The sequence below is a fragment of the Streptomyces sp. NPDC096311 genome (genome assembly GCF_044763085.1).
Lineage (GTDB): Bacteria > Actinomycetota > Actinomycetes > Streptomycetales > Streptomycetaceae > Streptomyces.
The window spans coordinates 87,174-200,376 of record NZ_JBIWFN010000009.1 but is presented as its reverse complement, the minus strand read 5'-3'; the positions used below and the strand labels follow the sequence as shown (position 1 = coordinate 200,376).

General features: G+C 70.0%; 109 protein-coding genes, 4 pseudogenes and 1 riboswitch (1 of these 114 running past the window's edge). Of the genes and pseudogenes, 71 read left to right on the top strand and 42 right to left on the bottom strand.

Annotation, left to right across the window (positions count from 1 at the left end):
• The 8 genes from ACIRA5_RS23880 to mutM all read left to right on the top strand — a co-directional run.
• Positions 1-409: the 3' end of a helicase-related protein gene (locus ACIRA5_RS23880; protein ID WP_403693571.1), read on the top strand. The gene continues 2,831 nt to the left of window position 1, outside the view; the window shows 409 of its 3,240 coding nt (coding positions 2,832-3,240); the start codon falls outside the window, past its left edge; it ends in the stop codon at positions 407-409.
• 39 nt (positions 410-448) lie between these two features.
• The gene (gene rsmD, locus ACIRA5_RS23875; RefSeq protein ID WP_403693569.1) at positions 449-1,036 is read left to right on the top strand and encodes a 16S rRNA (guanine(966)-N(2))-methyltransferase RsmD; all 588 of its coding nucleotides are present in this window, start codon (positions 449-451) and stop codon (positions 1,034-1,036) included.
• On the top strand, positions 1,033-1,542 hold the full coding sequence (gene coaD, locus ACIRA5_RS23870; RefSeq protein ID WP_403693568.1) for a pantetheine-phosphate adenylyltransferase: 510 nt from the start codon (positions 1,033-1,035) through the stop codon (positions 1,540-1,542). The genes rsmD and coaD overlap by 4 nt, the downstream gene beginning before the upstream one ends.
• A 99-nt stretch (positions 1,543-1,641) precedes the next feature.
• Complete coding sequence (locus ACIRA5_RS23865; protein ID WP_403693566.1) at positions 1,642-2,715, top strand: ATP synthase F0 subunit B; 1,074 nt, start codon at positions 1,642-1,644, stop codon at positions 2,713-2,715.
• A gap of 170 nt (positions 2,716-2,885) precedes the next feature.
• Positions 2,886-3,539: a YceD family protein gene (locus ACIRA5_RS23860; RefSeq protein ID WP_403693564.1), complete on the top strand. Its 654-nt coding sequence runs from the start codon at positions 2,886-2,888 to the stop codon at positions 3,537-3,539.
• Between the two features lie 2 nt (positions 3,540-3,541).
• The gene (rpmF, locus tag ACIRA5_RS23855) at positions 3,542-3,715 is read left to right on the top strand and encodes a 50S ribosomal protein L32 (RefSeq protein ID WP_006139588.1); all 174 of its coding nucleotides are present in this window, start codon (positions 3,542-3,544) and stop codon (positions 3,713-3,715) included.
• Between the two features lie 19 nt (positions 3,716-3,734).
• Entirely contained in the window at positions 3,735-4,592 is an 858-nt protein-coding gene (rnc, locus tag ACIRA5_RS23850; protein ID WP_060895408.1) for a ribonuclease III, read from the top strand.
• A 179-nt stretch (positions 4,593-4,771) separates the two neighbouring features.
• Positions 4,772-5,656, top strand: a complete 885-nt coding sequence (gene mutM / locus ACIRA5_RS23845) for a bifunctional DNA-formamidopyrimidine glycosylase/DNA-(apurinic or apyrimidinic site) lyase (protein WP_403693562.1) — start codon at positions 4,772-4,774, stop codon at positions 5,654-5,656.
• On the opposite strand, the gene ACIRA5_RS23840 is transcribed toward mutM, so the two are convergent.
• On the bottom strand, positions 5,646-6,059 hold the full coding sequence (locus ACIRA5_RS23840; protein WP_352047791.1) for a helix-turn-helix domain-containing protein: 414 nt from the start codon (positions 6,057-6,059) through the stop codon (positions 5,646-5,648). The genes mutM and ACIRA5_RS23840 overlap by 11 nt on opposite strands.
• Before the next feature lie 101 nt (positions 6,060-6,160).
• On the opposite strand from ACIRA5_RS23840, the gene ACIRA5_RS23835 reads away from it, so the two are divergent.
• Positions 6,161-6,769: a flavodoxin family protein gene (locus tag ACIRA5_RS23835; protein ID WP_403693560.1), complete on the top strand. Its 609-nt coding sequence runs from the start codon at positions 6,161-6,163 to the stop codon at positions 6,767-6,769.
• A 629-nt stretch (positions 6,770-7,398) separates the two neighbouring features.
• Here ACIRA5_RS23835 and ACIRA5_RS23830 read toward each other — a convergent pair.
• On the bottom strand, positions 7,399-7,587 hold the full coding sequence (locus ACIRA5_RS23830) for a hypothetical protein (RefSeq protein WP_266588930.1): 189 nt from the start codon (positions 7,585-7,587) through the stop codon (positions 7,399-7,401).
• A 742-nt stretch (positions 7,588-8,329) separates the two neighbouring features.
• On the opposite strand from ACIRA5_RS23830, the pseudogene ACIRA5_RS23825 reads away from it, so the two are divergent.
• Positions 8,330-8,646: pseudogene (locus ACIRA5_RS23825) on the top strand (tyrosine-type recombinase/integrase); the annotation flags it as partial.
• Here the strand turns inward: ACIRA5_RS23825 and ACIRA5_RS23820 are convergent.
• On the bottom strand, positions 8,640-9,629 hold the full coding sequence (locus ACIRA5_RS23820) for a CAP domain-containing protein (protein WP_403693558.1): 990 nt from the start codon (positions 9,627-9,629) through the stop codon (positions 8,640-8,642). The pseudogene ACIRA5_RS23825 and the gene ACIRA5_RS23820 overlap by 7 nt on opposite strands.
• A 140-nt stretch (positions 9,630-9,769) precedes the next feature.
• Between ACIRA5_RS23820 and ACIRA5_RS23815 the strand changes: the two genes are divergently transcribed.
• The 4 genes from ACIRA5_RS23815 (at position 9,770) to ACIRA5_RS23800 (ending at position 16,281) form a co-directional block, all read left to right on the top strand.
• Positions 9,770-10,051 carry an acylphosphatase gene (locus tag ACIRA5_RS23815; protein ID WP_054235378.1) on the top strand — a complete coding sequence of 94 codons (282 nt, stop codon included), beginning with the start codon at positions 9,770-9,772 and terminating at the stop codon, positions 10,049-10,051.
• Positions 10,052-10,432: 381 nt separating this feature from the next.
• Positions 10,433-10,636 carry a hypothetical protein gene (locus tag ACIRA5_RS23810; protein ID WP_028802434.1) on the top strand — a complete coding sequence of 68 codons (204 nt, stop codon included), beginning with the start codon at positions 10,433-10,435 and terminating at the stop codon, positions 10,634-10,636.
• A gap of 215 nt (positions 10,637-10,851) precedes the next feature.
• Complete coding sequence (locus ACIRA5_RS23805) at positions 10,852-14,610, top strand: AAA family ATPase (RefSeq protein WP_403693556.1); 3,759 nt, start codon at positions 10,852-10,854, stop codon at positions 14,608-14,610.
• Positions 14,611-14,862: 252 nt separating this feature from the next.
• Positions 14,863-16,281: a sugar porter family MFS transporter gene (locus ACIRA5_RS23800; RefSeq protein WP_403693554.1), complete on the top strand. Its 1,419-nt coding sequence runs from the start codon at positions 14,863-14,865 to the stop codon at positions 16,279-16,281.
• 87 nt (positions 16,282-16,368) lie between these two features.
• Here the strand turns inward: ACIRA5_RS23800 and ACIRA5_RS23795 are convergent, their stop codons facing one another.
• Both ACIRA5_RS23795 and ACIRA5_RS23790 read right to left on the bottom strand, forming a co-directional pair.
• Positions 16,369-17,340: an LLM class flavin-dependent oxidoreductase gene (locus tag ACIRA5_RS23795; protein ID WP_403693553.1), complete on the bottom strand. Its 972-nt coding sequence runs from the start codon at positions 17,338-17,340 to the stop codon at positions 16,369-16,371.
• 45 nt (positions 17,341-17,385) lie between these two features.
• Positions 17,386-18,716: pseudogene (locus ACIRA5_RS23790) on the bottom strand (cytosine permease); the annotation flags it as partial.
• Between the two features lie 220 nt (positions 18,717-18,936).
• Between ACIRA5_RS23790 and ftsY the strand changes: the two are divergent.
• The gene (ftsY, locus tag ACIRA5_RS23785; RefSeq protein WP_403693551.1) at positions 18,937-20,145 is read left to right on the top strand and encodes a signal recognition particle-docking protein FtsY; all 1,209 of its coding nucleotides are present in this window, start codon (positions 18,937-18,939) and stop codon (positions 20,143-20,145) included.
• A 105-nt stretch (positions 20,146-20,250) separates the two neighbouring features.
• Here the strand turns inward: ftsY and ACIRA5_RS23780 are convergent, their stop codons facing one another.
• Positions 20,251-20,913: a bifunctional DNA primase/polymerase gene (locus ACIRA5_RS23780; RefSeq protein WP_403693550.1), complete on the bottom strand. Its 663-nt coding sequence runs from the start codon at positions 20,911-20,913 to the stop codon at positions 20,251-20,253.
• A gap of 458 nt (positions 20,914-21,371) precedes the next feature.
• On the opposite strand from ACIRA5_RS23780, the gene ACIRA5_RS23775 reads away from it, so the two are divergent.
• From ACIRA5_RS23775 to ftsH, 6 genes are all read left to right on the top strand, one after another.
• Positions 21,372-22,847 carry a hypothetical protein gene (locus tag ACIRA5_RS23775; protein ID WP_403693549.1) on the top strand — a complete coding sequence of 492 codons (1,476 nt, stop codon included), beginning with the start codon at positions 21,372-21,374 and terminating at the stop codon, positions 22,845-22,847.
• Positions 22,848-23,184: 337 nt separating this feature from the next.
• Positions 23,185-24,522 (top strand): ammonium transporter, encoded by a 1,338-nt coding sequence (locus ACIRA5_RS23770; protein WP_403693547.1) that lies wholly within the window; start codon positions 23,185-23,187, stop codon positions 24,520-24,522.
• Complete coding sequence (locus tag ACIRA5_RS23765) at positions 24,519-24,857, top strand: P-II family nitrogen regulator (protein WP_054235369.1); 339 nt, start codon at positions 24,519-24,521, stop codon at positions 24,855-24,857. Before ACIRA5_RS23770 ends, ACIRA5_RS23765 begins: the two co-directional genes overlap by 4 nt.
• Positions 24,858-24,899: 42 nt before the next feature.
• On the top strand, positions 24,900-27,335 hold the full coding sequence (locus ACIRA5_RS23760; RefSeq protein ID WP_403693866.1) for a [protein-PII] uridylyltransferase: 2,436 nt from the start codon (positions 24,900-24,902) through the stop codon (positions 27,333-27,335).
• A gap of 162 nt (positions 27,336-27,497) precedes the next feature.
• Positions 27,498-29,051, top strand: coding sequence for a signal recognition particle protein (gene ffh, locus ACIRA5_RS23755; protein WP_403693545.1), 1,554 nt, complete (start codon positions 27,498-27,500; stop codon positions 29,049-29,051).
• 174 nt (positions 29,052-29,225) lie between these two features.
• Positions 29,226-31,163 carry an ATP-dependent zinc metalloprotease FtsH gene (ftsH, locus tag ACIRA5_RS23750; RefSeq protein ID WP_403693543.1) on the top strand — a complete coding sequence of 646 codons (1,938 nt, stop codon included), beginning with the start codon at positions 29,226-29,228 and terminating at the stop codon, positions 31,161-31,163.
• 121 nt (positions 31,164-31,284) lie between these two features.
• Here ftsH and ACIRA5_RS23745 read toward each other — a convergent pair whose 3' ends face one another.
• Complete coding sequence (locus tag ACIRA5_RS23745; RefSeq protein WP_403693541.1) at positions 31,285-32,112, bottom strand: class I SAM-dependent methyltransferase; 828 nt, start codon at positions 32,110-32,112, stop codon at positions 31,285-31,287.
• Between the two features lie 199 nt (positions 32,113-32,311).
• On the opposite strand from ACIRA5_RS23745, the gene proS reads away from it, so the two are divergent.
• The 18 genes from proS (at position 32,312) to ACIRA5_RS23655 (ending at position 46,994) form a co-directional block, all read left to right on the top strand.
• A complete protein-coding gene (proS, locus tag ACIRA5_RS23740; protein ID WP_403693539.1) occupies positions 32,312-33,727 on the top strand; it encodes a proline--tRNA ligase in 1,416 nt (471 codons plus the stop codon).
• 251 nt (positions 33,728-33,978) lie between these two features.
• Entirely contained in the window at positions 33,979-34,575 is a 597-nt protein-coding gene (locus ACIRA5_RS23735; protein ID WP_054235363.1) for a hypothetical protein, read from the top strand.
• A 308-nt stretch (positions 34,576-34,883) separates the two neighbouring features.
• Positions 34,884-35,312, top strand: a complete 429-nt coding sequence (rpsP, locus tag ACIRA5_RS23730; RefSeq protein ID WP_060901212.1) for a 30S ribosomal protein S16 — start codon at positions 34,884-34,886, stop codon at positions 35,310-35,312.
• Positions 35,313-35,314: 2 nt separating this feature from the next.
• On the top strand, positions 35,315-35,554 hold the full coding sequence (locus ACIRA5_RS23725; protein ID WP_005479813.1) for an RNA-binding protein: 240 nt from the start codon (positions 35,315-35,317) through the stop codon (positions 35,552-35,554).
• A 107-nt stretch (positions 35,555-35,661) separates the two neighbouring features.
• Positions 35,662-36,252 carry a ribosome maturation factor RimM gene (gene rimM / locus ACIRA5_RS23720; protein WP_403693537.1) on the top strand — a complete coding sequence of 197 codons (591 nt, stop codon included), beginning with the start codon at positions 35,662-35,664 and terminating at the stop codon, positions 36,250-36,252.
• Positions 36,252-37,073 (top strand): tRNA (guanosine(37)-N1)-methyltransferase TrmD, encoded by an 822-nt coding sequence (gene trmD, locus ACIRA5_RS23715; protein WP_403693535.1) that lies wholly within the window; start codon positions 36,252-36,254, stop codon positions 37,071-37,073. Before rimM ends, trmD begins: the two co-directional genes overlap by 1 nt.
• A gap of 131 nt (positions 37,074-37,204) precedes the next feature.
• Positions 37,205-37,555, top strand: coding sequence for a 50S ribosomal protein L19 (gene rplS, locus ACIRA5_RS23710; protein ID WP_054235359.1), 351 nt, complete (start codon positions 37,205-37,207; stop codon positions 37,553-37,555).
• Positions 37,556-37,600: 45 nt separating this feature from the next.
• Complete coding sequence (gene lepB, locus ACIRA5_RS23705) at positions 37,601-38,317, top strand: signal peptidase I (protein WP_403693534.1); 717 nt, start codon at positions 37,601-37,603, stop codon at positions 38,315-38,317.
• Positions 38,310-39,383, top strand: coding sequence for a signal peptidase I (lepB, locus tag ACIRA5_RS23700; protein ID WP_403693533.1), 1,074 nt, complete (start codon positions 38,310-38,312; stop codon positions 39,381-39,383). Before lepB (ACIRA5_RS23705) ends, lepB (ACIRA5_RS23700) begins: the two co-directional genes overlap by 8 nt.
• Complete coding sequence (lepB, locus tag ACIRA5_RS23695) at positions 39,268-40,218, top strand: signal peptidase I (RefSeq protein WP_403693532.1); 951 nt, start codon at positions 39,268-39,270, stop codon at positions 40,216-40,218. Before lepB (ACIRA5_RS23700) ends, lepB (ACIRA5_RS23695) begins: the two co-directional genes overlap by 116 nt.
• 80 nt (positions 40,219-40,298) lie before the next feature.
• A complete protein-coding gene (lepB, locus tag ACIRA5_RS23690) occupies positions 40,299-41,042 on the top strand; it encodes a signal peptidase I (protein ID WP_352047812.1) in 744 nt (247 codons plus the stop codon).
• Entirely contained in the window at positions 41,032-41,562 is a 531-nt protein-coding gene (locus ACIRA5_RS23685) for an NUDIX hydrolase (RefSeq protein ID WP_352047813.1), read from the top strand. Before lepB (ACIRA5_RS23690) ends, ACIRA5_RS23685 begins: the two co-directional genes overlap by 11 nt.
• A gap of 55 nt (positions 41,563-41,617) precedes the next feature.
• On the top strand, positions 41,618-41,926 hold the full coding sequence (locus ACIRA5_RS23680) for a DUF2469 domain-containing protein (RefSeq protein WP_003965949.1): 309 nt from the start codon (positions 41,618-41,620) through the stop codon (positions 41,924-41,926).
• Between the two features lie 117 nt (positions 41,927-42,043).
• Positions 42,044-42,415 (top strand): YraN family protein, encoded by a 372-nt coding sequence (locus ACIRA5_RS23675; RefSeq protein WP_352047814.1) that lies wholly within the window; start codon positions 42,044-42,046, stop codon positions 42,413-42,415.
• Positions 42,415-44,034, top strand: a complete 1,620-nt coding sequence (locus tag ACIRA5_RS23670) for a YifB family Mg chelatase-like AAA ATPase (RefSeq protein ID WP_403693530.1) — start codon at positions 42,415-42,417, stop codon at positions 44,032-44,034. The genes ACIRA5_RS23675 and ACIRA5_RS23670 overlap by 1 nt, the downstream gene beginning before the upstream one ends.
• Positions 44,031-45,179, top strand: coding sequence for a DNA-processing protein DprA (gene dprA, locus ACIRA5_RS23665; RefSeq protein ID WP_190172486.1), 1,149 nt, complete (start codon positions 44,031-44,033; stop codon positions 45,177-45,179). Before ACIRA5_RS23670 ends, dprA begins: the two co-directional genes overlap by 4 nt.
• Positions 45,180-45,451: 272 nt before the next feature.
• Positions 45,452-46,294: an RNA polymerase sigma factor WhiG gene (gene whiG / locus ACIRA5_RS23660; protein WP_067371119.1), complete on the top strand. Its 843-nt coding sequence runs from the start codon at positions 45,452-45,454 to the stop codon at positions 46,292-46,294.
• A gap of 142 nt (positions 46,295-46,436) precedes the next feature.
• Positions 46,437-46,994 (top strand): TetR/AcrR family transcriptional regulator, encoded by a 558-nt coding sequence (locus tag ACIRA5_RS23655; RefSeq protein WP_403693865.1) that lies wholly within the window; start codon positions 46,437-46,439, stop codon positions 46,992-46,994.
• A gap of 205 nt (positions 46,995-47,199) precedes the next feature.
• Here the strand turns inward: ACIRA5_RS23655 and ACIRA5_RS23650 are convergent, their stop codons facing one another.
• A complete protein-coding gene (locus ACIRA5_RS23650) occupies positions 47,200-47,805 on the bottom strand; it encodes a murein hydrolase activator EnvC family protein (protein WP_403693528.1) in 606 nt (201 codons plus the stop codon).
• A 270-nt stretch (positions 47,806-48,075) separates the two neighbouring features.
• Here ACIRA5_RS23650 and rpsB point away from each other — a divergent pair, with 270 nt between their 5' ends.
• The 5 genes from rpsB (at position 48,076) to ACIRA5_RS23625 (ending at position 52,749) form a co-directional block, all read left to right on the top strand.
• Entirely contained in the window at positions 48,076-49,011 is a 936-nt protein-coding gene (rpsB, locus tag ACIRA5_RS23645) for a 30S ribosomal protein S2 (protein ID WP_054235348.1), read from the top strand.
• Positions 49,012-49,106: 95 nt separating this feature from the next.
• The gene (gene tsf, locus ACIRA5_RS23640; RefSeq protein WP_403693526.1) at positions 49,107-49,943 is read left to right on the top strand and encodes a translation elongation factor Ts; all 837 of its coding nucleotides are present in this window, start codon (positions 49,107-49,109) and stop codon (positions 49,941-49,943) included.
• A gap of 177 nt (positions 49,944-50,120) precedes the next feature.
• Complete coding sequence (gene pyrH / locus ACIRA5_RS23635; protein ID WP_403693524.1) at positions 50,121-50,891, top strand: UMP kinase; 771 nt, start codon at positions 50,121-50,123, stop codon at positions 50,889-50,891.
• Positions 50,892-51,061: 170 nt separating this feature from the next.
• Positions 51,062-51,619, top strand: coding sequence for a ribosome recycling factor (gene frr, locus ACIRA5_RS23630; protein ID WP_403693522.1), 558 nt, complete (start codon positions 51,062-51,064; stop codon positions 51,617-51,619).
• Positions 51,619-52,749: a phosphatidate cytidylyltransferase gene (locus tag ACIRA5_RS23625; RefSeq protein ID WP_382121681.1), complete on the top strand. Its 1,131-nt coding sequence runs from the start codon at positions 51,619-51,621 to the stop codon at positions 52,747-52,749. The genes frr and ACIRA5_RS23625 overlap by 1 nt, the downstream gene beginning before the upstream one ends.
• A gap of 101 nt (positions 52,750-52,850) precedes the next feature.
• Here ACIRA5_RS23625 and ACIRA5_RS23620 read toward each other — a convergent pair whose 3' ends face one another.
• From ACIRA5_RS23620 to ACIRA5_RS23560, 13 genes are all read right to left on the bottom strand, one after another.
• A complete protein-coding gene (locus tag ACIRA5_RS23620; RefSeq protein ID WP_097286414.1) occupies positions 52,851-53,216 on the bottom strand; it encodes a DUF6479 family protein in 366 nt (121 codons plus the stop codon).
• Between the two features lie 336 nt (positions 53,217-53,552).
• Positions 53,553-54,788 carry a tyrosine-type recombinase/integrase gene (locus ACIRA5_RS23615; protein WP_403693520.1) on the bottom strand — a complete coding sequence of 412 codons (1,236 nt, stop codon included), beginning with the start codon at positions 54,786-54,788 and terminating at the stop codon, positions 53,553-53,555.
• Entirely contained in the window at positions 54,788-54,985 is a 198-nt protein-coding gene (locus ACIRA5_RS23610) for a helix-turn-helix transcriptional regulator (protein WP_403693519.1), read from the bottom strand. The genes ACIRA5_RS23615 and ACIRA5_RS23610 overlap by 1 nt, the downstream gene beginning before the upstream one ends.
• A 1-nt stretch (position 54,986) precedes the next feature.
• Positions 54,987-56,360, bottom strand: coding sequence for a replication initiator protein RepSA (gene repSA, locus ACIRA5_RS23605; RefSeq protein WP_403693517.1), 1,374 nt, complete (start codon positions 56,358-56,360; stop codon positions 54,987-54,989).
• Positions 56,353-56,532, bottom strand: coding sequence for a hypothetical protein (locus ACIRA5_RS23600; RefSeq protein ID WP_403693515.1), 180 nt, complete (start codon positions 56,530-56,532; stop codon positions 56,353-56,355). Before ACIRA5_RS23600 ends, repSA begins: the two co-directional genes overlap by 8 nt.
• 88 nt (positions 56,533-56,620) lie before the next feature.
• Entirely contained in the window at positions 56,621-56,953 is a 333-nt protein-coding gene (locus ACIRA5_RS23595; RefSeq protein ID WP_403693513.1) for a SpdD-like protein, read from the bottom strand.
• A gap of 23 nt (positions 56,954-56,976) precedes the next feature.
• Positions 56,977-57,132 (bottom strand): hypothetical protein, encoded by a 156-nt coding sequence (locus ACIRA5_RS23590; protein WP_099922892.1) that lies wholly within the window; start codon positions 57,130-57,132, stop codon positions 56,977-56,979.
• 11 nt (positions 57,133-57,143) lie between these two features.
• A complete protein-coding gene (locus tag ACIRA5_RS23585; RefSeq protein WP_143614700.1) occupies positions 57,144-57,335 on the bottom strand; it encodes a mobile element transfer protein in 192 nt (63 codons plus the stop codon).
• A 5-nt stretch (positions 57,336-57,340) separates the two neighbouring features.
• A complete protein-coding gene (locus tag ACIRA5_RS23580) occupies positions 57,341-57,526 on the bottom strand; it encodes a hypothetical protein (RefSeq protein ID WP_403693511.1) in 186 nt (61 codons plus the stop codon).
• Between the two features lie 22 nt (positions 57,527-57,548).
• A complete protein-coding gene (locus tag ACIRA5_RS23575) occupies positions 57,549-58,232 on the bottom strand; it encodes a DUF2637 domain-containing protein (protein ID WP_403693509.1) in 684 nt (227 codons plus the stop codon).
• The gene (locus tag ACIRA5_RS23570) at positions 58,229-58,435 is read right to left on the bottom strand and encodes a hypothetical protein (protein WP_403693507.1); all 207 of its coding nucleotides are present in this window, start codon (positions 58,433-58,435) and stop codon (positions 58,229-58,231) included. Before ACIRA5_RS23570 ends, ACIRA5_RS23575 begins: the two co-directional genes overlap by 4 nt.
• An 81-nt stretch (positions 58,436-58,516) precedes the next feature.
• Positions 58,517-59,872 (bottom strand): FtsK/SpoIIIE domain-containing protein, encoded by a 1,356-nt coding sequence (locus ACIRA5_RS23565; protein WP_403693506.1) that lies wholly within the window; start codon positions 59,870-59,872, stop codon positions 58,517-58,519.
• A 2-nt stretch (positions 59,873-59,874) separates the two neighbouring features.
• A complete protein-coding gene (locus ACIRA5_RS23560; RefSeq protein WP_148014060.1) occupies positions 59,875-60,228 on the bottom strand; it encodes a hypothetical protein in 354 nt (117 codons plus the stop codon).
• A 425-nt stretch (positions 60,229-60,653) separates the two neighbouring features.
• Here ACIRA5_RS23560 and ACIRA5_RS23555 point away from each other — a divergent pair, with 425 nt between their 5' ends.
• Positions 60,654-61,697, top strand: a complete 1,044-nt coding sequence (locus tag ACIRA5_RS23555; RefSeq protein WP_382290378.1) for an XRE family transcriptional regulator — start codon at positions 60,654-60,656, stop codon at positions 61,695-61,697.
• Here the strand turns inward: ACIRA5_RS23555 and ACIRA5_RS23550 are convergent.
• The 6 genes from ACIRA5_RS23550 to ACIRA5_RS23525 form a co-directional block, all read right to left on the bottom strand.
• Entirely contained in the window at positions 61,681-62,475 is a 795-nt protein-coding gene (locus ACIRA5_RS23550) for an NUDIX domain-containing protein (RefSeq protein ID WP_403693505.1), read from the bottom strand. The two genes, ACIRA5_RS23555 and ACIRA5_RS23550, sit on opposite strands and share 17 nt — an antisense overlap.
• 504 nt (positions 62,476-62,979) lie before the next feature.
• Positions 62,980-63,270, bottom strand: a complete 291-nt coding sequence (locus tag ACIRA5_RS23545) for a hypothetical protein (protein ID WP_403693504.1) — start codon at positions 63,268-63,270, stop codon at positions 62,980-62,982.
• Between the two features lie 121 nt (positions 63,271-63,391).
• The gene (locus ACIRA5_RS23540; RefSeq protein WP_403693503.1) at positions 63,392-63,616 is read right to left on the bottom strand and encodes a hypothetical protein; all 225 of its coding nucleotides are present in this window, start codon (positions 63,614-63,616) and stop codon (positions 63,392-63,394) included.
• Between the two features lie 237 nt (positions 63,617-63,853).
• A complete protein-coding gene (locus ACIRA5_RS23535) occupies positions 63,854-64,102 on the bottom strand; it encodes an SCO4226 family nickel-binding protein (protein WP_403693501.1) in 249 nt (82 codons plus the stop codon).
• 335 nt (positions 64,103-64,437) lie between these two features.
• Entirely contained in the window at positions 64,438-64,677 is a 240-nt protein-coding gene (locus ACIRA5_RS23530) for a hypothetical protein (protein WP_403693499.1), read from the bottom strand.
• Positions 64,678-65,183: 506 nt separating this feature from the next.
• Positions 65,184-66,431, bottom strand: coding sequence for a PP2C family protein-serine/threonine phosphatase (locus ACIRA5_RS23525; RefSeq protein WP_403693498.1), 1,248 nt, complete (start codon positions 66,429-66,431; stop codon positions 65,184-65,186).
• A 535-nt stretch (positions 66,432-66,966) separates the two neighbouring features.
• On the opposite strand from ACIRA5_RS23525, the gene ACIRA5_RS23520 reads away from it, so the two are divergent.
• The 6 genes from ACIRA5_RS23520 (at position 66,967) to ACIRA5_RS23495 (ending at position 73,825) form a co-directional block, all read left to right on the top strand.
• The gene (locus ACIRA5_RS23520; protein WP_403693496.1) at positions 66,967-67,593 is read left to right on the top strand and encodes a hypothetical protein; all 627 of its coding nucleotides are present in this window, start codon (positions 66,967-66,969) and stop codon (positions 67,591-67,593) included.
• A gap of 169 nt (positions 67,594-67,762) precedes the next feature.
• Positions 67,763-68,869, top strand: coding sequence for a 23S rRNA (adenine(2503)-C(2))-methyltransferase RlmN (gene rlmN, locus ACIRA5_RS23515; RefSeq protein ID WP_099920438.1), 1,107 nt, complete (start codon positions 67,763-67,765; stop codon positions 68,867-68,869).
• Between the two features lie 25 nt (positions 68,870-68,894).
• Positions 68,895-69,013, top strand: a riboswitch (TPP riboswitch).
• A gap of 82 nt (positions 69,014-69,095) precedes the next feature.
• Entirely contained in the window at positions 69,096-70,205 is a 1,110-nt protein-coding gene (locus ACIRA5_RS23510; protein ID WP_403693863.1) for a thiamine ABC transporter substrate binding subunit, read from the top strand.
• Positions 70,181-71,857, top strand: a complete 1,677-nt coding sequence (locus tag ACIRA5_RS23505) for an ABC transporter permease (RefSeq protein WP_403693494.1) — start codon at positions 70,181-70,183, stop codon at positions 71,855-71,857. Before ACIRA5_RS23510 ends, ACIRA5_RS23505 begins: the two co-directional genes overlap by 25 nt.
• Positions 71,857-73,014, top strand: coding sequence for an ABC transporter ATP-binding protein (locus ACIRA5_RS23500; RefSeq protein ID WP_403693493.1), 1,158 nt, complete (start codon positions 71,857-71,859; stop codon positions 73,012-73,014). The genes ACIRA5_RS23505 and ACIRA5_RS23500 overlap by 1 nt, the downstream gene beginning before the upstream one ends.
• Before the next feature lie 10 nt (positions 73,015-73,024).
• Positions 73,025-73,825, top strand: coding sequence for a maleylpyruvate isomerase family mycothiol-dependent enzyme (locus ACIRA5_RS23495; protein ID WP_403693491.1), 801 nt, complete (start codon positions 73,025-73,027; stop codon positions 73,823-73,825).
• Between the two features lie 82 nt (positions 73,826-73,907).
• Here the strand turns inward: ACIRA5_RS23495 and ACIRA5_RS23490 are convergent, their stop codons facing one another.
• The 7 genes from ACIRA5_RS23490 to ACIRA5_RS23460 all read right to left on the bottom strand — a co-directional run bounded on the left by ACIRA5_RS23490 (position 73,908) and on the right by ACIRA5_RS23460 (position 80,573).
• The gene (locus ACIRA5_RS23490) at positions 73,908-74,597 is read right to left on the bottom strand and encodes an LAETG motif-containing sortase-dependent surface protein (protein WP_403693489.1); all 690 of its coding nucleotides are present in this window, start codon (positions 74,595-74,597) and stop codon (positions 73,908-73,910) included.
• A gap of 148 nt (positions 74,598-74,745) precedes the next feature.
• On the bottom strand, positions 74,746-75,861 hold the full coding sequence (locus ACIRA5_RS23485) for an LOG family protein (protein WP_403693488.1): 1,116 nt from the start codon (positions 75,859-75,861) through the stop codon (positions 74,746-74,748).
• 88 nt (positions 75,862-75,949) lie between these two features.
• The gene (locus tag ACIRA5_RS23480) at positions 75,950-76,357 is read right to left on the bottom strand and encodes a VOC family protein (protein WP_403693486.1); all 408 of its coding nucleotides are present in this window, start codon (positions 76,355-76,357) and stop codon (positions 75,950-75,952) included.
• 140 nt (positions 76,358-76,497) lie between these two features.
• On the bottom strand, positions 76,498-77,763 hold the full coding sequence (locus ACIRA5_RS23475) for a hypothetical protein (RefSeq protein WP_403693485.1): 1,266 nt from the start codon (positions 77,761-77,763) through the stop codon (positions 76,498-76,500).
• Complete coding sequence (locus ACIRA5_RS23470; protein WP_403693484.1) at positions 77,745-78,482, bottom strand: ABC transporter ATP-binding protein; 738 nt, start codon at positions 78,480-78,482, stop codon at positions 77,745-77,747. Before ACIRA5_RS23470 ends, ACIRA5_RS23475 begins: the two co-directional genes overlap by 19 nt.
• Positions 78,483-78,687: 205 nt before the next feature.
• Positions 78,688-80,070: an aspartate aminotransferase family protein gene (locus tag ACIRA5_RS23465; RefSeq protein ID WP_403693482.1), complete on the bottom strand. Its 1,383-nt coding sequence runs from the start codon at positions 80,068-80,070 to the stop codon at positions 78,688-78,690.
• Complete coding sequence (locus tag ACIRA5_RS23460; RefSeq protein WP_054235338.1) at positions 80,055-80,573, bottom strand: Lrp/AsnC family transcriptional regulator; 519 nt, start codon at positions 80,571-80,573, stop codon at positions 80,055-80,057. Before ACIRA5_RS23460 ends, ACIRA5_RS23465 begins: the two co-directional genes overlap by 16 nt.
• A gap of 165 nt (positions 80,574-80,738) precedes the next feature.
• Between ACIRA5_RS23460 and ACIRA5_RS23455 the strand changes: the two genes are divergently transcribed.
• From ACIRA5_RS23455 to ACIRA5_RS23425, 7 genes are all read left to right on the top strand, one after another.
• Positions 80,739-82,178, top strand: coding sequence for a gamma-aminobutyraldehyde dehydrogenase (locus tag ACIRA5_RS23455; protein WP_403693478.1), 1,440 nt, complete (start codon positions 80,739-80,741; stop codon positions 82,176-82,178).
• 287 nt (positions 82,179-82,465) lie between these two features.
• Positions 82,466-83,656: a PotD/PotF family extracellular solute-binding protein gene (locus ACIRA5_RS23450; RefSeq protein WP_403693477.1), complete on the top strand. Its 1,191-nt coding sequence runs from the start codon at positions 82,466-82,468 to the stop codon at positions 83,654-83,656.
• 112 nt (positions 83,657-83,768) lie between these two features.
• A complete protein-coding gene (locus tag ACIRA5_RS23445) occupies positions 83,769-84,176 on the top strand; it encodes a sortase-dependent protein (protein ID WP_403693475.1) in 408 nt (135 codons plus the stop codon).
• Positions 84,173-84,784, top strand: a complete 612-nt coding sequence (locus ACIRA5_RS23440) for a class F sortase (RefSeq protein WP_403693473.1) — start codon at positions 84,173-84,175, stop codon at positions 84,782-84,784. Before ACIRA5_RS23445 ends, ACIRA5_RS23440 begins: the two co-directional genes overlap by 4 nt.
• Before the next feature lie 94 nt (positions 84,785-84,878).
• The gene (locus ACIRA5_RS23435) at positions 84,879-85,370 is read left to right on the top strand and encodes an RNA polymerase sigma factor (RefSeq protein ID WP_403693472.1); all 492 of its coding nucleotides are present in this window, start codon (positions 84,879-84,881) and stop codon (positions 85,368-85,370) included.
• The gene (locus ACIRA5_RS23430) at positions 85,354-85,893 is read left to right on the top strand and encodes a hypothetical protein (RefSeq protein ID WP_403693471.1); all 540 of its coding nucleotides are present in this window, start codon (positions 85,354-85,356) and stop codon (positions 85,891-85,893) included. Before ACIRA5_RS23435 ends, ACIRA5_RS23430 begins: the two co-directional genes overlap by 17 nt.
• A gap of 61 nt (positions 85,894-85,954) precedes the next feature.
• The gene (locus tag ACIRA5_RS23425; protein WP_403693470.1) at positions 85,955-86,536 is read left to right on the top strand and encodes a PadR family transcriptional regulator; all 582 of its coding nucleotides are present in this window, start codon (positions 85,955-85,957) and stop codon (positions 86,534-86,536) included.
• Between the two features lie 34 nt (positions 86,537-86,570).
• Here ACIRA5_RS23425 and ACIRA5_RS23420 read toward each other — a convergent pair whose 3' ends face one another.
• Positions 86,571-87,545 carry an Lrp/AsnC family transcriptional regulator gene (locus tag ACIRA5_RS23420; RefSeq protein ID WP_403693861.1) on the bottom strand — a complete coding sequence of 325 codons (975 nt, stop codon included), beginning with the start codon at positions 87,543-87,545 and terminating at the stop codon, positions 86,571-86,573.
• Positions 87,546-87,722: 177 nt separating this feature from the next.
• Positions 87,723-89,342 carry an MFS transporter gene (locus ACIRA5_RS23415; RefSeq protein WP_403693469.1) on the bottom strand — a complete coding sequence of 540 codons (1,620 nt, stop codon included), beginning with the start codon at positions 89,340-89,342 and terminating at the stop codon, positions 87,723-87,725.
• A gap of 226 nt (positions 89,343-89,568) precedes the next feature.
• Between ACIRA5_RS23415 and ACIRA5_RS23410 the strand changes: the two genes are divergently transcribed.
• A complete protein-coding gene (locus tag ACIRA5_RS23410) occupies positions 89,569-90,465 on the top strand; it encodes a class I SAM-dependent methyltransferase (protein ID WP_403693467.1) in 897 nt (298 codons plus the stop codon).
• On the opposite strand, the gene ACIRA5_RS23405 is transcribed toward ACIRA5_RS23410, so the two are convergent.
• A complete protein-coding gene (locus ACIRA5_RS23405; protein ID WP_403693466.1) occupies positions 90,455-91,627 on the bottom strand; it encodes a serine hydrolase domain-containing protein in 1,173 nt (390 codons plus the stop codon). The genes ACIRA5_RS23410 and ACIRA5_RS23405 overlap by 11 nt on opposite strands.
• A gap of 357 nt (positions 91,628-91,984) precedes the next feature.
• On the opposite strand from ACIRA5_RS23405, the gene ACIRA5_RS23400 reads away from it, so the two are divergent.
• Entirely contained in the window at positions 91,985-93,700 is a 1,716-nt protein-coding gene (locus ACIRA5_RS23400; protein ID WP_403693464.1) for an RNA polymerase sigma factor, read from the top strand.
• A 45-nt stretch (positions 93,701-93,745) separates the two neighbouring features.
• Here the strand turns inward: ACIRA5_RS23400 and ACIRA5_RS23395 are convergent, their stop codons facing one another.
• On the bottom strand, positions 93,746-94,429 hold the full coding sequence (locus ACIRA5_RS23395; protein WP_403693463.1) for a glycerophosphodiester phosphodiesterase: 684 nt from the start codon (positions 94,427-94,429) through the stop codon (positions 93,746-93,748).
• 20 nt (positions 94,430-94,449) lie between these two features.
• Positions 94,450-95,564, bottom strand: a pseudogene (locus ACIRA5_RS23390) (adenosine deaminase).
• A gap of 102 nt (positions 95,565-95,666) precedes the next feature.
• On the opposite strand from ACIRA5_RS23390, the gene ACIRA5_RS23385 reads away from it, so the two are divergent.
• Positions 95,667-96,533, top strand: a complete 867-nt coding sequence (locus ACIRA5_RS23385) for a DUF4190 domain-containing protein (RefSeq protein WP_403693462.1) — start codon at positions 95,667-95,669, stop codon at positions 96,531-96,533.
• A gap of 151 nt (positions 96,534-96,684) precedes the next feature.
• On the opposite strand, the gene ACIRA5_RS23380 is transcribed toward ACIRA5_RS23385, so the two are convergent.
• Complete coding sequence (locus tag ACIRA5_RS23380; RefSeq protein WP_403693460.1) at positions 96,685-97,275, bottom strand: NADAR family protein; 591 nt, start codon at positions 97,273-97,275, stop codon at positions 96,685-96,687.
• A gap of 178 nt (positions 97,276-97,453) precedes the next feature.
• Between ACIRA5_RS23380 and ACIRA5_RS23375 the strand changes: the two genes are divergently transcribed.
• The 8 genes and pseudogenes from ACIRA5_RS23375 to ACIRA5_RS23340 all read left to right on the top strand — a co-directional run.
• Positions 97,454-98,977 carry a gamma-aminobutyraldehyde dehydrogenase gene (locus ACIRA5_RS23375; RefSeq protein WP_403693459.1) on the top strand — a complete coding sequence of 508 codons (1,524 nt, stop codon included), beginning with the start codon at positions 97,454-97,456 and terminating at the stop codon, positions 98,975-98,977.
• Between the two features lie 100 nt (positions 98,978-99,077).
• Positions 99,078-100,325 carry a spermidine/putrescine ABC transporter substrate-binding protein gene (locus ACIRA5_RS23370; protein ID WP_403693458.1) on the top strand — a complete coding sequence of 416 codons (1,248 nt, stop codon included), beginning with the start codon at positions 99,078-99,080 and terminating at the stop codon, positions 100,323-100,325.
• 164 nt (positions 100,326-100,489) lie between these two features.
• Positions 100,490-101,668: an ABC transporter ATP-binding protein gene (locus ACIRA5_RS23365; protein WP_403693457.1), complete on the top strand. Its 1,179-nt coding sequence runs from the start codon at positions 100,490-100,492 to the stop codon at positions 101,666-101,668.
• Positions 101,668-102,591, top strand: a complete 924-nt coding sequence (locus ACIRA5_RS23360) for an ABC transporter permease (protein ID WP_403693455.1) — start codon at positions 101,668-101,670, stop codon at positions 102,589-102,591. The genes ACIRA5_RS23365 and ACIRA5_RS23360 overlap by 1 nt, the downstream gene beginning before the upstream one ends.
• The gene (locus ACIRA5_RS23355; protein ID WP_403693454.1) at positions 102,592-103,392 is read left to right on the top strand and encodes an ABC transporter permease; all 801 of its coding nucleotides are present in this window, start codon (positions 102,592-102,594) and stop codon (positions 103,390-103,392) included.
• A gap of 72 nt (positions 103,393-103,464) precedes the next feature.
• Positions 103,465-104,883 (top strand): FAD-dependent oxidoreductase, encoded by a 1,419-nt coding sequence (locus ACIRA5_RS23350; protein WP_099943578.1) that lies wholly within the window; start codon positions 103,465-103,467, stop codon positions 104,881-104,883.
• Positions 104,884-105,058: 175 nt separating this feature from the next.
• Complete coding sequence (locus tag ACIRA5_RS23345) at positions 105,059-105,511, top strand: hypothetical protein (protein ID WP_403693453.1); 453 nt, start codon at positions 105,059-105,061, stop codon at positions 105,509-105,511.
• A gap of 294 nt (positions 105,512-105,805) precedes the next feature.
• Positions 105,806-106,018: pseudogene (locus ACIRA5_RS23340) on the top strand (chitinase); the annotation flags it as partial.
• Here the strand turns inward: ACIRA5_RS23340 and ACIRA5_RS23335 are convergent.
• Complete coding sequence (locus ACIRA5_RS23335) at positions 105,957-106,808, bottom strand: phosphatase PAP2 family protein (RefSeq protein WP_403693451.1); 852 nt, start codon at positions 106,806-106,808, stop codon at positions 105,957-105,959. The pseudogene ACIRA5_RS23340 and the gene ACIRA5_RS23335 sit on opposite strands and share 62 nt — an antisense overlap.
• A 200-nt stretch (positions 106,809-107,008) precedes the next feature.
• Positions 107,009-108,343 (bottom strand): 4-aminobutyrate--2-oxoglutarate transaminase, encoded by a 1,335-nt coding sequence (gene gabT / locus ACIRA5_RS23330; RefSeq protein WP_403693450.1) that lies wholly within the window; start codon positions 108,341-108,343, stop codon positions 107,009-107,011.
• A gap of 343 nt (positions 108,344-108,686) precedes the next feature.
• On the opposite strand from gabT, the gene ACIRA5_RS23325 reads away from it, so the two are divergent.
• A complete protein-coding gene (locus tag ACIRA5_RS23325) occupies positions 108,687-111,140 on the top strand; it encodes an ATP/GTP-binding protein (protein ID WP_403693449.1) in 2,454 nt (817 codons plus the stop codon).
• 129 nt (positions 111,141-111,269) lie between these two features.
• Positions 111,270-112,931: a PucR family transcriptional regulator gene (locus ACIRA5_RS23320; protein WP_403693447.1), complete on the top strand. Its 1,662-nt coding sequence runs from the start codon at positions 111,270-111,272 to the stop codon at positions 112,929-112,931.
• Positions 112,932-113,203 lie beyond the last annotated feature (272 nt).

Below are 113,203 nucleotides of genomic sequence, written 5' to 3'. Positions count from 1 at the left end.
GATCATGGATGCCGACCGGTTCGGCGTGTCCCAGCTCCACCAGCTGCGCGGTCGCGTCGGTCGTGGTTCCGCCGCCGGACTCTGCCTCCTGGTCACCGAGATGCCGGAGGCGAGCCCGGCCCGCCAGCGGCTGACGGCGGTGGCGTCCACGCTCGACGGCTTCGAGCTCTCCCGCATCGACCTCGAACAGCGCCGTGAGGGCGACGTGCTGGGCCAGGCCCAGTCCGGCGTCCGTTCCTCGCTGCGCATGCTCGCCGTCATCGAGGACGAGGAGATCATCGCCGAGGCCCGCGAGGAGGCCGCCGCGGTCGTCGCCGCCGACCCCGAGCTCACCGCCCTCCCCGGCCTGCGCATGGCCCTGGAGGCCCTCCTCGACGAGGAGCGCGAGCAGTTCCTGGACAAGGGCTGAGAGACTGGCCCCGACACACTTCCAGCGCAAAGGACCCTCATGACCCGCGTGATCGCCGGCCGGGCCGGCGGACGCCGTCTGGCCGTCCCGCCGGGCACCGGCACCCGCCCCACCTCCGACCGGGCGCGCGAGGGCCTCTTCTCCACCTGGCAGTCCCTGCTCGGCGGTCCGCTGGAGGGCGAGCGGGTCCTCGACCTGTACGCGGGCTCGGGCGCCGTCGGCCTGGAGGCGCTCAGCCGCGGCGCCGGGCACGCCCTCCTCGTCGAGGCCGACGCCCGCGCGGCCCGGATCATCCGCGAGAACGTGAAAACGCTGGGCCTGCCCGGCGCCGAGGTCAGATCGGGCAAAGCCGAGCAGATCGTCCAGGGACCGGCGCCTACGGATCCGTACGACCTGGTCTTCCTCGACCCGCCGTACGCCGTGTCCGACGACGATCTTCGCGAGATTCTGCTCACACTCCGGGCGCAGGGCTGGCTCGCGGCCGAAGTGCTCGTCACCGTGGAGCGCAGCACCAGGGGCGGCGAATTCGGCTGGCCGGACGGTTTCGACGCGATCCGGGCCCGTCGTTACGGCGAGGGGACGTTTTGGTACGGTCGCGCCGCCTCTACGTGCGAAGACGCACGATGACCGGACCGGAGAGCGAGGGACCACAGTTGCGCCGCGCCGTCTGTCCGGGGTCATTCGACCCCATCACCAATGGACACCTCGACATCATCGCCCGCGCTTCCAGGCTCTACGACGTCGTGCACGTCGTGGTGATGATCAATCAATCGAAGCAGGGCCTGTTCACCGTCGACGAGCGGATCGAGCTGATCCGCGAGGTCACCGCCGAGTACGGCAACATCCAGGTCGAGGCCTACCACGGCCTCCTCGTCGACTTCTGCAAGCAGCGCGACATCCCCGCCATCGTGAAGGGTCTGCGGGCGGTCAGCGACTTCGACTACGAGCTCCAGATGGCCCAGATGAACAACGGCCTTTCGGGTGTCGAGACGCTGTTCATCCCGACCAGCCCCACCTACAGTTTCCTGTCCTCCTCGCTCGTGAAGGAGGTCGCCCAGTGGGGCGGCGACATCTCCCACCTGGTGCCGGAGGTCGTCCTGGAGGCTCTCACGGGACGGCTCGGAAAGAGCTGAGTGCCTGACAGTGCGTCACCAGGTGTCGGGCGGGGCGGGAGTGGTCGTACAGTCGACCCGTCCGTCTCCATCACAGCTGTAGAGAGTGGCGAGCACACGGTGGACGTGCAGAAGAAGCTCGATGAGATCGTCGCGGCGGTCGGCAGCGCCCGTTCGATGCCCATGTCGGCCTCGTGCGTGGTCAACCGCGCCGAGCTGCTCTCGATGCTCGAAGAGGTGCGCCAGGCGCTGCCCGGCTCCCTGGCGCAGGCCGAGGAGCTGATCGGCGGCCGCGAGCAGATGGTCGAGCAGGCCCGCCAGGAGGCCGAGCGGATCATCGAGTCGGCGCACGCCCAGCGCGGCTCTCTGATTTCCGACACCGAGGTCGCCCGCCGCTCCCAGAACGAGGCGGACCGCATCCTCGCCGAGGCCCGCCAGGAGGCCGAGGAGGTCCGCGCGGAGGCCGACGACTACGTCGACTCCAAGCTCGCCAACTTCGAGGTCGTCCTCACCAAGACCCTCGGCTCCGTCGGCCGTGGCCGCGAGAAGCTCCTCGGCACCGGCCCCGGCACCGACGAGCAGGGCTACGAGGACGAGGACGCTCCCGAGCGCAGCCACGACCCGGAGACCCTGCGCCGGGACGCCGACGCGTACGTGGACGTCAAGCTCGGCGCCTTCGAGGCGGTCCTCGCCAAGACCCTGGAGGCCGTCGGCAAGGGTCGCCAGAAGCTGCACGGCCGTATCGCCAGCGACGACCTGGGCGAGCTGGGCACCTTCGCGGAGGACGGGACGCCCGGCCACCACACCAGCGACTCCGACTACCTGGCCGGCCTCGCCGAGCTCTCGGAGGCCCCCGAGCGGCCCGCGCAGACCCCCGAGGTGCCGGCCCAGCCGAACTACGGACAGCAGCAGGACGCCTACGCGTACCAGCAGCAGCCCGACCCCTACGGCTATCAGCAGCAGTACGCCCAGCAGGACGCGTACGGCTACCAGCAGGCCGACCCGTACGCCGCCTACCCGCAGCAGCAGGGCTACGACCAGCAGACGGCGTACGACCAGAGCGGGCAGCAGGCCTATCCGCAGCAGCAGCCGGGGGCCCTGGACCCGATGGCGAACGCCCTGGACGAGACCAGCCTCTTCGACACCACCATGATCAGCGCCGAGCAGCTGCGGGCGTACGAACAGGGCCGCTGACCACGGACGGACGCCGGACGGATACGGTCCGGGCACCGGCTGGGCACCGGATTGGGCCGAGAGCGAAAGGTCCAGTATCCTGGTTCTTCGGTCGCGTGTACGTCCGCGATCGGTGCTGCCCGCGGGACACCGGGGGCAGCGTCCTCTGAGATCGAAGATCGAAAGCAGTTATGGCTCTGAACGCCCGCCTCGACCACCGCAATCCTCTCGTGTTCGACACACACGAGCTGGGGCGGCGTCCTGGCGCGCTCCAGCGCCTGACCCGCACGATCGACGCTCCCGGGGATCTCGGGATCCAGGGCGTCATCGGAGTGCCGGAAGGCGCCCCGGTGGAGCTCGAACTCCGTCTGGAGTCGGTCATGGAAGGGGTGCTTGTCACAGGCACCGCCCGTGCATCGGCCAAGGGGGAGTGCGTAAGGTGTCTTGAGCCGCTTGAGCAGGTGCTCGAAGCGGACTTCCAGGAGATGTTCTCGTACCCTGACGCCGACGACCGGAATCGCCCCAAGGCGGAGCCGGCCGACGACGCCGAGGAAGACGAGGACACGCTCCCTCTCGAGGACGGACTGTTCGACCTCGAACCCGTGCTGCGTGATGCGGTGGTGCTCGCACTGCCGATGCAGCCGGTGTGCCAGGACGACTGCCCGGGCCTGTGCTCCGAATGCGGAGCCCGGCTCGCGGACGACCCGGACCACCACCACGACGCCGTCGACATCCGTTGGGCGGCACTGCAGGGACTCGCCGGTTCACTCGAAGATGGCGAGAAGGACGAGATGAGCGGCGGCGCGCTTCCATCAGCGCACGCCGACGAGAAGCAGGAGAAGTAGCCGTGGCTGTTCCGAAGCGGAAGATGTCGCGCAGCAACACGCGCCACCGCCGGTCGCAGTGGAAGGCTGCGGTCCCCACCCTGGTTGCGTGCGAGCGCTGCCACGAGCCCAAGCTGCAGCACATCGCGTGCCCGGCTTGCGGCACCTACAACAAGCGCCAGGTCCTCGAGGTCTGAGCGGCTGGTGAGAGGTCTGATGTCTGACGCCAAGGCGGACCCAAACGCCAAGAAAAAGGCGGACAACACAGCCTCGTCCCACACGCTTCTGGAAGGGCGGCTCGGGTACAAGCTCGAGTCCGCCCTTCTGGTGCGTGCACTGACCCACCGTTCCTACGCGTACGAGAACGGCGGTCTGCCGACCAACGAGCGTCTGGAGTTCCTCGGGGACTCCGTGCTCGGCCTCGTGGTCACGGACACGCTGTACCGCACCCACCCCGACCTGCCCGAAGGCCAGCTGGCCAAGTTGCGGGCCGCGGTGGTCAACTCGCGTGCGCTGGCGGAAGTGGGCCGCGGCCTCGAACTCGGCCTCTTCATCCGGCTCGGCCGGGGCGAGGAAGGCACGGGAGGCCGGGACAAGGCATCCATCCTCGCCGACACCCTTGAAGCGGTGATCGGCGCGGTCTATCTCGACCAGGGTCTGGACGCGGCGGGCGAACTCGTCCACCGGCTCTTCGACCCACTGATCGAGAAGTCCTCGAATCTGGGAGCGGGCCTGGACTGGAAGACCAGTCTCCAGGAACTCACCGCGACCGAGGGGCTCGGCGTTCCCGAGTACCTGGTCTCGGAGACCGGCCCGGACCACGAGAAGACCTTTACTGCTGCCGCCCGCGTCGGAGGCGTCTCGTACGGCACCGGCACCGGCCGCAGCAAGAAGGAAGCGGAGCAGCAGGCCGCGGAGTCCGCGTGGCGTGCCATCCGCGCCGCCGCGGACGAACGCGCGAAGTCGGCCCAGGCCGCCGAGGAAGCGGCTCAGGCCGCCGAGCAGGCTGCCCAGGCCGCCGAGGGGACCACCGACGCCCCCTCGGCTCCGACGAGCGACTCGGCTACGGCCTGATTCCTTCGTAGCACCTTCGAAAGCACCTTCGTAAGCATCAGGCCCCTGCCGCAGCGTCCGCGCCGCGACAGGGGCCTGCTGCGTCTTGTGTCCGCGCGTCCTGGGCCCCCGTCCGGGTGACGCGAGCACGAGGTAATCTTCGGGCGTCGTTCCCGTGCCCGCCCCTTCGGAGGAGTCCCGTGCCCGAGTTGCCCGAGGTCGAAGTCGTGCGGCGCGGCCTGGCGCGGTGGGTCAGCGGGCGGACCGTGACCTCGGTCGAGGTACGGCACCCGCGTGCCGTACGGCGGCATCTCGCCGGACCCGAGGGGTTCGCGAAGACGCTCGCGGGCCACCGCGTAGGACCGGCCATGCGCCGCGGCAAGTACCTCTGGCTGCCCCTCGACGACTCCCCGTTCTCCGTCCTCGCGCACCTCGGCATGAGCGGCCAGCTCCTGGTGCAGCCGCAGGACGCCCCGGACGAGAAGCACCTGCGCATCCGCATCCGCTTCGACGACACCCGGACGCCCGCCCCCGCCGGGGCGGAGGGCACCGAGCTGCGCTTCGTCGACCAGCGCACCTTCGGCGGGCTCTCCCTCCACGAGAACACCCCGGACGGCCTGCCGGACGTCATCGCGCACATCGCCCGCGACCCGCTGGACCCCCTCTTCGACGACGCGGCCTTCCACACGGCCCTGCGTGCCCGGCGTACGACGATCAAGCGCGCCCTGCTCGACCAGTCGCTGATCAGCGGGGTCGGCAACATCTACGCGGACGAGGCGCTCTGGCGCGCCAAACTGCACTACGAACGCCCCGTGGCCGGCTTCACCCGGCCGCGCACCGCCGAACTCCTCGGACATGTCCGCGACGTCATGAACGAGGCCCTCGCCGTCGGCGGCACCAGCTTCGACAGCCTGTACGTCAACGTCAACGGCGAGTCCGGCTACTTCGACCGCTCGCTCGACGCGTACGGCCGCGAGGGCGAGCCCTGCCGCCGGTGCGGGACGCCGATGCGACGGCGTGCCTGGATGAACCGGTCCAGCTACTTCTGCCCGCGCTGCCAGCGCCCGCCGCGCGTCACTCCGTAGCCGCGCGGGTCTCGTCGTAGCGCTCGCGGGCTTCCAGAACATCGTCCATGCGGCCCTCGACGAAGTGGATGAGGGCCAACAGGCGCGTGGAGACCTCGCGACCGAGCGGGGTGAGGGTGTAGTCGACGCGCGGGGGGTTCGTGGGCTGTGCCTCGCGATGCACCAGGCCGTCGCGCTCCAGCGCGTGCAGTGTCTGGGAGAGCATCTTCTCGCTGACGCCGTCGACCCTGCGCCGCAGCTCGTTGAAGCGGAACGTGCCCTCGTGCAGCGCCCCGAGCGTGAGCGATCCCCAGCGTCCGGTGACGTGCTCCAGCGTGCCCCGGGACGGGCAGCTGCGTGCGAACACGTTGTACGGCAGGTCCTGACACTCACCGCGCTCGGCGGTCTGCACGCTGGGTTCCATGGGCTCACCCTACTCCGACGCAGCGCTAACCATCGGGTTGCACTAACCATAAGTTAGTGCTTTCCTTTGGCTCGTTGTCACCACCTGGAGGAGTCCCCATCGTGAGCACCCCGAGTACCCCTGTCGTTTCCATCGCCTACCACTCCGGCTACGGCCATACCGCCGTCCTCGCTGAGGCCGTTCGCTCCGGTGCCGTCGAGGCCGGTGCCCAGGCACACCTGATCAACGTCGACGAGATCACCGACGCCCAGTGGGAACTGCTCGACGCCTCGGACGCGATCGTGTTCGGCTCGCCCACCTATATGGGCACCGCTTCCGGCGCCTTCCACGTCTTCGCCGAGGCGTCCTCGAAGCGCTGGTTCGGACAGGACTGGCGCGACAAGCTCGCCGCCGGATTCACCAACTCCGGTTCCAAGAGCGGCGACAAGCTGCACACCCTGCAGTTCTTCCAGATCCTGGCCGCCCAGCACGGCATGAACTGGGTCAACCTCGGTCTGCACCCGGGCTGGAACAGCTCCTCGGCCTCCGAGCAGGACCTCAACCGCCTCGGCGTCTTCGCCGGCGCCGCCGCCCAGACCAATGTCGACGAGGGTCCGGAGACGGTTCACAAGGCCGACATCGCCACGGCGGAGCACCTTGGGCGCCGGGTCGCGGAGGCGGCGCGGGTGGTCGCGCTGGGGCGCGCGGCGGTAGCCGGGGTGGCCGCGTAAACGCTTGCGCAATCGTTTGCGTAAACGCTCGCGTAAACGCTTGTGCGGGGCTGGGCAAACGGTCGCGCACTGGCTTGCGTGAGCCCGCGTCAACATCCGCGTAAAGGCTTGCGTAAGCGTTTACGCAAAGGTTTACGCGCGCCCGCGCCACGTTCCTGTATCTCCATGCCGGCGCCTGTCGTACGGGACACATCATCTTTGCTGTGCCGGATGATCAGCGGGTGGCTCGGGTGCTGTACGTGCGGGAAGGAGCGTTGCCTGTGGCGTGGACCGATCGGTGAACGCCGTTGGCCGCTCGAGAGAGCTGCAATCACCCAGCCCGTCGTTAACAATCTTGAAATCCGCCGGCTTCGCCTTCCCAGGTTCGAATCCTGGCGTCGCCACACTGAGGGAGACCCCCTCTGACCCGCCTCTACGGCAGGTCAGGGGGTCTTCGTTCCTGGCCGCTGCTCGATTCAGCACCGGTTCCGGGTGGCCTGTCTCGCCCTGTACCGCCTGAATCTCACCTCTGATCAGGGCGTGTCCCCCAGGTTGCGTGCCCGACGGGTCGGCACGGTCCCTGCGACCCTCCCGGCTACGCTCGCGCGGGAGCGCCCCGCAGCGCATGGCCGCGGGGCGCCTAGGGGGGTTCAGTCGACCATCTGCCCGTCGTACATACCGCCCCTGCAGGTGTTGTTCGCCCAATTGACCGTTCCGCCGCCCTGTTCGCACTCACCCGGGGTGAGGCTGGCGGCGGTGGCGGTGGCGGCGCCTGTGAGACCGAGTCCGGCGAGGGCTGCCGTGGCGATGACGGCGGCGAGGATTCGTCGAATGCGCATGTGGTTCCCCTTTCACGGATTGCCTCAATTGGGGCACTAGTCAGCTTGATCTTCACCCATGTGGGTGGCACGCCATGTTGAGCCATTCGGGTGATATTGCTGTGACGGGGAGCGTTGATGGACGGTGACGATGCGTGGCGGGATCGCAACGTTACGTATCCACTCTGGTGAGGGGCGAAGAGGGCATCCGGTCCTGAGAGCAATGCTGCTGCGAAGATCAAGGAGCTTGAGGACATTCACGCTGCCGACGGGCAAGCTCTGTCCGGCGGTGTGGCCAACGACTTCCTGGTGCTCCTGAAGGAGGCCAAGGACGCGTACGCGGTCGGGGACATGAACAAAGCCCAGGCGTCGGCAGATCGGGCAAAGACGATCTACAACAAGGCGCGTGCCACCGTACGAACGACCTTGACGCCCTGGGCCGCGACTGCTCGGCTCCGCCTGGGTCGATGGCAGACGGATGGGAACACCTCGCGCACGCCACACTCGGCCGGCACGCGCAACCGGCGCCCCCGCCATCCCGGAGCCTGAGCGCCCCCGCCGGAGGCTTCGTCCTGACGGTCACTGGGCGTCCAGGCTCTCCGCTCATCCCCCCTGCGCGCCCGGCGAAGCGGAGCGCAGCCGGGGCTCGATGAAGTAGAGAAATGTGTAACGCGGGTCGTCCAGGCGGCCGTTCGAGCATTCGCCGTCACTTTTACTGACAGCGCCACACGCTGGCATGGGTAGTGTCGAAGGGAACCCATGACGCTTCAACGACCGGGTGTGGCGGCCGGCGCTCGGGCAGCGGGAGCCGAGACCGGGCGCGACAACGGAATGCACGCGCTGAGGCACTTCTACGCCTCGGTGCTCCTGGACGCGGGGGAAAGCATCAAGGCGCTCAGCGAGTACCTCGGTCACCACGACCCCGGGTTCACGCTGCGGACGTACACCCACCTGATGCCGTCGAGCGGGACCCGTACCCGGACTGCCGTGGACCGTGTCTTCACCGAGGAACCTCCGGCTGACGGCCCGGACACGGCCCAGGAGCTTTCCTGGGCCTGTGACCTGCGGTTATCTCAGTAGCCGAAGTCCTGCGTCCACCAGGGACCGCCGGTGCCGAGGTGCACACCCACGCCCAGGGTCTTGAAGTCGCAGTTGAGAATGTTGGCCCGGTGGCCGGGGCTGTTCATCCAGGCCTCCATGACGGCGGCGGCGTCGGCCTGTCCGCGGGCTATGTTCTCGCCGCCGAGGCTGGTGATCCCGGCCTTGGCCGCCCGGTCCCAGGGGCTGAGCCCGCTCGGGTCGGTGTGGTCGAAGAAGTCGCGCGCGGCCATGTCCTCGCTGAAGGCCTGGGCGAGGTCGGACAGGGCGCTGTTCGCCGCCACCGGACTGCAGCCGACCTTGGCCCGCTCGTCGTTGACCAGCTTGAGCACCTCGGTCTCGGCCGCCGTCTGGGCGGAGACGTCGACCGGGGCGGTGGTCTTGGGCGCCTTCGTCTTCGAGGCCTGGCCAGGCGGAGTCGCGGGCTTGTTCGCGTTGGCGGACTTGCCCGGCTTGGTTTTGGTGGGCTCCGGGGAGGGCGCCGTCGTCGGCGCGGCCGACGAGGTCGCGGGAGCGGTCGAAGCCGATGCCGAGGGCGACGCGGCGCGGTCGGCGTCACGGCTCGTCGACGTGCCCTCGCGGCCGTCCGCGCTCGCGCTGCCCGACGTACCGCCCTGCTGGGTCTCCTGGCTGGACGGGGACCCGACGGCCTGCACGCTGTCGGAGTTGTTGCTGCCACCACCGAGCGAGTAGTTCTCGGTGCCGGGCAGCACGCCGGAGGCGACGGCCACGGTGCCCAGTGCCACGGCCGCGGAGACGCCGAGCAGACCCGTGCGAACCGGCGTCGCGGTCTTGCGCTTGCGGTGCGAGCGGGCAGCGGCGCTCGGCGGGAGGTCGGCGACGGCGGCGTAGCCGTACAGATTCTCCGGGCCGTAACTTTCCGCAAGGGGTCCGTGATTCTCTGTAACCCCTGCGGCGCGGCCCGTGGCGGCGCGGCCGACGGCGGAGCGTCCGTGGCGTCCCATCTCCTGGCCTTCCTCGTTCTTGGTCAGCGTCCCTCACTCGAAAGAGTGAGTTTCATATGAGACTCATTGGGTCGGGACGGTACCGCATGGCGGGAGGGGAGGAAGTGCTGCGAGAGACTTTGTCCGGTTAGCGTGCACCCATGAACGAGGTTGTACGGCTGGTGGTTTGGGTACGCGGACGTGTCCAAGGTGTGGGTTTCCGCTGGTTCACGAGGGCCAAGGCGCTGGAGATCGGCGGCCTGAGTGGCTTTGCTCTCAATTTGGACGACGGACGGGTCCAGGTGGTCGCGGAAGGAACCCGGGCCGGATGCCAGGGTCTGCTCGACTGGCTGCAGGGGGACGACACACCCGGGCGTGTGGACGGAGTCACTGAGATCTGGGACACGCCCCGGGGGATCTACGACGGCTTCGCGATCCGGTGACGGCGACGTGCGCAACGGCCCTGGCGGAAGCGGTATGGCATGCCACCGGCACCTGCCAGAAGCAGAAATGACCTGGTGGTTGCCAAGAACGGCTCCGCGTGGCAGGCTCCGCAGAGAAGGATGATCTCCACGCCCCCCGGGTCTTGCAGGAGTCGCAGCGCAGCCGTCCGAAGGGCCGCGCGACAGCGGGTTGCCCGCCAATACGGGGCGTGATCGTGTTGACCGTCAAACTTTTTGGTGAGACGCTGAAAGCCCCGCGCACCTTAGCTGTTTGGCATGTGGATCCGCAGCAAAAATTTAGTAAGTGTCAAGCATCGCGGGTGCGATCCCTCACGACCCACACCGCTTCGGTCGGTCACTCAGTGTGGAGGACCATCCATCATGGCAAAGGCGCTTCTCGGTTACGTCGGCGGTTCCGACCCGCGACTCATCGCCGAGATGCGACGGCTCCAGCAGCGTGTACAGGACCTCGAATCCGAGCTCGTACGGATTCAGGCCGAGAACGACGCGCTCGCGGCTGCCGCTTCTCACGACTCGCTTCTCGAGAGCATCGACGTACCCCAGGCGGAGCCTGCGCTCACCTGATCACTGCACCGCACTACGACAGCAGTGGTTGGGCTGCCCGTGTCAACCGCTAAGTTGTCAGCTGTCAGAATTGCAAGGGACGCCTCTTCGGCGTCCCTTCTTCTTTCCCCCGCGTGCCCTCCCACTCTCTTTAACGTCTGGTGTGCCCTGCACGTTCATGGGTGAAACCGTGGGTTCATGGAGTGAGACCGGCCCGAAAGGTAGAGTCCGGCGGCGTGCACCTCAAGGCCCTGACCCTGCGCGGGTTCAAGTCGTTCGCCTCGGCGACCACGCTGCGGTTCGAGCCGGGCATCACCTGTGTCGTGGGCCCCAATGGTTCGGGCAAGTCCAATGTCGTGGACGCCCTGAGCTGGGTCATGGGTGAGCAGGGGGCCAAGTCGCTGCGCGGCGGCAAGATGGAGGACGTCATCTTCGCCGGCACCACCGGGCGGCCGCCGCTCGGCCGGGCCGAGGTGTCCCTGACCATCGACAACTCCGACGGGGCGCTGCCCATCGAGTACGCCGAGGTCACCATCACGCGGATCATGTTCCGCAACGGCGGCAGCGAGTACCAGATCAACGGTGACACCTGCCGCCTCCTCGACATCCAGGAACTGCTGTCCGACTCCGGCATCGGCCGCGAGATGCACGTCATCGTCGGTCAGGGCCAGCTCGACTCCGTCCTGCACGCCGACCCGATGGGCCGCCGCGCGTTCATCGAGGAGGCGGCGGGCGTCCTCAAGCACCGCAAGCGCAAGGAGAAGGCGCTGCGGAAACTGGACGCGATGCAGGCGAACCTGGCTCGCGTCCAGGACCTCACCGACGAACTGCGCCGCCAGCTCAAGCCACTGGGCCGGCAGGCCGCCGTCGCCCGTCGCGCCGCCGTCATCCAGGCCGACCTGCGCGACGCCCGCCTGCGCCTGCTCGCCGACGATCTCGTACGACTGCGGCAGGCGCTCCAGTCCGAGATCGCCGACGAGGCCGCGCTCAAGCAACGCAAGGAAACCGCCGAGGCCGAACTGAAGAAGGCGCTCCAGCGGGAGGCGCTCCTGGAGGACGAGGTCCGGCAGCTCACGCCCCGGCTCCAGCGCGCCCAGCAGACCTGGTACGAGCTCTCGCAGCTCGCCGAGCGGGTGCGCGGCACGATCTCGCTGGCCGACGCGCGGGTGAAGAGCGCCACTTCGGCGCCCGCCGAGGAACGGCGCGGGCGCGACCCGGAGGACATGGAGCGCGAGGCGGCGCGGATCCGTGAGCAGGAGGCCGAGCTCGAAGCGGCCCTGGAGGCGGCCGAGCACGCCTTGGAGGACACGGTCGCGCACCGGGCCGAACTGGAGCGCGAGCTCGCCGTCGAGGAGCGCCGCCTCAAGGACGTGGCCCGCGCCATCGCCGACCGCCGCGAGGGCCTGGCCCGCCTCAACGGCCAGGTCAACGCCGCCCGTTCGCGGGCCGCCTCCGCCCAGGCCGAGATCGACCGGCTCGCCGTCGCCCGGGACGAGGCCCAGGAACGGGCGTTCGCCGCGCAGGAGGAGTACGAGCAGCTGAAGGCCGAGGTCGACGGCCTGGACGCCGGCGACGCGGAACTGACGGAGCGGCACGAGGCGGCCAAGCGGGCGCTGTCCGAGGCGGAGGCCGCGCTGAGCGCAGCCCGTGAGGCGGCCACAGCGGCCGAACGCAGGCGCGCCGCCACCCAGGCCCGCCACGAGGCCCTCGCCCTCGGTCTGCGCCGCAAGGACGGCACGGGGGCGCTCCTGGGGGCCAGGGACCGCCTCACGGGCCTCCTCGGCCCCGCGGCCGAGCTGCTGTCCATCACCCCCGGCCACGAGGTCGCGCTCGCCGCCGCCTTCGGCGCCGCGGCGGACGCCATCGCGGTCACCACCCCCGCCTCGGCCGCCGAAGCCATCCGACTGCTGCGCAAGCAGGACGCCGGCCGCGCGGCCCTGCTGCTGGCCGGGGCTCCGGAGGAGGCGGGGGCACCCGAGGCCAGGGGCATCGACGGCACCGGGCAGCACCGGGCGGTGGGTGACATCGCTTCCGGCGGGGTGCCCATCGGCGCTCACCCCGACGGGCGTGACACATCCGGCGGTACGAGCCCCTCCGCGGCCTCTACGGACGACGTCACCCCAAGGGCCACCCCAGGGGCTCTGCCCGCGAACGGAGCCTCCGGTGACGCAGCGCCGCGGAGGGCCCCCACCGGGCCGCCGTACGCCGCGGACCTCGTCCGTGGTCCCGCCGAGCTCATGCCTGCCGTACGCCGGCTGCTGCGCGGGATCGTCGTGGTCGGCACCCTCGAGGACGCCGAGGATCTGGTCGACGCGCGGCCGGAGTTGACCGCGGTCACCGCGGAGGGGGACCTGCTCGGAGCGCACTTCGCGCATGGTGGGTCCGCCGGGGCGCCCAGCCTCCTCGAAGTGCAGGCGTCCGTCGACGAGGCGGCTGCCGAGCTCGAGGAGCTCGCCGTGCGGTGCGAGGAACTCGGCGCGGCGCAGCACCGGGCCGTCGAGGAGCGGGGGGAGCGGGCCGCGCTCGTCGAGGAGCTGGGGGAGCGGCGACGGGCCGCCGAGCGCGAGAAGTCGTCCGTGGCACAGCAGTTGGGGCGGCTGGCCGGGCAGGCGCGCGGCGCGGCCGGGGAGGCCGAGCGGAGCACCGCCGCCGCGGCGCGGGCGCAGGAGGCGCTCGACCGGGCCGTGGAGGAGGCCGAGGAGCTGGCGGAGCGGCTCGCCGTGGCGGAGGAGATGCCCGTCGAGGAGGAGCCCGACACGGCCGTACGGGATCGGCTCGCCGCGGACGGCGCCAACGCGCGGCAGACCGAGATGGAGGCCCGGCTCCAGGTGCGCACGCACGAGGAGCGGGTGAAGGGGCTGGCGGGACGGGCCGACGGGCTCGACCGGGCCGCGCGGGCGGAACGTGAGGCACGCGCGCGTGCGGAGCAGCGGCGGGCCCGGCTGCGGCACGAGGCGGCGGTCGCCGAGGCCGTCGCCTCCGGAGCGCGGCAACTCCTGGCGCACGTCGAGGTGTCACTGCGCCGCGCCGAGGAGGAGCGCACCGCCGCCGACACGGCCAAGGCCCGCCGTGAGCAGGATCTTGTCGCCGCGCGCAACGAAGGCCGCGATCTCAAGGCGGAGCTCGACAAACTCACGGATTCGGTTCACCGCGGCGAGGTACTCGGTGCCGAGAAGCGGCTGCGGATAGAGCAGCTGGAGACGAAGGCGCTGGAGGAGCTCGGTGTCGAACCGGCGGGGCTTGTCGCGGACTACGGTCCGGGCCAGCTCGTGCCGCCCTCGCTCCCCGCCGAGGGCGAGGAACTGCCCGAGGACCCGGAGCACCCGCGCAACCAGCCCCGGCCCTTCCACCGTGCCGAGCAGGAGCGACGGCTCAAGTCGGCCGAGCGGGCCTACGCACAGCTGGGGAAGGTCAATCCGCTGGCGTTGGAGGAGTTCGCCGCGCTGGAGGAGCGTCACAAGTTCCTCAGCGAGCAGCTGGAGGACCTCAAGAAGACGCGGGCCGATCTGCTGCAGGTGGTGAAGGAGGTCGACGAGCGCGTCGAACAGGTCTTCACCGAGGCGTACCGGGACACCGCTCGTGAGTTCGAGGGTGTCTTCAGCAGGCTGTTCCCGGGAGGGGACGGGCGACTGATCCTGACCGACCCCGACAACATGCTCACCACGGGCGTGGACGTCGAGGCACGGCCCCCCGGCAAGAAGGTGAAGCGGCTGTCCCTGCTGTCCGGTGGGGAGAGGTCTCTCACCGCCGTCGCGCTCCTCGTGTCGATCTTCAAGGCGCGGCCCAGTCCGTTCTATGTGATGGACGAGGTGGAGGCGGCGCTCGACGACACCAACCTGCAGCGGCTGATCCGGATCATGCAGGAGCTGCAGGAGGCCTCGCAGCTGATCGTGATCACGCACCAGAAGCGGACGATGGAGGTCGCCGACGCGCTGTACGGCGTCTCCATGCAGGGCGACGGTGTGTCGAAGGTCATCAGCCAGCGGCTCCGCTAGATGCGTGTAGCGCACACCGGTCTTGACCTGGGCTTCTAGTTGAATTCAAGTAGTGAACGCTCGATGACCGCTTGGGTGCGAAAAATTCACAGCTTCCGAACTGTTGACTTCGATACTTGAAGGCATAGTCTCTGCAACGTTGCTTTTACCTTCAGGTGGTGGGGGCTGCGAAGTTGTGCGCCACTGGTACCACCACCGAAGGGCTTGCCCCCACACCCCCGGCAGCGAGGCCGGGTGCCCGAGGAGTTACACGTGACCAGCACCGCGCAGGCACCCCAACCAGGAGCCAGGACGGCTCACCCCGAACATCTCGGGCATGTCATCTTCATCGCGGCGGCGGCCGCAATGGGCGGCTTCCTGTTCGGTTACGACAGTGCCGTGATCAACGGTGCCGTCGAGGCGATCCGTAGCCGTTACGACATCGGCTCGGCGACCCTGGCCCAGGTCATCGCCATCGCGCTGATCGGCTGCGCCATCGGCGCGGCGACCGCGGGCCGCATAGCCGACCGCATCGGCCGCATCCGATGCATGCAGATCTCCGCCGTCCTCTTCACGGTCAGCGCCGTCGGTTCCGCGCTGCCGTTCGCGCTGTGGGACCTCGCCTTCTGGCGCATCATCGGCGGATTCGCCATCGGTATGGCCTCCGTCATCGGCCCCGCCTACATCGCCGAAGTCTCCCCGGCCGCGTACCGCGGACGCCTGGGCTCCTTCCAGCAGGCCGCGATCGTCATCGGCATCGCCATCTCGCAGCTGGTCAACTGGGGCATCCTGAACGCCGCCGGCGGCGACCAGCGCGGCAAGCTGCTGGGCGTCGAGGCCTGGCAGGTCATGCTCGGTGTCATGGTCGTCCCGGCCGTCCTTTACGGTCTGCTCTCCTTCGCGATCCCCGAGTCGCCGCGCTTCCTGATCTCCGTGGGCAAGGAAGACCGCGCCCGTGAGGTGCTCAAGGAGGTCGAGGGCGACAAGATCGATCTGACGGCCCGCGTCGCCGAGATCGAGCACGCCATGAAGAGCGAGCACAAGTCGACCTTCAAGGACCTGCTCGGCGGCAGCTTCTTCTTCAAGCCGATCGTGTGGGTCGGCATCGGCCTCTCGGTCTTCCAGCAGTTCGTCGGCATCAACGTCGCGTTCTACTACTCCTCGACGCTGTGGCAGTCGGTCGGCGTCGACCCCTCGGAGTCGTTCTTCTACTCGTTCACGACGTCGATCATCAACATCATCGGCACCGTGATCGCGATGATCTTCGTGGACCGGATCGGCCGCAAGCCGCTGGCCCTCATCGGTTCCGTCGGTATGGTCATCGGTCTCGGACTCGAGGCCTGGGCCTTCTCGTACAACCTCGTGGACGGCAAGCTGCCGGCGACACAGGGCTGGGTCGCCCTCATCGCCGCGCATGTCTTCGTCCTCTTCTTCGCCCTGTCCTGGGGTGTCGTGGTCTGGGTCTTCCTCGGTGAGATGTTCCCGAACCGGATCCGCGCCGCCGCCCTCGGCGTCGCCGCCTCCGCGCAGTGGATCGCCAACTGGGCCATCACCGCGAGCTTCCCGTCGCTGGCCGACTGGAACCTCTCCGCGACCTACGTGATCTACACGATCTTCGCCGCGCTCTCCATCCCCTTCGTGCTCAAGTACGTGAAGGAGACCAAGGGCAAGACGCTGGAGGAAATGGGCTGAGCCTCCTGAAGAGGCCCCGAGACTCGAGGAGAAGGGCCAAGTCCCCGCTGCCCCTCTCCTCGTACCCGTAAGACGTACTGCCCTGGCTCAATCACCGAGCCGGGGCAGTACGTCTTCGCAGAACAGGTGCAGGCTGCGCCAGCCCTCGTCGATCGGCATCCCGCCGGACAGCGGGTGCAGCACGTGGTTGTCGAGACCCTGCGCCACGCACTGGTCGGGGGTCAGGATCCGGTACACGCCCTCCGCGCGCAGTTCCTCGACCGTCGTGGCAGCCGACTTCACCGCCGAGCGGATGTCACCGGACTGCCAGGAGGCGTACGTCCGTGCCTCGTGCAGGAAGTGCCCGCCGTACGCGGCCCACGCCCGGTCCGGGTCCTCGGCGATGTGCAGCAGCGGGGTCTCGGCGGCGGGCATCATGGTCCAGCCCTCGGTGCCGTACTCGACGAGCCGCTCCTTGTAGTACGCCTCCAGCTCGGGGAGGTGCGCGCTGGGAAAGAAGGGGAGCCCGAGCCGGGCGGCGCGCCGGGCCGCCGCCCTGGACGAGCCGCCGACCAGCAGCAGCGGGTGCGGGTCGGAGAAGGGGCGCGGTGTGACCCGTACCGTACGGTCCCGGTAGGTGAACTCCTCGCCGGTCCACGCCTTCAGCACCGTCTCCAGGAGCTCGTCCTGGAGCGCACCGCGCCGCTTCCAGTCGACGTCGAACAGGGCGTACTCCTCGGGCCGGTAGCCGATGCCCGCGACGGTGACGAGGCGGCCGCCGCTGAGCAGGTCGAGCACGGAGATGTCCTCGGCGAGGCGCAGTGGATCGTGCAGCGGGCCGATGACCGCGGAGACGGTGACCGCGAGGTGCCGGGTCGCTCCGAAGACCGCGCCCGCGAAGGCGAACGGCGAGGGCAGCCAGTTGTTGGCCACTCCGTGGTGTTCCTCGGTCTGCACGGTGGTGATGCCGCGGTCGTCGGCGTAGGCGGCCATCTCGACGGCCGCCTTGTAGCGGGCGCTCAGCGACGCCGGGGTGGCGGCGGGGTCGACGAGGTTGAAGCGCACGACGGTTACGGGCATGGGAGCCCCCCTTCGGTGTGGAGGGGGACGGTAGCTGACGGTGCATCAGACGGCCATAGTCGCGGACCCTTTCGCGGGCTGCGCCACGGGCGCCACCGCGGGCTTCGGCGGTACCGCGTACGGCAGGAAGGAGACCGCGACGGTCGCCACCCAGCCGAGGCCGTCGCCGACGGGGTTGTTCGACGCCAGCGGTCCCGTGAACCAGTCGGACGTGCTGAACAGCAGGCCCGAGCCGAGCGCGAGCGCCCACGCGGCGACCGCGGCCGGGCTGAAGCCGCCCCGGTACCAGTAGGCGCTGGTGCGCGTGGTGTCGAGCAGGGCCCCGGCGTCGTACTCCGCACGGTGCAGCTGTCCGCGCCGAAGGCGCCGACCCAGGCCGGGAACGCGACCGCGAGCAGCGACAGGAACGCGATGCACGAGCCCATGCAGGGGGTAGCCACCAGCATCAGGACGCCGCCGAGGACCAGTGAGATCACGGCGTTGACCGCGACCGCCCGGTGCCGCGACACCGTGATGCCGAGGGTGTGAGCGGTGAAGTCCGCCGAGTACATCGACATCGCGTTGATCAGCGGCATGCCGACCAGCGCGATGAGCAGGTAGGGCACCGCGATCCACAGCGGCAGGATCGTGCCGACGAAGGAGACCGGGTCGGCGGCCGAGGCCAGGTCCGGCGTCGAGACCGCCATCACCGCGCCCATCAGGATCAGGGGCAGTACGACGGCGCAGGCGCCGGACACCGCATTGCGCACGATCGCCGCCGACGAGGCCGTACGCGGCAGATAGCGCGTGAAGTCCGGCGCCCACGGCGCCCAGCTGATGCCGCCCGCCGCGATCAGTCCGACTCCTGTGATCATCAGGGGTGTCGGGCCGGCGGGCTGCCCGAAGACCCTGCCCCAGTCCGTGTCCGCGACCGGATGGCCGAGGACGAGCACGCAGAAGCCGCCGAAGAGCCACGTCGCCCACGTGCTGCACGTCCGGACGGCGCTGATGCCGAGGCCCGAGATCACGAACGTCCCGACCACGAAGGCCGGCAGCGTCGCGACGATCAGGAACGTGTTGCTCCTGATGCCGAAGAACATGTTCAGGATGGTCAGCAGGGCGTAGGAGCCCGTCACCGTGTTGATCGTCTCCCAGCCCCGGCGGGCGATCCAGATCAGCGCACCCGCAAGGAGATTTCCGCGCTGGCCGAAGACCGCGCGGGACAGGGTCAGGCCCGGAGCGCCGCCCCGCTTGCCCGCGATGCCGACCAGAGCCACCAGGCCGTACGACATGACCGGCGCCGCGAGGCCGACGGCCGGCGCCTGCCAGAAGTCGAGTCCGTGGGAGACGGCCAGGGTCGCGCCCATGGCCTGCGACACGTCGATGTTGGCGGCGAGGGCGTGTCACGGTCCACGGTATGGGCCGTGACACATCCTGGGTACGCTGCGCGCACCCCGACGCACCCCTCGGAAGCGACACTGGGGAGCGTGGTGACTCCGCCTTCAAAGGGTTCCCGCCGACGCATGGCCGGGCGGCGGACCAGCCCGGCCCGCGGGGCACGCGGCCCCACACGGACGACGACTGTCCGGGCGTGAGGTCACGCATACTGGACGCGTTATGGAAACCGTCATCCTTGCTGTAGTCATCGCCGTGGTCGTGATCGGCGCACTCGGCGGGCTCGTCATCGGCAGTCGCCGCAAGAAGTCGCTGCCCCCGGCGCCCCCCACCACGCCCGACATCACCGCCCCTCCGGCCGAGCCGCACATCGGCGACGAGGCCGAGATCCCGCACGACGAAGAGCGCCGGACGATAGAGGAGGTGGATCTCCCGGACGGCTCGGCCGCGCCGGTCGTCGTCGAGGAACCCGAACCCGTTGTCGAAGCTCCCGCGATCGAGATCCCGGAGCCGACCGCGGGGCGCCTGGTGCGCCTGCGCGCCCGCCTCTCGCGCTCGCAGAACGCGCTCGGCAAGGGGCTGCTCACGCTCCTCTCGCGCGAGCACCTCGACGAGGACACCTGGGAGGAGATCGAGGACACGCTGCTGACCGCCGACGTCGGCGTGCAGCCCACCCAGGAGCTGGTCGAGCGGCTGCGCGAGCGCGTGAAGGTGCTCGGCACGCGGACGCCCGACGAACTGCGCACCTTGCTGCGCGAGGAGCTGCTGCAGCTTCTCGTCCCCGAGTTCGACCGTACGGTCAAGACCGACTCGAACCTCGACACCCCGGGCATCGTGATGGTCGTCGGTGTCAACGGCACCGGGAAGACCACCACCACCGGCAAGCTCGCCCGCGTCCTCGTCGCCGACGGCAAGAACGTGGTGCTCGGCGCCGCCGACACCTTCCGTGCCGCCGCCGCCGACCAGCTGCAGACCTGGGGCGAGCGCGTAGGTGCCCGTACCGTGCGGGGCCCCGAGGGCGGTGATCCCGCCTCGATCGCCTTCGACGCGGTCAAGGAGGGCATCGAGGAGGGCGCCGACGCCGTCCTCATCGACACGGCCGGACGACTTCACACCAAGACCGGGCTCATGGACGAGCTCGGCAAGGTCAAGCGTGTCGTCGAGAAGCACGCCCCGCTCGACGAGGTGCTGCTGGTCCTCGACGCCACGACCGGCCAGAACGGTCTGGTGCAGGCCCGCGTCTTCGCCGAGGTCGTCGACATCACCGGCATCGTGCTGACCAAGCTCGACGGCACCGCGAAGGGCGGCATCGTGATCGCGGTCCAGCGCGAGCTGGGGGTGCCGGTCAAGCTGGTGGGTCTGGGCGAGGGCGCGGACGACCTGGCGCCGTTCGAGCCGGAGGCGTTCGTTGACGCCCTTATCGGAGAGTGACCCCCACCTTCCGACGTTGGTAGGTGGTTCTGGAAGCGTCCGCCCCCGAGGTGCAGTCCGGGGGCGGACGCTTCGCTGTGTAGGTCGGTATCGGTATCGGTGTCGTTACGCGCGCGACCGGTGCGCCACGTACGCCAGCGTCCCCAGCAGCAACCGCGCCTGCGGCGGCTTCGTCGCCGAGTCCAGGGCGGGGGAGCGCAGCCAGCGGACCGGACCGAGGCCGGCGCGGTCGGAGGGCGGGGCGGTCACGTACGTACCGGGGCCGAGGCCGTGCAGGTCGAGGGAGGCGTCGTCCCAGCCCATCCGGTAGAGCAGCTCGGGGAGCTCGGCCGCGGCGCCGGGGGCGACGAAGAAGTGGGCGCGGCCGTCCGGGGTCGCGGTGACCGGCCCGGTGGGCAGGCCCATCCGCTCCAGGCGGACGAGCGCGCGGCGCCCGGCGGCCTCGGCGACCTCGATGACGTCGAACGCGCGGCCGACCGGCAGCATCACCGCGGCACCCGGGAACTCGCCCCAGGTCTCGGAGACCTCGCCGAGCGTGGCGCCTGCTTCGAGCACCGGCGCGAAGTCCAGCGGATGCGCCCCCGGCGTGCGGCAGCCGGCCTTGCCGCAGGAGCACGCGCCCGCGGCGGCCCGGGCGCCGGGGACCACGTCCCAGCCCCACAGCCCCGTGAACTCGGCCACCGCGGTGCACTCCGACGAGCGGCCGCGGCGACGGGTGCCGGGCCGGCTTTCGCGCATTCCCCGACTGCTGCCGATCGTGAAGCCCATGCCCCCTCCAACGGGTCCAACGCGTCGACGGTTACGCCTTGAACGCGGAACATCACTCAGTGTGTTCCCGTCCCCGGATGTCACGTGGCTGGCGACGCGATCCCGGCGGCGCCCGGAAGCGTCCCGGGTGGTGTACCCGGCGGCGTGCGCCCCCGAATGCATCGTTTCGCCACTTCTGGCTGTCCTATGTCAAGTGAATCGCGTACAGGCGATCAGGAGTTCATTCGAAGGGGTGGCGAATGGTGGCGTTTCCGGGATCGCCATGGCTGGACGCGTGATCGTAGGATTACTTTGAGTGCACGAGTCCTGGGGACGTATGCACTCGTGGGTATGCCGGAGGCAAGTCGGCTTCCCGTTCGAAGGGTGAGAACTGCCGGACGTGCGGCCGTATTTACCGGCATTCTGATAGGGCTTGGCGCACGCAGCGTACAAGTGGTCTCAGGGTTGGGGGCGTTCCAGTGGGCGGCAACGGCGGAAGCGGTACGAACGCTGACAAGCGCCCGAATGAGCTGTTGGGCTCGTGGTTCGTGCGCAGTGGCTGGTCGAAGGGCGAGCTGGCGCGGCAAGTGAACCGAAGAGCCCGCCAGTTGGGGGCCAATCACATCTCCACGGACACCTCACGGGTGCGCCGCTGGCTGGACGGCGAGAATCCGCGCGAGCCGATTCCGCGGATCCTGTCCGAGCTGTTCTCCGAGCGGTTCGGCTGTGTGGTCGCCGTCGAGGACCTCGGCCTGCGTGCCGCCCACCAGTCACCGTCCGTTTCGGGTGTCGACCTGCCCTGGACCGGCCCGCAGACCGTGGCGCTGATCAGCGAGTACTCGCGCAGTGACCTGATGCTGGCGCGGCGTGGCTTCCTCGGCAGCTCGCTGGCCCTCGCCGCGGGCCCCGCCCTCATCGAGCCCATGCAGCGCTGGCTGGTGCCCTCGCCCGCCGCGCCCCAGGAGGAGCCCGAGTCCCCGGCCGCCGCGCGCCGCCCCGGCCGGCTCTCCCAGCCCGAGCTGGACCTGCTGGAGTCCACCACGGTGATGTTCCGCCAGTGGGACGCCCAGTGCGGCGGCGGTCTGCGCCGCAAGGCGGTCGTCGGCCAGCTGCACGAGGTGACCGACCTGCTCCAGGAGCCGCAGCCCGGGGCGACCAGCAAACGCCTGTTCATGGTCGCCGCCGAGCTGGCCGAGCTGGCGGGCTGGATGAGCTATGACGTGGGGCTGCAACCCACCGCGCAGAAGTACTTCGTGCTCGCCCTGCACGCCGCCAAGGAGGCGGGCGACAAGCCGCTGGGCTCGTACATCCTCTCCAGCATGAGTCGCCAGATGATCCACCTCGGCCGGCCCGACGACGCGCTCGAACTCATCCATTTGGCGCAGTACGGAAGCCGTGACTGCGCGAGCCCGCGCACCCAGGCCATGCTGTATGCGATGGAGGCCCGCGCCTACGCGAACATGGGCCAGCCCGGAAAGTGCAAGCGGGCCGTCCGGATGGCCGAGGACAGCTTCGAGGACGTTCACGAGTGGGACGACCCGGACCCCGACTGGATCCGCTTCTTCTCGCTGGCCGAGCTGCACGGCGAGAACTCGCACTCCTACCGCGATCTGGCCTACGTCGCGGGCCGCAGCCCCACGTACGCCTCGCTCGCCGAACCCCTGATGCAGCAGGCCGTCGACCTCTTCGCCAAGGACGGCGAGCACCAGCGTTCGTACGCACTCAATCTCATCGGCATGGCCACGGTGCACCTGCTGCGGCGCGAGCCCGAGCAGAGTGCGGTATTGGCCAAGGACGCGATGGCGATCGCCAAGAAGGTGCGCTCCGAGCGCGTGAACACTCGTATCCGAAAGACGGTCGACACGGCCGTCCGCGACTTCGGTGACCTCGCTGAGGTCGTGGACCTCAGCGAGCAGCTCGCCGTCGACCTTCCCGAGACCGCGGAAGCGGTCTGAGCCCGGGCCGCGGAAGCGGTCCGATCCCAGTACCCCGGCCACGGCCGGTCGTCCCGAACCGCCCGACTCGGCTCCCCCATGCCAGGTCATCGGACGACCAGCCGTGGCCGGTTCGTTTGCCTTCTGGGAAGGTTGCGCCACGATAACGATCGCTCCGCCCGGTATCAGTCAGTTCATGGAGGCGTAACACACGAGGTGCCTTCGTCACTACGGCGAAACATCGAGGGGCGTCTACGGAAACCGCGCTGCGTCAATCTCATGGCGCATAACCGGCCCACCCCTCATGACCGCTCAGGCTTCGCCCGCACGGGGCCGTACCAACGACGAGGAGACGCCGATGGCACCAGCCATCACGCTAGCCGCAGAAGCTCCCAAGCTCTCGGCCGCCAACACCGGGTTCATGCTCATCGCTTCCGCCCTGGTGCTGATCATGACCCCCGGCCTCGCCTTCTTCTACGGAGGCATGGTCCGTGTCAAGAGCACCCTGAACATGCTGATGATGAGTTTCATCAGCATGGGGATCATCACGATCCTGTGGGTGCTGTACGGCTTCTCGCTCGCCTTCGGCACGGACAAGGGTTCGTTCATCGGCTGGACCTCGGACTGGGTCGGCCTGAGCAACATCGGCCTGACGGAGCTGTGGCCGGGCTACACCATCCCGATCTTCGTCTTCATGGTCTTCCAGCTGATGTTCGCCATCATCACGCCCGCGCTGATAAGCGGTGCGCTGGCGGACCGGGTGAAGTTCACGGCGTGGGCGCTGTTCATCACGCTGTGGGCCACGGTCGTCTACTTCCCGGTCGCGCACTGGGTCTGGGGCACCGGCGGCTGGGCGTTCGACCTCGGCGTGATCGACTTCGCCGGTGGTACGGCGGTCCACATCAACGCGGGTGCCGCGGCGCTCGGCGTGATCCTGGTCATCGGCAAGCGCGTCGGCTTCAAGAAGGACCCGATGCGTCCGCACAGCCTCCCGCTGGTGATGCTCGGCTCCGGTCTGCTGTGGTTCGGCTGGTTCGGATTCAACGCCGGTTCGTGGCTCGGCAACGACGACGGCGTCGGCGCGCTGATGTTCGTCAACACGCAGATCGCCACCGCCGCCGCCATGCTGGCCTGGCTCATCTACGAGAAGATCCGCCACGGCGCGTTCACCACGCTGGGCGCCGCCTCCGGCGCGGTCGCCGGTCTGGTCGCCATCACCCCGTCGGGTGGCGCGGTCTCCCCGCTCGGCGCGATCGCCGTCGGAGCCATCGCCGGTGTCGTGTGCGCCATGGCCGTCGGCCTCAAGTACAAGTTCGGCTACGACGACTCCCTCGACGTGGTCGGCGTGCACCTCGTCGGCGGTGTCATCGGCTCGCTGCTGATCGGCTTCTTCGCCAGCGGCAAGGGCCAGTCCACCGTCGAGGGCCTCTTCTACGGCGGCGGTCTCACCCAGTTCTGGAAGCAGTGCGCCGGTGTCTTCGCCGTCCTCGGCTACTCCCTGGTCGTCTCCGCGATCCTCGCCTTCATCATCGACAAGACGATGGGCATGCGGGTCACCGAGGACGAGGAGATCGCCGGCATCGACCAGGCCGAGCACGCCGAGACCGCATACGACTTCAGCGGAGCGGGCGGCGGCATCGTCGGCGGCTCGGTTTCCGCCCTCGCGGGTACGCAGAGCAAGAAGGTGGACGCATGAAGCTCATCACCGCCGTCGTGAAGCCCCACCGGCTCGACGAGATCAAGGAGGCCCTCCAGGCCTTCGGGGTGCACGGTCTCACGGTCACGGAGGCCAGCGGCTACGGTCGGCAGCGGGGACACACCGAGGTCTACCGTGGTGCCGAGTACACCGTCGACCTGGTCCCCAAGATTCGCATCGAGGTGCTGGCCGAGGACGACGACGCTGAACAGCTGATCGATGTCGTCGTGAAGGCGGCACGCACCGGCAAGATCGGTGACGGCAAGGTGTGGTCCATCCCGGTCGAGACGGCCGTCCGGGTCCGGACCGGCGAGCGCGGCCCGGACGCGCTCTAAACAGAAGATCAGAACAGGAGCCACTGGGTGACGAGTGCGGAGATGCGTACGGAAGCAGAGGACTCGGGACCCAGCGGCTACGCGGCGGCCCGGCTGCGCCTCCTCCAGGAGGGGGCGCAGTCCGGGCCGCCGCGCCGTGCCGCCCTCGCCGAACTCACGGACGAATGGCTGACCGGCCTGTTCGGTGCGGGTGCCGAGGGACTGCGCGGCGTCTCGCTCGTCGCCGTCGGCGGCTACGGCCGCGGAGAACTCTCGCCACGCAGCGATCTCGACCTGCTGCTCCTGCACGACGGCGCCGACGCCGGCACGGTCGCCGCGCTCGCCGACCGCATCTGGTACCCGATCTGGGACCTGGGCCTGGCCCTCGACCACTCGGTGCGTACGCCGGGGGAGGCACGCAAGACCGCGGGCGCGGACCTGAAGGTGCAGCTCGGCCTGCTGGACGCCCGCCACATCGCGGGCGACCTCGGCCTCACCGCCGGATTGCGTACGGCCGTCCTCGCCGACTGGCGCAACCTCGCGCCGAAACGCCTCCCCGAACTCCAGGAGCTGTGCGCCGAGCGCGCCGAGCGCCAGGGCGAGCTGCAGTACCTCCTGGAACCGGACCTGAAGGAGGCTCGCGGCGGCCTGCGCGACGCCACCGCCCTGCGGGCCGTCGCCGCCTCCTGGCTCGCTGACGCGCCCCGTGAGGGCCTCGCGGACGCCCGCCGCAGGCTCCTGGACGTCCGCGACGCCCTCCACCTCACCACCGGCCGCGCCACCGACCGCCTCGCGCTCCAGGAGCAGGACCAGGTCGCCGCCGAACTCGGACTCCTGGACGCCGACACCCTGCTGCGCCAGGTGTACGAGGCCGCGCGCGTCGTGTCGTACGCCAGTGACGTCACCTGGCGCGAAGTGGGACGCGTGCTCAAGTCGCGCGCTGTGCGGCCACGGCTGCGCGCCATGCTCGGCGGCGGTGCCAAGCCCGCGGTGGAGCGCTCACCGCTCGCCGAGGGTGTGGTCGAGATGGACGGCGAGGTGGTACTCGCCCGCGCCGCGCGCCCCGAGCGCGACCCCGTACTCCCGCTGCGTGCCGCGGCTGCCGCCGCACAGGCAGGGCTCCCGCTCTCCCTGCACGCCGTACGGCGCATGGCCGCCGTCGCACGCCCACTGCCCACTCCCTGGCCCGCCGAGGCCCGGGAACAGCTCGTCACGCTGCTCGGCTCGGGCCGCCCGACCATCGAGGTCTGGGAGGCACTGGAGGCCGAGGGTCTGATCACCCGGCTCCTGCCCGACTGGGAGCGGGTGCGCTGCCGCCCGCAGCGCAACGCCGTGCACATCTGGACCGTCGACCGCCACCTCATCGAGACGGCCGTCCGCGCCTCCGAACTGGCCCGTCGCGTGGGCCGCCCCGACCTCCTCCTCGTCTCCGCTCTGCTGCACGACATCGGCAAGGGCTGGCCCGGCGACCACTCCGTGGCCGGCGAGATCATCGCCCGGGACGTGGCCGCCCGCATCGGCTTCGACCGCGCCGACGTGGCGGTGCTCGCCACCCTCGTACGCCACCACCTGCTGCTCATCGACACCGCGACCCGACGCGACCTGGAGGACCCGGCGACCGTCCGCTCGGTCGCCGAGGCCGTCGGATCGCAGGGCACCCTCGAACTGCTGCACGCCCTCACCGAAGCGGACGCGCTGGCCACGGGGCCCGCGGCCTGGTCCTCCTGGCGCGGATCCCTCGTCGCCGACCTGGTCAAACGGGTCGCCGCCGTGCTCGCCGGAGGCGCCCCCGAGGAACCCGAGGCCGCCGCGCCCACGGCCGAGCAGGAGCGGCTCGCCATCGAGGCGTTCCGCACCGGCGGCCCCGTACTGGCACTGCGCGCGCAGACCGAACCGCCCACCGAGGAGGAGCCCACCGGCGATCCCGAGCCCCTGGGCGTGGAACTGCTCATCGCCGTGCCCGACCAGCCCGGAGTGCTCCCCGCGGTCGCCGGTGTCCTCGCGATGCACCGACTGACCGTGCGCACGGCCGAGCTGCGCGCCCTGGACCTGCCCGACGGCGTCGAGGGCTCGGTGCTGCTGCTCAACTGGCGGGTCGCCGCCGAGTACGGCTCTCTGCCGCAGGCCGCCCGGCTGCGCGCCGACCTCGTGCGCGCCCTGGACGGCTCCCTGGACATCACGGCCCGGCTCGCCGAGCGCGACGCCGCCTATCCGCGCCGCCGGGGCACGATCGCGCCGCCGCCCCGGGTGACGGTCGCCTCCGCCGCCTCCCGCCACGCGACGGTCATCGAGGTCCGCGCCCACGATGCTCCCGGCCTGCTGCACCGCATCGGGCGGGCCCTGGAGGACGCGAGCGTATGGGTACGCAGCATGCATGTCTCCACCCTCGGCGCCAACGCCGTGGACGCCTTCTACGTGACCGGCCCCAAGGGCGCGCCCCTGCCCGCGGAGGAGGCGGTTTCGGTGGCGCGTGGGCTGGAGGAGATGCTGCGGGGATGACCTCGTGGCAGATGGGGCGGGAGTGACCTCGCGGTCCTGTCTCCGTCCATCGAACGTGGTCCCTGTCGGGTATTCACACCGGGCAGGGGACACCAACCCTTTTCGGGCAGATACCCTGGAGGGCAACCCAAACCGCCCCCGACTCCGAGGACCGACGCCACCGTGTTCGATACCCTCTCAGACCGCCTGAGCGCGACTTTCAAAAACCTCCGCGGGAAAGGCCGGCTCTCCGAGGCGGACATCGACGCCACGGCCCGCGAGATCCGTATCGCGCTCCTCGAAGCCGATGTGGCCCTGCCGGTCGTGCGGACCTTCATCAAGAACGTCAAGGAGCGCGCCCTCGGCTCCGAGGTCTCCAAGGCGCTGAACCCGGCCCAGCAGGTCCTGAAGATCGTGAACGATGAGCTCGTCACGATCCTCGGCGGCGAGACCCGCCGCCTGCGGTTCGCCAAGAACCCGCCCACCGTGATCATGCTCGCGGGTCTTCAGGGTGCCGGTAAGACCACGCTCGCCGGAAAGCTCGGCAAGCACCTCAAGGACCAGGGCCACTCTCCGCTCCTCGTGGCCGCCGACCTCCAGCGCCCCAACGCCGTGAACCAGCTCAGCGTCGTCGCCGAGCGCGCCGGTGTGGCCGTCTACGCCCCCGAGCCGGGCAACGGCGTCGGTGACCCGGTCAAGGTCGCCAAGGACTCCATGGAGTTCGCGAAGACCAAGGTCCACGACATCGTGATCGTGGACACCGCCGGTCGCCTCGGCATCGACCAGGAGATGATGCAGCAGGCCGCGGACATCCGCGACGTCGTCTCGCCGGACGAGATCCTCTTCGTCGTCGACGCGATGATCGGCCAGGACGCGGTCAACACCGCCGAGGCCTTCCGCGACGGCGTCGGCTTCGACGGCGTCGTCCTGTCGAAGCTCGACGGTGACGCCCGCGGTGGTGCCGCGCTCTCCATCGCCTCGGTCACCGGCAAGCCGATCATGTTCGCGTCGAACGGCGAGAAGCTCGACGACTTCGACGCCTTCCACCCGGACCGGATGGCCTCCCGCATCCTCGACATGGGTGACCTGCTCACCCTGATCGAGCAGGCGGAGAAGACGTTCAGCCAAGAAGAGGCCGAGAAGATGGCCTCCAAGCTGGCGTCCAAGAAGGGCCAGGACTTCACCCTGGACGACTTCCTGGCCCAGATGGAGCAGGTCAGGAAGATGGGCAGCATCAGCAAGCTGCTCGGCATGCTCCCGGGCATGGGCCAGATCAAGGACCAGATCAACAACCTCGACGAGCGCGACGTCGACCGCACGGCCGCCATCATCAAGTCGATGACGCCGGGCGAGCGCCAGGAGCCGACGATCATCAACGGCTCGCGCCGCGCCCGTATCGCCAAGGGCTCGGGTGTCGAGGTCAGCGCGGTCAAGAACCTGGTCGAGCGCTTCTTCGAGGCCCGCAAGATGATGTCTCGCATGGCCCAGGGCGGCGGCATGCCCGGAATGCCCGGGATCCCGGGCATGGGTGGCGGCCCCGGCCGGGCCAAGAAGAAGCAGAAGGCGGCCAAGGGCAAGCAGCGCTCCGGCAACCCGATGAAGCGCAAGCAGCAGGAGGAAGAGGCCGCGGCCCGCCGTGAGGCCGGTGCCCAGCCAGGCGGCGCCTTCGGCCTGCCGGCCGGGCAGCAGGCTCAGGACTTCGAGCTGCCGGACGAGTTCAAGAAGTTCATGGGCTGACGGTTCCTTTCCGTACGGGTTTTTCATACGGGTTTCCTGTACGGGAATCCCGTACAGGTTCTTCCGTACGGGGGTCGTTCTCGTACCTCACTGGGGGCACCCCTCTTCGGAGGGGTGCCCCCAGCGGCCTTTTCTGCGCATGCTGGCGAGTATTTCGTGTCGTAACGTCCTGATATGAGCAACCCTGTGCCGCCGCGCAAGGACCCCGACCAGCCGTGGCGTACCGAGGGAACGCCACCGGACTCGACCGGTCCGCCCTCCGGGAGAAGGAAGATGCCCGGCGGCTGGATCGGCCTCGTCGTCGCCGTCCTGGTCGTGTTCGTGATCGCCCTCCTGGTGCTGTCCTTCTTCAACGAGGGCACCGAGCCGACGATCTCCTACACGGAGTTCAGCAAGCAGGTCGGCAACGACAACATCACCAAGATCTACTCCAAGGGCGACGCGATCCAGGGCCAGCTCAAGACCGCCCAGGCCAATCCGGACGGCGGCGGGAAGTACACCAAGTTCAAGACCCAGCGCCCGTCCTTCGCGGACGACAAGCTGTGGCAGAACCTGGAGACACACCACGTCACGGTGACCGCCTCACCGGTGGTCCAGCAGCGCAGCTTCCTGTCCAACCTGCTGATCTCCCTGGCCCCGATCGTGCTCCTGGTACTGCTGTGGATGTTCTTCGCCCGGCGGCTGCGGACGGGCCTCGGCGGCCCGGGCGGCATGCTCGGCCGCAAGGCACCCCCGAAACCGGTCGAACTACAGCCGGGCGCCCAGCGCACGACCTTCTCCGACGTGGCCGGAATCGACGAGGTCGAAGGCGAACTGAACGACGTCGTCGACTTCCTCAAGAATCCGGACGCGTACCGCAGGATGGGCGCGAAGATGCCGCGAGGTGTCCTCCTCGCGGGTGCGCCCGGCACCGGAAAGACCCTGCTCGCACGGGCCGTGGCGGGGGAGGCGGGCGTCCCGTTCTTCTCGGCCTCGGCATCCGAGTTCATCGAGATGATCGTGGGTGTGGGCGCGTCCCGGGTCCGCGAACTCTTCGCCGAGGCCCGAAAAGTGGCCCCTTCGATCATCTTCATCGACGAGATCGACACCATCGGGCGGTCCCGGGCCGGCGGCTCGGCGATGGGCGGCCACGACGAGCGCGAGCAGACCCTGAACCAGATCCTCACCGAGATGGACGGCTTCTCGGGCTCCGAGGGCGTCATCGTCATCGCGGCGACGAACCGCGCGGACATCCTGGACCCGGCGCTGACCCGGCCCGGCCGCTTCGACCGGGTCGTCAACGTCTCGCCCCCCGACCGCCGTGGCCGTGAGGCGATCCTGCGGATCCACACCCGCGAGATCCCGCTGTCCCCGGAGGTGGACCTGGCCCGGGTGGCCCGTACGACGCCGGGCATGACCGGTGCGGATCTGGCCAACCTCGCCAACGAGGCGGCGCTGCTCGCCGTCAAGCGCAAGAAGGACCAGGTGACACCCTCGGACCTCTCCGAGGCGCTGGAGAAGGTCCAGCTGGGTGCGGAACGCTCCCTGGTGATGCCCTACGAGGAACGCCGCAGGACCGCGTACCACGAGAGCGGCCACGCCCTCCTGGGCATGCTGCAGCCGGGCGCCGACCCGGTTCGCAAGATCACCATCGTCCCGCGCGGGCGAGCGCTGGGCGTCACGCTCTCGACGCCGGACGCGGACCGGTACGCGTACACCGAGGAGTACCTGCGCGGTCGCATCATCGGAGCCCTGGGGGGCATGGCCGCCGAACACGTCGTCTACGGAGTCGTCACGACCGGCTCCGAGAACGACCTCGAACAGGTCACCAACGTCGTTCGTGGCATGGTCGCCCGCTGGGGCATGAGCGAACGGGTCGGCCGCCTCTCCGCCCTCCCGAACGACGCCCAGCAGGCCTACGGCCTCGCCGCCGCGCCGGCCACCCTCGACTCCATCGACCACGAGATGCGGCGCATCGTCGACGAGTGCTACGAGGAGGCGTGCCAGAAGCTCCGCGACCACCGGGACCAACTGAACGCCCTCGCGGAGGCCCTCCTCGCGAACGAGACGCTGGAGGAGGCACAGGCATACCGGATCGCGGGAGTGACGCGCGTGAAGAAGGAGGAGGTGTGAGCCAGTTCCCCGCGTTCCTCTTCAGAGGCGCGGGGAACTGCGCGTATTTCGGCGGAGGTCTTTTGGCAGAGCCCCCAGGGATGGGACGGGCCGGGGTGGCGGAGGCGTAGACCCTGCGACTTCAGCCCGTGCGTGCGATCAGGTACCGGAAGATGTTCGGCATCCACACCGTGCCGTCCCCGCGCTGATACGGATGCAGCGCCTCCGTCAGCTCCTTGCCCACCTGCACCACATCCGTCGCACCGACCGCCGCGTCGAACAGCCCGGTCGACAACAGCCCCCGCACCGCGCTCTCCACGTCCGCGTACCCGAAGGGACACGCCACCCGCCCGGACCCGTCCGGCCGGAGCCCGGCCCGCTGGGCCACCTCCTCCAGGTCGTCCCGGCGAGGAGCCTGCCCGCACCCCTCGCCCGGCAGCACCGCGGACGTGGCACACCGCTCCGGCGGCCCCCATCCGACCAGCACCACGGCCGCCCCCCGCTCGGCGAGCGGAGTCGCCGCCGACAGCAGTTCCCCGAGTTCCTCGGCGTCCCCCGGCGCGCACCCGATCGGCTCGAACGCGGTCACCAGCGTGTACGCGGCCGCCGTCGGGTCGACGAGGTCCGAGGGGGACCCCTCCGCGATCCGGGCGTCGGCACGCGCGCGTGTGCCCCACCCGTCCGGCAGCAACCGCTCTCGCGCGAGGGTCACCCGTTCGGGCGAAGAGGAGTCGACGCCGGTCACCGCCGCTCCCCGGGAGGCCGCCATCAGAAGGGCCAGCCCCGTACCGCAGCGCAGGCCGAGGACCCGCGTCCCGGCGCCCACTTCGAGCCGCTCGTAGACGGCTTCGTAGAGCGGCACCAGCATCCGCTCCTGGATCTCGGCCCAGTCACGCGCGCGTGCACACGGATCCACCCGGGGCGGCGCAGCCGCGTGAGGTAGGTGATGCCGCACGAGCGTAGGTGTCATCGAAAGCGCCCCAATCCGCCGAGAGTTGCCGCTGCGCCCCGTTTCCCTTGCCCCCGTGCAGTGCGCTCGCTCTTCCCCCGTATGTCAGGTAACTCCCCACTCGTCGCGCCGTCCAGGGGTTGTGGCGCGCTGCTTGCGCGCTGTCCGCGCGCGGCACAAGAATTCACATGTCGGCAACGTGTGCCCGTACCATCGCGCCATGGCAAAGGCACCCGTTCTCACGCCCCGGGCGGACGACTTCCCGCGCTGGTACCAGGATCTGATCGCCAAGGCCGAACTGGCCGACAACGGACCGGTGCGCGGCTCCATGGTCATCCGGCCGTACGGGTACGGGCTGTGGGAGCGGATGCAGGCGGAGATGGACGCCCGCATCAAGGAGACGGGCACCCAGAACGCGTACTTCCCGTTGCTGATCCCGCAGTCGTACCTCACCAAGGAGGCCGACCACGTCGAGGGCTTCGCACCGGAGCTCGCGGTGGTCACACACGGCGGCGGCAAGGAACTCGAGGAGCCCGCGGTCGTCCGGCCCACCTCCGAGATGATCATCAACGACTACTTCTCGAAATGGGTGCAGAGCTACCGCGACCTGCCGCTGCTGATCAACCAGTGGGCGAACGTGGTCCGTTGGGAGCTGCGGCCCCGCCTCTTCCTGCGTACGTCCGAATTCCTCTGGCAGGAGGGCCACACCGCGCACGCCACGTACGAGGACGCCCGCGACTTCGCCGCGCACATCCACCGCCAGGTGTACGAGGACTTCATGCTGAACGTCCTCGGCATGGATGTCGTCCCCGGCCGCAAGACCGTCAAGGAGCGCTTCGCGGGTGCCATCAACACCCTCACGCTCGAAGGCATGATGGGCGACGGCAAGGCCCTCCAGATGGCCACGAGCCACGAGCTGGGCCAGAACTTCGCCAAGGCCTTCAACACCCAGTACCTGTCGAAGGAAGGCAAGCAGGAGCTGGTCTGGCAGACCTCCTGGGGCTCGACGACCCGCATGATCGGCGCCCTGGTGATGATGCACGGCGACGACAACGGACTGCGCGTCCCGCCGCGGCTCGCCCAGATCCAGGCCGTCGTCCTCGCGATCAAGGGTGACGAGGCGGTTCTGGCCAAGGTCCGCGAAATCGGTGACCGGTTGAAGGCGGCGGGTGTACGCGTCCACGTGGACGACCGCACCGACGTCCCGTTCGGGCGGCGCGCCGTCGACTGGGAGCTCAAGGGAGTCCCCGTCCGTGTCGAGGTCGGTCCCCGTGACCTGGAGAACGGCACCGCGATGCTGGCCCGCCGTATCCCCGGCGGCAAGGAGCCGGTCGCCATCGACGCTCTGGTGGAACTGCTCCCCACCGTCCTCGAAGAGGACCAGGCGCTGCTTCTGAAGCAGTCGCGTGAGCGCAGGGAGTCCCGCACCGCGGAGGTGTCGACGATCCAGGAGGCCGTCGAGACGGCCGCAGCCGGCGGCTGGGCGCGCATTCCGTGGGCCGACCTCGGAGAAGAGGGCGAGGCCGAGCTCGCCGAGCACTCCGTGACCGTACGGTGTCTGGTCACCGAGGACGGGTCGGTGCCCGACGCCGACGACGCACCCGGTAACGTCGCGGTCGTCGCGCGCGCTTACTGAGTAGGCCCGCAGCGAGGCCGAAACGCCTCTTGCGCATCTGATGACCACAGGGGCCTCGGCGCGCGGACACCGTCTACGCGCCGGGGCGTACGCGCTACTACGTACCGGCTTGGTGTGAGCTGTGAGGCTTCTCCGCAGATCAGCGCACCCGCCCTCGTCCGGACGCATCAGCGGCAACTGACGGGTACGTGCAAATTATTTGGGATGGCCCGGAATAGGAACACAGAGGCCCCCCGGCTCGTTGTCATTACGTGAGCACGACACCACCTGTTCTCGCCGCAGAGCTGGCAGGGGCGTGGGCCGACATTCAGCGGCACCACCCCGAACTGCCCGATCTTGCCGCGCCAGAGTCCCTGATCGGAGAGTCGTCGTCCGCCTGCGGGCACGAACTCTCCTTCGAACGACTGCTGCATGAGGCAGTCCATGGCATCGCCGCCGCCCGCGGAGTCCGCGACACTTCGCGCGCCGGCCGGTACCACAACCGCAGATTCCTCGCCATCGCCGAAGAGCTGGGCCTCGACCACCCGGAAGAGCCGCACCCCAGCAGTGGCTTCTCCCTGGTCACGCTCAACCCCGAGGCGAAGCGGCGCTACCGCCCGACGATCGAGCGGCTGCAACGCGCCCTCAAGGCACACACCGCCGCGACCGCCGCGGACACGGCCCGCTCGTTCCGGGGCCCGGCCGCCCGGCACGGCTCCTCCGGGGGAGGTGTCCGCGTCAAGGCGGTGTGCGACTGCGGCCGCAACGTACGGGTGGTCCCGTCCGTACTGGCGCAGGCGCCGATCGTGTGCGGAGGATGCGGGAAGCCGTTCCGTATCCCCGAGGTCGTGGGCGCCGCGGCGAGCTGAGCGGACGGCTGCTCGTGGCAGCCGTACTCAGTCGGAGTCAGCCCCGCGCGGCGGCACCCGGTCCGAGCCGGGCGCGCTGCCGATCTCGGCCGTGGCCCCCGGTGCCGGGCATCCGGCGCCGGGGGTCACGGCACGCTGCCCCGTGAAGGCGCCCCGCCAGGGTGTGGCACAATGGCTAGCTGTACTCGACAGCCGCACAGGACCCCTCTCTCCTCCGGCTGACGCGTCCATCGGGCACTCGGGTACCGCAACCCCACGCGGCCATCTCGCCGTGCCCAACCACGTCAAGACCAGGAGACACCACTTCCGTGGCAGTCAAGATCAAGCTGAAGCGTCTGGGCAAGATCCGTTCGCCTCACTACCGCATCGTCGTCGCCGACTCCCGTACCCGCCGTGATGGTCGGGCCATCGAGGAGATCGGTCTGTACCACCCGGTGCAGAACCCCTCGCGCATCGAGGTCGACTCGGACCGTGCGCAGTACTGGCTGGGTGTCGGCGCGCAGCCGACCGAGCCCGTTCTCGCCATCCTGAAGCTGACCGGCGACTGGCAGAAGTTCAAGGGCGAGCCCGCCCCTGCTCCGCTGCTCGTGGCCGAGCCGAAGGCGACGCGCCCGTCGTTCGACGCCCTGGGCGGCGACGACGAGGGCAAGGGTGAGGCCATCACCCAGAAGAAGAAGGCTGAGAAGAAGGACGAGGCCCCGGCCGCGTCTTCTTCGTCTGAGTCGACCGAGGCCTGAGCATGCTCGAGGAGGCTCTCGAGCACCTCGTGAAGGGCATTGTCGACAACCCCGACGATGTGCAGGTCGCCTCGCGCGACCTGCGCCGTGGGCGCGTTCTCGAGGTCCGGGTGCACCCCGACGACCTCGGCAAGGTGATCGGCCGCAACGGCCGTACCGCCCGCGCTCTGCGGACCGTCGTGGGTGCCATCGGCGGCCGAGGTGTCCGCGTCGACCTCGTCGACGTGGACCACGTCCGCTGACGTAACAGGCAGCACCGGCTCGGGCCGGGGAGGGCTTTCGAGCCGTCCCCGGCCCGTAGTCGTCCCCGAACCCATGCCGTAGGCACATCGACAGGAGATCAAGCACAGTGCAGCTGGTAGTCGCTCGCGTCGGCCGCGCCCACGGCATCAAGGGTGAGGTCACCGTGGAGGTCCGTACGGACGAGCCGGAACTCAGGCTCGGGCCCGGCGCCGTCCTGCTCACCGATCCGGCCTCCACCGGACCGCTGACCATCGAGACAGGCCGGGTGCACAGCGGTCGTCTGCTGCTGCGCTTCGCGGGCGTACGCGACCGGAACGCCGCCGAGGCGCTGCGCAACACCCTCCTGATCGCCGAGGTGGACCCGGACGAGCAGCCCGAGGACCCGGACGAGTACTACGACCACCAGCTGATGGACCTGGACGTGGTCACCAAGGACGGGACGGAGGTCGGACGGATCACGGAGATCTCCCATCTGCCCTCGCAGGACCTGTTCGTGGTCGAACGGCCCGACGGGAGTGAGGTCATGATCCCGTTCGTCGAGGAGATCGTCACCGAGATCGACCTGGAGGAGCAGCGGGCCGTCATCGACCCGCCGCCGGGCCTGATCGACGACGACCAGGCGGAAATCGTCTCCTCCAGGGACACGGAAAACGCCTCCGCCAAGGACGACGAGGACTCCTCGGGGGCCGACGCCTGATGCGGCTCGACGTCGTCACGATCTTCCCCGAGTACCTGGAACCCCTCAACGTCTCGCTCGTCGGCAAGGCACGCGCGCGTGGGCAGTTGAATGTGCACGTACACGACCTTCGGGAGTGGACGTACGACCGTCACAACACGGTCGACGACACCCCGTACGGCGGCGGCCCCGGCATGGTCATGAAGACCGGGCCCTGGGGCGACGCCCTGGACTCCGTCCTGGCCGACGGCTACGAGACCGGCTCCCACGGACCCGTCCTGGTCGTGCCCACGCCGAGCGGACGCCCGTTCACCCAGGAACTCGCCGTCGAGCTCTCCGAGCGCCCCTGGCTGGTCTTCACGCCCGCCCGCTACGAGGGCATCGACCGCAGGGTCATCGACGAATACGCGACCCGGATGCCTGTCTACGAGGTGTCCATCGGCGACTATGTACTCGCCGGCGGAGAGGCGGCCGTACTCGTCGTCACGGAGGCCGTGGCGCGGCTGCTGCCTGGTGTGCTCGGCAACGCCGAGTCCCACCGGGACGACTCGTTCGCCCCCGGCGCCATGGCCAACCTCCTGGAGGGGCCGGTCTACACCAAGCCCCCGGCGTGGCGCGGCCGAGAGATCCCCGACGTGCTGGTCAGCGGTCACCACGGGAAGATCGCCCGCTGGCGCCGCGACGAGGCCCTGCGCCGTACGGCGGCGAACCGGCCCGACCTCATCGAGCGCTGTGACCCTTCCGTCTTCGACAAGAAGGACCGCGAAATGCTCTCGATCCTGGGCTGGCAGCCGGAACCCGACGGTCGATTTTGGCGCAGGCCAGAGGCCGTGGAAGAATAGGCCGCTGTTGTCTGCGTAGACCGGGCGCCCCTGCCACAGGGGGACACGACGCCCGTCCCGACGCGGCGGCACCCTCTTGGAAAACTAGCTCCCGTTGATGACCTGTGGCATCAGCGAAGAAAGCAGACGAAATGTCTCACCTGCTCGACTCCGTCGACAGCGCGTCGCTGCGCAGCGACATCCCGGCATTCCGCCCGGGTGACACCGTCAACGTCCACGTCCGCGTCATCGAGGGCAACCGCTCCCGTGTGCAGCAGTTCAAGGGCGTAGTCATCCGCCGCCAGGGCGCCGGTGTCCGCGAGACCTTCACGGTCCGCAAGGTCTCCTTCTCGGTCGGCGTCGAGCGTACCTTCCCGGTGCACACCCCGATCGTCGAGAAGATCGAGCTCGTCACCCGTGGTGACGTGCGTCGCGCGAAGCTGTACTACCTGCGTGACCTGCGCGGCAAGGCCGCCAAGATCAAGGAGAAGCGCGACAACTGAGCTCGCGAAGGGGTTCACATGGACGCCGGATAACATCTGGCTCCGATGGACACCGAAGCACAGCACACGGAGCGCGACCGCTCCTCCCGCCCCACCGAATCCGAGGACCTCTCGGATGCCGAGGGGCCGGAGGGACGGTCGCGTTTCGCGTTGGTGGACCGGGCCGCCGACTGGCTCCCAGGCGGGCGGATCACTCTGACCGTGCTGGTCTGTCTGCTGTTCCTGGTGCTGTTCAGCAACTTCGTGATGCAGCCGTTCGAGATTCCCAGCAGCTCGATGGAGCGCGGATTGAGGATCGGAGACCGCGTTCTCGTAAATAAGTTGGCGTACCGTTTCGGTGCTGAGCCGCGGCGGGGCGATGTCGTCGTGTTCGACGGCACCGGGTATTTCGGGAACGCCGACTACGTCAAACGCGTCGTCGGTGTGGGGGGAGACCACGTGGTCTGCTGCGACAAGGAGGGGAGGCTCGAGGTGAACGGCCGGTCGGTCGACGAGTCGACGTTTCTGTACCCGGGGGACAGCCCGTCCGACGTCTCCTTCGACGTCGTGGTGCCCACCGGCAGCCTGTTCCTCCTCGGAGACCACCGCAGCGACTCCAGCGACTCCCGCGACCACCTGGGGTCTCCCGGCGGCGGCATGATTCCCGTCGGTGATGTGATCGGCAGGGCCGACTGGATCGCCTGGCCCGCGGACCACTGGACCCGGCTGCAGCGTGCCGCCGCCTACGCGCGTGTGCCCACCGCGGACGGTGTCCATGGGTAACCGCGGCAGGCCACGTGGGGTCTCCGACCACGCCGCCGACAACCTGCTGCCCACCGGCACCCGGCGCGCCGCCGCCCGGCCCGGCCGTGCCGAGCGCCGCAAGCTCCAGCGCAAGGTCAAGCGGCGCCGCCGGCGCTCCGCGATCAAGGAGATACCCCTCCTCGTGGGCGTCGCGGTGCTCATAGCCCTGGTCCTCAAGACCTTCCTCGTCCAGGCCTTCGTGATCCCGTCGGGCTCCATGGAGAACACGATCCAGATCGGCGACCGTGTGCTCGTCGACAAGTTCACGCCATGGTTCGGCTCCAAGCCCCAGCGCGGCGACGTCGTCGTCTTCAAGGACCCCGGCAACTGGCTGGCCGGGGAGAAGACCACCAAGAAGAACGACCCCGTCGTCGTCAAGCAGGTCAAAGAGGGCCTGACGGCCATCGGTCTGCTGCCCTCCGACAACGACAAGGACCTCATCAAGCGGGTCGTCGCGGTCGGCGGCGACACCGTGAAGTGCTGCGACACCCAAGGGCGCGTGACCGTCAACGGCATGCCGCTCAACGAGCCGTACATCCAAGCAGGGAACAAGCCGTCGGACTTCCCCTTCGAAGAAACTGTGCCCAAGGGCCGTCTCTGGGTGATGGGCGACCATCGGGCCAACTCGGCCGATTCCCGCTACCACCGCACCGAGAAATACGGCGGTACCGTCTCCGAGAGTTCGGTCGTCGGCAGAGCCATGGTCATCGCCTGGCCCTTCGGGCACTGGACCCGTCTGAAGGAACCGGACACGTTCGCGTCCGTACCGAGCGGGTCGGCAACCGCCCTCGGCCCGTCGCATAGGGTGGCGTCCGCGGATCTCAATCGATTGATCCCGCTCCCGAGCCCTGCGGAACTCCCGCTCGTTATGGGAGTGGTGGGCCTGCGCCGGATCCGGCGCAGGCGGCGGCACGGAGTGAGGAGTGGATGTGGGGGATTTGGCGGTCGGCGCACGATCCGGACACGATGGCCCCGAGGAGCAGCCGGAGCGACCCGACGGATCGGCCACCCCGGCCACGAACGATGTCACGGGCTCCGGGAGTGACTCCGGGGACGGCGGCGGCGGTACGAAGGAGCAGGGCGAGCAGGAGCCGAAGCCCAAGAAGCCACGTTCCTTCTGGAAGGAACTCCCGCTCCTCATCGGTATCGCGCTCGTTCTCGCGCTGCTGATCAAGACCTTCCTGGTCCAGGCGTTCTCGATTCCCTCGGACTCGATGCAGAACACCCTCCAGCAGGGCGACCGGGTCCTGGTCGACAAGCTCACCCCGTGGTTCGGTTCGGAGCCCTCGCGCGGCGAGGTTGTCGTCTTCCACGACCCCGACAACTGGCTGGCGGGCGAGCCCACGCCCAACCCGAACGCCGTGCAGACGTTCCTCAGCAAGATCGGCCTGATGCCGTCCGCCAACGAGAAGGACCTCATCAAGCGGGTCATCGGCGTCGCCGGTGACACGATCGAGTGCAAGGGCACCGGCCCGCTGACGGTCAACGGCAAGGCACTGAACGAGGACTCGTACGTCTACGCCGGGAACACCCCGTGCAGCGTCGACGACCAGGGCGGCCAGTTCAAGGTGACGGTACCCAAGGGCAAAATCTGGGTCATGGGTGACCACCGGCAGAACTCGCTGGACTCGCGCTATCACCAGCAGGACGATCACCAGGGCTTCGTGCCGGTGGGCAATGTCGTCGGCCGCGCCATCGTGATCGCCTGGCCGCCCACCCGCTGGGACACGCTGCCGATTCCCGACACCTTCGACCAGAACCTCAGCGCGGCCGCCCCGGGCGCGCTCGGGCTCGCCGGCGCGGTGCCGCTGGTGCTGTGGCGCAGGCGTCGCCTTACCGCCGGAAACCCGAGGGTTTCTGGTCGGGGTACCGCCGGGTAGGGTGCCGTCCCAGATCGCCGATCTTCCGCGGCCCGCAGGTGGGGCCGTGGGATCGATTCTCCGAGTTGGGGAGCACTGGGATGAGCAAGACGACAGGTCGTACGGACGAGGGCCGCGGGCGGCTCGGCAGCGTGCTGTCGGGGTTGGCCGTGGCCCTCGGCTGTGTGCTCTTTCTCGGCGGTTTCGCCTGGGGTGCGATCGAATACCAGCCGTACACCGTGCCGACCGAGTCGATGGTGCCGACGATCAAGGCGGGCGATCGCATTTTGGCCCAGCGGATCGACGGCGGTGACATCAAGCGCGGCGACGTCATCGTCTTCAAGCAGAAGAGCTGGGGCGACATGCTCCTCGTCAAGCGGGTCGTCGCGGTCGGCGGTGACACGGTCGCGTGCTGCACGAACGGCAAGCTGACCGTCAACGGCAAGCAGATCGACGAGCCGTATCTCGCCAAGGGCCAGGCCGCGGAGTCGACCCAGATCCCGACCGTCGAGGTACCCAAGGACCGGCTCTTCCTGCTCGGCGACGAGCGCAGCGGCTCACTGGACTCCACGGCCCACCTCACCGAGGCCTTCAACGGCACCGTCGCGCGCAGCGCGGTGAAGGGCCGGGTGGACGCCATCGCCTGGCCGATGGACGGCATGCTGGCGCGCCCCACGGGCTTCGAGACGCTGGGCGGGATCTCCTCGCCCGGGCCGCTGCGGCTGGTCCTGACCGCCATCGTGGTCGGCGCGGTGCTGGTGCTGGGCGGAGCGGCGTACGGGCCGATCGCCACGCGGCTGAGCCGGCGCGGCCGGGCGCGCACGGAGCTCGCCGGTGCCGCCTGAGGCGTCGTACGGGGGTTCGGTCGAGGACTCCAGCGGTGGCGGGCCCCGGAAGGTGGCTCGGGTCGTGCTGCTCGACGAGCAGGACCGCATTCTGCTGCTGCACGGTCACGAGCCGGACGATCCGGCGGACGACTGGTGGTTCACGCCCGGTGGGGGCCTCGAGGGCGACGAGACGCGCGAGGAGGCCGCGCTGCGGGAACTCGTGGAGGAGACCGGCATCACCGAGGTCGAACTGGGCCCGGTGCTGTGGCAGCGGAGCTGTTCGTTCCCGTTCGCGGGGCGGCGCTGGGACCAGGACGAGTGGTACTTCCTGGCCCGTACGAGCCAGAAGGGAACCGTCGCCGCCGGGCTGACGGAGCTGGAACGGCGCAGTGTCGCCGGAGCGCGCTGGTGGACGTGCCGGGAACTGACCGAGGCACATGAGACGGTGTATCCGACCAGACTCGCCGGGCTGCTGCGCAGGCTGCTCGACGAGGGTCCTCCGGCCAGGCCCGAGATCCTCGACACCGAAATCGTCTAGAGGCTCGCGGGGCTGGCGCACAATAGGGGGACGCACGGCTGAAGGGGAACATGCCATGAGCGCCGAGGACCTCGAGAAGTACGAGACCGAGATGGAGCTGAAGCTCTATCGGGAGTACCGCGACGTCGTCGGTCTGTTCAAATATGTGATCGAGACCGAACGGCGCTTCTACCTCACCAACGACTACGAGATGCAGGTGCACTCGGTCCAGGGCGAGGTGTTCTTCGAAGTGTCCATGGCGGATGCCTGGGTGTGGGACATGTACCGACCTGCTCGTTTCGTGAAGCAGGTGCGTGTCCTCACGTTCAAGGACGTGAATATCGAGGAGCTGAACAAGAGCGATCTGGAACTGCCGGGCGGTTGATGACAACCCAAGAACCCTCGTGTGGGTGATGGAGTTGTCCACAGTCGGCCGTTTGTCCACCAAGATCCAATAGTCGGTCGAAGTGGCCTCAGTGTTGGCGCCGGAGGTGGTGCCGACATGAACACACCCGAGGCACGCAACGCACTGGGCAAGTACGGCGAGGATCTGGCCGCACGGCGGCTGACCGAGACCGGGATGACGGTCCTGGCGCGCAACTGGCGCGGCGGCAGGGCCGGCGAGATCGACATCGTGGCCCGGGACGGGGACGCGCTCGTCGTCTGCGAGGTCAAGACGCGCAAGGCGGGGGCCTTCGAGCACCCGATGGCGGCCGTCACGCCGGCCAAGGCACAGCGCCTGCGCGGCTTGGCCGAACGCTGGCTACAGGAACACGGCGGGGCACCACCCGGCGGCGTCCGCATCGATCTGATCGGCGTCGTCCTCCCCGATCGCGGCGCCCCCGTGGTCGAGCACGCGCGGGGGGTGGCCTGATGGGATTCGCGCGTACCTGTGCGGTGGCCCTCGTGGGCGTCGAGGGCGTGGTCGTCGAGGTCCAGGCGGACCTGGAGCCGGGCGTCGCGGCCTTCACCCTGGTCGGCCTGCCCGACAAGAGCCTGACCGAGAGCAAGGACCGGGTCCGGGCTGCGGTGGTGAACTCCGGCTCGGCGTGGCCCCAGAAGAAGCTCACGGTCGGCCTGAGCCCGGCATCCGTACCCAAGGGCGGCAGCGGTTTCGACCTGGCCGTGGCCTGCGCGGTACTGGGAGCCGCCGAGCGCATCGATCCCCGGGTGCTCTCCGACATCGTGATGATCGGCGAGCTGGGCCTCGACGGACGCGTACGGCCGGTGCGGGGCGTGCTGCCGGCGGTCCTGGCCGCGGCGAACGCCGGGTACGAGCAGGTGGTGGTGCCGGAGTGCGCGGCGGCCGAGGCCTCGCTCGTGCCGGGGATCTCGGTGCTCGGGGTGCGCAGTCTGCGCCAGCTGATCGCGGTGCTCACGGACGAGCCGGTGCCCGAGGAGGATCCGGACGAGCAGGGGCGACCGGATCCGCTGATGGCGGGACTGCGGATGCCGGGCACGGGCGCCGCCACCGGCATGCACAGCATGGGCGCGGCCCAGCACGACCACGACCTCGCCGACGTCGTGGGCCAGCACTCGGCACGGACCGCAGTGGAGGTCGCGGCGGCGGGCGGCCACCACCTCTTCCTGGAAGGTCCTCCAGGAGCGGGCAAGACGATGCTCGCCGAGCGGCTGCCGGCCATCCTGCCGCGGCTCACCAAGGGCGAATCCCTGGAGGTCACCGCCGTCCACTCGGTCGCCGGCCTGCTGCCACCGGGCAAACCCCTGGTCGACGTCGCTCCCTACTGTGCCCCGCACCACTCGGCGACCATGCAGGCACTCGTCGGCGGCGGCCAGGGGATCGCACGGCCGGGCGCGGTGTCCCTGGCTCACCGCGGGGTGCTTTTTCTGGATGAAACGCCCGAATTCGGGAGCCAGGTCCTCGACGCGCTGCGCCAGCCCCTGGAGGCGGGTCATGTGGTGATCGCGCGCAGTGCGGGGGTGGTGCGGTTTCCGGCGCGGTTCCTGATGGTGCTGGCGGCGAACCCCTGTCCCTGCGGCCGTTTCTCGCAGCGGGACGACCTGTGCGAGTGCCCGCCCTCCATGATCCGCCGCTACCAGGCCAGGCTCTCCGGGCCGCTGCTCGACCGCGTCGACCTGCGGGTCGAGGTGGACCGCGTCACCCGGTCCGAGCTGACCGAGCGCGGTGCGCGGGGCGAATCCACCGAGACGGTCGCCGACCGGGTGCGGGCGGCCAGGGAGCGGGCCGCCGTGCGGCTGGCGGGCACGCCCTGGCGGACGAACAGCGAAGTGCCAGGCCGGGAGCTGCGCAGCCGCTGGTACGCGTCCCTGGGCGCGATGGACGAGGCGGAGCGGAGCCTTGAGCGAGGTGCCCTGACCGCCCGCGGCCTCGACCGGGTGCTGCGTGTCGCCTGGACCGTCGCGGACCTGGTGGGACACGACCGACCCGGCGCGACGGACGTCGCCCTCGCCCTGCAACTGCGCACCGGGGTCCCCCGTGGGGTGCCGATGGCGATCGGCGCGCTGTCGTGAGCCAGGAGGACGAGAGGCTCCAGCGGGCCTTCCTCGCGCGGGTGATCGAACCGGGCGATGAGGTCTGCGGACGCTGGCTGCGGGCGGTCGGTGCCGCGGAGGCGGTCCGGCGGCTCGTCGCGGGCGGCGAGCAACCACGAGGGGTGACGGACAAGCGCTGGGCGGGACTGCGGGCCCGGGCGGAGCGGGCGGATCCCGAGCGGGACCTCGCGGTGGCGCGGGAGGCCGGGACCCGGTTCGTGTGCCCGGGGGACCCCGAGTGGCCGGCGCAACTCGACGACCTCGGCGACACACGCCCCACCGGTCTGTGGGTACGGGGACGGCCCAGCCTGCGGATATGGGCGCTGCGCTCGGTCGCCGTGGTCGGAGCCCGGGCCTGTACCGAGTACGGCGCCCATATGGCGGCCACACTCGGTGCCGGGCTCGCCGAGCGGGGCTGGGTGGTGGTGTCGGGCGGTGCCTACGGGGTGGACGGCGCCGCGCACCGGGGCGCCCTCGGGGCAGGCGGCGCCACCGTCGCCGTGCTGGCCTGCGGAGTCGACCGGCCCTATCCGCGCGGGCATACCGAGTTGATCACCAGGATCGCCGAACAGGGTCTGGTCGTGGGGGAGTTGCCGCCGGGTGACCACCCCACGCCGAGCAGATTCATCCTCAGGAACCGGGTCATCGCCGCGCTCACCCGGGGGACCGTGGTCGTCGAGGCCGCGTACCGCAGTGGCGCGCTGGTCACGGCGCGGGCGGCGCAGCGGCTGGGGCGGTTCGCGATGGGGGTGCCGGGCCCCGTCACCAGCGGGCTGTCGGCCGGGGTGCATGAGCTGCTGCGCGGGGAAGCGGTCCTGGTCACCGACGCCGCGGACGTCGCCGAACTGGTGGGCGACATCGGTGAGCTGGCCCCGGACCGGCGCGGGCCCGTGCTGCCGCGTGACCTGCTGGATCCGGGTGCCGGACGTGTGCTGGCCGCGCTGCCGGCGCGCGGTCTGGCGGGAGCGGAGGACATCGCCCGCGGGGCGGGAACCACCACGGACGACGCGGTCGGGAGGCTGTACGAACTCCGATCACTTGGCTTCGTCGAACGACACGGCGACGGCTGGAAGTTGACACGCCAGGCAATGATCTCGGTCCGCGGTGATCGTCGCGGGTGTTGACCGAGCGTGTTCGGCCGTCCGGGCGAACGCCGACAGCCTTGGCAATTCCCGCAGTTGATGTCTCTCGGTGATCACGGAGGGCGACGAACGTGCCCCCGAGGGACGCACAGCGGAACGTATCTGCGCACGGCTGATCCGCTCCCCTTCGCGCACTGTGGCGCTCCAGTCACGCTACGCTCACGTGGATTCCGACGCAGGACAGGCAACTCGACATCAGCGCGACAGCTCACCCAGGTACCCCCAGTTCACGGCAGAACGGCACAAGGCGACGAATGCCCCAGCACACCTCCGGGTCCGATCGGGCGGCGATCCCCCCAGCCGCCCGCGACGGCGGTAGCGTGCGCCCGCCCGCTCCCTCGACGCTCGACGAGTTGTGGCGGTCGTACAAGGCGACGGGGGACGAGCGGCTGCGTGAGCAGTTGATCCTGCACTACTCGCCGCTGGTGAAGTACGTCGCCGGGCGGGTGAGCGTGGGTCTGCCGGCCAATGTGGAGCAGGCCGACTTCGTCTCGTCGGGGGTGTTCGGGCTGATCGACGCGATCGAGAAGTTCGACATCGAGCGGGAGATCAAGTTCGAGACGTACGCGATCACGCGGATCCGGGGCGCGATGATCGACGAGTTGCGGGCGCTGGACTGGATCCCCCGGTCGGTGCGGCAGAAGGCGCGCAATGTGGAGCGTGCGTACGCGACGCTCGAGGCTCGGCTGCGGCGCACGCCGTCGGAGGGTGAGGTGGCCTCCGAGATGGGGATCGGGGTGGAGGAACTCCACGCGGTCTTCAGTCAGTTGTCGCTGGCCAACGTGGTGGCGCTGGAGGAGCTGCTGCACGTCGGCGGTGAGGGCGGTGGCCGGCTGAGTCTGATGGACACGCTGGAGGACACCGCGGCGGACAATCCGGTGGAGGTCGCCGAGGACCGGGAGCTGCGGAGGTTTCTGGCTCGCGCGATCAACACGTTGCCGGAGCGGGAGAAGACCGTGGTCACGCTCTACTACTACGAGGGCCTGACGCTCGCGGAGATCGGGAACGTGCTGGGAGTGACGGAGAGCCGGGTGAGCCAGATCCACACCAAGTCGGTGTTGCAGTTGCGCGCCAAGCTGGCGAGTTTCGGGCGCTGACCTCGAGCGGGGCAAGCTGCTGAATCGTCCCTGCCTGGTCGCTCCCCTCGCTGGCGCGTTCCTGTCGGGTGGTGGGAGTGACTGCCGTCCGGGACGGTCCGTCCGTAAAGTGGAGGGCGTGCCAAGGATTCGAGCGGCCTCCGTGGCCGAGCACCGGTCGATGCAGCGAGCCGCCCTGCTGGACGCGGCCCGGTCCCTGCTGTCCGAGGGCGGGACGGAGGCGCTGACCTTCCCGGCCCTCGCCGAGCGCACGGGGCTCGCGCGATCCTCCGTGTACGAGTACTTCCGGTCCCGCGCGGCCGTGGTCGAAGAGCTGTGCGAGGTGGACTTTCCGGTCTGGGCCGCGGAGGTCTCGGCGGCGATGGCCGCGGCGGACGGGCCCGAGGGCAAGGTCGAGGCGTACGTTCGAAAGCAGCTGGTGCTGGTCGGGGACCGGCGGCACCGGGCTGTCGTGGCCATCTCCGCGAGTGAGCTCGATGCCGGGGCCCGGGAGAAGATCCGCGCGGCGCACGGCGGGCTGGTCGCGATGATCGTCGACGCGCTGCGGCAGATGGGCCACGCCGAGCCCCGGCTGGCCGCGATGCTCCTTCAGGGCGTGGTCGACGCGGCGGTCCGGAGGATCGAGCTGGGGGCCGCGGAGGAGCCCGGCGTGATCACGGACGCCGCGGTGGGGATGGTGCTACGGGGCGTACGCGGCTGAGCCCCTGCGTACCGGGTGCCCGGCGCCGGGCGACGGGGCGCGGGGCAGACGGCGCGGCGAGGCCCGGCCCGGCTTTGTTCGAAGACGCCGCTCCCCCTTGCGGATGGAGAAGCCTCCCCTGCCCGCGGATGGATACGGGCTGTGTCCGCCCAAGCCGGGCAGTCAGGCCTGAACCACTGGCCGCGGCCCGTGCTTCTCCCGTTTCTCACCGCTGCGCGCTCGTCACCGGGAGCAGGCGGGACGGGTCTCTGTGCAGCAGCCAGGGTGGGAGCAGGGACAGGGGGTTCAAGTAGGTCCTGTCCCTTCGCAGGCCCCAGTGCAGGCATGGCGTACCGCAGTGGGCGTCGCCCGCTTCGAGCGTGCCCAGTACCTCGCCCGCGGCCACCTCGTCGCCCTGGTGCACCGCGGCCCGTACCGGGGTGAAGGTCGTGCGCAGGGGCGGAGCGCCGGTGCCCGTCAGTTCGACGGCGACCACGCCACGCCCCGCGACCCGCCCCGCGAAGGAGACGCGGCCGGCCGCGACGGAGCGGACGGGGGAGCCCGGGGGAGCCGCGAGGTCCACCCCGCGATGGCCGCGGGCGTAGGGCGTCGCCGGCGGGTCCCAACCCCGCAGCACCGAGGGGCGCAGACCCACCGGCCAGAGGCGGGCGAGCGGCACAACCGTCGTGTCGGGGGCCGGTGAACCGGCGGGAGACGGCGGCGCCGGACCGTTCGCCCGGGCCAGGGCTGAGGGGGTCAGCGCACCCAGCACGGTCACCGTCATTCCCAACAGCAACCCCAGCCACGTGCGCACACATCGTTTCGCTCGCATGCGAGAACGGTCCCGCATCTGACGGATCATGGCCGGGATCTGTGGACCACCGGCCGGTTGTGGACAGCGGCGTCACCCTGCACCTTCCGGGTCCCGTACACTTCTCGTGGCGATCCGGGTCACCGGGTCGACTTCGCACGCCCCGACACCCGGCCATCAAAAGCCGGTGTCAGCGCCTCTCGGTCCCTCGTGGCAAGGCGCATCGCGGGCGTCAGGCGCGCGTGCCGTCCGGCACGCGCGGCACAACCGAGAACACCAAGGAGAACGGCCATGGCCGTCGTCACGATGCGGGAGCTGCTGGAAAGCGGCGTCCACTTCGGTCACCAGACCCGTCGCTGGAACCCGAAGATGAAGCGCTTCATCTTCACGGAGCGCAACGGCATCTACATCATCGACCTGCTCCAGTCGCTGTCGTACATCGACCGCGCCTACGAGTTCGTCAAGGAGACCGTCGCCCACGGCGGCACGGTCATGTTCGTCGGCACGAAGAAGCAGGCGCAGGAGGCCATCGCCGAGCAGGCCACCCGCGTCGGCATGCCCTACGTCAACCAGCGCTGGCTGGGCGGCATGCTCACCAACTTCTCCACCGTCTACAAGCGTCTGCAGCGCCTCAAGGAGCTCGAGCAGATCGACTTCGAGGACGTCGCCGCGTCCGGTCTGACCAAGAAGGAGCTTCTCGTGCTCTCGCGCGAGAAGGCCAAGCTGGAGAAGACCCTTGGTGGTATCCGTGAGATGCAGAAGGTGCCCAGCGCCGTCTGGATCGTGGACACCAAGAAGGAGCACATCGCGGTCGGTGAGGCCCGGAAGCTCAACATCCCGGTCGTCGCCATCCTCGACACCAACTGCGACCCCGACGAGGTCGACTACAAGATCCCGGGCAACGACGACGCGATCCGCTCCGTCACCCTGCTCACCCGCGTGATCGCCGACGCCGTCGCCGAGGGACTCATCTCCCGCTCCGGTGCCGGCAAGGCCGAGGGTGACAAGGCCGCGGGCGAGCCGCTCGCCGCCTGGGAGCGCGACCTGCTCGAGGGCGAGAAGAAGGCCGACGACGCCGAGGTCCAGACCTCCGCCGAGACGGAGAAGGTCGCCGACGCCGAGCAGGCCGAGGTTGTCGCCGAGGCCGAGGCCGAGGCCGTTGTCGAGGCCCCGGCCGCCGAGGCCCCCGTCGCCGAGGCCCCGGCCGCGGACGCCGAGCAGGCCTGACCCCTCACCCCTTCGGGTCACGAACGGCGGGGGCACACCGAGCCCCCGCCGTTCGGCCCGTAGATCTTCAGACTTCGAGAGAGATTCCAGGAATCATGGCGAACTACACCGCCGCCGACGTCAAGAAGCTCCGTGAGCTCACCGGCGCCGGCATGATGGACTGCAAGAAGGCGCTGGACGAGGCCGACGGCAACGTCGACAAGGCCGTCGAAGAGCTGCGCATCAAGGGCCAGAAGGGCGTCGCCAAGCGCGAAGGCCGCTCCGCCGAGAACGGCGCCGTGGTCTCCATCATCGCTGACGACAACACCTCCGGTGTCCTGGTCGAGCTGAAGTGCGAGACGGACTTCGTCGCCAAGGGTGAGAAGTTCCAGGCCGTCGCCAACGAGATCGCCCAGCACGTCGTCAAGACGTCGCCGGCCGACCTCGAGGCGCTGCTCGGCTCCGAGATCGTGCCCGGCAAGACGGTTCAGGCGTTCGTCGACGAGGCCAACGCCAACCTGGGCGAGAAGATCGTCCTGGACCGCTTCGCCCAGTTCTCCGGTGCCTACGTGACCGCGTACATGCACCGCACCATGCCCGACCTGCCCCCGCAGATCGGTGTCCTGGTCGAGCTGGACAAGGCCGATGCCGACCTCGCCAAGGGTGTCGCGCAGCACATCGCCGCCTTCGCGCCGAAGTACCTCTCCAAGGAGGACGTCCCGGCCGAGATCGTCGAGTCCGAGCGCCGCGTCGCCGAGGAGACCACCCGCGCCGAGGGCAAGCCCGAGGCCGCCCTCCCGAAGATCGTCGAGGGTCGCGTCAACGGCTTCTTCAAGGAGGCCACCCTCCTCGGTCAGCCGTACGCGCTCGACAACAAGAAGTCCGTCCAGAAGGTCCTGGACGAGGCCGGTGTCACCCTGAAGCGCTTCGTGCGCATCAAGGTCGGCATCTGAGTCCGTACCGCGATCGACGCGCGACCCCTATAGGGTCGGCAGCAGTCGTCCGCGTACGCCGACACGCGCGTGCGTGACGGACGACAGCAGATCTGACGAGGAGGCCATTGCCGCGTATGGGAGACAACACCCCACCGGCAATGGCCTTCTTCGTATGTGCACCATGAGGAGATCTCCATGACCACCACCCAGGCCGACAAGGGCGAGAAGACCGACGACGGCAAAGGCGCGGGCCGCTTTCTGCTGAAGCTTTCCGGTGAGGCGTTCGCCGGAGGCGGCGGACTGGGCGTCGACCCCGACGTGGTGCACAAGATCGCCCGCGAGATCGCGTCCGTCGTGCGCGGCGGCGCCCAGATCGCCGTCGTCATCGGCGGCGGCAACTTCTTCCGCGGCGCCGAGCTCCAGCAGCGCGGCATGGACCGGGCCCGGTCCGACTACATGGGCATGCTCGGCACGGTCATGAACTGCCTCGCCCTCCAGGACTTCCTGGAGAAGGAGGGCATCGACAGTCGCGTGCAGACCGCCATCACCATGGGCCAGGTCGCCGAGCCGTACATCCCGCTGCGCGCCGTACGGCACCTGGAGAAGGGCCGTGTGGTCATCTTCGGGGCCGGTATGGGCATGCCGTACTTCTCCACCGACACCACCGCCGCCCAGCGCGCCCTGGAGATCGACGCCGAGGCCCTGCTGATGGGCAAGAACGGCGTGGACGGGGTCTACGACTCCGACCCCAAGACCAACCCCGAGGCCGTCAAGTTCGACTCGCTCGGCTACGGCGAGGTCATCACGCGCGACCTCAAGGTCGCCGACATGACCGCCATCACGCTGTGCCGCGACAACAAGCTGCCGATCCTGGTCTTCGAGCTCCTGGCGGAGGGCAATATCGCTCGAGCCGTCAAGGGTGAGAAGATCGGCACACTCGTGGGTGACCAAAGCGGCCGGGCCTGACCGGGACCGACCTCGGCCGGGGACAAGCCCGGGCCGAGGATGGACCCTGACCGGGGGATGGACAATGTCCTGCCGGTCCGGAACCGTGCAGGAATAAGACGCGACGCAGCCGGCCGCCACCCCGACGAGGAGCAGCTGCCGGGCCTACTCAAGACACGCAGGAGCAAGTGGTGATCGAAGAGACCCTCCTCGAGGCCGAGGAGAAGATGGAGAAGGCCGTCGTGGTCGCCAAGGAGGACTTCGCCGCGATCCGCACCGGCCGTGCGCACCCGGCGATGTTCAACAAGATCGTGGCCGACTACTACGGCGCGCTGACGCCGATCAACCAGCTGGCCTCGTTCTCGGTGCCGGAGCCGCGCATGGCCGTGGTGACCCCGTTCGACAAGAGCGCGATGCGCAACATCGAGCAGGCGATCCGCGACTCCGACCTGGGCGTCAACCCGAGCAACGACGGCAACATCATCCGAGTGGTGTTCCCCGAGCTGACCGAGGAGCGCCGCAAGGACTACATCAAGGTCGCCAAGACCAAGGGCGAGGACGCCAAGGTGTCCATCCGCTCGATCCGCCGCAAGGCCAAGGACGCCATCGACAAGCTGATCAAGGACGGCGAGGTCGGCGAGGACGAGGGCCGTCGCGCGGAGAAGGAGCTCGACGACACCACCGCGAAGTACGTCGCTCAGGTGGACGAGCTCCTGAAGCACAAGGAAGCGGAGCTGCTCGAGGTCTGATGAACGACTCTTCCTGGGGGGCGCCGCCACAAGCCGGGTACTGGGGGCCGTCCGAGCAGGGGCCTGCCCAGGGGGCAGCCCCGGCGGGTCCCGCATACGATGCGCATAACGCGCAGCAGACTCGCCCCATGCCCATCGCGCCCGACGTACCCGCACACGGCGGAGACCAGGATGACGACCGGGGGGCCGCTCGGCTGAGTGGCCCCCTGTTCCGCGACGACACCCCGTCGGCGGGATCCCTCGGGACCCCGTCGCAGAAGCCGCAGGAGCCCATGCCCAGCCCCGTCCCACAGCCCGCCCCCGCACCGCAGAAGAAGAGTGCGGGACGCGATCTGGGTGCCGCGATAGGGGTCGGCGTCGGGCTCGGTGCGGTGATCGTCGCGTCGTTGTTCGTCGTCAAGGCCGTGTTCGTCGGGGTCATAGCGGTCGCCGTGGTGGTGGGCCTGTGGGAGCTCACATCACGGCTCGAGGAGCGCAAGGGCATCAAGGCGCCGCTCGTCCCGCTCGCGGTGGGCGGTGCGGCGATGGTCGTCTCCGGCTACGTCCGGGGCGCCGAGGGCGCATGGGTGGCGATGGCGCTCACCGCGCTGGCGGTCCTGGTCTGGCGGATGACGGAACCGCCCGAGGGCTATCTCAAGGACGTCACGGCGGGCGTCTTCGCGGCCTTCTACGTGCCGTTCCTGGCGACGTTCGTGGCCATGATGCTGACCGCCGACGACGGTCCGCGCCGCGTCCTGACGTTCCTGCTGCTGACGGTCGTCAGCGACACGGGCGCATACGCGATCGGCTGGCGCTTCGGCAAGCACAAGCTGGCGCCGCGCATCAGCCCCGGAAAGACCCGTGAGGGCCTGTTCGGAGCGGTCACCTTCGCGATGGTCGGGGGCGCGCTGTGCATGCAGTACCTGATCGAGGACGGCACGTGGTGGCAGGGGCTGATCCTGGGCTTCGCGGTCGCGGCCACCGCCACGCTCGGCGACCTCGGCGAGTCCATGATCAAGCGGGACCTGGGCATCAAGGACATGGGCACCTTGTTGCCGGGCCACGGCGGCATCATGGACCGGCTGGACTCGCTCCTGCCGACCGCGCCGGTGGTCTGGCTGCTGCTGGTGCTCTTCGTGGGATCCGGCTGATCTGCGCGCATGCCGGTGAGGGGCTCGTCGTCCACGGTGACGGCGGGCCCCTTTTCGTCGGGTGGCCGACGCCCTTTCGGCGCGTGGCGGACGGCCCGGGGTCAGTGGTGCCCCAGTCCACCGCTGCCGAACGAGCCGCTGCCTCCGTCGTGCCAGCGCTCTCGCTTCTGCGACGGGCTCGTGCGGGTCGACATGTGGGTCAGCTCGTACGGAGTGAGAGCGTGCTGGCCCTTGGCCACCTTGGGTACCTCGGCGGGCTCCCGGACCTCCCGCATCTCGCGGACCGGGCCCCCCTGCGGCACATGCGGCTGTTCCTCTGCGCGGGGCAGACGCGGTGCGCGGGTCCGCATACGGCAGCTCAGCCAGAAGCTGCCGCCCAGGAGTGTGATGAGTGCCACGGCGATCAAGAACAGCGCCAGGCTGATCAGACCGCTGGGCTCCGCCAAATACATCGATGCAGTACTCATATAAGGCAAATACCCTCAAATTACCCAACGAACCAGCCGCCCCGGCACCCGCCCCGACCACGCCGGACACCTGGCCGGACGCGTGATCAGGCGCACGGCGGTCTCCCGCGGCATGGGTCTGTGAACATCGCGAACGACGCGGACAACCCACTCCAGCCGCCGAGGGCGGCGTCCCGCACGGCTCGCGGCCCAGGTCACGCAATTCGATCTGCGACACTGGTATGGCCATGCCTAAGCCCGGAGAACTGATGTGATCCGGGCGCGAAGAAGCCCCCTACCAGCGATGTTGTCGCCAGTAGGGGGCCGTCTTATGCCCGCTGGGCCGTCTCCGGGCCGTCAGGGCTCCTGGGCCGTTCCGAAGACACCGTCCAGGGCCCGGCGAGCTCGCTCGCTGCTGCTCGGCATCAGGTGGGCATACACCCGCAGCGTCATCGCCGGATCCGAGTGCCCGAGGTATTCGCTCACGGCCTTGATGCTCTCGCCCGCGTCCAGGAGGACCGACGCGTAGAAGTGGCGAAGGGCATGCATCCCATGCTGCCGGGCGGAGGCGTACGGCTTGCCGGGTTCGGGAGTCGGAATAAGGCCGGCGGCAGCAAGGGCGGGCTTCCACTCCTGGACGTTGAAGTTGCTCCGCCAGACGATCCCGTCGGCTGTGTTGGTGAAGATCAAGCGCCGCTCGGTGAGCGGGCCGTCCGGCCTGATCCACGGCAGCTTGATTCCCACGGGCGGGTGACTCTTCATGTGCCGCCGCAAGGCGGAGGCCACCGAGGAAGGCAGCGGTACATCCCGCTCCTTGTTGCCCTTCGGCGGAGCGAAGACCGCGACGCCCCTGATCAGCTTGACCTGAGTGGTCACCCGAAGAGTGTCACCGTCGAGCTGCGCGGTGTCCTCGGCCAGACCGATGATCTCGCCCTGTCGGAGACCGCAGCCGCTGCCTACGTCGACCATGGCTCGGTAGCGCTCCGGCAGGGCGTCACGGACCGCACGAACCTGGGACGGGAGCCAGGGAACGACCCGGGCGGCGGAGACAGCGGGCGGCCGGACGGACGCAGCCGAGCACGGGTTCCGGGCGAGGTGGCCGTCATCCACGGCGGCCGACAGCACCGCACGGACGTTGGCGTAGATGTTGCGGGCGTAGGTGCCGCCTATTGAGTCGTTCTCCAGGTCGCGCACGAACTCGCGGATGTGGACCGGGCGGAAGGATCCGAGTGGACGCGCCCCGATACGAGGGAAGGCGTGCAGCCGAAGACGGGTTTCCGCTCCGATGCGCGTGTTCAGGTCGGTCGTCTGCCCGGCGATCCAGCGTTCCGCGTACTGCTGGAAAGTCGTCCGGGCAGCCCGGGGATCGACGTACTGACCACGGGACATGTCGGCCGCGGTCTCGGCCAGCCACTCTTCCGCCCGGCGCTTTTGCCGGTCTGGAAAGGATCGGCTCTTCTCGGTGCCGTCCGGCCCGACGTACCGGGCCCGGTAGCGGAGGCCGTTGCCGTAGCGGTCGGTCTTGACCTTTACAGGCTTGCCGTCCGGACCCGATTCGGTCTTGTACCAACGGTCTTGGATGTGCCCAGCCATCAGGCAGCCTCCCCGATCTGGGAGTCCACCCAGGCCCGTACGTCGTTCGGGTCGAAGCGCAGGTGCCGGCCGACACGGAAGCCGCGGGGGCCCGTGCGCTTGCGCCGCCACTGGTAGACCGTCTCGACGCTGGGCAACTCGAACATGTCCACCAGGTCGTCAGGGGTCAGGAAGCGGTTCGGTAGCGCGGTGGTCATGTCACCACTCCCTTTCGTCGGCGAGCTGGTCGCGTAGGGCTTCGCGGGCGGTTTCGCGGTTGTGCTGGAGGTCGCGGGCGATGGTGGCGGCGAGGGCGGATTCGCCGGGGGTGTGGCCGTGTCCGGCGTACTGCCAGTCGGCGAGGACGAGGACGGTGTCCGGCTCGCGGTCGTCCAGGCCGAGGGCTTCGCGTTCCTGTTCGGCGCGGAAGTCGGCGCGGACCTGGCGGAGTTCGCCGAGGGTGGTGGAGTAGCGCCGGGACTTGGAGGAGAAGTGGCCGCGGAAGCCGAGCATGTGCGCCCAGGCCCACAGACGCCGGTCCGGGTAGAGCGGATCGAGCTGCTTGCAGGCTTCGATGAGGCGGCGGGTGTGGCCGGGGACCTCGTGGCGGTCGAGTTCAGAGAGTTCGCCGATGCGGCGGTCGAGGGTGCCGGTGTTCTCGGCTGCTTTGGTGGCGTACTTGGCGACGTAGGAGGCCACGGCCTGTTCGGTGATGTCGGAGCCGTCGCCGAAGGCCTTCACGGGGCGCACGTCGAGCTGGGTGCCCCAGCGGAAGGTGCGGGCGGGCTGATCCCCGGCGGCGGGCACTGACACCGAGGTGTAGGAGTGCGCGGCGGCGGCGCGGATCGCGTCGGTGAGCAGGTCGACGCTGGCCCAGGACGGGGGCGGGGTGTCGGGTCCTTCGGGGCCGTCGAGGCGGATCACGGCGTGGAAGTGGAGGGCGCCGCGTTTCTGGAATTCGGCGACCTTGCCGTAGGAGAGCCGGGCGGATTCCTTCAGTTCCCGTTGGGTGAGGCCTGCGCGGGCGGCGATCTCGCGGCGGAGCCGGTTGGTGAAGCGCTGCCAGAGGTCCCCTGCGTGGTTGTTGAAGAGGACGGCGCCCGCGTAGTCGTACGTCTCCGGATCAAGCGCAGTACCGAGGGTCAGATCATCGGCGGAGTGTCGGGTGCCACAGCGGCAGACGCCTCGGTCGGGCCGGTTGTGGACGGGGCCAAAGGAAGGGGCGGTGAGGGTGGCGAAGACGCGGGGGTGATCGCGGACCGTGGACGGGATGTCGCGGCGGTCATCGCCCGCCAGGCCCGCACGGATCAGGTGGTAGGTGTCGCCCGCGTACGTCCAGGCGCAGGAGGGGCAGCGGGAGGCGCGCCGGTTGCCACACGCGACCCGAAGCCGTCCACCCGGCTCGTTCTCGGTGGAGTAGTGGTGGAGGGTTTCGCCGGTGGTCTTGTCCTTGGTGAGGGTCCAGCCGGTGAGGTGGATGGGGTCTGCGCATCCTCCGGTGCGGCGGATCTGGTCGTGCCAGCGGTCGAAGTCGTCGGCCGAAGCCACCCTCAGCAGGTCGCCGAGGGTGGTCGGGTCGAGCAGGTCAGGCACGCGCGGCCTCCCGTGCTCGGGTGGTGCGGGCGGTGCCGTGGCAGGCCGGGCAGTGGGCGGTGATGGTCCGCAGGTGGCCGCGGTGGTCGCGGCCGCCGAGGGTGATGGCGGCGGAGGCGAAGCCATCGCAGGCCGGGCAGATCCGGGACGGCGGTCGGGTGCGGTGCGTCATGCTGGGGGTTCCTTCCGGTTACGAGATCGGGACGGGGCACGGCTCCCGGGCGGCGGAGACTTGGCGGTTGAGGCCGCCCGGGGGCCGGTCAGCGCCGCTTGGCGTCCGCGTTGATGAGCGAGCGGATCACCAGGGCGCAGATGGCGACGGATGCGCCGGTGATGGCGACCGCAAGGAGCATCGAGACCAGGACGGCGCCGACGACCAGGACCACCGCGGTCCCGCTGCCGACCAGGGCGACGACGGCGCCGGGGGTCAGCTGCACGGTCGGCCGAGCCGGGACCGGAGCCGGGGAGACGACCGGGGCGGGCGCCGGGGTCTGCGGGGTGTGCTGCTGGATGACGGTGGTCGGTTCGACGACGGCGGGCGGGGTGACCAGGCCGGTCGGCTGGGGCATGGTCGGGACCTTGGGGCGGAGCATGACGGATCTCCTTTCGCGGGTGGTTACTTGACGGCGGTGTCGATGGCGGGGGCGAGCAGGCTGTCGGCGAGGAGGTAGCCGCCGAGCAGGAGCACGGCCACGAGCCACCAGGGCGGGCGGATGAGCTTGATGCCGAGCCAGCCGACGATGATCAGGGCGAACCAGAGCGGGACCTGCACGGGGTGTCTCCTCAGCGGGCGGTGCAGCGGTGGGTGCGGGCGGCGAGCTGGGCGGCGGACTGGCTGGAGTAGTCGGCGGACCAGCCGCACCGGTCGTTGGTGCACACGGCGGCGTGCTTGGTGCGGCCGTGCCGGTCGCGGTGGGTGCCGATCTGCACGGGGCCGATCCGCATCACGGAGTGGAAGTGGTCACGGGCGGGCATGTCGGTCAGTCCTTCCGGGGGCTGGGGTCGGGGAACTGTGCGCGGATGCTGCGGGCGGTGGCCGGGTCGGTGGTGCGCAGTGCGGCTTCCTCGGCGAGGAGGTGGGCGAGGTAGGGGCGTCCGGCGGCGTGCATTTCCCGTGCGCCGTCGAGGTAGTCGGCGCTCGTCAGGTCGGCGGGGTCGTTGGTCATCTGGGGCTTCCTCCGTTCCGGGTCAGGTGAGTTGGGCGGCGATGGCGGCGGCGAGCTGGGGCGGGACGCCGAGGCGGGCGCGCAGGGTGTCGGTGTCGATCGGCGAGCCGGTGCGGGCGTGGTGGTCGTTGGCGACCTTGCGGGCGTGGTCGACCAGCGCGGCCGGGACCGGCGGAGCCGTGACGATGGGTGCCGCGGCCGGGGTCGGGTCCGCGGGGGCGAGCGCCGGGGTGTCCTCGGCAGCCGCGAGGGGAGTGGGCTCGGGCAGCGGATCGGGGGTGATGTCCGGCTCGACTTCCGGGGCGGGGGCTGCGGGTGCCGGCGGAACCGGCACCTGGTCGTCGGTGGAGTGGGCGAGGAGGGTGCCGCCGAGGAAGGCGAGGGCGGGCCATCCGGCGATGCCGAAGCGCAGCCAGGCCGGGGGGTTGGCGAGGTCGAGGAATCCGGCGGTGGCCACGTTCGCGCCGAGGGACGCGAACAGCGCGATGACGAACCAGCACCAGGCCAGCCGGGACGGCCCATCGGAGCGGAGCCGTCGCCAGGCGGCGACGAGGAGCAGGTCCACGGAGATCGGGTAGGCCCAGGCTTTCCAGCCGTCTTGTCCGGCTGCGTCGGCGAGGTCGTGCAGGTGGGCGAAGGAGAGCGCTCCGGCGATGACGGCCTGGACGAGGACGGCGTCCACGCGCAGCGCGGGCCGGGTCTTCATGACGGCTCGGCGGGGTAGTCGGGGCCGTCGGTGGGGTCGTAGCCGGGCGGGAACGTGCCGGGCGGCGGCTCCGGCAGGGACGCGGCCAGTGACGGGCCCACCGTCTCGATGAAGTCGTCGTCAGCGCCGAGGGTGTCGGCGTAGAGGGCGAGTTGGCCGAGCATCAGGACGGTGCGGGCGAAGTCGTCGCAGTCGGGGCACATGCGGTGCTCTCCCTTCCTCGGGCATGGAGGGGGTAGGGACCTGGCGCGATGCGGTCGCGCCGACCGGGGAAGCGGGATGGGTCAGGCGGTGGCGGGGGCTGTCTTGGACAGCGGCACCCGGTCCGAGGGCAGCGCGGCGACGGCGGGCCGGAAGGGCGCCAGGGCGGGCAGGTGCGGGGTGCGGTCGGCGTGCTTGTTGCAGAGGTTCACGGCCTCGCGCAGCGAGGTGTGCGGGGCGCGGATACGGGCCCAGCCGCCGGAGGAGTCGCCGGTGACGGCGATGCCGGGGGTCTCGGTGGGTATCTGGATGGCGGCGAGGACGGCGTCCGGGGAGATGTCCCCGAAGGCCATGTTCGCGCTTGATTCGTCGTTGACGCGGTGGGCGGTGCGGCCGGTGAGCTGGGCGCGGAGCATGGTGATGCCCTTGCCGAGTTCGGAGCCGAAGCGCTGCCCGCAGATCTCCAGGTAGATCCCGGCGGCGCGGCCGAGCTGGGCGAGGCGGACCAGCGCGGTGATGATCCGGTCGCGGCGCTTCTCCTCGTCCTTGGTGGCGAACAGGGCGAGTTCGGCGACCTCGTCGACCAGGACCACGACCGGGACCGGGCGCAGGTGGTCGGGCAGGTCCCAGATATCGGCGGCGATCTCCGCGTCCGGCACGTTCACCGTGATCCGCTGCTCGGCCCGTATGAGCTGGTAGACGCTCTCCATGTGGGTGACGAGGGCTTCGAGGAGGTCGAGGGCGGTGTCGGGGTTGTCGGCGAGCGCGGAGAACCGGCGGGCGAGGGGGAAGAGTTCGACGCCCTGTTTGCAGTCGATGCCGACGAGTGCGACGTTCATCGGGGCGAGTCCGGCGACCAGGTTGCGCTGGTAGACGGACTTGCCGGACTCGGTGGCGCCGAGGGTCAGACCGTGGGGGACGGCCCGGTAGTCGCGGTAGTGGACTGCCCCGTCCTCGCGCAGGGCGACCGGTACCCGCATCGGCGTCGGGTCGGTCTTGGCGGGCATCTGCACCCGCTTGAGGACGTCGTAGCCGGTCATGCGCACCTCGACGACGCCGGAGCGCAGTTCGCGGGAGGTGACGCCGTACATGGAGAAGGAGTGGCGCAGCCGGTCGGTGGCCGCTGTGACGTCGAAGGCGTCCTGTCCGGGGCGGAGCTTGAGGCGCAGTACCAGGCCGGTCCGGGTGGGGCGGATGCGCATGATGCGCGGGGCCCGGGATTCCGGGATGGGCCGGTTGGTGATCCGGGCGAGGGTGAGGCGCCAGCGGGAGGGCGGGACGGTCAGCCCGCAGGCGTCCATGACGGAGGTGTAGCGGACCAGGACCCGCAGGGCGGCGAAGGCGGCACCGAAGGCCAGCCAGTACCAGGTGGGGCGCCGCCACCGCAGGATCACTGCGGAGGCGACGACCAGCAGCAGCGCGACCGTGAAGGCGGTCATGATCAGGCCGCCTTCGACGTGGAGCCAGCGGCGGCGAGCGAGGTGACGGCGACCGCGCGGAAGGCGATCCCGTGCCGCTTCTGTCCGTTGAACTCGTTCTCCCACGCCGAGGCGACCAGCCCGGTCAGGGCGACCGGGGTCCCCATGGTCAGGTCCTCGGAGACGCCGGGCTGCGGAACGGTGAGCTTGAGGATCTCCACCTCGTCGGGCGTGGAGAACATGACCTCCACGGTCATCAGGGTCACGCCGTCCTTGTCGAGGGCGATCTCACCGGTACGGCGGTCCTTGACCTTCGGCTGCGGGGCCTTGGCGACCATCACGGTCGCGTTGGTGGTGTCGACGGGAATCTGACGCATGATGGAACTCCCTTTCAGGGGCGGGAGCGGCGTACTTGCTTGGCGGTGGGTCGCCGCTCCTGTGCGTTGACGGGTGGCCCGCAGCAAAGCCGCGGGCGTTTGCGCTTCAATCTGGTGCGCACCAGTAGGTTGCATCTGGTGCGCACCAGATGTCAAGCGTTGTCGCCGGTCCGGCTCTCCAACTCGCCTTCCTGTGACTCTTCTAGAGAACCGCTTCTGCCAACGCCCCGGTAGCCAACAGGGGTTAACACCCGACTCGTTAACCCCTGCCGACCTGCGCGGATGTGAGGCATGCTGCTATTAAGGCTTGGCAACCACAGGCGGGGCGAGGCGACATGGCGAACGGACTCAGGGCAGCGAGGAGTGCACGGGAGTGGTCGCAGGAGCGGCTAGTTCGAGAGATCGAACGTCATGCGCGTCAGCACATGCTCACCGTCGCATCCACGGCCAGCCTGCGCGTTTACGTCTCGGAGTGGGAGAACGGCCGCCGCTCGATCTCAGCCCGCTACGCGAAGATCCTGCGCGCTCTTCTCGGCATCACCGACGACGAACTGCACGGCAGGGCCGAAGCGTTGGCCGTACCCGTTGTGGCTGACGGATACGACGAACTCATAAGCCGGATCGACTCCGCCCGCAGCGTCAGCCTCACCATGGTGACGACGTTCATGGATCAGACGGAACTGTTCAGGACCATGGACCGGCAGATGGGCGCCGCCAGCCTTGTCGACCCGATGACGGGGCACCTGGCGAAGCTCGAGGACGCGCTCACCTTCGCCGTACTTCCGGAGACCCGGCGCCCGGTCGCCCTCGCGTTGGCTGGGGCCGCAACGCTGGCCGCATGGCAGGCACTTGATGTGGGCGCCGTGGAACGAGCCTGGCGCCACTATGAGTTGGGCAAGCGGGCGGCACAGGAGGCTGACGAGCCGATGTATCTCGCGCACGCCACGGCCGAGCAGGCGTATGTGCTGTGCGACGCGGGCCGGGCCTCCGTCGCCGTCCAGCTGATACGGGATGCCCAACGCGTCGGAGGCAAGGCGATGTCCCCACGACTCATGGCCTGGTTGTACGCGGCCGAAGCCGAGATCTGCGCCCGGGCGGGGATGCCGGACGACTGCCGGCGGGCGCTGGAAAACGCGATGCGATGCCTGCCGCCGGGGGAGGAGGCCCGAGACGCGGACATGCTGAGCATCTTCTTGAACGAGGGGCACCTCAGCAGGTGGCGCGGCAACGCACTCGCCCTGATAGGCGACGACGAAGCGGTGACGAGCCTGTACGACGCCCTTGATTCCGCGGACCCCACCTTCATACGAGCGTCGGCGGGACTGCGGTGTGATCTCGCCCAGGCGCACATGGCGCGCGGCGAATACGACCAGGCGCACGAGCACCTGCGGCAGGCCCGACTGCTGGCGAGCCGTACCGGATCAGTGCGTCATCGCCGCCGGATTGAGCAGCTCACGCAGCGGTTGTAGGCGCGGCTCCAGCACCGCGTGAGGCGAGCACGTGCAGGAGAGCCACGAGCGTCCCCGAGCCCATGAGCTCTCCGCGGGCCATCAGTCCGGGAATGTCCGCGAGAGGCACCCAGGCGACGTGCCCTGCTTCTTCGAGGTCGGTCGGTTCTCCGACGAGCTTCGCGCCCTGGCCCACGTAGATCTCGTGGGGTGAGTCGACCATGCCGACCATGGGCTGATAGGTGACCACGTGTTCCAGGGCATCCGGCCGCCAGCCGGTCTCTTCCTCGACTTCCCGCAGTGCGGCCTGTGCGGCGTCTTCTCCTTGGTCGACGATCCCGCCGGGCAGCTCCCAGCCGAACGAGTCGGGGACGAAGCGGTAGCGCCAGAGCATCAGCACGCGGTCGTGGTCGTCGAGGACGGCGGCGATGGCGACGTGATGAAGCCGTACGACGTGATGCTCGAAGCGTTCTACGCCGGGCGGCTCGACGTCCACCAGGCTGAGCTTCACCCAACGGTTGTCGTACACGGTCCGCTCACCGTGAATCTGCCACGGCTCCAAGTCTGTTGGCGTTTCAGTACTCACGGACCGGTCCGGCACGCGGTACGAGCTACGGCCGTGCACCTCGATGGCGCCCTCGGCGATGAGCTTGGCCAGCACCTGCCGAAGTGCCGTACGGCCGATGCTCAGCTCTTCCGACAGAGTCCGCTCGGATGGGAGCTTGGAGCCAGGCTGATACTTGCCCGTCGAGATCCACTCGCGAATCGTGAGGTAGACCCGCTCCGACTTCGGTCCCATCCCCTAAGCACGCTCCCATCAGCCCATTGCGTACGCCATAGCTTAGCGGTGGGGCGTGACAGCCGTCAGGGGCGATCAGCGGAGCGCGGTAGAACTTTCCCTACTTCATCAAGTGCCCGCGCAAGCGCGGGCTGGCCCCTGGGGCCCGACCCCTCTGCGCCTTCGGCGCCGGGGTCGGCCCCTGGGGCCGCAGCAAGCGACGGCCCATGAGTAGAGACCTGGACAGGGAGTGCCCCGGTCAGAACGTGCCTCCGGCGGGGGCGCTCAGGCTCCGAGATGGCGGGGGCGCCGTTCGCGTGTGCCGGCCGAGTGTGGCGTGCGCGGGGTGCTCCCATCCCGTCTACCGTCGACCCAGGCGGAGCCGAGCAGTCGCGGCCCAGGGCGTCAAGGTCGTTCGTACAGTGGCGCGCTCCACCTTGACGCCCTGAACCACGCCCGCTCCACGGTGTGTGGGTCGACGGCAGACGGGATGGGAGCTGGGGTGAGTGGTGGGTCAGGGAAGGGTCAGCGGCGCCGAGGTTTCCAGTCGGCCACGTCGAGCAACCAACAGCCGAACAGCACAACGACCGCGGCGGAGGCCCTCACCGCCAAGCAGAGGTGTGGCGCGTTGGTCAAAAGGTCGCCGCCCAAATTGGCGATGGCTCCGGCAGCCATGGTCAGCTGTCCCCAACCGAACGCGACCGGCCGGTGGACGCTGCCACGGAACCACCCCGGCACCCAGCCCCAACCAAGGGTGGCGACTCCCCCGACAATCAGCACCGGCGCGCCGACCACCTCGATAAATTGCCCAATCACGATCGGCCTCCACTTCGGAGCGGGATCCTGACACACTCCCCGCGGATTGCCCAGTCGACCGCTCTCAGCTCCTTCCCCCCACCGGACCGGCTTGGTCCTGCGCCCCAAACTCCGGCCCGGATCAGTCTTCAGCGCCGTGGTAGTAGACCGTAAGACTCGGCCGATCGTCGTCCGCAGTGATCTCCGTGTGCATGACGAGATCCTGAACCTCAACCGGGCCGAGGTTTTCGATGGAGTCTGCGACTCTGCGGAGCAGCGCGGGCAGGTCAGCCTGCCCGGCTCCCTCGGGGTTGGCCTGGGAGAAATGTTTGATCGTCCACGATTCCATGTGCTGATGATCGCGCAAGCGCCGACCGTCAGCCGTCCCGCTCAGGCAGACCGCCCCGGGGTTCGGTACAGCGGCGAAGTACAGCAACCTCCGCGCCCACGACCCACCACCACCAGACGCAAGCAGCCGACTGGCCTGCCGTACTGACCTCAGCGACCGTCCCGCCCATAGTTCGCATCGACGAGGCACGGGGATCAGCCGGGCGGGTGCGGTGCGTTAACTCCCCGCCTATGGTGCTCCAGGGGGAACCTGTGTTCACACGGTCACGGGGACTGGGTGGATCTCGTCGGCTCGGTGGCCAGCGCGTTCGTGGATGCGCTGGACCGCTTCGGCCGAGGGGGCCTCAGAAAGGCAGTAGACCGTGCCGGACTCCGGGTCCGCCCAGGCTTTCTCGAAGTGGACCCCTTCTTCCTGCTCAATGGCAAGATCGGCCCCGTGGGCCTGTCTCAGCTGGTCGGCCGTGATGCCGTTCATCCCGTGGTGGACGTCCATGAACTGGGGCATGGTGTCACGCCTCCTTCCGGCTCTCGCGTCCCGGCGCATTGCCGAGTCGCGCTTGCCAGCTCCGTCATCTCCATCCTGCGCCCGTACGACTGTGACAGCGACCGTGCAAGCCCCGGCCAGCGGGTTCCCAGCACAAGGGCACCAGACGGGAGAGGCGTCTCAGAGCTACCAGCGTGACGGAAAGCCATGCGTGCCCTCCACGTGCCCGATCCAGCAGTACCGGACGGGGAACAACGGGGAGCTGCGGCGACCGTACCCGAAACGCACAGGTCAGTCTGGTCAGGTCAGCCCCCGTCCAGTTACGCGATCTTCCAAACTGGTGCTTCGGTCGTCTATTAGGGCACCGACGGCCGAGTTCTCCGGTAAGCGGTGAACTCCATACCGAATCCGACGACAGCGAGGGCGACACCCAGCCAGAAGAGCAGCGAGCTATGCCGTTCCACTCCGCCGAACAGCATCACATCCACGCCGAGGATGGGGAGAAAGATCCCTCCTGCGGTGTACCACTGTCCTTTGCGTGCCTTGTTGATCGCCGAAGCCGCACCGAGCAAAAGGATCAAGGACATGAGCGCCATCCACACGGCGACACCCTCGCAGCGAATGATCTCCTTTGCAACAGGCCCAGTTCACACGGTCGCTCACTCGCGAGTGCGCCGCCTTCCGTTTCTGTGCTCAGGAGCGGCTGTACAGCAGCGAAGTACAGCAACCACAGCAACCGACGATGCCCGTCAGTGCCCATCAGCACCCTTCCGGCAGCCTGTATGACCGCTGATGACCGATCTCTGTAGAGCTATGGATCAGAAGGTGCCCGTGCCCCTGCCGTGCCCGATCGACCGGTAACTAGCGGGGAACCACGGGCACTCACGGACAGCGCACGCGAGGACGGCCCCTGACCGATTTACCTGGTCAGGGGCCGTTCACGTGCGGTGGGTGTGGGATTTGAACCCACGGTGACATCGCTGCCACGACGGTTTTCAAGATTGCTCAGGGGTTGACCCGCCCATTGAGGCTCCATCGATCTCATGCAGTCATCCGGCAGCACCGGAGCGGTCTGCTCGGCGTCAGCGTCGAGTTCGTCGCATCAAGGCCCAGGCCAGTCCAGGCACAGCACGGTGGCATCGTCGCGTGGGTCGTGGTTCGTGGTCTCCAGGACGGCTTCGGTGAAGACACGCACGGCGTCGCGAGGGTGCCAGTCGCCGGTCTCCTCGATCAGCTTGCGCAGGCCGAAGTCAGTGCCATGGGGTTCCAGCATGCCGTCGGTAAGGAGGATCAGGCGGTCGCCTGGACGCAGGTCGAGGTTCTGGAGGCGATACCCCGGGTGCGGAGTGATGCCGAAGGGCAAGTCGACCAGGGGGGCGATCTCCTGGACTTTCCCGTCGCGCAGGCGCAACGGCCAGACGTGGCCGGCGTTGACGAGGGCAGTGCGGCCGGTATCGAGATCGACACGTAGTAGTTGACCGGTGACCATGGCTTGGCCGCCATGCTCGGCGACCGCCTGATGCACCCGGTCGGATTGGTCGGCGACGGCCTGATGGGTGTGGTCGGCGTAGTGGGCGACCGCCTGATGGGCGTCCTCGGCCTGGGCGACCAGGTCCGCGCCCGCCCGCCGGGCGTTACGCAGGGCGCCGACGACCACAGTGGCCAGCAGTGCGGCCTGCACGTCGTGGCCCATGGCATCGGTGAGGGACAGGTGCAGGGCGTGACGGTCGAGGGTGTAGTCGAAGGTGTCCCCGCCGATGTCGTGGGCCGGTTCCAGCGCTCCCGCGACGGTGAACCGACCGGCATCGCAGGTGAAGGAATCGGGTAGCAGGCGATGCTGGATCTCGGCTGCCAGAGACAGCCGTGTGGTGCGGCGGCCCCATTCATACAGATCGGTGAAGCGCCGGTTGACGATCACCACATAGGCCAGAGCGTGGGCGGCCTCAGAGATGAGTCGTGTCGTCTTCCGGTCTGGCGGTGCCGGCAGGGTCAGCTCCAGCACACCGATCGCATCCCCGCGGTCGGTCACCGGCGCAAGGACGCGGACCGGGGCCGCCCCGGCTTCTCCAGAGCGCTCACCGACCTCCAGCTGCAGGTGCTGGGAGCGGATCACCCGGTCGTAGGCAGTGCCGGAGAGCTCGATCTGCTCTGGCTGCCCCCTGTCACCCTCAAGAGCAGCCCCGGTCAGCCGTACGAGAGCTCTGCCACCGAGTTCCGTGATCAAGAAGGACACCTCGACCGCGGCGATCTGCTCCTGCAGGACCTGCGCCATCACGGCGACTGACTCCACCGGCGGTGCCTTCTCCACCGCCGCCAGCATGCTGCCCAGCCAAGTCCCTTCAGCAGTCACGTTCTGCGCCTCCTTCGTCGGCCTTTAGGGGCCCGGCGGACGGGGACTTCTTGCTCATCAATTCTGAGGTTCGCCGCCGATAACGCACAGTTTGTCCGCAATGCCCCTAGCGTATCCCCGTCCACCTCTGTCGGCCGATGCGCGACAGCCGACCCGAATCACCCATCAGCGACCCGGCGGCGGCCTGCATTTGACCGCCGATGACCGATCCCTATAGAGGTGCGGATCAGATATGCATGGAGACCGCGTCTCGCGTTCAGCGAAGAGGATGGCTGTTGGCTACTGCAGTCGAATACGTGTCGAAATTGTGGAAGGGCGCTCGATGGTGACCAACGTCGACAACTGCCGACAGCTCAGCAGCAGGTCAGAGTATTGATCGATTAGGCGGCCGCAGGTCAGAGCCGCCCGTGATCAGTTGTGGCTGTTCTGAGGAACGAGCGTGCGCGGCCGCGCCCTGGCCAGATCGCCCCCTTGTGTGCTCTTCGTGTACGTGTCACACAGTTCAGAGGCGGGGACCTGGGGAGGGGAGCACTGTATGTCGGTGTTGGGTGGCTATCCGGTAGGACCGTCGGCCTGGGCCGTCGAGCGGTTTGGGCGGCATGCCGGCACGCTTGCCGCTGCGGTCCCGGTGCAACTGGTCCAGGCGCACGGGAAAGCTCATGCCGCGCACCTTGCCGCGGGACTGAAGAAGCGGAGTCCGTACGGTGTCGCCCTTGCGGGCGTGGTGCGCGAGAACCTGGCGGAGACGGCGCGCGAGCTGGGGGAAGCCGTGCGAGACGTGCGCGGATACGAGTATGCGGTGATCAACGATCACGCACTCTTCCCGTTCCGGTACGCGGACAGGCCGAGGCCCCTGGACCGAGCCCGGTTGCCCGCCAATGCGTCGCCCACTCGGCACCGGCTGTTCCGGGCGCACGGGCCGCAGCCTCCGGAAGGCCTGTTTGACGTCGATGAGGACTTGGCGACCGAGGAGTACCTGGGGCTGCACGAAGTGTTCGAGGAACTGGGAGCTTCCACCAGGCTGGTCTGTGTGTTCTTCACGGCTGACGCCGAAAACGGCATCCATGCCATCCACTGGGGGGACGCCCATCTCGAACCTGACCGTACCTTCACATGGCGCTACAGGGAACAGCTCCCGGTCGCTCCCATGCAGCTGGAGTGACGGACGATGGAGCCGTGGCATGGACGTGGCTGGTCGGGGCTGACTGAGTCCCGGGCCGTCCCTGGGCCGTGCGAGGACGGCCGAAGCTGACAGAGGACGCCCACGGGTGACCACCCCCACCCCGCTCTGGCCTGGGCCCCCGGAGTTGATCTGCGACACTGGATGGGTTATGCCTGCACCCGGAGAACTCACATTCGTCGCCCCCCGCGGAGCCAAGAAGCCGCCGCGGCACCTCGCCGACCTCACGCCCGCCGAGCGCAAAGAGGCGGTTGCCGCGATCGGTGAGAAGCCGTTTCGCGCCAAGCAGCTCTCGCAGCACTACTTCGCGCGGTACGCGCACGACCCCGCGGAGTGGACGGACATCCCGGCCGCCGCGCGCGGCAAGCTCCAGGAGGCGCTGCTTCCCGAGCTGATGACGGTCGTGCGGCATCTGTCGACCGACCAGGACACCACCCGCAAGACGCTGTGGCGCCTGTTCGACGGCACGCTCGTCGAGTCCGTGCTGATGCGCTACCCGGACCGGGTGACCATGTGCATCAGCTCGCAGGCGGGCTGCGGGATGAACTGCCCGTTCTGCGCCACCGGACAGGCCGGGCTGGACCGGAACCTGTCCACGGGCGAGATCGTGCACCAGATCGTGGACGGGATGCGGGCCCTCAGGGACGGCGAGATCCCGGGCGGCCCGGCGCGGCTGAGCAACATCGTCTTCATGGGCATGGGCGAGCCGCTCGCCAACTACAAGCGAGTGGTGGGCGCCATCCGCGCGCTCACCGACCCCGAGCCGGACGGGCTCGGGCTCTCGCAGCGGGGGATCACCGTGTCGACGGTCGGGCTGGTGCCCGCCATCCACCGGTTCTCCGACGAGGGCTTCAAGTGCCGCCTCGCCATCTCGCTGCACGCCCCGGACGACGAGCTGCGCGACACCCTCGTGCCCGTCAACACGCGGTGGAAGGTGCGCGAGGTGCTGGACGCCGGCTGGGAGTACGCGGCCAAGTCCGGGCGCCGGCTGTCCATCGAGTACGCCCTCATCCGGGACATCAACGACCAGGCATGGCGTGGTGACCGGCTCGGGCGGCTGCTCAGGGGCAAGCCCGTACACGTCAACCTCATCCCGCTGAACCCGACACCAGGTTCGAAGTGGACCGCCTCGCGGCCCGAGGACGAGAAGGCCTTCGTCGAGGCGATCGCGGCTCACGGGGTGCCGGTGACCGTCCGGGACACCCGGGGCCAGGAGATCGACGGAGCCTGTGGTCAGCTCGCCGCCACCGAGCGGTAATCTGGCGAGGTCCAACCACATCTTCATATTCCGACAGGGGAGCGCCACAGCGCTGAGAGTGCGGTAGCCGGAGCACCGGTGGGCCGCAGACCCTCTGAACCTTGCCCAGGTCATTCTGGGTAGGAAGTTCGGGCATCACTCAAGCTGTTGCGCCCTGCCCGGGAACCTTCCGAGGATCCCGGGCAGGGCCGCGTCTCTTCCTGGTCATCCCAGGAGGAATTCAGTGATCACCAAGAGGACGACCACGGCCGCCGTCATCGGGCTGGGCCTCGTCACGCTGTCCGCGTGCGGGTCCTCCGACAGCGGCGGTGCCGGGGACTCCAAGACCATCACGCTCGTCAGCCACGACTCGTGGGCCGTGTCGAAGAGCGTGCTGGAGGACTTCGAGAAGCAGTCCGGGTACAAGGTCAGGGTCCTCAAGGACGGCGACGCCGGGCAGGCCGTCAACAAGGCCATCCTCACCAAGGACAACCCGCAGGGCGACGTCTTCTTCGGCGTCGACAACACCCTGCTGTCCCGCGCGCTCGACAACGGGCTGTTCCAGCCGTACGAGGCCAAGGGCTCCGACCAGATCGTCCAGCAGTACCGGATCGACCAGGACAGGCACCGGGTCACGCCCATCGACTCCGGTGACATCTGCGTCAACTACGACAAGGCCTACTTCAGCAAGCACGAGCTGGCCCCGCCGGCCTCCTTCGACGACCTGATCAAGCCCGCGTACAAGAACCTCCTCGTCACCGAGAACGCGGGCACGTCCTCGCCCGGCCTCGGCTTCCTGCTCGGGACCGCTGCGAAGTACGGGGATGGGGGCACCTCCCGCTCGAGCGAAGCCGAGAGTGGGGGAGGCTGGCAGGACTACTGGAAGAAGCTCAAGGCCAACGGCGTGAAGGTGGTCGACGGCTGGGAGCAGGCCTACAACGACGAGTTCTCCGGGTCCGCGGGCGGCAAGAAGGCCAAGGCCGACCGGCCGCTGGTCGTCTCGTACGCCTCCTCCCCGCCCGCCGAGGTGATCTACGCCGATCCGAAGCCGAAGACCGCGCCGACCGGGGTCGCGAGCGGCACCTGCTTCCGCCAGGTCGAGTACGCGGGGCTGCTGAGCAACGCGAAGAACACCAAGGGCGGCAAGGCGCTTCTCGACTTCCTCATCAGCGTCAAATTCCAGGACGACATGCCGCTGAACATGTTCGTGTACCCGGTCCGCGAGACCGCGCAGGTACCCGAGGAGTTCGTGAAGTTCGGCCCGCAGGCCAAGAACCCCGAGACCCTGGCCCCTGCCAAGATCGCCGGCAACCGTGACCAGTGGGTCAAGTCGTGGACCTCGCTCGTACTGAAGTAGCGCCTCGAAGGAGCCGCAAGGAGAGCGTGACGCGGATGGGGCTGATGGCCCTGCCCGTCGCGTTCTTCGCCGTCTTCTTCGCCTATCCCGTCACCGCGATCGTCGCCCGTGGCCTCAAGATCGACGGGGCCTGGCGGTTCGGACGGATCGGTGAGGTGCTCGCGCAGTCCGACATCCGGCACGTCCTGTGGTTCACCACCTGGCAGGCGCTCGCCTCCACGGCGCTCACGCTGCTGATCGCGCTCCCCGGCGCGTATGTCTTCGCGCGCTTCGATTTCAGGGGCAAGCAGGTGCTGCGGGCGGTGGTGACCGTCCCGTTCGTACTGCCGACGGTCGTGGTCGGTACGGCGTTCCTGGCCCTGGTGGGCCGGGGCGGACTCCTCGACCAGCTGTGGGGTGTACGGCTGGACACCACCGTCTGGGCGATTCTGCTCGCGCACGTCTTCTTCAACTACGCGGTGGTCGTACGGACCGTCGGTGGCCTCTGGTCGCAGCTCGACCCGCGTCAGGAGGAGGCCGCGCGGATGCTGGGTGCCTCCCGGTTCGCGGCCTGGCGCAAGGTGACGCTGCCGGCGCTGAGCCCGGCCGTGGCCGCCGCCGCGCTCATGGTCTTCCTCTTCACCTTCACCTCGTTCGGTGTGGTGCAGATCCTCGGCGGGCCGACCTTCTCCACCCTCGAGGTCGAGATCTACCGGCAGACCTCGGAGATCTTCGACCTCGCGACCGCGGCGGTGCTGACGATCGTGCAGTTCGTGGCGGTCGTCGCGATCCTCGCCGTGCACGCCTGGACCGTACGCCGCCGGGAGACCGCCCTGCGCCTGGTGGCCCCGGAGGTGACCGTGCGCAGGCCGCGCGGGGCCGGCCAGTGGGCACTGCTGGGCGGGGTCCTGGCGAGCATCCTCGTTCTTCTCGTCCTGCCGCTCGGGGTACTGGTCCAGCGGTCCCTGGACGCACCCGGCGGCTACGGATTCGCGTACTACAAGGCGTTGACCTCGGCCGACAGCGGCATCTTCCTGGTGGCGCCGATCGCGGCGATCGGCAACTCGCTGGAGTACGCGCTGGCCGCCACCGCCATCGCCGTAGTGATCGGCGGTCTCGCGGCCGCCGCGCTCACGCGGCGTACCGGGCGTCTCGTACGGGGTTTCGACGCGCTGCTGATGCTGCCGCTCGGGGTGTCCGCCGTGACCGTCGGGTTCGGCTTCCTGATCGCGCTCGACGAACCGCCGCTGGATCTGCGCTCCTCCTGGATCCTGGTGCCGCTCGCGCAGGCTCTGGTGGGCGTCCCCTTCGTCGTGCGCACCATGCTGCCGGTGCTGCGGGCGGTGGACGGCCGGCTCCGGGAGGCCGCCGCCGTCCTCGGAGCCTCGCCCTGGCGGGTGTGGCGGGAGGTCGATCTGCCGTTGGTGCGGCGGGCGCTGCTGATCGCGGCGGGGTTCGCCTTCGCCGTGTCACTGGGCGAGTTCGGGGCGACGGTCTTCATCGCGCGGCCCGACAACCCGACCCTGCCCGTCGCCGTGGCCCGGCTGCTCGGGCGCGCGGGTGACCTCAACTACGGCCAGGCGATGGCCCTTTCGACGATCTTGATGGTGGTGTGCGCGGTGGCCCTGCTGCTGTTGGAACGTATCCGCACCGACCGGACGGGGGAGTTCTGATGGCGCGACTCGCGAAGCAAGCGACGCAGGAGGAGCAGGAGGCGCAGGAGGTGACGACGGAGCATCCCCGGATCCAGGCCCAGGCCCGGACCCAGGACCGGACACAGTCCCGGACGCGCGAGGCCCTGCTGAAGGTCGAGGCCGCGACCGTACGTTTCGGCGGTCGGCCGGTGCTCGACGCCGTCGGCCTCGATGTCGCCGAGCACGAGATCGTGTGTGTGCTCGGACCGAGCGGCAGCGGCAAGTCCACGCTGCTGCGGACGGTGGCCGGACTGCAGTCGCTCGACACGGGCCGCGTGCTCCTGGCGGGACGCGACCAGGCAGGGGTGCCCGCGCACAAGCGGGGTGTCGGGCTGATGTTCCAGGACCACCAGCTCTTCCCGCAGCGGGACGTGGGCGGCAATGTCGCCTTCGGGCTGCGGATGCATGGCGCGTCGAAGGAGCAACAGGGCGCACGAGTCGAGGAGTTGCTGGAGCTGGTGGGGCTGCCCGGAGCCCGCGCACGCGCCGTCGCCGCCCTCTCCGGCGGTGAGCAACAGCGGGTCGCGCTGGCCCGTGCGCTCGCCCCGCGCCCCCGGCTGCTGATGCTCGACGAGCCGCTCGGCCAGCTGGACCGTTCGTTGCGGGAACGGCTGGTCGTCGAACTCCGGCAGCTCTTCGGCGAGTTGGGCACGACGGTGCTCGCCGTCACCCATGACCAGGGGGAGGCCTTCGCGCTCGCCGACCGGGTCGTGGTGATGCGTGAGGGACGGATCGCCCAGTCCGGTACGCCACTTGAGGTCTGGCAGCACCCGGCGGACGAGTTCGTGGCCCGTTTCCTCGGCTTCGACAACGTGGTCGCGGCGACGGTGCGCGATCGGCTCGCGGACACCCCGTGGGGGAGGGTCCCGGTGCCGGAGGGCACCGCGCAGGGCCCAGGCACGCTTCTCGTACGGCCCGCCGGGGTGCGGCTGGTCGACCCCGCGGACGGGCTGCGCTGCACCGTGGCCGCACGCACCTTCCGGGGCACCCACGTCGCCGTACAGCTGAAGCCGGAAGGCGCGCCGCCCATTGAAGCGGCGTGCGCGCTGCGGGAGGCGCCCGCGCCCGGTGACGAGGTCGGCGTGGCGTTCGAGGCCGCCGAAATCGTGGTGCTCGGGGAGCCGTCGGCGCCCTAGGGTGCGGGTCATGACGCTACTCGCACATGACCGCTACTGCGACGCGATCGAGCTGGAGGTGCGGCGGCTGAGGGACGTGGTGACGTCCGGGGCCGACCTGTCGGCGACCGTGCCGACCTGCCCGGACTGGTCGCTGGAGCGGCTCGTTCGGCACACGGGCGGGGCGTTGCGCTGGGTCGAGCGCATCGTCAGCACGAAGGCTCAGGAGAACGTCCACGACGAGCAGGTGCCGCTCCTGGAGGGACCCGCCGCCGAGGGCGACCCCGCCGCGCTGGACGCCTGGCTCGCCGAGACCGGCGAGATGCTCGTCGCCGCGCTGCGCGAGGCGGGGCCCGACACCAAGGTGTGGGCCTGGGCCGGGGACCTCAGCTCCGCCTTCTGGGCCCGCCGGATGACGCACGAGCTGGTGATCCACCGAGCCGACGCGACGCTGGCGGCCGGGCTGCCGTACGAGGTGGCGCCCGATGTGGCCGCGGACGCGATCGACGAGTGGCTGGGGATCATCGAGTTCGTGCAGCGGACGCGGCCGCAGGACGCCGCCGCGGCCGAACTGCGCGGCCCGGGCCGCAGCATCCACCTGCACGCCACCGACACCCCGCCCGAACTCGACGCCGAGTGGGTCATCGAGCTCACCGAGGAGGGTGTCGTGTGGCGCCGGGACCACGAGAAGGCGACCGTCGCGCTGCGCGGCCCGCTCACCGACATCCTGCTCGCCTTCTACCGCCGACTGCCGGTGGACGACGGGCGGTTGGAGGTGCTGGGGGACCGGGAGCTGCTGGACTTCTGGCTGGAGCGGGCGACCTTCGGCTAGCCGGCGTACCCGGACAGGCGTGTGGCCCGCCCCCTTCGAGAGGGACGGGCCACACGTTTCACGCGGACGTACGGTGTGCGGTTCAGCTCGACTTCGAGGCGCCGCGGCGACGCATGCCGAAGAACACCGCTCCGCCGCCGACCACCACGAGGGCACCGGCGATACCGGCGATCATCGGGGTGTTGGAGTTCGCACCGGTCTCGGCGAGGTTGGAGCTACCGGCCGCGGGGGACGGGGCGTTGTCGCCCGGCGTCGCGGGCGCGGCGCTGCTCTCCGACTCCGACGGGTTCGCGGAGGGCGTCCCCGAGGAGGCGGGCGAGGACGGGGTCTCCGACGGCTTCGGGGTCTCCGAGGCCGACGGCGACGGCGACTCGGTCGCGCAGGCCGTGGACGGAGCGGTCACGTTGCCCTTGATGTCCTCGTCGACCTGGTTTCCGGCCTTGACGTGGACGCGGTACGTGGCGTTCGGCTTCCAGTCCTCGGCGAAGGTGATGGTGACACCCTGGCGCGAGCCGACGATGTCCTGCTCGCCGACCTTCTTCGCGTCGGCGCCGTTGGACTCCAGGAACACGGAGACGGTCGCCTTGGTGCCGGAGGCATCCACGTCCGTGACGGAGATGATGCCGTCGGTGCCGTCGCACTTGGCTTCGGCGGAGAACTCACTGATGTTGCAGGCAAGGGCGTTGCCCGCGACGCCGAGCGCGAGCGCGGCCGTGGCGGAGGCAACACCGAGGATTCGCACGGAACGTGCGGTACGGCGAGATATGGACACGATTGCCCTTCACAGAATGCGCAACTGCGGGGGGTTTAAGGGGGGTTCTGCTGTGTCAACAGGGCCCCTCGGGCCCCACAGGTTTATAAGTGCCACCTAAGGGCTGTCAATGCATATGCCCAGCCGTGCCACCGGCTTTGCCTTGTCGTTAACCGCCGAGGCGTTTGAGCGCCTCCGGTGCCTCCTCGATCCGGTCCACCAGTGCGATCCGGGACGCCATCGACCGTTCATGGGCAAGGGATTGGAGAAGGGGCCAAGTGGGGTGTTTCTCGGTCCAATGCGCACGGTTCACGAGAACCATGGGGGTGGGCTCACCGCGCGACTCGTAGTAGTTCGGCGTCGCGTTGTCGAAGATCTCCTGTACGGTCCCGGCGGCGCCCGGCAGGAAGACGACACCCGCGTTCGAGCGGGCCAACAGCCCGTCCTCGCGGGTCGCGTTGGCGAAGTACTTGGCGATGTGGGCGGCGAAGGCGTTCGGCGGCTCGTGGCCGTAGAACCAGGTCGGGATGCCGACGGAGGGGCCGCCGTCCGGCCAGCGCTCGCGCACGGCGAAGGCGGCGCGCGCCCAGTCGCCGATGGAGGGGGTGAACGACGGTGCCTCGGCGAGGAGCCGGAGCGCCTCGGTGAGCATCTCGTCGTCGAACGGGGCGGCGTACGCGCCGAGGTTCGCCGCCTCCATCGCGCCGGGGCCGCCGCCGGTGGCGACCGTGAGCCCGGCACGCGCCAGTTCGCGCCCCAGGCGCGCGGCGCCCTCGTACGCCTCCGTGCCGCGTGCCATCGCGTGACCGCCCATCACGCCCACGACTCGGGTGCCGATGAGGAGTTCGTCGAGCGCGTCCGACACCGAGTCGTCGTGGATCGCGCGCAGCATCGAAGCGAAGACGTCGCCGTCGGCCCTGGTCTGCTGGAACCAGGCGTACGCGCGGGCATCCGGGGTCGCCTCGTAGCCGTCGTCGAGCGACGCGAAGAGCTCGTCCGGGGAGTAGAGCAGCCCGCGGTAGGGGTCGAAGGGCAGCCCGGGTATGGGCGGGAAGACGAGCGCGCCGGTGGCCCGTACCCGTGCCGCCGCCGCGGGGTCCATCGGGCAGCCGAGGAAGACGGCGCCCGCGGTGTCCACGCCGAGCAGGGCGTCCGTACGGTCCGTCAGATCCACGGCCTGGACGCGGAACCGGGCGAGCGAGCCGTGCTCCGAGACGACCTTGTCGAACTCGGCGAGCGACTCGATCTCGCGGTCATGGGCGGCGTGAAGGGGTGTTGGCTGCACGCGGCCATGCTAGGGGTGGGTTCTTCGGCGGCCGGCGGCGGTCTCCCCCCTTTGAGGGGGACACGCGCATGGGTGTCCCCCCCGGGGCTCAGCTCTGGACCGCGGCCGGGTCCATCCACATGACCTCCCACGTGTGGCCGTCCACGTCGTCGAAGGTACGGCCGTACATGAAGCCGTGGTCCTGGGCCTCCCCGGTCCCCGAGCCGCCCGCCGCGAGGGCCTTGTCGCAGAGTTCGTCGACCTTCTCGCGGCTCTCGGCGCTCAGGCACAGCAGCACCTCGCTGGTCTTCGTCGGGTCCGCGATCTTCTTCTTCGTGAAGTCCGCGTAGCGCTGCTTGCTCAGCAGCATCGCGATGATCGTGTCGCTGATGACGACGCAGGCGCAGTCGTCCGTCGTGAACTGCGGGTTGATCGTGTAGCCGAGCTCGGTGAAGAACTTCTTCGAGGTGTCGACGTCGTTCACGGCGAGGTTCACGAAGATCATCTGCTGGTACATGAGGGGTCTCTCCCGGTGCGGGTGGAGTGATGCGGTGCCGTTCGCAGAGGTAGACCGCCACTCCGCGCGGAACTCATCGCCCGGCGGGAAAGAAGCGGGAGGAAGCAGGAAAGCAGCGGGAAGGAAGCGCGTACGCGTGCTCAGCGCGTCAGTGGCAGCGCGGCCAGTTCCGCGACCGCCCAGGTCAGCGGCCCGAACGCGGCGAACAGCGCACCCGCGCGGAGCAGCGCGGCGCCCCGCAGCACCGTGGTCGGTGCCCCCAGGCACAGCAGCGCCGCCGTGGTGTCGGCGCGCGCGTGCTTGGCCTCGACCGCCGCGGTCAGCAGGGTCGCGAGGGTGCACCCGGCCACGAGCAGCGCCCCGAGTGTGCTGAGCGGACCGAACGAGGGCCGCGCCCCGGAGTACACCGTCGCCATGGCGTACGCGCCGGACGCGACCGCGCACACCACGCCGAGCGGGCGCCCGATGCGCCGTGCCTCCTCCTGAAGGACACGCCCGGCGAGCAGCCGCACCACACCGGGGCGTACGGCCTGGAGCAGCTGCCCGCACAGATGCGTGATCGCGGGGCAGGCGAGGATCAGCCCGAGCGCGGTCAGGGTCCAGCCGCCGAGCACCCCGGCGGGGCCGCCGGCGAACCGGCCGGGCAGCGCCAGACCGGGTGCCGGTCCCGAACGGCTCGCGTACGTCTCCACGGCGAGACCCGCCGCGAGGACGGCCGTGCCCCAGGGCAGCCCGCCGGGGGCGGGCAGCGGAGGGGCGGGCTGCTGCGGGTCCAGCGGGTGCCCCGGCTGGTCGGCGTACGGGCCGGCCTCGGCGCGCGTACGGGACGGCGTACGGGACGCCTTGCGGGGCGAGGTGCCGTCGGCCCCCGTCCGTCGGGTGCGGGTCGGCCCGGCCCCCCGCGGACGTAGCACCACCGCGCTCGCCACGGACGCGGCCAGCGGGACCAGGAGCAGCAGGGTCACGGCCGCGGGCAGCGGCAGCGGGTAGTCGGAGGCGAGGAAGGTCGTCGCGTCGCCGTCGAAGGACAGGCCGGGCAGGTCGCCGCGCAGGTGCAGGAAGACGAGCAGCGCGAGCATCGAGCCGAGCGTGGTGGACAGGGCGGTGGTGACCGCCGAGATCGCCATCAGCCGGCCGGGGCCGAGTCCGATCGCCGAGAGCCCGGGGCGTGGCCGGGTCCCCGGGTCCGTACGGGCGACCGCGACCGCGAAGTGCACGGTGGCGGCGGCGGGCGCGAGGCACCACAGGAGCCGGAGCGCCGCACCGCCTGAGGGGTCCGGGTGCGCCATCGCGTACCCCAGCGTGCACAGCAGCAGGAAGCCGGTGCCCGCCGAGGCGGCGGCGACCAGCAGTCTGCGCAGCTGGACGAGGGGGTGTGCCCCGCGGGCTAGACGGAGAGCGAGCACGCGGCCCGGCCTTCCGTCTCGGCGACCGGGGGCAGGTGGACGGTGTTCACGCGCCGTCCGTCGAGCAGCGACACCGTGCGGTCGGCGAGGGCCGCGGTGTCCGTGTCGTGGGTGGCCAGGACGACCGTGATGCCGTGCGAGCGGGCCGCCGCGGTGAGCGTGCGCAGGACGTGCGCGCGGTCGGCGCGGTGCAGGGGTGCGGTCGGTTCGTCGGCGAAGAGCACCTTGGGGGCGGGGACGAGCGCACGGGCGATGGCGACGCGCTGGCGTTCGGCCTGGAGCAGGGCGTGCGGGCGCTTGCGGGCGCAGTGGCCGATGTCGAGGCGTTCCAGCCACTCGAGGGCGGCGGTCTTGGCGGCCCGGCGGCCGCAGCCGCGCAGCATCAGGGGCAGCGCCGCGTTCTCCCAGGCGTTCAGTTCCGGTACGAGGACGGGCGCGGGGTCGATCCAGCCGAAGCGGTCGCGGCGCAGCCGTTCGCGGGTGACGGGGCCCATGGTGTGCACCGGCGCGCTGTTGAACCAGACCTCGCCCTGCTGGGGCAGCAGCTGCCCCGACAGGCACCGCAGCAGGGTTGTCTTGCCGCTGCCGCGCGGGCCGCCGACGGCGAGGATCTCGCCCTCGCGGATGTCGAGCGAGACACCGCTGAGTGCGGGCGAGCCGTTGTGCTTGACGTGCAGGGCACGTGCCCAGAGCACGTCGTTGTCCGGCGGGGCCACCATCGCGTACACCTCGGTTCAGATCTGATTTGCGCTGCCAATCCCCCGGACGAGGGAACGAAGGCAGGGCCGATCGGTCACTGGGCACGCTAGGGAGTCGGGGGCGGGAGGCCGGACAGCACGCGGCCCCGGGGCGCCCATTCTCACTCGAACGGGCGGCACCGGGGCCGTTGTTGATCATCCCTGAGGAAGATCGGAGCGAGGAAGCTCAGAGCTTCGTCCACGCCTCCGTCAGCACCTGACGGACGATGCCCTCGATCTCGTCGAAGGTCGACTGGTCGGAGATCAGCGGCGGCGACAGCTGGATGACCGGGTCACCGCGGTCGTCGGCGCGGCAGTAGAGGCCGTACTCGAAGAGCTTCTTGGAGACGAAGCCGTAGAGCACGCGCTCCGACTCCTCGTCCGTGAAGGTCTCCTTGGTGGCCTTGTCCTTCACCAGCTCGATGCCGTAGAAGAAGCCGTTGCCGCGGACGTCGCCGACGATCGGCAGGTCGTGCAGCTTCTGGAGCGTCTGGAGGAAGTTCGCCTCGTTGTCCAGCACGTGCTGGTTGAGGCCCTCGCGCTCGAAGATGTCGAGGTTGGTGAGCGCCACCGCCGCGGAGACCGGGTGGCCGCCGAAGGTGTAGCCGTGCAGGAAGGTGTTGTCGCCCTTGTAGAACGGCTCGGCGATCCGGTCCGAGACGATGGCGGCGCCGATGGGGGAGTAGCCCGAGGTCATGCCCTTGGCGCAGGTGATGATGTCCGGGATGTAGTCGAACTTGTCACAGGCGAACATCGTGCCGAGGCGGCCGAAGGCGCAGATGACCTCGTCGGAGACGAGCAGCACGTCGTACTTGTCGCAGATCTCGCGCACGCGCTGGAAGTAGCCGGGCGGCGGCGGGAAGCAGCCGCCGGCGTTCTGTACCGGCTCCAGGAAGACCGCCGCGACGGTCTCCGGGCCCTCGAAGAGGATCTCCTGCTCGATCTGGTCGGCGGCCCAGCGGCCGAAGGCCTCCGGGTCGTCGCCGTGGATCGGGGCGCGGTAGATGTTGGTGTTCGGCACCTTGTGCGCGCCCGGGACGAGCGGCTCGAAGGGGGCCTTCAGAGCCGGCAGGCCCGTGATGGACAGGGCGCCCTGCGGGGTGCCGTGGTAGGCGACCGCACGCGAGATGACCTTGTACTTCGTGTAGTTGCCGGTGAGCTTGTGGTACTGCTTGGCGAGCTTCCACGCGGTCTCGACGGCCTCGCCGCCGCCGGTGGTGAAGAAGACCTTGTTCAGGTCGCCCGGAGCGTAGTGCGCGAGGCGCTCGGCGAGCTCGACGGCCTTGGGGTGGGCGTAGGACCAGATCGGGAAGAAGGCCAGCTCCTGCGCCTGCTTGAACGCCGTCTCCGCCAGCTCGGTGCGGCCGTGGCCCGCCTGGACCACGAACAGGCCCGCGAGACCGTCGAGGTAGCGCTTGCCCTTGTCGTCGTAGATGTAGGTGCCCTCACCACGGACGATGGTGGGAACGGGCGCGTTCTCGTACGAGGACATGCGGGTGAAGTGCATCCACAAGTGGTCGTACGCGGTCTTGCTCAGGTCCTGTGTGCTCACGGCTATCGGGTTCCCCACATGTAGGTCTGCTTCTTGAGCTTCAGATAGACGAAGCTCTCGGTGGAGCGCACCCCGGGCAGGGCCCGGATGCGTTTGTTGATGACGTCCAGCAGGTGGTCGTCGTCCTCGCAGACGATCTCGGCGAGGATGTCGAACGAGCCCGCGGTCATCACCACGTACTCGACTTCCGACATGGCGGTCAGCGCGTCGGCCACCGGGTCGAGGTCGCCCTCGACATTGACGCCGACCATCGCCTGCCTGCGGAAGCCCACGGTGAGCGGGTCCGTGACGGCGACGATCTGCATCACGCCCTGGTCGAGCAGCTTCTGGACGCGCTGGCGCACGGCCGCCTCGGACAGGCCTACGGCCTTGCCTATCGCGGCGTACGGACGGCGTCCGTCCTGCTGGAGCTGCTCGATGATGGCGAGGGATACGGAGTCCAGCTGGGGACTGCCGTTCCTGGACTCGCGGGTGGAGTCCCTGGGGTCTGCGCTTCGACTGGCCACGAGCTCACTGTGCACGAGGTCTCGACGGTTCCGCAAGGCTGTAGCGATGAAATTCGTTGTTTACGAGGACGTAGCTTGCGGATTTCGCAGTCAAGGGGTGACCGGGGGTGTTGAAAACGTGGGCCCACGGATTAGGGTGGGTGTCTCAGCGATTGGACACCTGAACTTGGAGGGCCGGCAGTGAGCACCGAGCTGCGTCGTCTGCGCAATTACATCGACGGTGAGTTCCGGGACGCCGCCGACGGGCGGACCACCGAGGTCGTCAATCCCGCGACCGGCGAGGCGTACGCGACCGCGCCGCTGTCCGGTCAGGCCGATGTGGACGCCGCCATGGCGGCTGCCGCCGCGGCCTTCCCGGCCTGGCGCGACCAGACCCCCGCCGAGCGCCAGAAGGCCCTCCTGAAGATCGCGGACGCGTTCGAGGAGCGGGCCGAGGAACTGATCGCCGCCGAGGTCGAGAACACCGGCAAGCCGATCGGACTGACCCGGTCCGAGGAAATCCCGCCCATGGTCGACCAGATCCGCTTCTTCGCGGGCGCGGCGCGGATGCTCGAGGGCCGCTCGGCCGGCGAGTACATGGAGGGGATGACCTCCATCATCCGCCGCGAGCCGATCGGCGTCTGCGCGCAGGTCGCGCCGTGGAACTACCCGATGATGATGGCGGTGTGGAAGTTCGCCCCGGCGCTCGCGGCCGGCAACACGGTCGTCCTGAAGCCTTCGGACACCACCCCCGCCTCCACGGTCCTGATCGCCGACATCATCGGCGGCATCCTGCCCAAGGGCGTCTTCAACGTCATCTGCGGTGACCGGGAGACCGGCCGCGCGATGGTCGAGCACCCGACCCCGGCGATGGCCTCCATCACCGGCTCCGTCCGCGCGGGCATGTCCGTCGCCGAGTCGGCGTCCAAGGACCTCAAGCGGGTCCACCTGGAGCTGGGCGGCAAGGCCCCCGTCGTCGTCTTCGAGGACACCGACATCGCCAAGGCCGTCGAGGACATCTCGGTCGCGGGCTTCTTCAACGCGGGCCAGGACTGTACGGCCGCCACCCGCGTCCTCGTCCAGGAGTCCATCCACGACGAGTTCGTCGCCGCGCTCGCCAAGGCCGCCGCCGAGACGAAGACCGGTCAGCCGGACGACGAGGACGTGCTCTACGGCCCGCTGAACAACCCGAACCAGCTCAAGCAGGTCGCCGGGTTCATCGAGCGGCTGCCCGCGCACGCCAAGGTCGAGGCGGGCGGCCAGCAGGTGGGCGACAAGGGCTACTTCTACGCCGCGACCGTCGTCTCCGGTCTCAAGCAGGACGACGAGATCATCCAGAACGAGGTCTTCGGGCCGGTCATCACCGTCCAGTCCTTCACGGACGAGGCCCAGGCCATCGCGTGGGCCAACGGCGTCGACTACGCCCTCGCCTCCTCGGTCTGGACGAAGGACCACGGCCGCGCGATGCGTCTGTCGAAGTCCCTCGACTTCGGCTGCGTGTGGATCAACACCCACATCCCGCTGGTCGCCGAGATGCCGCACGGTGGCTTCAAGAAGTCCGGCTACGGCAAGGACCTGTCGGCGTACGGCTTCGACGACTACACGCGGATCAAGCACGTGATGACGTCGCTCGACGCGTAGTGCGTACGGTGTGAACCGCGCGGCCCTGGACGGGAGTTGATCCCGTCCGGGGCCGCGGTGTTCCCCCCTCGTGGTGGTCGGTTCCGGGCTCGATGCGCAGGGACTTGCCCGTGCCCGTTGCCTTGCCCGGCTCGGGCGGCGGCGGCAAGTCGTGGCGTACGGCGGCTCGGTGGCGGCGCGAGGTGACCGCCCGGAAATGAGGGGATCGACAGGGTGTCGGGTCGGCGCGCGACCGCTCGACGCAGCGTCCATTGTTCGCGCCGAGTCGCAACAGGCATGCTGCCGGGGTGCCAGAGATTCGGAAGACCTCGCCCCGCTCCCGCCGGTCCCTGCTGCGTGCCCTGGGCGGGGGTGTGGCGGCCGGGGCCCTCGCGGGCTGCGGGGTGCCCGCCGCGTATGTGTCACCCGGTGACCGCGCCGGAGCCGACCTCTCGGCCCGCGACAAGAAACTGACCTGGGCGAACTGGCCGCTCTACATAGACACCGACGACAAGGACCACACGAAGCGGCCCACGCTGGACGCGTTCCGCAAGCGCACCGGGATCTCCGTCGACTACATCGAGGAGATCAACGACAACGACGAGTTCTTCGGCAAGATCAGCCCGTCCCTGATGAACCATCAGCAGACCGGTCGCGATCTGATCGTCATCAGCGACTGGATGTGCGCGCGCTTCGTCCGGCTCGGCTGGGTGCAGGAGATGGACCGCGCCAGGCAGCCGAACGTCGCCAAGTACCTCGACCCGCTGCTGAGTCGGCCCGCGTTCGACCCGGGCCGCAAGTCCACCGTGCCGTGGCAGTCGGGTATCACCGGCATCGCGTACAACCACCGCAAGCTCGGCCGCGAGATCAACCACGTCGCGGACCTGTGGGCCCCCGACCTCAAGGGCAGGGTCACCCTGCTCTCCGGCCTCGACGAGGCGTTCGCCCTGCTCATGCAGGGCAACGGCGTCGACATCACCCGCTGGAAGGCCGACGACTTCCACAAGATCTGCGACCAGGTCGAGAAGTACGTGCACAGCGGCCAGATCCGCCGCTTCACGGGCAACGACTACACCAAGGACCTGGTCAGCGGTGACGTACTGGCCTGTCAGGCGTATTCGGGCGACGTGATCCAGCTCCAGGCGGACAACCCGGACATCCGCTTCGTCGTCCCCGAGGAGGGCGCCGAGCTGTGGTCCGACTCGCTGATGATCCCCAACCTGGCCCGCCACAAGGCCAACGCCGAGAAGCTCGTCGACTACTACTACGAGCCCGAGGTCGCCGCCGCACTGGCGTCCTGGGTCAACTACGTCTGCCCGGTCCCGGCCGCCCAGCACGTCCTCGCCTCCTCCAAGGACGAGGACACCGCCGCCCTCGCCGAGAACCCGCTGATCTTCCCCGACGCCACCATGCGGAAGCGGCTGGCGATCGCGCGCGACATCACGTCCACGGAACGCACGGAGTTCGCCAAGCGCTGGAACGCGATCGCGGGACTCTGACGGCTTTACCATCTCTTTACAACCCGGTCTCCCGCTGCCTCGTCTCTTCGCACGATCCGTAACTCAGCCCGCCGGGTCACCGGGCGGGCGGACCGACGAAAGAGAGCGATTCATGCGCCGAACTGTCCTCAGCACCATGGCACTCGCGTGTACCGCCGTGCTGGCGAGCACGGTGCCCGCCTTCGCCAGTGGGGCGAGCCCGGTCCCGACGGTCCGTCCGACCGCCACCGCCGCCCCGTCCCAGGCGCCGACCGGCAGCGCCGCCCCGAGCGCGGTGCCGTCCACCCGCGCCGACTCCGGCACCTCGTCCCCGGTTCCGAGCGTCGGCACGCCGACCCGGGCGCCGTCCCGGGGTCAGGTCGCCGACGTGCCGAAGGGAGCGGCCGACACCGGTGTGGCTCCGACGGCGTCGAAGTCCGGAGGCCAGGGCGGGCTGATCGGAGGGGGCGCCGCCGCGGCGTTCGTCATGGGTGGCGCGGCGGTCTTCGTCGTACGTCGCCGGCGGGCGACCGGGGAATGACCTCGCTCTCCAGGCGCGCGTTCGTCACCGCGGCGACGGCCTCGCTGCTCGTGAGCTGCGGCGGCCACGGGACCGACTCGACCGCACCCGAACACCCCGGGAGCACGCCGGTGCCCTCGCGGACCTCCGCGAAGGCCGCGCACGTCCTCGGGCGTTCGGTCCCGGTCGGCTTGCGGATCCCGGCCATCGGGGTCGACACCCCGGTCATGCAGCTGGGGCTGGCCACGGACGGCAGCGTCCAGGTGCCCCCGATCACGGCGCACGACCGGGCGGGCTGGTACCGGAACTCGCCGACGCCGGGTCAGACCGGTCCGTCGGTGATCCTCGGCCATGTCACGGTCGGTTCCTACGGGGACGGGGTCTTCCGGCGTCTCGCGCAGTTGCGGAAGGGCGACCGGATCGTGGCGCGCCTGGAGAACGGCAGGACGGCGGAGTTCACGGTCGACGCCGTACGCACGGTCGCCAAGGCCGACTTCCCGACGGACGAGGTGTACGGGGACGTGGACCGTCCCGAGCTACGGCTCATCACGTGCGGAGGGGCCCGTACCGGTACGGGCTACCTCGACAACGTGATCGTCTTCGCCGCGCTGAGCTCGGCGACGCCCTGACCCGCCGGGACCGATCCCGGGCCGATGGAACGCACGCCGTCGGCCCGGGCTCTTCCCCCCGAGTGCCCGCACGACGTCACGACCATGGAGAGCTTTGAAACGGTCCCGCGAGAAGGCCGCGTCCGAGCTGTTCGCCGCCCTCTATCCGCGCCTCGCCGGCTGGTGCCGCCGTCTCGTCGACGACGACGAGACGGCCCACGAGATCGCCTCGGAGGCGTTCACCCGGCTCTGGGCCCGCTGGACCTCCGTGACGGAGCCCCGGGGCTTCCTCTACGTCACCGCGGCCAACCTCGTCCGGGACCACTGGCGCAAGCTGGAGCGCGAACGCAGGGCCGTACACCGTGCCACCGTCGAGGCCGCCGTCCGCCCGCACACCGAACAGTCCGACCCGTCCGTACGCCTGCTTGTGCAGTCGCTGCCGGAACGACTGCGCGTCCCGATCCTCCTGCACTACTACGCTGACATGCCGATCCGGGAGGTGTCCGTGCTGACCGGACGCAAGGAAGGAACCATCAAGGCCGACCTCCACGCGGCCCGCGAACTACTCCGCGCCCACCTGAGGAGAAGCCTTGATCACACACCCTGACGAGGGTCCGGACTTCGAACCCGACGACCCGCTCGCCGTCATCCTGCGGCCCGCCTCCGACTACCTCGGCCCACCTCCCGGCCGCTACGAGGTGATCCGCCGCGGCGCGGCCCGCCGCCGGCTGCTGCGCGCCGCGGTCGGGGTCGGGTCGGTGTGCGCCGTCGCCGCCCTCGTCGCGCTGCCGGTCCGCCTGTCGACGTCCCAGGCACCCGCGTCCCCGGCGGTCCCGCTCGCCCCGCCGGCCTCCGAGGGCCGTCCTTCGTCCGTGCCCCCCAGCCCGTCGGCGTCCCCCGTGCCCGTCAACCCCAGTCGCACCCCGGGGAGCCGGACGGCCAGTCCCACCCCCGGGAGCCGGACGTCCAGTCCCACCGCCGGGAGTCGGACGTCCGTCCCCACCCAGGCGGACCGGACGACCAGCCGCGTCACGACGCAGCCGGCCGTCCCCACCCCGGCACCGTCGTCGACACCGACCACGCCCGACGCCCAGCCGTCGATCGCGCCGAGCAGCTCTCCCCGCCGTTGACCGGACCGTCACTCCGTTGACTAATCAATGGAGTGTCGATACAGGGTGTTAACTTGGGGAAATGGCTCTGCGCAACGCGGTGATGGCCGCGCTTCTGGAGGGCGAGGCGTCCGGATACGACCTCGCAAAAGGGTTCGAGGCCTCGGTCGCCAACTTCTGGATGGCCACCCCTCAGCAGATCTACCGCGAGCTGGAGCGCATGGAGGGCGAAGGGCTCGTCTCCGCCCGCGTCGTGCAGCAGGAACGCAGGCCCAACAAGCGGCTCTTCACGCTCACCGAGGCCGGACTCGACGCGATGCGCGCCTACACGGCCGAAGTCCCCAGCAAGCCGACGGCGATCCGGGACGAGCTGATGGTCAAGGTGAGTTGCATCGACATCGGAGACGCCGAAGCCGTACGGGCCGGGGTCGTCGAGCGTGTGGAGCGGGCCGGCGCCAAACTGGCCCGCTACCGGCGCGCCCAGGAACGCATGCTGGCCGGCCGCGGCGAGGAGGAGTACCTCGCCACCGTCGAACGCGTGGGCCCCTACCTCACTCTGCTCGGCGGCATGGCTCTGGAGCAGGCGAACCTCCAGTGGGGCGAGACGGTCCTGAGGAGGCTCGACCAGCGGGCCGAGGCCCTCGGCGCCACGGCTCGCGGCTGACGCTCCAGCTGCCCCGTGCCCGTCCTGGGCGGGGTCAGCGGCCCGGGTCGTAGGCGAGTTGCTTGACCAGGCGCAGGGTCAGGGCGGTCTCGACGGCCTGGACGCCGTCGAGGGCGCCGATCTTCTCGCTCAGATACGTGTACAGCTCCCCGCTGTTGCGGTAGACGGTCGCGGCGACGATGCCGGCCTGGCCGGTGATCGCCGCGGCGAAACGCACCTCGGGATGCGCGGCGAGTGCCCGTCCGACGTCGGCGAGGGCCGCCGGGGCCACGGTGAGCCACAGCATGGCCTCCACCTCGTGGCCGAGGGGTTCCTGGTCGAACTGGATGTCGAAGTAGAGCACCCCGGTGGCCCGCATGCGCTCCACACGCCGCTTGACCACGGACTCCGACTGGCCGGTGGCCGCCTGGAGTTCGGTGAGCGTGGCGCGCCCGTCCCGGACGAGTACGGCCAGCAGCGCCTCGTCGGCCGCCTCCAGCGTGAGGGGGTCGGTGACCGGCTCGACCGGCGCTGGGCGCAGGGCCGCCTGCTGGTCGGGGGCGAGCCCGTCGGCCTTGTTGAGCCAGTCCAGCCGTCCGCCGTAGAACGAGTGCAGCACGCAGTGGGCGCTGACCGAGACGACACGGGGGGTGCGCTGCAACCGCTCGAAGAGCAGTTCGTCCCGGGCCTGCCGGCTGCGCGGCTTCATCGCGCACATCACTTCGGCGCCGCCGGACATCAGCGAGACGTAGGAGGTGTCGGGGCGCCGGGCGAGCGCGCCCGCCAGCTGTTCGGCCACGTCCGGGGTGCAGCGCAGCCGGACGATCCAGTTGGTGCGGCCGAGCCGGCCCTCGTCGATCACGCCGAGCACCCGCAGCCGTGCCGTGGTGCGCAACCGTCGCAGGCGCCGGGCGACGGTCTGGTCGGAGACCCCGAGCACCTCCGCGATCCGGGAGAGCGGCGCCCGTCCGTCGATCTGGAGGCACTGGAGCAGTCTCAGGTCGAGTGCGTCGAGCGCGCGGGACGGCATCGGCTCCGCCTCCTCTCGCTCCACGCGTACTCCCGAAGTCAATGATCGAGCATGACGGTGAGGCCCGGGACCAGTGTGGTCCCGGGCCTCGTACGGGCGCCCGTTCCGTCCCCACGAAAGGGCGCCCCGAGGGCCTGTCCGGCGGATCATGCCGCAGACGTGGCCCTGGTGCCGGGGTCAGGCGCGCTGCCCCAGCCGGGGCTCCGCCGCCCCGGTCTCCTGCGGCGCCGCCGGGACGGCGCCGGATCCGGCCACCGGTCCGGTGGCCGGCTGCTGCGGGCTGCGCAGCAGGACGGCACCGACCGCTGCGGCGACCAGGGTCAGTGCCGCGGCGATGATCAGGCACAGGTGGAGGCCGTCGAGGAAGGCCTCGGACAGGGCGCCCAGGGCACGGCCCCGGTCGGCGCCCAGGTTCATGCCCGCGACCGCGCCCAGGCCGTTCGCGTCCACCACGGAGGTGACGCTCCGTACCGTGGACGCCGGCAGACCGACGTCGGTGAGGTGGCCCGGCAGGGTGTGCACGGCCTTGGTGGTCAGCACGGCGCCGAGGACGGCCGGGCCGAGCGCGCCGCCGACCTGCCGGAACGCGCTGTTTCCGGCGGCCGCCATACCGGCCTGGCGGTACGGTACGGAGGCGACGGCCGCGGCCGTCATCGGCGTGATGACGAAGCCCAGGCCGAGGCCGAGCAGGGCCAGCCGCCAGGCCAGCGAACCGAACGACGTACCGGCGTCGATGGACGTCAGCGACAGCAGCGAGGCCGCGGTCACCAGCAGCCCGCCGGTGATCAGGACGCGGGGCGACACCTTGTGCATCAGCCGTCCGGCCGGTGCCCCGACGAGGATGCACATCAGCGTGACCACCAGCATCCGGGCCGCCGCCTCCAGGGTGCTGAGCTGCTGCACCATGCCGAAGTAGAGGCTGAGGGCGAAGAAGAAGCCGATCAGGCCCAGGAAGCTGATCATGGCGACGAGCGTCGTGGCGGTGAAGGCGGGGCTGCGGAAGAGCGTCAGGTCCAGCATGGGGCTGTCACTGCGCCGCTCCGCCAGGACGAACGCGACGGCCGCGACCGCCGCCGCCACCAGGGCCACGATCACCTTCCCGTCGGTGAAGGAGCCGGCGCCGCCCTCGATGACGCCGTAGACCAGCGCGGTGATCGCCACCGCGGCGGTGATCTGGCCGGGCCAGTCCAGACGTCGTGAGCCGGGGGCGCGCGAGTCGGTCACCAGCCGGGCCGCGAAGGCCATCGCGAGGAGCGAGGCGGGGACGGGCAGCAGGTATATCCAGCGCCAGGAGAAGTGCTCCAGGATCAGTCCCGCGATCACCGGGCCGACGGCCAGGGCCGCCATCAGGGCCGTGGCCCACAGCCCGACGAACTTGCCGCGTTCGCGGTGGTCGGGCACGGCATGGCTGATCAGCGCCAGTGTCGTGGGCAGCAGCGCGGCGGCGCCCAGACCGGCGAAGGCCTGGCCCACCCACAGGACCTCGATGGACCGCGCGCACAGCGCGATCGCCGCCCCCACCGCGCTGAACGCGAGGCCCGCCTGGAAGACCTTCTTGCGGCCGTGGACCTCACCGAAGACACCCGCGGTCAGGATCAGCGCGGCCATGGGCAGCACGAACGCGTCCGAGACCCACGACAGTTGGGCGGTCGACGCGTTCAGCGCCCGCTGGATGGCCGGCAGGCTCACCGAAACGGTGGTCACCGGTAGATACGCGACGAACACGCCCACGCAGGCCATGACGAGCGTGGCCGCCCGCCGTTCCCGCGGCTCGTGCGCCGCTGTCGTGACGTTCACGGAACTCCCTCTCCCCCTGCGGCGCACCGCACCGCGATCGCTTGATACGGCGCTCACCTTCGGGGCCGCCCGCGGGCCGGGGCCAGCCACGGCGGGGGAAACCTGGATATTCGACATTCCGGACCCGGTTTTCCGGGATTTCCGTGATGCCTGTCAGGACGTGATGCCTGTCAGGAGGGGTGAGGTCGCCGATCCGGCGACTCGCGCGGCGGATAGGTTCGCGGGTATGACGACGACATCGCAAGAAGCCTTCCTGCGGGCCTTCCACGCCGAGCGGCCGGCGGTGACGGCGGACGCGTTCGCCGGTGGCCGCGCCGCGGACGGGCGGTCGAGCTACGAGATCTTGCGCGACCGGGTCGCCGGACACGGGCGGGTACTGGATCTCGGTTGCGGCGACGGCCTGTTGCTCGAACTGCTCGCCCGGACCGAGGGACGCAGGCTGGCCGGGGTGGACCTCTCCCCGGAAGCCCTGGCGCTGGCGCGACGCCGACCGCTGCCCGCCGGGACGACGCTGTCGGAGAGCCGGGCCCAGCACCTTCCCTTCGCCGACGACACCTTCGACGCCTGTGTCTCCCACATGGCGTTGATGCTGATGGGCGAGGTGGAACAGGTGGCCGCGGAAGTGGCCCGGGTGCTGCGCCCCGGAGGCATGCTGGCCGGCGTGATCGGCGGCGGAGCCGTGGGCGGTGAGGCGTACGAGCTGTTCATCGGGCTGTTGCGGAACGCGGTCGGGACGGCTCCCGCCGGGCAGCGCATCCCCGCACTCGGGGACCGGAGGACCCGCAGCCGTGCGGGGCTCGACAGCGTCCTCGCGCCGGCCGGATTCGCGCCGGTCGACTGGGAGACCGTCCCCATCGACCTGAGCGGACCGGTCGAGCAGGTGTGGGACGCCCTGGCAGGTGTCTATGACGTCGGCCCGCTCGACGCGGCCACCGTGGAGTCCCTGCGTGCGGCCTTCCTCACCGGGGCGAGGAAGCTCACGGCGCCGAACGGGGTCGTCCCGTGCGGGATGAACGTGCATCTCGTGACGACGAACCTGATGACGAATCCGGAGACGAATCTGACGGCGAATCCGGAGACGAATCTGACGGCCAATCCGGCGGCCGAAACCGCTACTGCTTGAGCGCCGCCATCGCGATGCGCAGGGCGACCGGGTTCATCTCCTCGCCCTTCGCGTCCGTGGCGTTGACCGAATAGACGAGCGTGCGCGAGAGATCGCGGGTGGCCGCCATGACCGTCGTGTATCCGTACCGCCCGCCCGACTTGAGCCAGTAGACCCGCCCGCCGTACTCGAAGCGCTCGAGCCCGGCGCTCATGGTGGCCCCGTCGATGCCCGACGGAACCGTGAACATCTCCTTCAGCTGCGGCTTCGGGACCAGCTCGCCACGGAAGAGATGGAGGGTCAGCCGCTCCAGGTCCGCCGTCGTGGAGATCATGTCGCCCGCCGCCCAGCGGTTCGCCTGGTTCCACTCGGTGACGTCGACGAACTCCGTCGTGCCGTCCGCCCGCTTCACCGCCTGGTAGCCGAGGTTGTGCGGACCCCGGATGCGCGGATCGGTACCGGGGAAGTACGTGTGCAGCATCCCGGCGGGCCGCAGCACGCGCCGGGTGGCCTCGGAGGCGTACGAGTGCCCCGTGACCTTCTCGATCAGCATGCCGAGGATCGTGTAGTTGATGTTCAGGTAGTGCTGCCGCTCGCCGGGGCGGAACTCCGGCCCCTTCGCCACCGCGGAGGCGACGACCTGCCGGGGCGTGAGGGTGTCGAAGCGGTGCGCGTACGCGTCCTCGAAGGAGTCGCCGAAGCCGTCACCCGCCTGGATCCCGCTGGTGTGGTTCAGCAACCGGCGTACGGACACGGGCTTGAAGGCGGGCGACAGCAGCCCGGGGAGATAGCGCTGTACGGGCGCGCCCAGATCGACCCTGCCCTCGGCCGCGAGTTGCAGCACGACCGCCGCCGTGACCACCTTCGTCGTCGAACCGGCCCGAAAGAGCGCGTCCGGGTCCGCCGCGCGGCCGCTCGCCAGATCGTGCACTCCGCCGCTCCCGAGCCAGCGGCCTTCGGTGCCCCCGACCCGTACGAGCGCGGCCGTCGCGTCGGCGTCCGGCAGTCCCGCGAGCGCGGCGCGCAGGGCGGCGGCGTCCGGTCCGGTCGTGACCGTGGCCGCCGTGGCCGTCCGTGGCACGGCAAAGGACGCGGCGACGGCGGGCACGGCCAGCGGGCCGGCCGCCAGGCCCAGCGCGAGGGCGGCGGCGACGGCGGTGACGGTTCGGGTACGGGCGGGCATCTGCGGCTCCTGGTGTGGACGGGACGGTGAGATCATCCTGCGGTCGCCCACCCGCTCGCGGATCCTCCCCGAGGACGGCCCGGTCCCTGGCACTGACCCGGATCAACTGCCCTTCTGCGTAAGGGTGTTGTGGGGGATCGCCCTTAGGTGGGGCGCGGCGAGAGTTTCGAAGGCCGGGCGGGCGAAAAACTGTTATCGCGGAGGGCGGCCCTCCGTCTCCTGTGTGTCAGGACCCGACGGACGGCTGTGATCCGCGACATAGCGCGCGGACACGCTCGCCGGGGTGGGGGATCCTGCACTCCCGCCCGTGTGCGCCAAGTGGCACGGGCGGTCACCGTGGCATCGGAGGGAACGTACGTGGACGGGCGGCAGTGGCGCTCCATCATCGGGGCCGCGCAGGCCGGCGACCGGCGCGCCCTCGACGAACTCGTCGCGGGCTGGCTCCCCCTCGTCTACAACATCGTCGGCCGCGCCCTGAACGGCCACGCGGACGTCGACGACGTCGTGCAGGAGACCATGCTGCGCGCCGTCGACAACCTCGGCTCGCTGCGCGACCCGGACAGCTTCCGGTCCTGGCTGGTCGCCATCACGATGCGGCAGATACGGGAGCGCTCGCGCCGCCGGACGGCCGAGCCACTGGCCGAAGGCGCCGGTGATCAGGCCGCCGACTTCGCCGAACTGACCGTGCTGCGGCTCCAGTTGGAGGGGCAGCGGCGAGAGGTCACGGAGGCGGTGCGCTGGCTCGACGACGAGGACCGCCAGTTGCTCTCGTTGTGGTGGCTGGAGGTCGCGGGCGAACTCACCCGGCGCGAGCTGGCGGCGGCGGTCGGGATCAGCAGGCAGCACGCGGCGGTGCGGGTGCAGCGGATGAAGCAACGGCTGGAGATCGCACGGGACATCGTGCGGGCGCTCGACGGCCACCACCCCGGCGCCGGCAACTCCCCCTGCCCCGACCTGCGGTTGGTGACCGCCCGCTGGAACGGGCGGCCCGACTCGGTGTGGCGCAAGCGGCTGGCCCGGCACATCCGGGGCTGCGCGTACTGTTCGGGCGCCCGCGAGGCCGTCGTACCGGCCGAACGCCTCCTCGTCGGGATCGCCCTCGTCCCGCTGCCGGTCGGCTTCACGCTGTCGCTCGCGCTCGGCGGCAAGACGGCGGTCGCCGCCACCTCCGTCGGCTGGTCCGCCAAGGTCCTCGGCCTGCTCACCAAGCCCGCCGTCGCCGTCACGGCCGGCGCCACCCTCGCCGCGGGCGGCCTGTACGTCGTCACCCGGGCGCCCGACGACCCGCCGCCTGCCCTCGCCGCGCCCACGGCGGCGAGCACCGCACGCCCACCGTCGGGACGTACGGGGGAGCCGCCCGCCTCCGCGACCCCCTCACCGTCCCGCTCCGCCTCCCCCTCGCCCTCGCCCTCGCCCGCGCCCGCGAAGACCCGCGTCCAGCTGTACGGCACCGTCGTCGACGCCGTCGACAGCGCGCCCGCCGCGAGCGCGCTTCCGGCGACGCTGCCCCGGCGCGCCGAGAAGGGCGTCACCGCCACCGGGGCGCCCGCCACCGGCCTCACCCACCGCGGGGAGACGGTCACCTTCAGCGGGCAGGGCTACTTCCGGGTCCGCTGGCAGGTCCTGCCGCAGCAGCGCACCGGCGCCCTGCTCATGCCGACCTGGACCGGGCTGAGCGGCAAGCTCTTCCACGTCGCCTCGGGCGGCGGTCACCGCATGGACGACGTGCAGTCGGGTTCGACGGACGGCACGAGCTGGATGGGCGGCCCGTCCGTGGGCTACGCCGTCCTGCCCTCCGGCACCCAACAGATGTGGCAGAACGAGTACTTCTGGATCGACGGCACCGTCACCCTCCACCAGAACGAGGGCCCCGCCGACTACAACCTCTTCGTCCAGACCTCCACCTGGGACAAGGTGACCGAGGACGTCCGCACCGGTCCCGCCCAGGGCGTGATCCGCTACGGCCTCGTCCGCGACAACGGAGAGGACACCGCCCCGGTGCCGCAGTACCTGACCCGCTCGACCCCCGCCGACCCGGCGACGGTGAGCCCGCGCTCGCAGGTCACCTCCTGACGGTGCCGCCCGCGTTTTTCCTCAGGCCTTGCGCAGTGCGCGCGCTCAGGCCTTGCGCAGCGCGCACAGCGCGTCGATGCGGTTCGTGGTGATCGAGTCCACCCCCATGTCCAGCAGCCGGCGCATGGAACGGCGAGTGTCGGGAGTCCACACGGAGAGCAGGTGGCCGCCGCGGTGGACGCGGGCCGTGAGGGCACGGTCGACCAGACTGAAGCGGTAGTTGAGCCAGCGCGGCCGTACGGCGTCGAGGACGGCCGGGCGCGGCGGTGCGAGGCTCGTCCAGGTCAGCGCGATCTCGGCGGCGGGGTCGGCGGCGCGCACCGCCAGCATGGCCGGGGCGCCCGCGCAGTAGTACACCCGGTCCTGGGCCCCGCACTCACGGATGACCTCGACGATCCGGCGTACGGCCGCGCCGTCGGGCTCTCCCGGCAGATCGACCATGATCCGGCTGTCCTTGGTCACTTCGAGGGCCTCCGCGAGCGTCGGCACCCCGCCGCCCGTGAGCCCGCGGACCTCGTCCGAGGAGAGCGACCTGAGCGGCCGCTCCAGCTCCCACAGCCGTTTCAGTGTCTCGTCGTGCAGCAGTACGGGCACCTTGTCGCGGGTGAGCCGTACGTCGATCTCGACCGCGTCCGCGCCCAGTTGGAGCGCGGAACGCAGCGAGTCGATGGTGTTCTCGCGGACGCGATAGGGGTCGCCGCGGTGGGCCACGGCAGTCACGGTGCGCATGGGCCCATTGTGCTGGTCGCTCAGGGCGTGAGCCACGCCGAGGCGTAGGTGTCGATCTCGTCGGCGAGGCGCGTCTTGCCGGCCGGGTCGAGGAAGGACGCCTCCACCGCGTTCTTGGCGAGCGCGGCGAGGCCGAGTTCGTCGAGGTCGAGGAGACGGGCGGCGACCGCGTACTCGTTGTTGAGGTCGGTGCCGAACATCGGCGGGTCGTCGGAGTTGATCGTGACGAGGACCCCGGCCCGGGTGAACTCCTTTATGGGGTGCTCGTCGAGGGTGCGGACCGCCCGGGTGGCGATGTTGGAGGTCGGGCAGACCTCCAGCGCGATACGGTTCTCGGCGAGGTGGGCGAGCAGCTTCGGGTCCTGCGCGGAGCTGATGCCGTGCCCGATGCGCTCGGCGCGCAGCTCGTTCAGCGCGTCCCAGACGGTTTCCGGCCCGGTCGTCTCACCCGCGTGCGGCACCGAGCGCAGTCCGGCCGCGATCGCCTGGTCGAAGTACTGCTTGAACTGCGGCCGCGGTACGCCGATTTCGGGCCCGCCGAGTCCGAAGGACACCAGACCTTCCGGCCGCAGCCGGTCGTCGGTCGCGAGCCGCAGAGTCTCCTCGGCCGCCTCGAGCCCCGCCTCGCCGGGAATGTCGAAGCACCAGCGCAGGACGACGCCGAACTCGGCCTCCGCCGCCTTGCGGGCGTCCTCGATGGCGTCCATGAAGGCGCGCTCGTCGATGCCGCGGCGGGTGGAGGACCACGGGGTGATGGTCAGCTCGGCGTAGCGGACCTGCTGCCGGGCCATGTCCCGGGCGACCTCGTACGTCAGCAGCCGTACGTCCTCGGGGGTGCGGATCAGGTCGACGACGGACAGGTAGACCTGGATGAAGTGGGCGAAATCGGTGAACGTGAAGTAGTCCGTGAGGGCCTCGGCGTCCGTCGGCACCTGGGAGTCGGGGTGGCGGGCGGCGAGGGTGGAGACGATGCGGGGGGAGGCGGATCCGACGTGGTGCACGTGCAGTTCGGCCTTGGGCAGTCCGGCGATGAAGGCGTGCAGGTCGCGGACGCCCTCGCGGGTGCTGAGCTGGTCGGTCAAGGATTCCTCCCCGGAACGGCGCCACCGGACCGTGGTCGGGCGGCGCGGGTGATCGGCTGATCGGTGGTTCGAGGATCATCGTAGGCCGCCCCTCACGGGGTGAAGCACCGGGCCGTAGCATGACGGCAGGTACGACAGAGGAGGGGACCTCACGCATGTCCGACGACGCGCAGGCGCCGCAGAACGCCGCCGCGACCCCGTGGGCGTCGCCGGACCAGTCGGCTCCGCCGCCGACGCAGATCGACGTGCCGTCGGCCGTCGGTCCCGAGGACGCGATACCCGGCGGGAACCCGCAGCCGGGTTCCCCGTCCGGCGCCTCCCTGGACAAGGGCGCCACCGCACCGCGACCCGAGCCGAACCCCTGGGCTCCGCCCGCGGACGAGGCACCCTCCCGCGCGCCCGGTGCCCCCACACCCCCCTCGGTGCACAACCAGCCGACGGTCGTCGCCCTCCCCGCAACGGGCACCCCCGGCCATCCCCAGTCCCCGCCCCAGTCCTGGGACAACCCCTTCGCGACTCCCGCCGCCGCACCCTCGCCCCACCCCCGGCCTGCGCCCGGAGAGCCTGTTCCCCCGCCGCCCATCGCTCCCGAGGGCCCCGGGCAGGTCCCGTACGGCTACGGATACGGCTACCCGGCCTACCCCACGCCGGGGCCCGGCTACCCGGGTGCCTCCGGCTACGGCTGGCCGATGATGCCCCCGGCGCCGAGCAACGGCATGGGCACCGCCGGGCTGGTGCTCGGCATCATCTCGGCCGTCGTGTTCTGTCTGTGGCCGATCGCGATCATCCTGGGGATCCTCGCGGTGATCTTCGGCGTGCTGGGGCGACGCAGGGCGCGCCGCGGCGAGGCGAACAACCCTGGTCAGGCGCTGGCCGGGATCATCTGCGGAGCGGTCGGCATCGCGCTCGGCATCGCGATGATCGTGGTCTTCTTCGTCCTTCCGGACGACAGCGGCGACAGCGACCCGTTCAGCGGAGACGACGGCTACTCCACTTCACTCGTCGTGCCGCGCCTCGGCTAAGCGCTCCGCTGGAAGTACCGGGATGTGCCGTCGCTCGTCTGCGGCGCCCTGGTGGCTGGTCGCGCAGTTCCCCGCGCCCCTTCAGGGCGCTGCCGAACCGCAGCGGACTTCGCCCGACCCGCTGAGAGCGCCAACCGCTCCCGCGCCTGAACTAGTTGTCCCGCAGGAGTCGCTCCCGGGCCTCCATCAAGGCGAATCCCAGCAGGTTCGGCCCCCGCCACCGATCGGGATCCGCCGCCCGCTCGTCGTCCGCCGTGAGGCCTATGCCCCAGACCCGGTCCATGGGGCTGGCCTCGACCAGCACCCGCGTGCCCGTGCCCAGCAGGAACGCGCGCAGCTCGGGGTGGGCGGCGAACTTGTGCACGCTGCCCTCGACGACGATCCCGAAGCGCTCGCGCTCCCAGGTCGTCTCGTCGAAGCCGCGCACGAGCCGCCCCACCTTCTTGGCGAGTGCGGGGCTGGACGCCTCGATGGCGCGCCGCTGCGCCTCCGCGTCGCCGAAGAGCCGTGCCTTGCCCGCCATCATCCAGTGCTCGGCGGTCGCGTAGGAGACACCGTCCACCACGAACGGTGACGGCCACCACTGGCTCAGACAGCTCGCACTCACCTGACCGTCCGGTCGCGGGCGGTGCCCCCAGAAGTGCAGGTACTTGACCTTTGCGCCCGAGCGGACCGCGCTGACCAGCGCTTCCCGAGAATCGATCTTCGCCATGCACGCCACTGTGGCACGCACCACTGACATTCCGTCCCGCCTTTTCCATGGGGACTCGACACCTGGTCGACAGATTCCGTCGCGTAACCAAAAGGCAACAACGGAATCACTTGTTGGAGTCCCTTTGCTCTGTCAGGATCGGCACTCAAATCGAGCTGGAGCTACGCCCACCCCCGCGGCAGCGGGGAGAACGGCGGAGGAGAGCGACATGCACAATCCGGGCCATCGCTTCCAGGCGCAGGACCATTTCGCGGACGGCGCGCAGTACATCGCGGGCCGGCTGACCAAGGGCACCTCGGGCCGTACGCACGCGGTCGTCGACCCCGCCACCGGCGACGAGGTCTACACGTACGAGCTGGCGAGCACCGTCGACGTGGACGCGGCCGTCGCCGCCGCCCTCGAGGCGTTCCCCGGCTGGGCGGGCGCCACCCCCGGCGAGCGCTCGGACGCCCTGCACCGCTTCGCCGCCGTACTCGCCGACCGCGCCGAGGAGTTCGCCCGGGCGGAGTCGCTCCAGTGCGGAAAGCCCCTCAAGCTGACCCGCGAGTTCGACGTGCCCGGCACCATCGACAACATCGCCTTCTTCGCGGGCGCGGCCCGGCATCTGCAAGGGCAGTCCGCGGGCGAGTACTCCGGCGACCACACCTCGTACGTACGTCGCGAGCCCATCGGTGTCGTCGGCTCCATCGCACCCTGGAACTACCCCCTCCAGATGGCCGCATGGAAGATCCTCCCGGCGATCGCCGCGGGCAACACGATCGTGCTGAAGCCCGCCGAACTGACCCCGCTGACCTCGCTCCTCTTCGCCGAGGCCGCCACCGCGGCGGGCATCCCGGACGGCGTGATCAACATCGTCACCGGGGCCGGCCGGGACGCCGGCGAGCACCTCGTCGGCCACCCCGACGTGGCGATGACCTCCTTCACCGGGTCCACCGCGGTCGGCAAGCGCGTCGCCGAGATCGCCACCTCGACCGTCAAGCGACTCCATCTGGAACTGGGCGGCAAGGCCCCCTTCGTGGTCTTCGACGACGCGGACCTGGACGCCGCCGTGAACGGCGCGGTCGCGGGCTCGCTCATCAACAGCGGGCAGGACTGCACCGCCGCCACGCGCGCGTACGTACAAAGGCCCCTCTACGAAGAGTTCGTGTCCAGGACGGCCGCCCTGATGGCGAGCGTCCGCCTCGGCGACCCGTTCGCGTCCGGCACCGACCTCGGCCCGCTGATCTCGCACGCCCAGCGCGACCGCGTGGCCGGATTCGTCGACCGGGCCCGCGGCTACGCGCGCGTGGTGACCGGCGGAGAGATCCCCGAAGAGCTCAAGGACGGCGCCTTCTACCGGCCCACGCTCGTCGCCGACGCTCCTCAGGACAGCGAGATCGTGCAGTCCGAGATCTTCGGACCCGTCCTGGTGGTGCTCCCCTTCGACAGCGACGACGAGGGAATCCGGCTCGCCAACGACACTCCGTACGGTCTCGCCGCCTCCGCGTGGAGCCGGGACGTGTACCGGGCCAACCGTGCGACCCGCGAGATCAAGGCGGGCTGTGTATGGGTCAACGACCACATTCCGATCATCAGCGAGATGCCGCACGGCGGTTACAAGGCGTCCGGCTTCGGCAAGGACATGTCGGCGTACTCCTTCGAGGAGTACACCCAGATCAAGCACGTCATGTTCGACAACACCGCGGTCGCCAGGAAGGACTGGCACCGCACGATCTTCGGGGACCGGTCCTAGTCGATCCGGAGTCGGCCGCGCGTCGGCTTCCGACTATCGCCGAGTGGCAGACCAGGCCGCGAGACCACGGCCGCGACCCTTCCGAAAGGGCATCACGAGCATGGAGCAGTACGAGCCCGACCGCCTCTCCCCGGCCCAAGTGGCCGCCATGCGGCGCAGTTTCAGGAACGGCAGGGCCGCGCTCAGCCGCCGCTCGCTGCTGCGCGCCTCCGCGGGCGGCGCGCTCGCCGTCGGCGGGCTCGGCGCCCTGAGCGCCTGCGGGATCCCGGCCGCGGGCAAGACCCAGGGCGGCGTGTCCGCCGAGGACCACTCGGCCAAGGAGAAGACGATCCACTTCTCCAACTGGACCGAGTACATGGACGTCGACGACAGCGGGAAGCACCACCCGACGCTCGACGCGTTCACCAAGCGCACCGGCATCTCGGTCAAGTACACCGAGGACATCAACGACAACGTCGAGTTCTTCGGCAAGATCAAGCCGCAGCTCGCCGCGGGCCAGGACACCGGGCGCGACCTGATCGTGGTCACCGACTGGCTGGCCGCCCGGCTGATCCGCTTCGGCTGGGTGCAGAAGCTGAACGCCTCCAACCTGCCGCACGCGTACGCCAACCTGTCGGCCCAGTTCCGGAGCCCCGACTGGGACCCGGGACGCGCCTACTCCTACCCCTGGCAGGGCATCTCGACCGTCATCGCCTTCAACAAGAAGGCGTTGAACGGCATCGAGGTGAAGTCGGTCTCCGACCTGCTCGACAACCCCAAGCTCAAGGGGCGCGTCGGCTTCCTCTCGGAGATGCGTGACAGCATGGGCATGACGCTGCTCGACATGGGCAAGGACCCGGAGAAGTTCACCGACGACGACTTCGACGCGGCGATCGCCCGTCTCCAGAAGGCCGTCGACAAGGGCCAGATACGCCGCTTCACCGGCAACGACTACACGTCCGACCTCACCAAGGGCGACCTCGCGGCCTGTGTCGCCTGGGCGGGCGACATCGTCCAGCTCAAGGCGGACAGCCCGGACGTGGACTTCGTCATCCCGGACAGCGGCTATCTGACGTCCACGGACAACATGCTGATCCCCAACAAGGCCCGTCACAAGACGAACGCCGAACGGCTCATGGACTACTACTACGAGCCCGCTCCGGCCGCACAGCTCGCCGCGTACATCAACTACGTCTGTCCCGTCGACGGGGTCAAGGACGAGCTTGCGAAGATCGACAAGTCGGCGGCGGACAACCCGCTGATCATCCCCGACAAGGCCATGGCCGCGAAGTCCCACGCCTTCCGCTCCCTGACGCAGAAGGAAGAGACGGCCTACGAAGAGAAGTTCGCCAAGCTCACCGGGGCGTGACGCCTCCGGCGGCTGAGCGGTGGTGGTGGTCCGGCCGGGCCGCCCGGGCGGTTGTCCGGGTTCCGAGGAGACCTGCGCCGGCTCCGCCGCGCGGCCCCCGACCGGCGCAGCGACCGCAGTCCGCCCCGGACACCCCTACGACCCCGACATCCAGGGACCACACCATGACGACAGACAACGGCGGCGACGTCCGCCTCTCCGGGATCAGCAAGACGTACGGCTCCTTCACGGCCGTCCAACCGCTCGACCTGACCGTCCCCGAAGGCTCCTTCTTCGCCCTTCTCGGGGCGTCGGGCTGCGGCAAGACCACCACCCTGCGGATGATCGCGGGCCTGGAGGAACCTTCCTCCGGCACCGTCTTCCTCGGCGACCAGGAAGTGACCCACCTGCCCCCGTACAAGCGGCCGGTGAACACCGTCTTCCAGTCCTATGCGCTCTTCCCGCACCTCGACATCTTCGAGAACGTCGCCTTCGGTCTGCGCCGGCGCGGCATCAAGTCGGTGAAGAAGCAGGTCGAGGACATGCTGGACCTCGTCCAACTCGGCGAGCAGGCCCGCAAGAAGCCGCACCAGCTCTCCGGCGGCCAGCAGCAGCGCGTCGCCGTGGCCCGTGCCCTGATCAACCACCCCAAGGTGCTGCTCCTCGACGAACCGCTCGGCGCTCTCGACCTCAAGCTGCGCCGTCAGATGCAGCTGGAGCTCAAGCGCATCCAGACCGAGGTCGGCATCACCTTCGTGCACGTCACGCACGACCAGGAGGAGGCCATGACGATGGCCGACACGGTCGCCGTGATGAACGCGGGCCGCGTCGAGCAACTCGGCGCCCCCGCCGACCTCTACGAGAACCCGCAGACCACGTTCGTCGCCAACTTCCTCGGCACCTCGAACCTCATCGAGGCCGCCGTCGACGGCAAGGACGGCGACGACGTCGTCCTGGCGGCGGGCGGCGGCAAGCTGGTGCTGCCGCAGGCGCGATGTTCGGCGCCCACGACGACCGGCGGCAAGGTCCTGGTCGGTGTCCGCCCCGAGAAGATATCGCTCACGCACGTCGACGACGCGGGCGAGATACCGGCCGGCCGCAACCGGATCACCGGCAGGATCGCCGACTCCAGCTTCATCGGCGTCTCCACTCAGTACGTCATCGACAGCGCCGTCTGCCCCGAGTTCGAGGTCTACTCCCAGAACATCGACCGCGACGTCCGGCTCACCCCCGGCGCCGAGGTGGTCCTGCACTGGAGCCCGGCGCACACCTTCGGCCTCGACGCGGCGCAGTCCCCGCTTGCTGGGACGACCGGCGACGCCGGCGTGGAATCGGTGGAGCCAGAAGAGGGGGTGGCCGCCTGATGGCCAGCGTCACCGAGGCGCCACTCCTCGCGCCGCAGCCCGACAAGAAGCCGCCCCGCAAGCGCGGCCGTCTCGTCCCGTACTGGCTGCTCCTGCCCGGCATCCTCTGGCTGCTGATCTTCTTCGCGCTGCCGATGGTCTACCAGGCCTCCACGTCCGTGCAGACGGGCTCCCTGGAGCAGGGCTTCAAGGTCACCTGGCACTTCCAGACGTACTGGAACGCGCTGGCCGACTACTGGCCCCAGTTCCTGCGTTCGGTGCTGTACGCGGGCGCCGCGACGATCCTGTGCCTGGTGCTCGGCTACCCGCTGGCGTATCTGATCGCCTTCCGTGCGGGCCGCTGGCGCAATGTCGTGCTGATCCTGGTCATCGCGCCGTTCTTCACCAGCTTCCTGATCCGCACGCTCGCCTGGAAGACGATCCTCGCGGACGGCGGCCCGGTCGTCGGCACCCTCAACACCCTGCACGTCCTGGACGTCACCAACTGGCTCGGCTTCACCTCGGGCGACCGCGTCCTGGCCACACCCCTGGCGGTGGTCTGCGGCCTCACGTACAACTTCCTGCCCTTCATGATCCTGCCGCTCTACACCTCGCTGGAGCGCATCGACGGACGCCTCCACGAGGCGGCGGGCGACCTGTACGCGAAGCCGTTCACGACCTTCCGCAAGGTCACCTTCCCGCTGTCGATGCCCGGCGTGGTCTCCGGCACGCTGCTGACCTTCATCCCGGCCAGCGGTGACTACGTGAACGCCGACCTGCTCGGCTCCACGGACACCCGGATGGTCGGCAACGTCATCCAGACGCAGTTCCTGCGGATCCTCGACTATCCGACGGCCGCCGCGCTCTCCTTCATCCTCATGGCCGCGATCCTCATCATGGTCACCCTCTACATCCGCAAGTCCGGGACGGAGGATCTGGTCTAAATGGCCTTCGTACGCTGGTTCAAGCGGAATCTCGTCGTCATCGGCGGACTGCTGACGCTGGGATATCTGCTGCTGCCCAATGTCATCGTCACGGTGTTCTCCTTCAACAAACCGAAGGGGCGCTTCAACTACGAGTGGCAGCAGTTCTCCCTGGACGCCTGGCGCGATCCGTGCGGGGTCGCCGACATGTGCGGCTCCCTCTCGATCAGCCTCCAGATCGCCGTCTGGGCGACCCTCGGGGCCACGATCCTCGGCACGATGATCGCCTTCGCCCTCGTCCGCTACCGCTTCCGGGCGCGCGGCGCGGTGAACTCGCTGATCTTCCTGCCGATGGCGATGCCCGAGGTCGTCATGGCCGCCTCGCTGCTCACCCTGTTCCTCAACCTGGGCGCTCAGCTGGGTTTCTGGACGATCCTGATCGCCCACATCATGTTCTGCCTCAGCTTCGTCGTGACGGCCGTCAAGGCGCGCGTGATGTCGATGGACTCGCGCCTGGAGCAGGCGGCACAGGACCTCTACGCCGGCCCGGTGCAGACGTTCCTGCGCGTCACCCTGCCCATCGCGGCCCCCGGCATCGCGGCGGGCGCGCTGCTCGCCTTCGCGCTCTCCTTCGACGACTTCATCATCACCAACTTCAACGCGGGTTCGACCGTCACCTTCCCCATGTTCGTGTGGGGTTCGGCGCAGCGCGGAACACCCGTTCAGATCAACGTCATCGGTACGGCCATGTTCATCGTCGCCGTACTGTTCGTCCTGGCCGGAATGGTCATCAGCAACCGCCGCAACAAGCAAAAGGCGTAGCAAAAGGCATCGTGGAAGGCATAACCCACAGGGAAATTTCGGTGGGTAATTCAGCTGTAGGGAGTTGAAATCATGGCCCCAAGCGCCATGACCCGTTGGACCACGTCTCTTTCCGAAGCCCAGCCGGTTCCGTACTGGCTGGACGACCCCGGCAAGCCCCATCCCGAGCCCGCCCTCACCGGCGCCGAGACCTGCGACCTGCTCGTCGTCGGCGGTGGCTACAGCGGACTGTGGACCGCGCTGATCGCCAAGGAGCGCGACCCGCAGCGTGAGGTGGTGCTCCTGGAGGGCCGCGAGGTGGGCTGGGCCGCCTCGGGCCGCAACGGCGGCTTCTGTGCCGCGTCCCTGACCCACGGCCTGGCCAACGGACTCACCCGCTGGCCGGACGAGATCAGGAAGCTGGAGGAGCTGGGCGCCCGCAACCTCGACGAGATCGAGGCGGCCGTCGCCCGCTACTCCCTCGACTGCGACTTCGAGCGCTCCGGCGAGATCGACGTCGCCACCGAGCCGCACCAGGCGGCCGAACTCCGCGAGTGGCACGAGGAACTGCGGGAGCGGGGCCTGGCGGACGGCATCGAGTTCCTGGACGCCGACGCGGTCCGCGAACAGGTCGACTCGCCGACCTTCCTCGCGGGCCTGCACGACCGCCGCGGCGTCGCCATGCTCCACCCCGCCAAGCTCGCCTGGGGCCTCAAGCGGGCCTGCCTGCGGCTCGGGGTGCGGGTGTACGAACACACGCCCGCGCTCGCCCTGAAGGCGTACGGCGCCGGCATGGCCGTACGCACCCCGTACGGTTCCGTCCGTGCCCGCAAGGTGGCGCTCGCCACCAATATCTTCCCGAACCTGGTCAAGCGGGTGCGCGCGTACACCGTGCCGGTCTACGACTACGCGCTGATGACCGAACCCCTGACCGCCGACCAGCTGGCGTCCGTCGGCTGGAAGAACCGGCAGGGCCTCGGGGACTCGGCGAACCAGTTCCACTACTTCCGGCTCTCCGCCGACAACCGCGTCCTGTGGGGCGGTTACGACGCGATCTACCCGTACGGCGGCCGGGTGCGCGCCGAGTACGACGACCGCCCGGAGACGTACGCGAAGCTCGCCGGGCACTTCTTCACCTGCTTCCCGCAGCTGGAGGGCGTCCGCTTCACCCACGCCTGGGGCGGCGCGATCGACACCTGCTCGCGCTTCTCGGCCTTCTTCGGCACGGCGCACCACGGAAAGGTCGCGTACGCGGCCGGCTATACGGGCCTGGGCGTGGGCGCGACCCGGTTCGGCGCGGACGTGATGCTCGACCTGCTGGCGGGGGAGCGCACCGAGCGCACGGAGCTGGAGATGGTCCGCAAGAAGCCCCTGCCGTTCCCGCCCGAGCCCTTCGCCTGGACCGGCATCGCGCTCACCAAGTGGTCGCTGGCGCGGGCGGACGCGCACGGCGGGCGGCGCAATCTCTGGCTGAAGACGATGGACAAGCTGGGACTGGGCTTCGACAGCTGAGCCGCGCCGGCGGGGCGTGCGCCGCCGTGGCTGATCCACAGGCGTACGCCCCGCTCATCCGTTGTGATCCGGCTCACCACCAACAAGTGGCGGAACCCGCGTAATGCCCGGCCCGAACCTCCCTCCCTTCTGTGGCGCGACCAGCGTCGACACGAGGAGAGAGGGAGGTTCCGCCATGACAGGGGCCAAGGCGGCGGTCGCGTGGCTGGCATCCGTGGCGCCGGATCCCGAGGCCTGCCGCTGGGAATGGGAGCGCAATCCGCTGGGGGTCGCGCTGCTGCCGGCCGGCAGGCTCTGGGACGTACTGATCCTGCCGGGCGAGCTCGGCTATCCCACGCTCGACGTGCTGACCCGGGTGATCGACCAACTCGGCCCGGTGCTCGTCGACTTCGGCGACGCCCGGATGGGTTTCTTCGTGCCGCCCGGCACCGCGGCGCGCTGGCTCGGCACGGGGGTGCGCACGGCGGGGCGCGGTACGTGGATCGTGGTGCCCTACCCGGGACGGACCACCGGCGGGGTCCGCTGGCTGATCCCGCCGGACGGCTCCGGCACGCTCACCGATCCCGCGCTGCTGGAACTGGCCATGCACGAGGCGGCGGCGGGCATCGCCGGAAACGAGGGTCGATAGCCGCCACGGGGACGACCCGCGACCCCGGTAACGGCCAAAGGTCTTGACAAGATGATTGGTCTGGACCAAGTGCGGCGCGCTCCACCCTCCTGAATTCGGAGGGGAAAGGGGTGGCTGGCTTCGTGGCATGTCACGTTTCCGGATGTACCCGACGAGCGAGCAGGCGGGCATCACGCTCGGCCCCTGCGCGCCCGCCCGGTAGGTGTGGAACCTCGCCGTCGAGCAGCACGCGTACGGGTACATCGGCCGTAGGGCGGCGCCCGGCTTCGCCGAGCAGTGCCGCCGGCTCACCGAGGCATGCCGGCGTCGACGAACGCGGGCAACGGTTACGTGGCGCCGTCCGAGGTCACCAAGACCCTGTACTGCCTGACCAGGAAGACCAACTGCGGCTCGTACACGACCCACGGCACCTGGCCGGGTCTGCGCGGCCTGATGACGCGGTCGATCAACTGGGACCGCTACGGGAGCTGTGAGTTCCAGCGGACCTTCGACGGCTGTTTCGGCTGAGCAGGAGCCAGAGACAGCGCAGCAGCACCGCGCAGAGGCACCAACTGGCCGCCACGTCCAGCGGCCAGTGGTAGCCCCGCCGGATCAGACCGAAGGCGACACCCAGGTTCAGGGCGAGACAGCCGACGAGCAGGGCACGTCGGGCCCCGGCGCCCCGCAGCCACGGAATCAGCACCAGGGCCGCACCGCCGTACGCGATGACGGCGGTGGCGGTGTGACCCGAGGGATAGAAGCCCGTGCCCGGGCCCATGACCGGTGGGCCCGGCCGGGCGACCAGTTCTTTCAAAGGCACGATCAATGCCGGTACGACCGCCATCAAGGCCGCCGTCACGAGGGACGGCAGCCACCAGCGCTCCCGCCCGGCCGCGCGGGCCCGCCACGCCGCGTACCCCAGCACGACGGCCAGGACCGGCACCGCGACGGTGACATTGCCCAGGTCGGCCAGCAGTTCGGAGACGCGGTCGGGGTGGACGAGACGGTCGCTGAGGCGTTCGTCCGCGCGGGCGAGGGGGCCGTGGGCCGCGACCTGCCAGGTGATCAGCGCGAAGAGGAGGGCCGGAAGGCCGAGGAAGCCGAGAAGTCCGGGACGCCCGAGGAGGAAGGTCGGCCGCCCCGGAACAGGGGGGGTAGTTCCGAGACGGCCGTCCAGATCGGGTCGTCGCGCGCCCCGGGGGGTTTGGGGCGAGCGACTGTCCGATCGGTGAGGAGATCCGGAGCCGGAAGCTCCGGGTGTGTGCGCGAGGGCACGACCAGGGCGAAGCTGGGGAGGCCTCGACCCGGTGTCACCCACAGTCCCCTGTGGGCGGGGTGTATCTCTCATCTGGGTAGAACCTACGGCAGGGGATCCGGCTCCGACAGACGCAATCGCGTCCCGTCATGCACCTCGCACACGTTCTTCACACGCTCTGACCCCGGTCGCCGCAGCCCCGGAACCAAGCGGAATCCGCGCGGGGCGGCCGTCCTGGGTCCGGGGCTGGGGCGGGTGGGGCGTCAGATACGGGCGAAGGCCTGCTCGATGATGTCGAGGCCCTCGTTCAGCAGGTCCTCGCCGATGACCAGCGGCGGCAGGAAGCGGAGGACGTTGCCGTAAGTGCCACAGGTCAGGACCAGCAGGCCCTCCTGGTGGCAGGCCTTGGCCAGCGCGGCGGTCGCCTCGGGGTTCGGCTCCTTGGTGGCGCGGTCCTTGACCAGCTCGATGGCGATCATGCCGCCACGGCCACGGACGTCGCCGATGACGTCGAACTTCTCGGCCATCGCGCCGAGCCGGGCCTTCATGACGGCCTCGATGTTCTTCGCCTTGGCGTTGAGGTCGAGCTCCTTCATCGTCTCGATCGCACCGAGCGCGCCCGCGCAGGCCACCGGGTTGCCGCCGTAGGTGCCGCCCAGGCCGCCCGCGTGCGCGGCGTCCATGATCTCGGCGCGGCCGGTCACGGCGGCGAGCGGCAGACCGCCCGCGATGCCCTTGGCGGTGGTGATCAGGTCCGGGACGATGCCCTCGTCCTCGCACGCGAACCACTGGCCGGTGCGGCAGAAGCCGGACTGGATCTCGTCCGCGACGAAGACGATGCCGTTGTCCTTGGCGAACTTGCTGATGGCGGGAAGGAAGCCCTTCGCGGGCTCGATGAAGCCGCCCTCGCCGAGCACCGGCTCGATGATGATCGCGGCGACGTTGTCGGCGCCGACCTGCTTGTTGATCATGTCGATCGCCTGGGCGGACGCCTCGGCGCCGGCGTTCTGCGGACCGGTCAGCCAGCGGTAGCCGTACGCCACCGGCACCCGGTAGACCTCGGGCGCGAACGGGCCGAAACCGTGCTTGTACGGCATGTTCTTGGCGGTCAGCGCCATCGTGAGGTTCGTACGGCCGTGGTAGCCGTGGTCGAAGACGACGACGGCCTGGCGCTTGGTGTACGCACGGGCGATCTTGACGGCGTTCTCGACGGCCTCGGCGCCCGAGTTGAACAGGGCCGACTTCTTGGCGTGGTCACCGGGAGTCAGCTCGGCCAGCGCCTCCGCGACGGCGACGTAGCCCTCGTACGGCGTGACCATGAAACAGGTGTGGGTGAAGTCCTGGAGCTGCGCGGAGGCGCGGCGCACGACGGCCTCCGCGCTCGCGCCGACGGAGGTCACGGCGATGCCGGAGCCGAAGTCGATCAGACGGTTGCCGTCCACGTCCTCGATGATGCCGCCGCCGGCGCGCGTGGTGAAGACGGGGAGCACCGAACCCACACCGGCCGCGACCGCGGCGGTGCGTCGGGCCTGCAGTTCCTGCGACTTCGGGCCGGGGATGGCGGTGACGACGCGGCGCTCCTGCGGAAGTGCGGTCATGAGGGGCTCCCTGATGATCTTGCGAACCGGACGGTCCCCGCGGCGGACGGGGTGTGCCGGGCGGGGTGTTTTCGGACTCTTGACTTCTTTCTTCGCAGGCTAGGGCCGGGAACGGAGGGTCGGCATGCTCCATGTGGGCGTTGTCGGAGGAATCCGTTGTCCGCGGTGGACATAGAGGGGAGAGGGACCGATGCTCCCGGTCCCTCTCCGGTTTGTCGCCGGACCGTCGCCGCTCCGCCCGGGCAAGGCGCGGACCTGGCCGCGTAAACGGTGAACTCCCCCCGCAGGGGCACTAGATTGACTCGCGGACGAAGCACGGAGCGGCTGGTCAGGGGGCAGGGCGATGGACAGCGACGGGACGCAGGACGCGCGGGGCGGGCCTACCGGTGCCGTGCCGGGACCCGCCGTGCCGCCGCCACCCGGTAGGGCACCCGCGTTTCCGCCACCCGGAGTACCCCCGGTACCGAGGGGGACACCGCCACGACCCGCGGGTCTGCCCTCCGTGCCGGAGCAGTCCCCGGCCCCCCGGCCCACCGTCGCCGACTGGCTCGACAAGCCGCGACCCGCCGCCGGACCCGGGATCTGGCGGTACGGATACCGTGTGCGTCGCCCCTCGAAGGGGCGGGAGCGGCTCTCGCCGGTCACGATCGTCGGGCTCGCCGTCCCGCTCGTGGTGGCACTCGTCGTCTGGTCGCTGTGGCGCCACGGCAGCGTCCCCTACATGTGGGTCGTGCTGAAGGTGTTCACACCGGACGACTGGTGGTGGAGCGGCACCACCTCGCCCAAGGTGTGGCAGGGGGCGGAGGCCATCGAGGTCTACAACGGGGTCTTCTTCGGCGTGCTGGTGTACACCATGGGCCGGCTGGGGAGCTGGCCCGAGGTCGTCGGCCACTACGTCACCGCCCGGCCCCAGCCCCTGCGCGCCGCCCTCGCCGCGCTCGGCGCACTGATCGCCCTGACGTTCGTCTTCCCGAACGCCTTCCCCGGGGTCGGCTGGGACGCTCTGCCGGTCGTCGCCCCGCTGTTCTCCCTCGTCGCCCTGGTCTCCGGCGGCTACGACGTGTTCCAGTCGCAGCTGATCACCGACGGGCTCTACACGCTGATCACCCTGCTCGTCGTGTGGCCGTTCGCGCGGATCGGCGCCTGGCGCAGATATGCCAGGGAGTGGCTCGCCGCCCGGGCCGCGCGCAACGAGGCACAGGAGGCCGGCACCGCGAAGTTCGCTCCGGACCTGACCGCCGCCCAGTGGCCCGAACTCCGTGACGCCGGACAGCACGAGGCGGCGGACCTGCTCACCGCCGAAGTGCTCGGCGGCCGGATGAACGACGTGGACTGCGCCCGGGTGCGGCGCGCGTGGACCACGGCGAAGTGGGACGCCACGCGCCTGGCCGCCTTCGTCGACACCGTGCTGCGACGGGGCGGGGCGGCCTGGACGCATCCCTCCGGGGCCCGGGACCTGCCCGCGCGCACCGCGGCGCACGACGTGCTCGTGGGACAGGTGCGCATCGGGCGGTGGACGACCGGGGACCGTACCCCGCAGGCCTACGACGGCGGGGGCGCGGCCCTCGATCCGGAGGCCCTGGGCACCTCCCTGCTCGCCGTCGGGCCGTCCGGCTCCGGGAAGACCCGGCACCTGGTCGGACCCGTCGTCGAGTCGCTCGCCCTGCAGGCGCTCACCGGGCGGTGCGCCGTCGTCGCGGTCGCCGCCGCCGGGACGCCGCTCGGCCCGGACTCGGCCTTCGACGTCGTGGTGAAGATCGGCGACCCCGCCTCCGTCCACGACCTCGATCTGTACGCGGACTCAGACGACCCCGACGAAGCGGCCTCCTTCCTCGCCGAAGGGCTGGCCGGGGACCTCGACGCGGTGGCCGGCCAACGGGCCACCACCGCGCTCGCCCAACTCCTCGGCCCCTACCGGGCGGTGCACGGCACGTTCCCGCCCATGCCCGTCCTGCGGGAACTCCTGGAGGGCGTACCGGAGGCCCTGACCGCCCTGCACGAAGCCCTCTCCGGGCCGCAGCACGCCGGGATGCGCCGCGAACTGGAAGCCCGTATGCGGCAGGTCGGCAGCCCGGCCGACGCGGGTCCGGCGCTCGCCGACCGGCTGGCGCTCCTGGACCGGCCGGCCTTCGCCGACTTCTTCGGCGCGGGCGGCGCCACCCGCGCCTTCTCACTGCGCGCCGTGGCCCACCACCCGCTGCGGGTACGGATCGACCTGCCCGAGCACGGACACGAGGAGGCCGCCCGGCTGCTCGCCCGGCTCGTACTGGCCCAGTTCACCGCCGTCGTACGCGGCGGCGAGCGCCCGCACTTCGTCTGCCTGGTCCTCGACGACGCCACCGGAACGCTGACCCCCGACTCCGTACGCCGCATCCAGCGCCTGCGCTCCCAGAACGCGGGGGTGGTGCTCGCCCTGCGCACGATCGGCGACATCCCCGAGGCGCTGCACGGGCCGCTGTACGGGGCCGTGGGCTGCCGGATGGCGTTCTCCGGCGTCACGACCTGGGACGGCAGCCGCTTCGCCCACGCCTGGGGCACGGAGTGGGTCGAGACCCGTGACGTGGCCAAGCACACCGTCTTCGCGGACCAGCCGATGACCCGGGCCATCCACGCCCTGCGCAAGCTGGTCACCGGAAAGGCCGTCACCACGGACGCGGTGACCATAAGGAAGGTCGAGCGGGAGCGTTGGTCGGCGTCCGAGCTGGCGCACGAGGTCCCCCCGGGACACGCGGTGCTGTCGCTCACCACGGTGGGCGGAGAACACGCGCCGCCGTTGCTGGTGGATCTACGGAGCTAGCACGTCTGGACACAAGGTCACCGGCTGACCGTACGGTGAGGCAGAATCGACATAGGTCGTTCATACGTTGCGGCCAAAAGATCACACTGCCCGTGACCGTCGAAGATCCTGTGAAGACCTGAAGGTCCCATGCGCCCCACGCTCGCCTCGATCGTCCACCACTCCGCGCTCAAACTGACCGTGCGGGCGGGCGAGGACCGTCTGGACGTACCCGTCCGCTGGGCCCACGTCAGCGAGCTCGCCGACCCCGTGCCGTACATGGAGGGCGGGGAACTGCTGCTGATCACCGCGCTCCAGCTGGACGCGGAGGATCCGGACGTCATGCGGCGCTATGTGAAGCGGCTGGTGGGAGCCGGCGTCGTCGGGCTCGGCTTCGCCGTCGGGGTCACCTACGACGAGATCCCGAAGGCCCTGGTCGACGCAGCGGAGGAAGAGGGCCTGCCGCTCCTGGAGGTCCCCCGCCGCACCCCCTTCCTGGCCATCAGCAAGGCGGTGTCGGCCGCGATCGCCGCGGACCAGTACCGGGCCGTGACGGCGGGCTTCGCCGCGCAGCGCGAACTGACGAAGCAGGCCCTGAACGACGGTCCCGAGGGGCTGCTGTCGGCGCTCGCAGGACAGGTGGACGGCTGGGCGGCCCTGTACGACGCGTCCGGCGCCGTCGTCGCCACCGCGCCCGAGTGGGCCGGGCGGCGGGCCGCACGCATCACCCCCGACGTGGAGCGGCTGCGTGAGCGCCCCGCGCCCGCCAGCTCCGTCGTCGGCGGCGAGGACCGCGTGGAACTCCACTCCCTCGGCACCGGCCGCCGCCCTCGCGCCGCGCTCGCCGTCGGAACGGCCGCCGCCCTCGGCACCGCCGAGCGCTACGCCGTGCACTCCGCGATCGCACTGCTGACCCTGACCACCGAACGCTCACGGTCGTTGCACGCCGCCGAGCAGCGCATCGGGGCGGCGGTGCTGCGCATGCTGCTCGCCGGGCAGCCCGAGCACGCGCGCACCGTGGCCGGAGACCTCTACGGGGAACTGCTCGACGCGCCCTTCCGGCTGATCCTCGCCGAGTCGGCGTCCGCCTCGGCGGCGCGGGCGCACGCGGACGGGCACGCGCGCGTGGCCGCCGCGAAGCCGTCCAAGGCGCCCGTCGTGGTGCCGGACCCGACGAACGGCGACCCGCTCGGCGGGCTCGCCGAGATCGTCGAGTCCGCCGCCGCCCGCTCCGGTGAGTCCGTGCTCGTCGTGCCCGACGGGGAGCGGCTGGTCGTGCTCGCCGTGGACGGAGGCGCGGCGGTGACGGCGTGCGGGGAGTACGCGGCCGCGCTGGACGCCGCGCGGATCGCCACCCGGGAGCAGCCCGTGGGCGACGAGGACGAACTGGTCGTCGGACTGTCGGCCCCCGCCGGGCCGATCGCCGCGGCCGCCGCGTACAAGCAGGCCGAGCAGGCGTTGTCCGTGGCCCGGCGGCGGGGGCGGTCGCTGGTCGAGCACGAGGAGCTGGCCGCGGGGTCCGTGCTGCCGTTGCTCGCCGATGACGCGGTGCGGGCGTTCGCGGACGGGTTGCTCCGCCCGCTGAACGAGCACGACGCCACCGGGCGGGGGGATCTGGTCGCCTCGCTGCGGGCGTGGCTGTCCCGGCACGGTCAGTGGGACGCCGCCGCCGCCGACCTGGGTGTGCACCGGCACACCCTGCGTTATCGGATGCGACGCGTCGAGGAGATCCTCGGACGCTCCCTCGACGACCCCGACGTCCGCATGGAACTTTGGCTGGCACTGAAGGCGACGGCGGCGGCGGGGGAGTAGGAACCCCGGGTGGGTTCCTCGCCCGCGGGCTGCCGCCGACCTGGGGGGCTCCGCCCCCAGGCCCCCGGGTTCTTCGTCCGCGGCCTGGCGGTGGCTGGTCGCGCAGTTCCTCGCGCCCTTGGGGCGGGGCTGCGCCCCGAGTGCCTTGTCGGCTGGGATGTGTTTGGTTGCGGGGCGGCGGTGGCTGGTCGCGCAGTTCCTCGCGCCCTTGGGGCGGGGCTGCGCCCCGAGTGCCTTGTCGGCTGGGATGTGTTTGGTTGCGGGGCGGCGGT

Coding starts and splice junctions, on each gene's coding strand:
- rsmD (WP_403693569.1), top strand. CDS start 449: ATGACCCGCGTGATCGCCGGCCGGGCCGGCGGACGCCGTCTGGCCGTC.
- coaD (WP_403693568.1), top strand. CDS start 1,033: ATGACCGGACCGGAGAGCGAGGGACCACAGTTGCGCCGCGCCGTCTGT.
- ACIRA5_RS23860 (WP_403693564.1), top strand. CDS start 2,886: ATGGCTCTGAACGCCCGCCTCGACCACCGCAATCCTCTCGTGTTCGAC.
- rnc (WP_060895408.1), top strand. CDS start 3,735: ATGTCTGACGCCAAGGCGGACCCAAACGCCAAGAAAAAGGCGGACAAC.
- ACIRA5_RS23840 (WP_352047791.1), bottom strand. CDS start 6,059: ATGGAACCCAGCGTGCAGACCGCCGAGCGCGGTGAGTGTCAGGACCTG.
- ACIRA5_RS23830 (WP_266588930.1), bottom strand. CDS start 7,587: ATGCGCATTCGACGAATCCTCGCCGCCGTCATCGCCACGGCAGCCCTC.
- ACIRA5_RS23820 (WP_403693558.1), bottom strand. CDS start 9,629: ATGGGACGCCACGGACGCTCCGCCGTCGGCCGCGCCGCCACGGGCCGC.
- ACIRA5_RS23815 (WP_054235378.1), top strand. CDS start 9,770: ATGAACGAGGTTGTACGGCTGGTGGTTTGGGTACGCGGACGTGTCCAA.
- ACIRA5_RS23810 (WP_028802434.1), top strand. CDS start 10,433: ATGGCAAAGGCGCTTCTCGGTTACGTCGGCGGTTCCGACCCGCGACTC.
- ACIRA5_RS23795 (WP_403693553.1), bottom strand. CDS start 17,340: ATGCCCGTAACCGTCGTGCGCTTCAACCTCGTCGACCCCGCCGCCACC.
- ftsY (WP_403693551.1), top strand. CDS start 18,937: ATGGAAACCGTCATCCTTGCTGTAGTCATCGCCGTGGTCGTGATCGGC.
- ACIRA5_RS23780 (WP_403693550.1), bottom strand. CDS start 20,913: ATGGGCTTCACGATCGGCAGCAGTCGGGGAATGCGCGAAAGCCGGCCC.
- ACIRA5_RS23770 (WP_403693547.1), top strand. CDS start 23,185: ATGGCACCAGCCATCACGCTAGCCGCAGAAGCTCCCAAGCTCTCGGCC.
- ACIRA5_RS23765 (WP_054235369.1), top strand. CDS start 24,519: ATGAAGCTCATCACCGCCGTCGTGAAGCCCCACCGGCTCGACGAGATC.
- ACIRA5_RS23760 (WP_403693866.1), top strand. CDS start 24,900: ATGCGTACGGAAGCAGAGGACTCGGGACCCAGCGGCTACGCGGCGGCC.
- ftsH (WP_403693543.1), top strand. CDS start 29,226: ATGAGCAACCCTGTGCCGCCGCGCAAGGACCCCGACCAGCCGTGGCGT.
- ACIRA5_RS23745 (WP_403693541.1), bottom strand. CDS start 32,112: ATGACACCTACGCTCGTGCGGCATCACCTACCTCACGCGGCTGCGCCG.
- proS (WP_403693539.1), top strand. CDS start 32,312: ATGGCAAAGGCACCCGTTCTCACGCCCCGGGCGGACGACTTCCCGCGC.
- ACIRA5_RS23725 (WP_005479813.1), top strand. CDS start 35,315: ATGCTCGAGGAGGCTCTCGAGCACCTCGTGAAGGGCATTGTCGACAAC.
- trmD (WP_403693535.1), top strand. CDS start 36,252: ATGCGGCTCGACGTCGTCACGATCTTCCCCGAGTACCTGGAACCCCTC.
- rplS (WP_054235359.1), top strand. CDS start 37,205: ATGTCTCACCTGCTCGACTCCGTCGACAGCGCGTCGCTGCGCAGCGAC.
- lepB (WP_403693534.1), top strand. CDS start 37,601: ATGGACACCGAAGCACAGCACACGGAGCGCGACCGCTCCTCCCGCCCC.
- lepB (WP_403693533.1), top strand. CDS start 38,310: ATGGGTAACCGCGGCAGGCCACGTGGGGTCTCCGACCACGCCGCCGAC.
- lepB (WP_352047812.1), top strand. CDS start 40,299: ATGAGCAAGACGACAGGTCGTACGGACGAGGGCCGCGGGCGGCTCGGC.
- ACIRA5_RS23680 (WP_003965949.1), top strand. CDS start 41,618: ATGAGCGCCGAGGACCTCGAGAAGTACGAGACCGAGATGGAGCTGAAG.
- ACIRA5_RS23675 (WP_352047814.1), top strand. CDS start 42,044: ATGAACACACCCGAGGCACGCAACGCACTGGGCAAGTACGGCGAGGAT.
- ACIRA5_RS23670 (WP_403693530.1), top strand. CDS start 42,415: ATGGGATTCGCGCGTACCTGTGCGGTGGCCCTCGTGGGCGTCGAGGGC.
- whiG (WP_067371119.1), top strand. CDS start 45,452: ATGCCCCAGCACACCTCCGGGTCCGATCGGGCGGCGATCCCCCCAGCC.
- ACIRA5_RS23650 (WP_403693528.1), bottom strand. CDS start 47,805: ATGCGAGCGAAACGATGTGTGCGCACGTGGCTGGGGTTGCTGTTGGGA.
- rpsB (WP_054235348.1), top strand. CDS start 48,076: ATGGCCGTCGTCACGATGCGGGAGCTGCTGGAAAGCGGCGTCCACTTC.
- tsf (WP_403693526.1), top strand. CDS start 49,107: ATGGCGAACTACACCGCCGCCGACGTCAAGAAGCTCCGTGAGCTCACC.
- pyrH (WP_403693524.1), top strand. CDS start 50,121: ATGACCACCACCCAGGCCGACAAGGGCGAGAAGACCGACGACGGCAAA.
- ACIRA5_RS23625 (WP_382121681.1), top strand. CDS start 51,619: ATGAACGACTCTTCCTGGGGGGCGCCGCCACAAGCCGGGTACTGGGGG.
- ACIRA5_RS23620 (WP_097286414.1), bottom strand. CDS start 53,216: ATGAGTACTGCATCGATGTATTTGGCGGAGCCCAGCGGTCTGATCAGC.
- ACIRA5_RS23615 (WP_403693520.1), bottom strand. CDS start 54,788: ATGGCTGGGCACATCCAAGACCGTTGGTACAAGACCGAATCGGGTCCG.
- ACIRA5_RS23610 (WP_403693519.1), bottom strand. CDS start 54,985: ATGACCACCGCGCTACCGAACCGCTTCCTGACCCCTGACGACCTGGTG.
- ACIRA5_RS23600 (WP_403693515.1), bottom strand. CDS start 56,532: ATGACGCACCGCACCCGACCGCCGTCCCGGATCTGCCCGGCCTGCGAT.
- ACIRA5_RS23595 (WP_403693513.1), bottom strand. CDS start 56,953: ATGCTCCGCCCCAAGGTCCCGACCATGCCCCAGCCGACCGGCCTGGTC.
- ACIRA5_RS23585 (WP_143614700.1), bottom strand. CDS start 57,335: ATGCCCGCCCGTGACCACTTCCACTCCGTGATGCGGATCGGCCCCGTG.
- ACIRA5_RS23580 (WP_403693511.1), bottom strand. CDS start 57,526: ATGACCAACGACCCCGCCGACCTGACGAGCGCCGACTACCTCGACGGC.
- ACIRA5_RS23575 (WP_403693509.1), bottom strand. CDS start 58,232: ATGAAGACCCGGCCCGCGCTGCGCGTGGACGCCGTCCTCGTCCAGGCC.
- ACIRA5_RS23570 (WP_403693507.1), bottom strand. CDS start 58,435: ATGTGCCCCGACTGCGACGACTTCGCCCGCACCGTCCTGATGCTCGGC.
- ACIRA5_RS23565 (WP_403693506.1), bottom strand. CDS start 59,872: ATGACCGCCTTCACGGTCGCGCTGCTGCTGGTCGTCGCCTCCGCAGTG.
- ACIRA5_RS23560 (WP_148014060.1), bottom strand. CDS start 60,228: ATGCGTCAGATTCCCGTCGACACCACCAACGCGACCGTGATGGTCGCC.
- ACIRA5_RS23555 (WP_382290378.1), top strand. CDS start 60,654: ATGCTCACCGTCGCATCCACGGCCAGCCTGCGCGTTTACGTCTCGGAG.
- ACIRA5_RS23550 (WP_403693505.1), bottom strand. CDS start 62,475: ATGGGACCGAAGTCGGAGCGGGTCTACCTCACGATTCGCGAGTGGATC.
- ACIRA5_RS23535 (WP_403693501.1), bottom strand. CDS start 64,102: ATGCCCCAGTTCATGGACGTCCACCACGGGATGAACGGCATCACGGCC.
- ACIRA5_RS23530 (WP_403693499.1), bottom strand. CDS start 64,677: ATGGCGCTCATGTCCTTGATCCTTTTGCTCGGTGCGGCTTCGGCGATC.
- ACIRA5_RS23520 (WP_403693496.1), top strand. CDS start 66,967: ATGTCGGTGTTGGGTGGCTATCCGGTAGGACCGTCGGCCTGGGCCGTC.
- rlmN (WP_099920438.1), top strand. CDS start 67,763: ATGCCTGCACCCGGAGAACTCACATTCGTCGCCCCCCGCGGAGCCAAG.
- ACIRA5_RS23500 (WP_403693493.1), top strand. CDS start 71,857: ATGGCGCGACTCGCGAAGCAAGCGACGCAGGAGGAGCAGGAGGCGCAG.
- ACIRA5_RS23495 (WP_403693491.1), top strand. CDS start 73,025: ATGACGCTACTCGCACATGACCGCTACTGCGACGCGATCGAGCTGGAG.
- ACIRA5_RS23480 (WP_403693486.1), bottom strand. CDS start 76,357: ATGTACCAGCAGATGATCTTCGTGAACCTCGCCGTGAACGACGTCGAC.
- ACIRA5_RS23470 (WP_403693484.1), bottom strand. CDS start 78,482: ATGGTGGCCCCGCCGGACAACGACGTGCTCTGGGCACGTGCCCTGCAC.
- ACIRA5_RS23445 (WP_403693475.1), top strand. CDS start 83,769: ATGCGCCGAACTGTCCTCAGCACCATGGCACTCGCGTGTACCGCCGTG.
- ACIRA5_RS23440 (WP_403693473.1), top strand. CDS start 84,173: ATGACCTCGCTCTCCAGGCGCGCGTTCGTCACCGCGGCGACGGCCTCG.
- ACIRA5_RS23425 (WP_403693470.1), top strand. CDS start 85,955: ATGGCTCTGCGCAACGCGGTGATGGCCGCGCTTCTGGAGGGCGAGGCG.
- ACIRA5_RS23420 (WP_403693861.1), bottom strand. CDS start 87,545: ATGCCGTCCCGCGCGCTCGACGCACTCGACCTGAGACTGCTCCAGTGC.
- ACIRA5_RS23410 (WP_403693467.1), top strand. CDS start 89,569: ATGACGACGACATCGCAAGAAGCCTTCCTGCGGGCCTTCCACGCCGAG.
- ACIRA5_RS23405 (WP_403693466.1), bottom strand. CDS start 91,627: ATGCCCGCCCGTACCCGAACCGTCACCGCCGTCGCCGCCGCCCTCGCG.
- ACIRA5_RS23395 (WP_403693463.1), bottom strand. CDS start 94,429: ATGCGCACCGTGACTGCCGTGGCCCACCGCGGCGACCCCTATCGCGTC.
- ACIRA5_RS23385 (WP_403693462.1), top strand. CDS start 95,667: ATGTCCGACGACGCGCAGGCGCCGCAGAACGCCGCCGCGACCCCGTGG.
- ACIRA5_RS23380 (WP_403693460.1), bottom strand. CDS start 97,275: ATGTCAGTGGTGCGTGCCACAGTGGCGTGCATGGCGAAGATCGATTCT.
- ACIRA5_RS23375 (WP_403693459.1), top strand. CDS start 97,454: ATGCACAATCCGGGCCATCGCTTCCAGGCGCAGGACCATTTCGCGGAC.
- ACIRA5_RS23370 (WP_403693458.1), top strand. CDS start 99,078: ATGGAGCAGTACGAGCCCGACCGCCTCTCCCCGGCCCAAGTGGCCGCC.
- ACIRA5_RS23365 (WP_403693457.1), top strand. CDS start 100,490: ATGACGACAGACAACGGCGGCGACGTCCGCCTCTCCGGGATCAGCAAG.
- ACIRA5_RS23360 (WP_403693455.1), top strand. CDS start 101,668: ATGGCCAGCGTCACCGAGGCGCCACTCCTCGCGCCGCAGCCCGACAAG.
- ACIRA5_RS23355 (WP_403693454.1), top strand. CDS start 102,592: ATGGCCTTCGTACGCTGGTTCAAGCGGAATCTCGTCGTCATCGGCGGA.
- ACIRA5_RS23350 (WP_099943578.1), top strand. CDS start 103,465: ATGGCCCCAAGCGCCATGACCCGTTGGACCACGTCTCTTTCCGAAGCC.
- ACIRA5_RS23345 (WP_403693453.1), top strand. CDS start 105,059: ATGACAGGGGCCAAGGCGGCGGTCGCGTGGCTGGCATCCGTGGCGCCG.
- gabT (WP_403693450.1), bottom strand. CDS start 108,343: ATGACCGCACTTCCGCAGGAGCGCCGCGTCGTCACCGCCATCCCCGGC.
- ACIRA5_RS23325 (WP_403693449.1), top strand. CDS start 108,687: ATGGACAGCGACGGGACGCAGGACGCGCGGGGCGGGCCTACCGGTGCC.
- ACIRA5_RS23320 (WP_403693447.1), top strand. CDS start 111,270: ATGCGCCCCACGCTCGCCTCGATCGTCCACCACTCCGCGCTCAAACTG.